This is a genomic window from Enterobacter sp. MGH 4 (assembly GCF_000534735.1).
Classification (GTDB): domain Bacteria; phylum Pseudomonadota; class Gammaproteobacteria; order Enterobacterales; family Enterobacteriaceae; genus Enterobacter; species Enterobacter intestinihominis.
In genome coordinates this window covers 115344-228378 of sequence record NZ_KI973295.1, presented here as the reverse complement: position 1 = coordinate 228378, position 113035 = coordinate 115344, and the positions used below count along the sequence as shown (strand labels likewise).

The window sequence follows — 113035 nt, the reverse complement described above, 5'->3', positions numbered from 1 at the left end:
GTATGTCCAACCTGGTGACCAGCGTGGTGAAACATGACGATGAGCGTCGTGTTAACCCGGCGGACGACAGCAAGGAGGACTGATGAGTCGTCCTCGTCGTCGCGGTCGTGACGTGCATGGCGTGCTGTTGCTGGATAAACCACAGGGCGCATCCAGCAACGACGTGCTGCAAAAAGTAAAGCGTATTTTTAACGCCAATCGCGCGGGGCACACCGGCGCGCTGGATCCGCTGGCAACCGGGATGCTCCCGATCTGCCTGGGTGAAGCGACAAAGTTTTCCCAGTATCTGCTGGATTCCGATAAGCGCTACCGCGTGATTGCCAAACTGGGCCAGCGCACGGACACTTCCGATGCGGATGGTCAGGTCGTTGAAGAGCGTCCGGTAACCTTCAGCGCAGAGCAACTTGATGCGGCGCTGGAGAGCTTCCGGGGCGACACAATGCAGGTGCCGTCGATGTATTCGGCGTTGAAATATCAGGGCAAGAAGCTTTACGAATATGCGCGTCAGGGCATTGACGTTCCGCGTGAAGCCCGTCCGATTACCGTGTATGAGCTGTTGTTCATTCGCCACGAAGGTGATGAGCTGGAGCTGGAAGTGCACTGCTCGAAAGGGACCTACATCCGCACCATCATTGACGACCTCGGTGAAAAGCTGGGCTGCGGCGCGCATGTGATTTATCTGCGTCGTCTGGCGGTCAGCAAGTATCCGGTCGAACGTATGGTAACGCTTGAGCATCTGCACGCCCTGGCTGAACAGGCGCAAGCGCAGGGAATTGCGCCGGCAGATCTGCTGGATCCGCTGCTGATGCCAATGGACAGTCCGGCAGCAGATTTCCCGGTTGTTAATCTTCCTTTAACATCGTCCGTTTATTTTAAGAACGGAAACCCGGTCCGCACAACGGGGGCGCCGCTTGAGGGCCTGGTCCGTGTGACGGAAGGGGAGGAAGGCAAGTTTATCGGGATGGGCGAAATGGACGGTGAAGGGCGCGTTGCCCCGCGTCGTCTGGTCGTCGAATACCCGGTCGAAGCGTGACGGTGATAACGCCTCACCTTGCGATAAGCAGGGGAGACGAGTAGAATATCGCCGCTTAACGCCTGGTAAATTGTTTAACAATCTGCGGGGCGTACATGGGATAGCTGAATTAGAGATCGGCATCCTTACATTCTTTATACTTTGGAGTTTGAAAATGTCTCTAAGCGTTGAAGCTAAAGCTAAAATCGTTTCTGAGTTTGGTCGTGGTACTAACGACAGCGGTTCTACCGAAGTTCAGGTTGCACTGCTGACTGCACAGATTAACCACCTGCAGGGTCACTTTGCAGAGCACAAAAAAGATCACCACAGCCGTCGTGGTCTGCTGCGTATGGTTTCTCAGCGTCGTAAACTGCTCGACTACCTGAAGCGTAAAGATGTTGCACGCTACACCGCGCTGATCGAGCGTCTGGGTCTGCGTCGCTAATTCTTGCGAGTTTCAGAAAAGGGGGCCTGATGGCCCCTTTTTTCAACCAGACGGCAGCAATTCAGGGGAAACTATTGTATTGTTGCTATAAATGATCTTCATTGCAGAGGTTCGCGCGGCTAATGAGAGGCTTCACCCATGGGGGTGTCGGTTGTCATTAGTCGCGAGGATGCGAAGAAGGTCGGGTTAAATCGTCAGCACACCTGAGGTGTGCTTTCAAACATTTAAGAAAGGACAGAATTTTGCTGAATCCGATCGTTCGTAAATTCCAGTATGGTCAGCATACCGTCACGCTGGAAACCGGCATGATGGCTCGTCAGGCTACTGCTGCCGTAATGGTAAGCATGGATGACACTGCTGTATTCGTTACCGTAGTTGGCCAGAAAAAAGCTAAACCAGGTCAGGACTTCTTCCCACTGACCGTGAACTACCAGGAGCGTACCTACGCTGCCGGTAAAATCCCGGGTGGCTTCTTCCGTCGTGAAGGCCGTCCAAGCGAAGGCGAAACCCTGATCGCGCGTCTGATTGACCGCCCGGTTCGTCCGCTGTTCCCGGAAGGTTTCGTCAATGAAGTGCAGGTTATCGCAACCGTTGTTTCCGTTAACCCACAGGTTAACCCGGACATCGTAGCGATGATCGGTGCGTCTGCTGCCCTGTCACTGTCTGGTATCCCATTCAATGGCCCAATCGGTGCCGCGCGCGTCGGTTACATCAACGACCAGTACGTGCTGAACCCAACTCAGGAAGAGCTGAAAGAGAGTAAGCTGGACCTGGTTGTTGCCGGTACTGAAGCAGCGGTTCTGATGGTTGAATCTGAAGCAGAACTGCTGAGTGAAGACCAGATGCTGGGCGCAGTGGTCTTCGGCCACGACCAGCAGCAGATTGTTATCCAGAACATCAACGACCTGGTTAAAGAAGCCGGTAAACCACGTTGGGACTGGCAGCCAGAAGCGGTAAACGACGCGCTGAACGCACGCGTAGCTGCACTGGCAGAATCTCGTCTGAGCGATGCATATCGCATTACAGACAAACAGGAGCGTTATGCTCAGGTTGACGTGATCAAAGATGAAACCATCGCAACCCTGATCGCGGAAGACGAAACGCTGGACGCTAACGAGCTGAGCGAAATCCTGCACGCTATCGAGAAAAACGTTGTTCGTAGTCGCGTACTGGCAGGCGAGCCGCGTATTGATGGCCGTGAAAAGGACATGATCCGTGGTCTGGATGTGCGTACTGGCGTGCTGCCACGTACTCACGGTTCCGCGCTGTTCACCCGTGGTGAAACCCAGGCGCTGGTTACCGCTACCCTGGGTACTGCACGTGACGCACAGAACATCGATGAACTGATGGGCGAGCGCACTGACAGCTTCCTGTTCCACTACAACTTCCCTCCGTACTCTGTGGGCGAGACCGGTATGGTTGGCTCACCGAAGCGTCGTGAAATTGGTCACGGTCGTCTGGCGAAGCGCGGCGTGCTGGCAGTAATGCCAGAAGCAGACAAATTCCCGTACACCGTACGTGTCGTGTCTGAAATCACTGAATCCAACGGTTCTTCTTCCATGGCTTCCGTGTGTGGTGCCTCTCTGGCGCTGATGGATGCAGGCGTGCCGATCAAAGCCGCCGTTGCGGGTATCGCAATGGGTCTGGTGAAAGAAGGCGACAACTTCGTTGTTCTGTCTGACATTCTGGGTGACGAAGATCACCTGGGTGATATGGACTTCAAAGTGGCGGGTTCCCGCGACGGTATCTCTGCCCTGCAGATGGATATCAAAATTGAAGGTATCACCAAAGAGATCATGCAGGTTGCTCTGAACCAGGCTAAAGGTGCGCGTCTGCACATTCTGGGCGTGATGGAACAGGCTATCAACGCACCACGCGGTGATATCTCTGAATTCGCTCCGCGTATTCACACCATCAAGATCAATCCAGACAAGATCAAAGATGTTATCGGTAAGGGCGGTTCTGTTATCCGTGCACTGACCGAAGAAACGGGCACCACCATCGAAATCGAAGATGACGGTACTGTGAAAATCGCAGCAACCGACGGTGAGAAAGCGAAATATGCTATCCGCCGTATCGAAGAGATTACAGCAGAAATCGAAGTGGGCCGTATCTACAATGGTAAAGTGACCCGTATCGTTGACTTTGGTGCATTCGTTGCCATCGGTGGCGGTAAAGAAGGTCTGGTACATATCTCTCAGATCGCTGACAAGCGCGTTGAGAAAGTGACCGATTACCTGCAAATGGGTCAGGAAGTACCGGTGAAAGTTCTGGAAGTTGACCGCCAGGGCCGTATCCGTCTGAGCATTAAAGAAGCAACCGAGCAGTCTCAGCCTGCTGCGGCGCCGGAAGCTCCGGCTGCCGAACAGCAAGGCGAGTAAGGTTGCCATTTGCCCTCCGCGCAGGCGGAGGGCTTATTATCAGGCAGGACGCCTTGTTAAGCCGCCGGGGGACAGGACGTTCATCCAATAGTTGTCTTCGGGAGTGGGAAATGAAGCCTTTTTTGCGCTGGTGTTTCGTTGCGACAGCTTTAACGCTGGCAGGATGCAGCAACTCTGCCTGGCGTAAGAGCGAAGTCCTCGCAGTGCCATTGCAACCGACTTTGCAGCAGGAAGTGATTCTGGCACGCATGGAACAAATACTTGCCAGTCGGGCTTTAACCGATGACGAACGCGCACAGCTTTTATATGAGCGCGGAGTGTTGTATGATAGTCTCGGTCTGAGGGCATTAGCGCGAAATGATTTTTCACAAGCGCTGGCAATTCGACCTGATATGCCTGAAGTATTCAATTACTTAGGCATTTATTTAACGCAGGCAGGCAATTTTGATGCTGCCTATGAAGCGTTTGATTCTGTACTTGAGCTTGATCCAACTTACAACTACGCGCACTTGAATCGCGGTATCGCATTGTATTACGGCGGTCGTGATAAGTTAGCGCAAGATGATCTGCTGGCGTTTTATCAAGACGATCCTAATGATCCTTTCCGCAGCCTGTGGCTTTACATCGTTGAGCAGAAGCTCGATGAGAAGCAGGCCAAAGAAGCACTGAAACAGCGCTTCGAGAAATCGGACAAGGAACAGTGGGGATGGAACATTGTCGAGTTCTACCTGGGCAACATTAGCGAAGCAACGCTGATGGAACGCCTCAAGGCGGACGCAACGGATAACACCTCGCTCGCTGAGCATCTCAGTGAAACCAACTTCTATTTAGGTAAGTACTACCTAAGTCTGGGGGATATGGACAGCGCTACGGCACTGTTCAAATTAGCGGTTGCTAACAACGTACATAACTTCGTTGAGCACCGTTATGCATTGTTGGAATTATCGCTCTTGGGCCAGGAGCAAGACGACCTGGCAGAATCGGACCAGCAATAGCTGACGACATAAACATCAGCCCGTAATCTTTTGATTGCCATCACCTTCACTGGTGAGGGCGTTGTTGTTCGTCAATACACCTAATTTGAGCCGGTTCACACTTTTCAATGAAAATTGCTAATCATTTTCACGATGAGCTAAGTAGACTGGCCGCCATTAATATCGAGGCACTTGTACTACATGGCTGAATTCGAAACCACTTTTGCAGATCTGGGCCTGAAGGCTCCTATCCTTGAAGCCCTTAACGATCTGGGTTACGAAAAACCATCTCCGATCCAGGCTGAGTGTATCCCACACCTGCTTTCTGGTCGTGACGTGCTGGGCATGGCCCAGACCGGTAGCGGTAAAACCGCAGCATTCTCGCTGCCGCTACTGAACAACATTGATCCGGACCTGCGTGCACCGCAGATCCTCGTCCTGGCTCCAACCCGTGAACTGGCTGTTCAGGTTGCTGAAGCAATGACGGAATTCTCTAAACATATGCGCGGCGTAAACGTGGTAGCCTTGTACGGCGGCCAGCGTTATGACGTGCAGTTACGCGCCCTGCGCCAGGGCCCACAGATTGTTGTCGGTACGCCGGGCCGTCTGCTGGATCACCTGAAGCGCGGTACCCTGGACCTCTCTAAGCTGAGCGGCCTGGTACTGGATGAAGCAGATGAAATGCTGCGTATGGGCTTCATCGAAGACGTTGAAACCATCATGGCGCAGATCCCGGAAGGTCATCAGACCGCTCTGTTCTCTGCAACCATGCCAGAAGCGATCCGTCGCATTACCCGCCGCTTCATGAAAGAGCCGCAGGAAGTGCGTATTCAGTCTAGCGTGACCACTCGCCCGGACATCAGCCAGAGCTACTGGTCTGTATACGGCATGCGCAAAAACGAAGCGCTGGTCCGTTTCCTGGAAGCGGAAGATTTTGATGCGGCGATTATCTTCGTACGTACCAAAAACGCGACCCTGGAAGTGGCTGAAGCGCTGGAGCGTAGCGGCTATAACAGCGCAGCGCTGAACGGCGACATGAACCAGGCGCTGCGTGAGCAGACTCTGGAGCGTCTGAAAGACGGTCGTCTGGATATCCTGATTGCAACCGACGTGGCAGCACGTGGTCTGGACGTTGAGCGTATCAGCCTGGTTGTAAACTACGATATCCCAATGGACTCCGAGTCTTACGTTCACCGTATCGGCCGTACCGGTCGTGCGGGTCGTGCGGGCCGTGCGCTGCTGTTCGTTGAGAACCGCGAGCGTCGTCTGCTGCGTAACATTGAACGCACCATGAAGCTGACCATTCCAGAAGCTGAGCTGCCAAACGCAGAACTGCTGGGCAAACGCCGTCTGGAAAAATTCGCCGCGAAAGTACAGCAGCAGCTGGAAAGCAGCGATCTGGATCAGTACCGTGCGCTGCTGTCCCAGATCCAGCCTGTCGCTGAAGGCGAAGAGCTGGATATGGAAACTCTGGCCGCAGCACTGCTGAAAATGGCGCAGGGCGAACGTAGCCTGATCGTGCCACCTGATGCACCGATGCGTCCTAAGCGTGAGTTCCGTGACCGTGACGATCGTTTCGAACGTCGTGGCGACCGTAACGACCGTGGTCCACGCGGTGACCGTCCAGAGCGTGGTGGTGAAGACCGTCCACGTCGCGAGCGTCGTGACGCTGGCGAAATGGAACTGTATCGCATTGAAGTGGGCCGTGATGATGGTGTTGAAGTTCGTCACATCGTTGGCGCGATCGCTAATGAAGGCGACATCAGCAGCCGTTACATCGGTAACATCAAGCTGTTCGGTTCACACTCAACGATCGAGCTGCCAAAAGGCATGCCGGGCGAAGTACTGCAGCACTTTACTCGCACCCGCATTCTGAACAAGCCAATGAACATGCAACTGATGGGTGATGCACAGCCTCGCTCTGACCGCGGTGGCGAACGCCGTGGCGGTGGTCGCAGCTTCGGTGGCGAGCGTCGTGAAGGCGGTCGTAGCGAAGGTCGCACTGGCGAACCTCGTCGTTTCTCCGGCGAGCGCCGTGAAAATCGTGGCCCACGCCGCGAAGAAGGCACCAGCCGTCGTCGTTTCGGTGACGCGTAAGCCTTTTCGCTTTTGACGTAAAGTAAAATATACAGCCCCGATAGTTGTTATCGGGGCTTTTTTTATTCCTTTTGTACTCTTGTACTGGTACAGTGCATCACATTAAAATGCACACCACATTTTTGACTGGAGATAAGGCCGCATGGCAACACTAACCACCACCCAAACGTCACCTTCGCTGCTTGGCGGCGTGGTGATCATCGGCGGAACCATTATTGGTGCCGGGATGTTCTCCCTGCCAGTGGTTATGTCCGGTGCGTGGTTCTTCTGGTCGCTGGCGGCGCTGGTTTTCACCTGGTTCTGCATGCTCCATTCCGGGCTGATGATCCTTGAAGCAAACCTGAACTACCGCATTGGCTCCAGCTTCGACACCATCACCCGAGATCTGCTGGGCAAAGGCTGGAACATGGTGAACGGGTTGTCCATCGCGTTTGTACTCTATATCCTGACCTACGCGTACATTTCAGCGAGCGGATCGATTCTGCATCACACCTTCTCCGAGATGTCGCTGAACGTTCCGGCGCGTCTGGCGGGTCTCTGCTTCGCGCTGGGCGTGGCGTTTATCGTCTGGATGAGTACCAAAGCGGTCAGCCGCATGACGGCGATCGTGTTGGGCGCCAAGGTCATCACCTTCTTCCTGACCTTCGGCAGCCTGCTGGGGCACGTCACGCCGGCCACGCTGTTTAACGTTGCGGAAGTGAACACCTCCTACACGCCATACCTGCTTATGACGTTGCCATTCTGTCTGGCGTCGTTCGGCTACCACGGCAACGTACCGAGCCTGATGAAGTACTACGGCAAGGATCCGCGCACCATCGTGAAATGCCTGATTTACGGCACGCTGCTGGCGCTGGGGCTGTATGTGATCTGGCTGCTGGGGACGATGGGTAACATCCCGCGTCCGGAATTTATCGGCATTGCGCAGAAGGGCGGTAACATTGATGTGCTGGTACAGGCGCTGAGTGGCGTGCTGAACAGCCGCAGTCTGGATCTGCTTCTGGTGGTCTTCTCTAACTTTGCGGTGGCGAGCTCATTTCTCGGCGTGACGCTGGGCCTGTTTGACTACCTGGCAGATCTGTTTGGTTTTGATGACTCTGCGATGGGGCGCTTCAAAACGGCGCTGTTAACCTTCCTGCCGCCGATTGTGGGCGGCCTGCTGTGGCCGAACGGTTTCCTGTACGCCATCGGCTATGCAGGACTGGCGGCTACCATCTGGGCGGCGATTGTACCGGCGCTGCTGGCGCGTAAATCACGTAAGCGCTTCGGCAGCCCGAAATTCCGCGTCTGGGGCGGAAAACCGATGATTGCGCTGATCCTGGTATTTGGTCTCGGCAATGCGGTGGTGCACATGCTGTCGAGTTTTAATCTGTTGCCTGTGTATCAGTAAACAGAAAGCCCGGTGGTGCTACGCTTACCGGGCCTACAGGGATCGCGTAGGCCGGATAAGGCGAAGCCGCCATCCGGCAAAAAACTACCCCACCAACTCCTCTTTCACCTGCATCGCCAGATCAAATGAATGCAAACGCGCCTGATGATCGAAAATCTGGCCGTTGACCATAATTTCATCCGCCTGCGTTTCTCGTAGCACTGCCTCCAGACCGTGACGCACCTTCGCCTTATCACCCACCAGCGACATGCTCAGGGCCTGCTGCACGCCATACTGCTCGGAGGCCGACCACAGCTGATGCATATTTTCTACCGGTGGTGGCAACTGGCCCGTCTCGCCGCGACGCAGCTTCACAAACGCCTGCTGCATGGAGGTAAACAGGAATTCCGCGTCGCGGTTGCTGTCGGCGGCAATGATATTGATGCACACCATCGCATACGGCTTCTCAAGACGCTCGGAAGGCTTGAAGTTTGTGCGGTAGAGATGCAGAGCCTGATGCAGCATATCCGGTGCGAAGTGGGAAGCGAACGCGAACGGCAGCCCCAGCTGTGCGGCAAGCTGTGCGCTGTACAGACTTGAGCCTAACAGCCACACCGGGATTTTCTCGCCGTAGCCCGGCACCGGGCGCACGTGCGGGTTAGGATCGCTCGCATCGAACCAGTCTACCAGCTCCGCTACATCACGCGGGAAGTTGTCGATATCGCCGCTCATATGGCGACGCAGGGCGCGCATGGTCGGCTGGTCGCTGCCCGGCGCGCGGCCAAGACCCAAATCAATGCGACCGGGGTAGAGTGTATTCAGGGTGCCAAACTGCTCGGCAATCACCAGCGGGGCATGGTTCGGCAGCATCACGCCACCGGAGCCAAGGTGCAAAGTAGTGGTATTCGCCGCCAGATAGCCAATCAGTACTGAGGTGGCGGCGCTGGCGATGCCCACCATGTTATGGTGCTCCGCCAGCCAGTAGCGGTGATAGCCACGTTTTTCGGCAAGCTGAGCCAGATCCAGAGAGTGCGAAAAGGCTTCTCTTGCCGAGGAGCCTTGTGGAATCGGTGCCAGATCCAGCACCGAAAACGGAATGGTTTTGTCAGTCATAACAGCTCACTTTGTCGACGGTCAATCTTTAATACTGCATTAAAAAATGATAACCGTTGTTAACAAAGTGAGCTTTTTTACCCCTGCAATTCCAGCCCGGCGAGACGTTTCCAGTAACCGTTGCAGTCGCTGTTTGCCGTCAGCGGCAGCGGCGAGGCGCCGTTTTCGTTGGCACGGAAGGCGTCCAGCATGGTGAACACGCCGGTATCGAGCGGCGAAAGACGCACCATATCCACCAGCCCATGCATTGACGCCAGCTCGTTGCCGAGGTTATAGACGTAACCGCTCATAGTCTGAATGCCGTTGAGGACAAACACCTGCTGATTCTCCTGTGACAGCATGCTGCGTCCGTTCGGGTACTTAATGCAGCAGGTTTCACACTCGTCTTTCGGGCGATCTTCGGAACGCGCGGTGAAGCAGCGGGCAGAGTAGGCCAGCGGCAGATGGCCGTAGCTCAGCACTTCGACTTCAAACTGATTGCGAATGCCCAGCTCGTCACACTGATTTAGCAGGTTGACCAGCCAGTCGCGGGAGAGCTCAACCGGCATGCACCAGCGTGTCATCCCCTGTTTGAGCAGCAGGCGCAAGGTCACCGCGTTATAGCAGTTCAGCGCATGTCCGGCGACAAACGGCAGCTTACGCTCGGCGCACATGTTCACCACGCCCAGGTCGCTCGCCTCCAGCAGGAACTCACCGTTTTCGACGTAGCGCTTCAGCTCGCCCAGTTCAGAGGACGCCTGCACCAGCGCCAGCGTCGAGAGCACCACCTGCTTGCCGCTGCCGGCCAGGCTTTTCGCCATATCCAGCCAGTCGCCCACTTTGGTGGCGCGGCGCTTGCTGCACACCGCTTCGCCGAGGTAAATCACATCGGCGCTGCTGTTAGCCGCCTGCTGGTAAAAAACTTCCAGCGTCTCTTTTGGCCAGTAGTAAAGCACCGGCCCTAATGAATATTTCATGATTATCTCACTGCCATTTACGGTGATACGCGCCGAGCGTGGTTTGCGTGCCTTCGGACATCGCGCCGAGCGTCTCCATCCAGGCCGCCTGCGGGGCGTAGTTTTGCGGGTCGGCCATGCAGCGGTCGATGGCCTGACGCCACACCTTCGCCACCTGGCTCACGTAGGCCGGGCTACGCTGGCGGCCTTCGATTTTCACCGAGGCAATGTTGGCGGCCAGCAGTTCCGGCAGCAGCTCCAGCGTGTTGAGGCTGGTGGGCTCCTCCAGCGCGTGGTAGCGCTCGCCGTCCACCAGATAGCGGCCTTTGCACAGTGTCGGGTAGCCCGCGTTTTCACCGTCCTGATAGCGGTCGATTAACACGTTATTCAGGCGCGACTCCAGTCCCTGCGGCGTTTGCTGCCAGCGAACGAAGCGGGCAGGCGAGCAGGCACCGACGGTGTTTGGCGATTCCCCGGTAAGATAGGAAGAAAGATAGCAGCGGCCTTCGGCCATGATGCACAGGCTGCCGAAGGCAAAAACCTCCAGCGGCACTGGCGTGACGCGCGCCAGTTGCTTAACCTGATGAATAGAGAGCACGCGCGGCAGCACCACGCGAGCCACGTCAAAGTGTCGATGATAAAAACGCACGGCCTCTTCATTGGTGGCCGATGCCTGAACAGAGACGTGGCGCTCAATATGCGGATAACGTTCTGCCGCATACTCAAGCATAGCGAGGTCGGCCAGGATCAACGCATCGGCGCCCAGCTGGGCCGCCATATCCACGGCGCGCTGCCAGCGGGCGTAGCCATCAGGATGGGCAAAGGTATTGATGGCGATGTGCAGTTTGCGCCGGTGCTGGTGAACGAAGTTAACGGCTTCCTGAAGCTTTTTCTCCGTAAAGTTAAGACCCGCAAAATGGCGGGCATTGGTATCATCTTTCAGCCCGATATAGACCGCATCGGCCCCATTTTCGATGGCCGCCTTAAGCGCCGGAAGGTTTCCGGCAGGGCAGAGCAGCTCCATAATTTATCCCGATGTTGTCGATCGCAGGGATCGTAAAAAATGTTAACGAGCTGGGATTTTAATTAACCCATACGCGACAATTTTTGATTTAAGGCAGCTAATGGCGTATTGATGGCACCAATAATGAGGTATACCGGACAACGGTTTGTTGATTTACGCCGCTATCTTCTTGTCGGGATATGGCAAAATAGCAGGACTATAGCTATCAGGGAGTAAAGCTCGTGCTGGATAAACTGCGTTCACGTCTCGTACAATTTGGCCCATCAATGCTGAGCGTGCCGGTAAAACTGGCGCCGTTCGCGCTTAAACGCCAGGTGCTGGAACAGGTACTGAGCTGGCAGTTCCGCCAGGCGCTACAGGACGGTGAGCTTGAGTTTCTGGAAGGCCGCTGGTTAAAGATTGAAGTACGCGATATCGGGTTGCGCTGGTTTACTTCCGTAGAGAACGATCGGCTTATCGTTCGTGAAACCGCCGAGGCGGATGTCAGCTTTAGCGCGGATGCCAGCGATCTGCTGATGATCGCCGCGCGCAAACAGGATCCGGACACCCTCTTCTTCCAGCGTCGTCTGGTGATTGAAGGCGACACGGAGCTCGGTCTGTACGTCAAAAATTTAATGGATGCCATTGAGCTGGAGCAGATGCCGAAAGCGCTGCGTATGATGTTGATGCAAATGGCAGATTTCGTTGAGGCCGGGCTAAAAACCCCGCCGGACAGTAAACACACTTCAGTAGGTGAACCATGCTGATTCGAGTCGAAATTGGGATTGATGCGCCGGGTATCGATGCGTTGTTACGCCGCTCTTTTGCAGGCGACGCCGAAGCTCAACTGGTTCACGATCTTCGCGAAGATGGCCTGATTACGCTGGGCCTGGTTGCCACCGACGATGAGGGGCAGGTGGTCGGCTACGTGGCGTTCAGTCCGGTGATTGTGCAGGGCGAAGAGTTACAGTGGGTCGGCATGGCGCCGCTGGCGGTGGATGAAAACTACCGTGGACAGGGCCTGGCACGCCAGCTGGTCTATGAAGGGCTGGATTCCCTGAATGAATTTGGCTATGCCGCTGTCGTCGTTCTGGGCGATCCGGCGTTCTACGAGCGTTTAGGCTTTGAGCCAGCGTCCAGATACGATCTGCGCTGCCACTGGCCAGGCACGGAAACATCTTTCCTGGTACATCCTCTGGCGGACGATTCGCTCGACGGCGTTACCGGTCTGGTGGAGTACCACGATCATTTCAATCGTTTTTAAGCAGGCTTTCGCGTAGCGCCTCGAAAGAGCCGTCCCCGTTGACGAGACGCTCTTTCTGGCGCTTCGTCAGCTGCTTGATGCGGTATTCCAGCCTGAGCGCCAGGGATCTGTCGCCCACGGCGGCTGAAAACGCCAGCTGAAGTTCACCTTTCCCCCGCAGTGCTTTCGCCCCTTTTCCCGTTTGATGTTGTAAAAAACGCCGTGCCACATCGGTAGTGATCCCGGTGTAGAGTGCGTTATCAGCGGTTCGGACAAGATAGAGAAACCAGCACACGGTAAACAGATTCAGTATGTTAAGGTGAACGCACCATAGCATGAGAGAGAGCGAAAATGGAAACACTGGCCGCCATTAACCGCTGGCTGGCAAAGCAGCATGTTGTGACCTGGTGCGTCTGTAAAGACGAGGAGATGTGGTGCGCAAATGCCTTTTATTACTACGATCCCGAGCGCGTGGCCTTTTACGTGATGAGCGAAGACAAAACGCGGCATGCGCAGATGACGGGCCAACAGGCAAAAGTGGCGGGCACGGTAAATGGTCAGCCTAAAACCGTTGCGCTGATCCGCGGGGTCCAGTTCAAAGGCGAAATTCGTCGCCTGGAAGGTGAGGAAAGCGACGCCCAGCGTAAACGCTATACGCGCCGCTTCCCGGTGGCCGCAGCGCTAAAAGCCCCGGTGTGGGAAATCCGCCTCGATGAGCTGAAATTTACCGACAACACCCTGGGCTTTGGCAAGAAGCTGCACTGGTTACGCACCGAGCAGGCGTAGCGCTTCGCGGTTAAACGCTGGAAGATCGTCCGGCGTACGGCTGGTGATCAGCTGATCGTTATCGTTCACCACTTCCTGATCGTAGAACTCGGCACCGGCGTTTTTCAGATCAATAACGATCGGTTTCACCGCGGTGAGCTTACGCCCGCGTACCACCTCGGCGCTGATCAGCAGCTGCGGGCCGTGGCAAATGGCAAACACCGGTTTACCGGTGCCGACGAAGTCACGGGTAAAGGTGACGAAACGCTCGTCCCCGCGCAGGGAATCCGGTGAATGGCCGCCCGGTAACAGCAGGGCGTCGAAATCCGACGGGCTGACGTTATCAATGGATTCGTCAATGGTCACGCTGGCTTCACCCTTGTGGCCCTTCACGGTTTTACCCGCTTCTTTTTCGATGGTGACCACCTCGTGGCCCGCCTTGCGGAATGCCTCTGCTGGCGACGTAAATTCTGAATCTTCAAACTCGTCGGTAATCAAGACTGCGATTTTTTTACCCATGCTTCCTCCGTTGTTTTCGCTTCAGACTGTTTTTTTCCCGTTTGTGGTAAATACTTACCGGTAACAGACTTTTAAGTGTGGTAGAGCAGGCCCAGATCGCAAACGGACAATTCTGTAAAGGGGACAAGATGAGTCAGGTACTGATTACCGGCGCAACCGGGCTGGTGGGTGGACATCTGCTGCGGCTGCTGATCCAGGATCGGCATATCAACTATATCGCCGCCCCGACGCGTCGCCCGCTGTTGGATATCACCGGCGTCTATAACCCGCACGATCCCCAGCTTACCGACGCGCTGGCGCAGGTGCAGGATCCCATTGATATCGCCTTTTGCTGCCTTGGCACCACCCGACGGGAAGCGGGCAGTAAGGAAGCCTTTGTCCATGCAGATTACACGCTGGTGGTAGATACCGCCCTGACGGCCAAAAAGCTGGGTGCAAAGCATTTCCTGGTGGTCAGCGCGCACGGCGCGAACGCAGGCTCGCCGTTTTTTTACAACCAGGTGAAGGGCAAAATGGAAGAGGCGTTAATCGCGCAGCAATGGGAGCGCCTGACCATCGTGCGGCCTTCCATGCTGATGGGCCACCGCGACGAACGGCGTTTTAACGAGTCTTTTTTCGCTCCGCTGTTTCGCATCCTGCCAGGTAACTGGAAGTCCATCGAGGCGCGGGATGTCGCGCAGGCGATGCTGAAAGAGGCACTGGCTCCGTCGCAAGAGGGGGTTAATATTATCCCTTCGGCAAAACTGCGTGAAATCGCGCAGGGCGAGGCGTAAACTTCCCCGGCTTATTAAATAACACCTTCCGGGGAATGGTATGACTGGTCAGTCTTCATCTCAGGCGGCAACACCTGTTCAGTGGTGGAAGCCCGCACTCTTCTTTCTCGTGGTCATCATTGGCCTCTGGTATGTGAAATGGCAGCCGTACTACGGTAAAGCCTTCACCGCCGCCGACACCCACAGCATCGGTAAATCGATTCTCGCGCAGGCCGATTCCAGCCCGCTTCGCGCGGCGTGGGATTACGCAATGGTCTATTTTCTTGCCGTCTGGAAAGCGGCGGTATTGGGCGTATTGCTGGGCTCGCTGATTCAGGTACTTATCCCGCGTAACTGGCTGATAAAAACCCTGGGACAACCGCGCTTGCAGGGCACGCTGCTGGGAACGATTTTCTCCCTGCCGGGCATGATGTGCTCCTGCTGCGCTGCACCGGTGGCGGCGGGTATGCGCCGACAGCGCGTGTCGATGGGCGGTGCGCTTGCCTTCTGGATGGGTAACCCCCTGCTGAACCCGGCAACGCTGGTGTTTATGGGCTTCGTTCTCGGCTGGCATTTCGCGTTTATCCGTCTGGCGGCTGGCCTGCTGACGGTGGTGCTTGTCGCTACGCTAGTGCAGCACCTGGTGAAAGACAACGAGGCCGGGCCTGCCTCCGTTGAGCTGGACCTCAGCGATCCGCAGGGCAGTTTCTTAGCTCGCTGGGGCAAAGCGCTGTGGCAGCTTTTCTGGAGCACAATCCCGGTCTATATCCTGGCCGTACTGGTGCTCGGGGCGGCGCGCGTCTGGCTGTTCCCGCATGCGGATGGCGCTATCGACAACACGCTGATGTGGGTGATTGCGATGGCGGTGGCCGGTTGCCTGTTTGTGATCCCAACCGCGGCGGAGATCCCGATTATTCAGACCATGATGATGGCTGGCATGGGTACCGCACCGGCGCTGGCGCTGCTCATCACGCTGCCGGCGGTGAGCCTGCCGTCGCTGATCATGCTGCGTAAGTCATTCCCGGCGAAAGCGCTGTGGCTGACGGCGGGGCTGGTGGCGTTGAGCGGAGTGATTGTGGGGAGTATGGCGCTGGTGTGAAAGAAAGCCCGGTGGCGCTGGCGCTTACCGGGCTTACAGTCAGGTGTGAATTACTTGATATAAGTAAAGGCGGTGGTGACGTGCTTCACGCCGCTCACCCGGCTGGCGATATCCGCCGCCGCTTTCCCTTCACGTTCTGTCACCAGGCCCAGCAGGAACACTTCGCCGTTCTCAGTGGTTACTTTCACGTTTGAGGATTTCACCTGGTCGGTACCCAGCAGCTGGGAACGCACTTTGGTGGTGATCCAGGTATCAGATGACGCGGTGCCGAGACCAATTGGCTGGCCCTGGCGGATCTCGTTAAACACTTCCGCCGTACCTTCTACGCCCATCGCGATCTGTTTGGCGCGCGAGGCGAGTTCAGGGGTTGGCGCCTGGCCTGCCAGCAGAACTTTGCCCTGATAAGCCGTCACGTTAATGCGTGCTTCCTTCTTGATCTGTTCGTCTTTCGACAGCGCACTGTTTACGCGCAGCTCAAGCGTACCGTCATCCACCTGCGTCCCAACGGTACGCGGATCGGTCGCTGCTTTGGTGCCGACCGCTGCGGTACCGACTACAGCGGCAGCGATGCATCCCTGAAGCAGTAATGCAGACATCACGACTGCAAGGGCCGATAAAACCTTCATGAGAACTCCTTAATCATCCTGGTGAGGGAAAAGCGTGTTATCGATCAGATCGCATAAGCAGTTCACCGTGAGCATATGCATCTCCTGGATGCGGGCGCTACGGTGCGAAGGAATGCGGATCTCCACATCCTGCGGCCCCAGCAGGCCAGCCAGCTCACCGCCGTCGTAACCGGTCAGGGCGACAATCGTCATGTCTCGGGTTACTGCCGCTTCAACCGCCTTAACGATATCCCGGCTGTTACCGCGCGTGGAGATCGCCAGCAACACGTCTCCGGCATGGCCTAAGGCGCGCACCTGCTTGGCGTAAATTTCGTCATGCAGACGATCGTTGGCAATCGCAGTTAAGACCACGTTATCGGTGTTTAGTGCAATGGCAGGTAAACTCGGTCGCTCGGTTTCGAAGCGATTGATCATGCTGGCAGCAAAATGCTGTGCGTTGGCGGCGGACGTGCCATTGCCACAACAGAGGATTTTGTTGCCGTTGAGCAGCGACTGAACCAGCGTCATCGCTGCACGCGAGATCGCGTCCGGAAGGGCTTCCGCCGCGGCAATCTGCGTTTGAATGCTTTCTGTGAAGCACACTTTAATTCGTTCGAGCACGGTATCCCTTTAAAATCTTATTTATGCGTCTTCGCCAAACGCGTTTTTAAGCCAGTCGATCGCATTTCCGGTGAAGGCTACCACATCGAAACGGCAATCCACAGTATCAAAACTCCCATTATGGCGGGCAAGCCACAAGTGGGCAGTCTGTAATAATTTTTGTTGTTTGGCGAGCGTCACGCTGGCGGCAGCACCGCCAAAACGGGACGACTGTCGGTAGCGTACTTCAACAAACACGATGGTTTGACCGTCTTTCATAATCAGGTCAATCTCGCCGCCGCGCCCGCGAACGTTGGCGGCGACAAAGCGCAGTCCTTTGCCTTCAAGCCAGCGGCGCGCTTTTAGCTCCCACGCGTCGCCGGTCTCTTTGCGGCTTAACTGGCCGGGATGATCTGCCCCTGCTGGTATTTGAGCCATGATAACTTCCTGTTAATCACACAATCCTGATCGGCGGTCAGATCGCCGGTATTCCCGTTAAGCTCAAAGCCCGGTACCTGGCGCATCTGGGTAAAGTGGTTTGCCAGCGCCCAGGCATCGACGCCCATCGCGTACAGACGCGCCAGGGAATAATCATTGCGCACCGCGCCCAGCGCCTGCTGCATCAACTGCGGGTTGCTGCCTGCCAGCATAGGGATCTCGCTGTATTGCAGTCCTTCCATTTCCAGACGGAAATCCGGGCCTGCGGTACCCTGTGCGCTGCGTGAGCTGGCGTAGAGCGTTGCGCCGCTCTGGCTGCCGTTACGCATGGCGATCATTGGTTTGATAAAGGCGATCTCTTCCGGCGTAGCGACGATGTACGCCGAATCCACTTTACCGCCGCCGCTGATTTGCGCGTCGGTAGGGGGGGCCGGGATCGTCAGACCGCCGATGGTGACGCTCTGCTGCTGCGGCAGACTGGCGGATACCGGGCTACCGTTGAGGGCAATACCTGCCCCGCCGTTCACGCCCGCTCTCAGTTCGGAAGCTGAGCCAAATTTCTGCTGCAACACCACGCCACCGCCAAGGGTCTGCCACTCTTGCGCAAAGGCGTTGGCAACGCGGTCGCCCAGCGTGCTGCGTGGGATCAGCAGCAGCGGCGCCTGCTTGCCCTGCTCGTGAATATGACGGGCCGCATCGCGGGCTTCATCCTCCGGAGAGAGGGCGAAGTAACAGATATTGGCGCGGTTCTGAACCTGCTCTGGCTGGTTCAGCGCAAGCACGTTCAGCGTGGTGTTGCTCTTCATCAGCGCTTCCACGTTGTTTTTCAACAGCGGGCCGACAACGATGCTGGCCCCGTCCTGCTGAACCTGCGCCAGCACCTGGTCAAGCGGCTGGGCGCTGGTGTCGTAGATTTTCAACTCTGCACCAGGGTTAGCGCTGGTGGTGGCCACAGCCTGCGGCTGGGCTGCTGGCTGCTGTTCCGGCTGCGCGGTTTGCGGCTGAGGTTGTTCTGCCGTCGCGGGCGCCGGGGTTTCAGCCGGGGCCTGTGTTGCCGCAGGCGCTGAGGTAGCGGGTTGCGTCGTTGGGGCGGTAACCGGATTCTGCATGGTGCCCTGTGCAGGGGTTTGCGCGGTGGTCAGGTCGCTGGTTTCGGCGGCTGACGGACTGACGACGTCATTCACATTCGCCGCCTGTGCTGCCTGCGCCGGAACGGCGCTGCCGGTGACGGCGGTAGTGCCGTTTTTCGCGGCTTCAAAACCTTGCTGAATGGCGCGGCCAAACACCGCTGCCTGGCCGTTTAACGGCAGCAGCAGGGCGATTTTGCTGGTGGAGGCGGGCTTAAAGTTTTGCACGTTCACCAGCTGCGTTGGCAGCATTTTTGCTCCCGGGTTTTGCGGGTAGCGCTTTTGCCAGTCGGTAATGCCGGCTTTCAGCATGTTCGGATCGCTGCGGTTGTTGAACCACATCTGTTGCAGATCCAGCCAGCCTTGCAGGACATTTTCATCGGCGTTGATCACCAGCGCTCTGGCCTGATCCTGGGTCATGGAGGCGAGTGCCTGCCAGGTTGCGTCAATATTTTTCTGCTTGTCCGCACCCGCGAGCAGAGGCTCCTGGGCAATCAGCGCGCGGAGAAGCGTCAGGGAGGGGCGACCCTGCTCAGCGGTGATACCGGCCTGCCAGAAACGGGCCTGCTGATTCTTATCCAGCGCGCTCAGTTCGATAGTGCCGAGGATCTTCTTCGCGCCGTCGAAATCTTTCTGCGCGACCTTCAGTTCTGCCGACAGCAGCGTCTGCTCATGGCGCTGATCGTCGTTAAGATCCTGCGGCAGCTGGCTGAACAGCTCGGCAGCCTGCTGGGTTTTTCCTTCCTTCAGCAGTGCACGAATGGCGAGTAATTGCCAGTTGATCCTGGTATCATTTGAACTCTGCGACATTTGTTGCAGATAAAAGCCAGAATCAGCCTGAGCGGATCCCTGCATATGAGCAGTGCTCTGGTCGGGTGCCTGGGTGCCGCAGCCGGTAAAGATCAGGGCTGCCAGCAGGAGGGGCACGCTGTGCGCGGCTTTTTTTCGAAGAAACGTTAACGGTACCATACTGTATCCAGTGATTTTTTTACGCAATGCTCAATATTAAATCGGCAATACGGACGAAACAATGAAACAACACGAAACGGCAGATAATTCTCAAGGCCAGCTTTATATTGTACCTACTCCTATCGGGAATTTGTCTGATATTACCCAACGTGCACTCACTGTATTGCAAGCTGTTGATTTAATTGCTGCTGAAGACACCCGTCATACCGGTTTACTGCTGCAGCACTTTGCCATTAACGCCCGTTTGTTTGCCCTGCACGATCACAATGAGCAACAAAAAGCCGAAACGCTGGTGGCGAAGCTGAAAGAAGGGCAGAACATCGCGCTGGTCTCCGATGCGGGTACGCCGCTTATCAACGATCCGGGTTACCATCTGGTGCGCACCTGCCGTGAAGCAGGGATCCGCGTTGTGCCGCTGCCGGGGCCGTGTGCTGCTATTGCCGCATTAAGTGCGGCGGGCCTGCCGTCCGATCGTTTCTGCTACGAAGGTTTCCTGCCTGCTAAATCCAAAGGCCGTCGCGACGTGTTAAAGGATCTGGAAGCAGAGCCGCGTACCCTGATTTTTTACGAATCAACCCACCGCCTGCTGGAAAGCCTGGACGATATGGTTACCGTCTGGGGCGAATCCCGCTACGTGGTGCTGGCGCGCGAGCTGACCAAAACCTGGGAAACCATTCACGGCGCGCCGGTTGGCGAACTGCTGGCGTGGGTGAAAGAGGATGAGAACCGCCGCAAGGGCGAAATGGTGCTGATTGTCGAAGGGCATAAAGCGCAGGAAGACGCCCTGCCTGCCGATGCGCTGCGTACGCTGACCCTGCTACAGGCTGAACTGCCCCTGAAAAAAGCGGCGGCGCTGGCGGCGGAGATCCACGGCGTGAAGAAAAATGCGCTGTATAAATATGCGCTGGAGCAGCAGGGGGAGTAAGCCCCTGCCGCCTGTTTTGCCGGGAGGCGGCTTCGCCTTACCCGGCCTACACCGTGTCAAAGCCTCACTATTTTCCCGGCATCGCCTCAAACACCAGCGTTTCCAGCGGTTGCAGCGTAATCACCACAGCGTTTTTATACTCCTCTGGTACGGTTGAATTACTGCCGTACACGGCTTTCAGGGTAAACTGCGAGCGCTCTCCTGCCGGGATCTCAAAATCTTTGGTTAAATCCAGGTAGTAACGTTGCGGCTTATCCGACGGGTTGCGTAAACCAAAAATCGCTTTGTCTTTACTCCATGAGGCCCAGCCGTAAACCTCAAGCGAAGTTGGGTCACCGCCAATCCAGTGCGTATCCACCAGCACGCTGGCATTCTCACGCGACCATTTCGCCGCCTGTGCCAGGGTGTCCCACTTCGCCTTGTTAAGCATGGACGGCGTGATGTACAGCTCCTGAAGTTGAGTTCCGGTCGCGAAGTAGCTCCAGACCTGATCGGCAAAATCACCGTCCGTTTGTACTTTCTCCAGTCCATAGTAAGCGTTCTCTGCACTGACGATCCCGTGGTACATCAGGGAGTTCAGCGGGAACAGCGGGCCTTTGCGTACGATGGAGCGATAAGTTTCGGCATCCCGGTAGGTCATCCACTGCTGCACTGGCGTGCCGGGACCGTACAGGTTGATATCATCGCCCTGACGCCAGATTGAATCAGCATAGAACAGCCAGGACGGGCTCGCGTCGGTCCCGGTGGTCAGGTTGATAAACAGGTTCGGGTTTGCGCTGCGCATGTTGTGCAGCAGGGCAATGGACGCGTCAAAATCCGATGCAAATGGGCTGCCCTTGATATGCGAATTGGCGTTACCCATTCCGTCGAGCTTGAACGAGGTAATGTGCTCGTTTTTGATCAGCTTAATGATCTGATCGTTAAAGTTTTTAAAGTAGTTCGGCCCCGACAGCGCCAGCTTGCCGTCTACGGTTTCGAAACCATACTCTTTTGCATGCGAGACGCGAATATCGCGCGGCTTGTTGTAACCGCCCCACGGTGAAAGCCACAGCCCAACCGAGCTATGCAGGCTATCGGCTTTTTCCCTGACTTTGCCAAAACCGTTGCTGAATGCCGGGCCAAACAGCCAGCGTCCGGTGCGATCGTCCCAGCCATCGTCCAGCAGGAACGCGTCCAGCGCCACCCCGCGTCCGGCAATAAATTCTTTATTCCATTCGTCCATCCGCCCAATGACATCCTGCTCGGAGTAAGGAGTAAAGAAGCCAATGTCCATCCAGCTGTTGTAGTGCAGATAAGGCTTATAAGGCCGCGGGCGCACGGCATCGATAAACTGGTTTACGCTGCGCCGCAGCTGATTAGTTTCCGGGAAAGTGCCGAACCAGGTGGTAAAACTGACCGGTGTCTCAGGCAGAATTGGCGTTTTCAGCTCCACGTTGAGGTTCGTGGTGGCTTCATAAGCGTAAGTATTCACAATCGGTTTGTCTGGCAGGATGAAGAACGAGTCGGCCACGATTGGCGAGCTGTTAATCGCCCCGTCAACGTAAGGTGCCTGAGACTGCTTCTTCGTCGGGAAGAAGGTCATTTTCGCTACGTCCCGCGGCTGCCCGACGGCGGCGATGGTGTAGCCGATGCTGGCGTATTTTCCCTTCACCAGGTTCAGTTTCACCGTTACGTTAAAATCCGGATGCGTAAAGTCGATGACTATCGCGTTGTCCTGCTTTTCGACGTGCTTGATTTTGAAATCAGCGGTGTGGATTTTTGTTTCATCCGGCAGTGTCAGAAAGAACAACTCCTGTGGCGTGAGCGGATGGTTAGCCTTGCTGTCCGTTACTACTACCGTTGCATTTGCATCATCAAACGAAAGGGCAATATTGTTGTTACTGAGCGCGTAGTTTGCTGCCGCCGCGCCATGAGAAACACAGAGAGCCAGCAGCGAGAGAGTGAGCCTTGTTTTCATCGGGGTAAGATCCTTATCAGTAATGCTTCAGCATTCGGTTGATGGACTGTTCCAGCCAGTAGCGCTGGGTGCCGAAGTTAATACGCAGGTAGTTTTCGCCGTTTTGTACGTAGTGGCTGCCATCTTCGATGACCACGCCAGCCTGTTTGGCGAAATGTTGGGTTAGCGCCGTCGCACTGCGATCGTCCGCACTGACGTCTATCCAGGCGAGATACGACGACTCCGGGTTCATCATCTTCCATGCAGGGAAGTAGGTCTGGATGGCATCCGCAAGGTAGCGGGCATTGCCGCGCAGATAACCATTCAGCGCGTCGAGCCATGGCAGACCTTGCTGATAGGCCAGAATAATCCCCCACACGCCGAAGATATTCGGCGAGGTAATGGAGTTCTTCTCCAACTGCTGGCGGAAACGCTGGCGCAGCGAATCGTCTGGAATCATTGAGTAGGATGTTTTTAGCCCGCCAAGGTTGAAGGCTTTATTGGGGGAGGTCAGCACAATCAGGTTGTCCTGGGCGGCACAGCCCGAAGTCAGACAGCTGACGAATGTACCGTCCAGAATGTGCTCGGCGTGAACCTCATCAACCACCAGAATCGTGCCGTAGCGCTTACAGAGATCGGACACCTGGCGTATCTCATCCGCGTGCCAGATTCGGCCCGAAGGGTTATGCGGCGAGCAGAAGAACCACAGTTTTGGACGGTGAGTTTTGAGCTGAACTTCAATCAAATTAAAATCCAGCTGATAGCGGTTTTCCTTCACGCTCAGCGGATTTGCAAGCACCTGCACGCCCTGTCGCTGTGTCGCCATCGCAAACGGGTCATACACCGGGGTGTTCATCATCACGCAGTCGCCGGGATTGCAGAACGCCTGAACCGTATAGTGCAGCGTAGAAACGGTGCCGTAGGTCAGGGTGATCCATGACTTATGCACCTCAACCTGATGACGGGTGCGCTGGAAGGCGATGACCGCATCGTAGAATTCGTCGAAGCACCAGGTGTAACCGAAGGTGCCATGCTCCACGATGCGCTGAAAGCCTTCAATCACGGCGGGTGGCGAGGTGAAATCCATGTCTGCTATCCACAGCGGGATAAATCCCTCCGGGACATCACCGAAACGCGAACACACAAACGCATGATCCCATTTACGGCATTTATCGCTTTTACGCTCAATGATTCTGTCGAAATTAAACACAACGACCCCCTGTTAAATTAAGGCTTCAATGCCGGATTTGACGCTCTGCACCTGCGGGCCGATGATCACCTGAACGCTGTGGGCATCAAGCACCACGACTGACAAGGCGCCAGCGGCCTTCAGCGCCTGCTGGTCGATAAGCCCCATATCTTTCACCACCAGACGTAAGCGGGTAATGCAGTTGTCGAGCGACTCAATATTCTCTTTACCGCCAAGCGCGCGAAGAATAAGCCCATGATCGTATTTTGATTTTCCACGTGCCCGGGTATTGGCTTCCACCGCCTGGAGCGCACCCTGCGCGTCAACCTCACGGCCTGGCGTTTTTATATCGTGCTTGAGGATGTACCAGCGGAAGACGAAGAAGTAGATAGCAAACCAGGCAATACCCACCGGGAACAGCAGATACCATTTGGTCGACATCCCCTGCATGACGCCGAAGATCAGCAGATCCAGAATACCGCCGTCAGTGTTGCCGATGGTGACGCCGAGCAGCGCCATCACCATCAGCGCCAGGCCAGACATAACGATATGAAACGCGTAAAGCACAGGGGCAATAAACAGGAACAGGAACTCAATCGGCTCTGAAATACCCGTGACAACTGAAACCAGCACGCCTGAAAGCAGCAGCCCTTTAATCACCGGACGGTTTTCCGGGCGCGCGGTGCGGTAGATAGCGTAAGCCACGGCAGGCAGGCCGAAGATAAAGGTCGGCATAAACCCTTGCGATAAAAATGCCGTAACGTGCGGGCTAAACGGCAGACCCGCTTTCAGCTCGGCGTAGAAAATGTTCAGCGCACCGGCCACTTCCTGGCCGTTAACCATCTCAATGCCGCCCGCCGGGGTGAAGCGCACCATCGCCAGCAGAATGTGATGCAGGCCAAAAGGTTTGAGTAGCAGCACGCCCACGCCATACAGGAACGGCCCAAAGACGCTGGTGCTCTGGATGATATGACCAATCCCGGCAATGCCCATTGCCACATATTCCCACAGCAGGGGGATGACCAGGCCGACCAGCGACAGGGTGAGGGCGGTAACAATCGGTACAAAACGAATGCCGCTAAAGAAGGCAAATGCGTCGTGCAGCACCGTGTCCTGGAAGCGTTCGTGCAGGAAGTAGGTGATCACCCCTACCACAATGCCGCCGAGCACGCCCATCTCCAGCGTTTGAATGCCAAGCACGATGGATTGTCCCACCTGTCTCATGGTGGCGGCATCCGCAAGCTGGTGGGTGGCGGTCAGGTAGTAGTTGATGCTCATGTTCATCAGCATGTAGCCAACGAATCCGGCAAAAGCGCCCACCGCTTTATTACGTCTGGCAAGGCCCATTGGGATCGCCATAGCAAACATCAGCGGCAGATAGGTAAAAGCAAAGCTGCCGACCATGGCGATAAAACCAAAGGTGAGCTGCGTTAACTCACCGCCCAGAAAGGGAAAACTTTTGATGGTGGAAGGGCTGGTGACAGAACTACCGATACCTAACAACAACCCCATAAAGGCCAATAGCGAAACCGGGAACATAAACGTCTTTCCCAGGCTCTGGAAAAACTCCCACGCTTTCGATTTAAACGACTTTTCCTGTGTCATGTAGGGACTCCTCGGATTTTTAGGATAATGGAAGGCGCTGTCCGGCTTAAGGACGCGCCTTCATATTTGCGAGGCTTATAGTTATTTTTTAGGTACTAACGTTATGCGCGATGGGTTCAGGCTTCAGCCGGAAGCAGCAGCCGGTTCGCCGAGCCGCAAACGGTGATTTTGCTTCTGACCACCTCTTTCATGGCATCCATGCCGACGCGCATGTAGAAGCGCGGATCGTTGCCCTGTGGGTTCTCGGCAAACCAGGCTTTGACTGCGTCAGAGAAGGCGATTTTCAGCTCTGTTGCGACGTTAACTTTGCAGACGCCCAGCTCAATGGTGCGGCGCACATCCTCATCCGGAACATCGCTCGCACCGTGCAGTACCAGCGGCACTGTCACTACCTCGCGGATCTCGGCCAGCCGCTGGAAGTCGATTTTTGGGCGTTTGGTATAGAGGCCGTGCGCGGTTCCGATGGCAACGGCGAGGCTGTCCACGCCTGTCAGTTCGACAAAGCGTTTTGCTTCCTGCGGGTCTGTCAGGAACGCGCTTTCGGCGTCGACGCTCATGTCATCTTCCACTCCACCCAGTCGGCCCAGTTCGGCCTCGACGCTACAGTCGTTGAGGTGACAGAAATCGACGACCGATTTCACCAGCTTGACGTTTTGTTCGAAGGGGTAATGGCTACCGTCGATCATTGCGCTACGTACGCCGGCATGGACTTTGCGGCGAATGTCATCCAGCGATTCGTGGTGATCGAGGTGTAGCGCCAGCGGCATGTCATAAGTAAGGGAATATGCGCTGCACAAGGCGTAGATCTCTTCCAGCGCAATATGTTTAAACGTCCCCGGCGTACCCGCGAGGATCACCGGGGATCGCATTTCGCTACAGACTTCGAGGATCGCCTGGATCGTCTCGGCGTTATGAATGTTAAAGGCCGGAACGGCATAGCCCTTTGCCTGTGCGTCCTGCAAAAGATATTTGGTGGAAATAATACTCATGAGCCTGTCCTCTTAAGCCTGCCACGGATGAATAACGACGCCCTGGACCACACGGTTAACCGTACCGCTGGCGGATGGCGTATCTGGCGTATTGCCAACGTGCAGAGACTGGGTCAGTGCGAAGACCTGGGCGTACATCAGGAAGCAGAACGCCTGCTCCATATCGTTAAATGAACGAGAAGGCGGCAGCAGGATATGCGGGCCAGCTTCAATGACCGGATCCGTTTCGGCTGCAATGGCTACTACCCGCATAGCCTGACGATCGCGACGTAGCTCGGCGAGCAGATCCAGATCGTACTGACGCGTGTACGGATGGCTGGAGACAAACACGACGACCAGCGTTTCGTTGTCCACCAGTGACTTAGGCCCGTGACGGAAACCCGTTGGCGAATCGTAGAATGCCGCCAGTTTGCCGGCGGTCAGCTCCAGCACTTTCAGCGCAGACTCCCGTGCGGCGCCCTGTAATCCACCGCTGCCCAGATAAACAATGCGTTTCCACGGTTCGTTACCAAAGACGCCGGGGCTGAAATCGCCAAGAGAAGTGAGGATCGCCTGACAGCGATCGGACACGTTCCGGAACGTTTTGCTGTTGATCGTTTCCGGTGCGAATACCGCCAGGCAGCTCGCCATCATGGTGGTGATGCTGCTTGTCATCGCGAACCCGCGATCGTGCGTTTCGGCTGGCATGAGCAGAGCGCAGGCGTTATCGCTGTCGACGGCATTCTGGTACAGGCTGCCCGCTTCATTACAGGTGATCGACAGGTGGTAGCACTCCGGTACGAACTGATTCGCTAGCTCAACGGCGGCGACGCTCTCCGGGCTATTGCCAGAACGGGCGAAAGAGACCAGAAGCAGCGGGTGCGCAGGGCTGAAATAATCCATCGGGTTGGTGACCAGATCGGTCGTAGGTATCGCGGTGATGTTTTTCCCCGTGTGGCTGGCAAGCCATGGCGCAATGATGTCGCCGATAAAAGCGGACGTACCCGCGCCGGTCAGAACGATCCGCAGATCGGGCTTGCGCAACAGTGGTGTCAGAAAACTGTCGATCGACGCGCGCAGGTTATCAATATTGTTGAGCGAGCGAAGCCAGCTGGCTGGCTGCTGGCGGATCTCTTTTTCGGTCCAGGTGCCGGTGGTGGCGGTAGTGGTTTGTGGCATAACTCAGTCCTTAGTCGTGTGAATTCCACATCAGACGCTGGCAAACGTGTCGCTATCTTTCGTTTCGTTTCACTTGTTCACTTTAGCAGTTAAATAAAATCTATAGAAAAGAAATCGAAAGTTCAATGGCGTAAAAGAAATAAAACGAAAAGTGTGATCGCGAAAGGAAAGGAGAAAATCAAGGAAAGGAAAAGAAAGGCCTTACGATCGTCTTCCGTAAGGCCAACAGGGCACACTGTGAAAGGGCTACAGGGAAAGAGCCTGACCCTGGATCCAAATCTGCCGGAGGTGTAAACCCGCATCCAGCGCAATAATATTGGCGCGTTTGCCAGGCGCTAACGATCCCAGCAAGTGATCCATACCGAGCAGACGGGCGGGATGCAGTGAAGCCATATGGATAGCTTGCTCTGGGGCGACCCCCGTATGCTCCACCATATTTCGCACGGCGGCATCCAGCGCGAGCGTGCTGCCCGCCAGCCCGCCTGAGGCCGTGCGGACAACGCCGCCCTGCATCTCGACACTTTCACCACACAACGTATAGCCCCCATCAGGCATACCCGCCGCCTGCATGGCATCGGTAATCAGCACCGTACGATCCTTCGCGCAGCAACAACACAGCCGCATGGCTCCAGGATGAACGTGATGCCCGTCGGCAATAAGCTCCAGCCACGCACGTGGGTCCGTAAGGCCAGCGCCAACCATGCCGGGCTCCCGGTGGTGTAACCCCGTCATGCCGTTGTAGCAGTGCACCAGCCCGGCTGCGCCTGCATCAAATGCGGCCAGGGTTTGCGCGTATGTAGCGGCGCTGTGGCCCAGCATGACGCGTATCCCTTTTTGCTTGAGGTCATGGATCGCCTTCAGGGCTTCCGCTTTTTCCGGCGCAAGCGCCACTACCCGCAGCGTGTTCTGCGAAACCGCAATCAGATCATCAAGTTCCGCGAGATCCAGTTCGCGAAACAGTTCTTGCGGATGTGCCCCTTTGTTCTGCGGCGTAAAGTAGGGGCCTTCCAGATAGCTGCCCAGGACCTGCGCACCGGGGCCACCGACATGACAGCGTCGGGCAATGCGCCGTAACGCGCCATGGATCGCCTCCAGCGGAGCGGTGACGGTGGTAGGCAGAAACGCCCCCACGCCTTCACGCGCTTTATGCATGGCTAACCGGTCCAGTACGTCGGGGGCATCATCCATCACATCCACACCCGCGCCGCCGTGGACGTGGATATCAATGTATGCCGGGCAAAGCAGGTCTGCCTCGCGGGTGTTAACCCCTGCCGGAATCGGCTCGATGGCGGTGATGACGCCTCTATCCATGCGCAGCTGATAGTCATCCAGCCAGCCCTGCCCGGTAAGCAGACGACGCGCGCGCAGCAGCTGGCTCATATCCCTTCCTCGGCGGGCGCTTCCTCGCGACAGCGTGCAAGCTCATCCACCAGGCTGGTCAGGCCGCGATGGCCGCACTCCAGCGCCTGCAAACGAAATGCTTCACTGCTTAACCCGTCGCGCTCCAGAACCATCTCCAGCAAAAGCTGGAGATTGGTGCCGGTGATCACTTCGCTGCCGGGGTGTTGCATCGCGAGGGTAGAGGCCACACGAAACGGCGTACCGCCGAGAAGATCGGTGAGAAACACGATATCGTGCTCTGCATCCAAATCATTCACTGCCTGCTCAAGCTGCGCGGTCAGCCGCGCAGTGGTGGAGCTTTCCGGAAAATCGATGGCGATAAACTGCGGCTGTTCGCCGAGGATTTGCTTCATCGCCTGTTCCAGCCCGCTGGCAAAACCGCCATGACCCGTCAAAATAATGCCTAACATCGCAACCTCTTTGCTTTTACAGGAAGTGACAGAATTTACCGACAACGCCCAGCACCACGGTGATGCCAATCAGGCGCAGCGGGCTCCAGCCACGGCGTACCAGCCAGAACATGGTCAGGGTGTAGACCAGCGGCAGAAAGGCGGGCATCAGTTTGTCGATCACGTCGGTTTGCAGTTTGACGACCGCATCCCCGGCTTTAATCTCGAGTGTGGTATTCAGGCGCACATAGGTTGCCACCAGTGCACCAATCACCGTCATCCCGACAATGGACGCAGCATGACCAACCTTTTTGGTGTTGGCCTTGATCAGCGGGATCGCGGCGACACCCATCCGGTAGGCATAGTGCGCCAGACCAAAACGCAGGCCGAGATGCACCACGTTAAACAGCACGATAAAGACCACGGCGCCAAGAATGGATCCCTGTAGCGCCAGGCTGGCGCCAATCCCCCCGCAAATAGGCAGCAGGGTTAGCCAGAACATGGCGTCACCAATGCCACCGGGCGGTGCACCGACGGCAATTTTAGTGCTCTGGATGCTGTTCACATCCTGCTTGGAACGCTCCATTGCCAGAATAATGCCGATGACGAAGGTCACCAGGAACGGGTGGGTGTTAAAGAAGCCCATATGGCCTTTCATGGCGCGCGCCAGGTCCCGCTTATTGGTGTGGATCTTTTTCAGCGCGGGCAGTAGCCCATACAGCCAGCCGGAGGCCTGCATTCGCTCGTAGTTGAACGAGGCCTGTAGCAGCATGGAACGCCAGGCGACACGGTTAATATCCTTTTTCGTTAGCTCAGCGCCAATACTCTGGTCTTCGTAGACGTTTTCATTCACGCCGGTCAGCAGCGTCTTTTCACTTTCAGACACGCCCGGCAGGGTGGTTGGATTAGATGCCATCTTCAAATTCCTCTTTCTGGGCCGCAGGCGCCGTCGGTTCAGGCGATTTGCGCAGCAGGTCGATCAGCGCCATCGCCAGCGCAGCCGCGGCAATCGCCAGCACCGGCAGTTTCAGCCAGGCCGCGGCGACAAAGCCGATAATGAAGTAAGGGATGTAGACGTTTTTCATCATGATCTTCAGCAGCACGGCGAAGCCGATCGCTGGCATGATGCCGCCCGCGACGCCCAGACCGTCGATCAGACGTTCCGGCAGGACATCAATGGCGGTTTTCGCGTGTTCAGCCCCGAAGTAGATGGGCAGAAACGCACACAGGAAGTAGAAGACGCCGAGCGCCAGCAGTGCCAGATAGTTGACCCGTTCAATACCACGGGTGTCTGCGTTAGCCGCCATGCGATCGCAGCGGGACATCACGCCGGACATCACCGAGAAGAGGAAAGTGATCCCCATCTGAACCGCCACGGCAAACGGCACGGCGACCCCAACGGCGACATCCGGCTTCACGCCTGTGGTAATGGCAAATGTGGTGCCAACGATGGTGCCGATAATCACGTTTGGCGGCTGCGCGCCCGCCAGCGGCGCGAGACCCATCCAGACCAGTTCTAACGTACCGCCGGTCAGAATTCCGGTGTGCAGATCGCCCAGAATCAGGCCAACCAGTGGCCCGAGCACCACCGGACGGTGCATGTGTGTTAAGCCGTTAAACATATCCAGGCCCGCGATAAAGGCGAGAAGCCCCAGCGCGAAAGCCTGCAACAGACTGATTTCCATTGTGAATCCCTCAGAGCAGTTTAAAGAGATCCAAAGCAGTCTCTGTTGGAACGCCCTGAACGAAGCATTCCACTCCGGCCGCCTTCAGGCCGTTAAACGCGGCGATATCGTTCGCGTCTACAGATACCGTTTTGGCAATTTGCTGTTTGCCACTGGCGTAATGCATATTTCCGACGTTGATACGGGTGATGGGCACGCCGCCCTCGACCAGCGTTAAAAAATCAGCCGGTGTTTTACAGACCAGCAGAATTTTCTGCCGATCGGCGGCGCGATGAATGTTGTCGATCACTTTTTGCAGGGACCAGAAACGCACGGCGATGCCTTCCGCAAGCACCATCTCCATCAGGTTTTGCTGAACCGGATCGTCTGCAACCTCGTCATTTGCCACCAGCACCAGGTTCGCCCCCGCAAACCCCACCCACTGTACACCCACCTGACCGTGGATAAGGCGTTCATCAATGCGGCATAAGACAATGTTTGGCATAGCGTTTTCCTCTTTTTAATTATGCGTGTTGAGTCGTTACGCCTTCGCAGGCGGCATGGTACTGCTGGAGTATGTCCTGAATGTGGTCGAGAATGAGCTCCCGTGGTATGGACCTGAGAGCACCCTCGCGAACTTTGCTGTACTGCAACGGCAGATACTGGCTGATCAGCGGCAGCGGGATCGGTTCATCCGCCAGGTTGCGTACCAGTCGCTCAAAAGCCTCGTCAATCTGGCTGTCTGGCCAGTAATAGCGCACGCGGTCGGAATAGCTGTAACCGCGGGCCAGGCGACGGGCATTGCCGTCGCCGTGATAGTGGCTTTGCCAGTATTCCGGGCGATCGAGCATCACGTTTTCCAGGACGTGACGCAGTCCTGAGCAGGCTTTTGCCGGCAAAAGCTCTTCTTCAATTGCAGCCAGGGAGAACAGCGCTTCGCGCAGCGCGAAGGTTAGCGCAGGGCCGACTTTCAGAATGGCGAAGTGATCTTTCACCAACTGGCGCAGCGCCTGCGGCGTCTGGTAATCGGTAGAGTGTGCTTCAAATACGAGCGTGTCGTAGGCTTCAACCATCTTGCTCAGTGCGACGGCTTTATGCGGTTGATAGTCACAAACATGCGCATGGTCGAACTCAACGCCAGGCTGAACCACCAGGCCAATTATGCGCGGCCAGATGTCGCTTAACCCTTCCTTCTCGAATGCGTGGCGGTGTGCCTCAAGCGTGGCACGTGCCGCCTCTGGTGTGGTGACCTCAAGCTCGGTCAGCGTTTCGTGTGCCCCACCGGGAACCGGAACTTCCGTGCCGATAACGTAGACCAGATCCGCTACGCCAAATTGCTCGATACAGGTGGTTTCGGCAATTTTAGCCAGCCGAGCGGCACGCCCGGCAACGATTGCATCGGTTAAAGGAACCGGATCGTCTTCGCAGGACATGCTGCAATCGAGGTGAATTTTTTTAAATCCGGCCGCCACGTAGCTTCTGATCAGATCGTCGGCGTTCGCCATCGCCTGCAAAGCTGGCAGGTTTTGCCAGCGGTTTGGACCTAAATGATCGCCGCCAAGGATCAGCTGTGAGGTGGGGAAACCAAGAGATCCCGCCAGATTGCAGACAAACCCATAAAAATCGGCGGGCGTCATACCGGTATAGCCGCCAAACTGATCCACCTGGTTTGAGGTGGCTTCAATCAGCAGAGGCGTCTGTTGTGAATGGGCGTAACGAATTGCAGCTTCAAGTACCAATGGATGTGCGGAACAGACGGCGTAAATCCCGTTTGTATTCCCCCGTTTATGTTGTTCCACCATTTCTGTCAGATGTTTCACTTTCCTCTCCATTTCGGATGGTGTTGGTATTCATCTTTCGTTTTGTTTCATTTGATACTGCATTATGGTGGGGTAAAAATAAAACGAAAGATAATAGTTTTCCGATCTGTTTCACAAAAGAAACATAATGAAAGGTTTCAGCGGCGGTTAAGCTTGCGTCTGCTCACCATACAGGGCTTGCATTCCCTCAAAAGAAAGGCGTTAATAAGCAAAAAGAAATGAAACGAAAGTTAATTTACTAAGGAGCTCGTATGAGCAGCACCGATTCATCCGCAGAGAAGCGCATCACCGGCACCAGTGAAAGGCGAGAGCAGATCATTCAGCGGTTGCGGGCGCAGGGAAGCGTGCAGGTTAACGATCTTTCTCTTTTATACGGCGTGTCGACGGTGACGATCCGTAACGATCTGGCCTTTCTGGAAAAGCAGGGGATTGCCGTTCGCGCTTACGGCGGCGCGCTGATTTGCGAAGGCAATGCCCCCGGCGTGGAGCCGTCCGTTGAGGACAAAAGTTCCCTTAATACGGCTGTGAAGCGCAGCATCGCGCAGGCGGCGGCTGAACTGGTGAAGCCGGGTCATCGCATTATTCTGGACTCCGGCACCACAACCTTTGAAATTGCCCGCATGCTGCGCCAGCATACCGATGTCATTGCCATGACCAACGGGATGAACGTGGCAAACGCGCTGCTGGAAGCGGAGGGAGTGGAGCTGCTGATGACCGGCGGGCACTTGCGCCGTCAGTCGCAGTCCTTCTATGGTGACCAGGCGGAGCAGTCCTTACAGAATTACCATTTTGACCTGCTGTTCCTGGGCGTCGATGCCATCGATCTCGATCGGGGGGTGAGTACGCACAACGAGGATGAAGCCCGTCTGAACCGGAAAATGTGCGAGGTGGCGGAGCGTATTATCGTTGTCACTGATTCCAGCAAGTTTAACCGTTCAAGCCTGCATAAAATCATTGATACTCAGCGGATCGACATGATTATCGTTGATGAAGGTATTCCGGCGGAAAGCCTGGAAGGGTTACGCAAAAGCGGGATCGATGTGGTGCTGGTCTAAAGAGGCTTTTCCCCTCACCCTAACCCTCTCCCCATAGGGGAGAGGGGACTGCTCGTTGCGGTTTTTTTACCCTCTCCCCGGTGGGGAGAGGACAGGGTGAGGGGCCATCACGTCACCGGTGCCGGGTTAAACACCGCCAGCGAGTTATGCAATCCCCATTGATCGGAGAAGGTTTTCTTCCGCCCGCTTGCCACATCCAGAATGAAGTGGAACAGCTTCCAGCCCACCTCTTCAATACTCTCTTCCCCGGTGGCGATGGTGCCCGCGTTGATATCCATTAAGTCATACCAGCGGTTTGCCAGCTCGGTGCGGGTCGCCATTTTGATCACCGGTACCGCCATCAGGCCGTACGGCGTGCCGCGTCCGGTGGTAAAGACCTGTACCGTAATGCCGGATGCTACCTGCTGGGTGCCGCACACGAAATCACTGGCAGGCGTTGCCGCGTAGATCAGACCGCGTTTGGTTGGTCGCTGGCCAGGTGAGAGCACTTCCACAATCGCGCTCTGGCCGGATTTGGCAATCGACCCGAGGGCCTTTTCCACCACGTTCGCCAGGCCGCCTTTCTTGTTACCCGGAGACGGGTTGGCGCTGCGGTCGGTTTTGCCCATGTCGAGATAGTTATCGTACCAGGCCATCTCCTCCAGCAGGCGTTTGCCCACCTCTTCGTTGACGGCGCGCGGCGTGAGCAGGTGGATAGCATCACGCACTTCGGTGACTTCGGAGAACATCACCGTGGCGCCGCAGCGCACGAACAGATCGGAGGCATAACCTACCGCCGGGTTAGCGGTGACGCCGGAAAACGCATCGCTGCCGCCACACTGTGTCCCAACCACCAGTTCAGAGGCCGGGCAGGTTTCACGCTGGCGTTTGTTCAGCTTCTCCAGATGGCGCTCTGCCACCTGTAAAATGTCGTCGACCATCGATCTGAAGCCGACATGGTGTTCATCCTGAAGACGCACAATACTGGCCTCGTCAACCGGAATGGCTTTCACATCCTCAGTACCCTGCAACAGGCGTTCTGGCTGCAATTTTTCACAGCCGAGGCCAATCACCATCACCTCGCCGCCAAAGTTCGGGTTAAGGGCGATATTGTGGATCGTGCGGATCGGCACGACCGCTGCGGGCGCGTTGATCGCCACGCCGCAGCCGTACAGGTGGTTAAGACCCACCACGCCGTCAACGTTGGGGTATTTCGGCAGCAGATCGCGCTCAATAATTTTCACCACGTAATCCACGACACCCGCCACGCAATGCACGCTGGTGGTGATGCCAAGCAGGTTTTTGGTTCCCACGCTGCCATCCGCGTTGCGGTAACCTTCGAAGGTATAACCCTCCAGCGGAGGTAACGGCTCAGGGACGCGGGTAGCCAGCGGCAACGTCTCCAGCGGCGGGGCGGTGGGCAGCTCAACCAGCGACTCCTCAATCCAGCTACCCTGCGGGATAGCGCGCACCGCATAGCCGATGACTTCGCCGTAGCGCACGATTTCGCCCTGCGCCGGGATATCGACCAGTGCGACTTTATGCCCCTGCGGAATGTGCTCAATCAGCTCCAGCCCGTCCGGGAACCGGGTACCCGCTTTTAAGCCATTGTCGTTGACAATAATCGCCACGTTATCGGTATCGTGCACTTTTATATAGAACGCCGTCGGCGACGCCTGTCGAATTTCAATATCGGCCATTGTTCACTCATCTCCAGCAAAATATCTGATACTAAATATAGCCAGATGGTTAATCGTTTCTTATTGAGGAAATAAAGAATGTCAGGAGAGGAAAAGTGAGAATGTGATCGCGATCGCTCCCGACACACTAATCGTTGATTCTGTGCATCAGCGCCCACTGCATTGGGCAAATGCTCAAAATAGCGTGCTAACCCCGTTGGATAATTGAGCATTGAGACAATGTGCTGCAGGGTGGTGACGATTATACTGAATGACGATTTTATAACGCCAAAATTCAGTCAGTAAATAAATATAACGCTGACGCTGAGTCGGAATAAATAAGAAAAGCTACTGGCTAAAACTGCGGAATTAAAAAAGGTATACGTAATGAGTAACGACATCTTCCCGAATAAATTTAAAGCGGCCCTTGCGGCGCATCAGATTCAGATTGGCTGCTGGTCTGCGCTGGCCAACCCCATCAGCACCGAAGTGCTGGGCCTGGCCGGATTCGACTGGCTGGTGCTGGACGGCGAACATGCGCCAAACGATATCAACACGTTTATTCCGCAGCTGATGGCGCTGAAAGGCAGCCACAGCGCGCCGGTGGTGCGTGTACCTACCAACGAGCCGGTGATCATCAAGCGTCTGCTGGATATCGGCTTCTACAACTTCCTGATCCCGTTTGTTGAAACGGAAGAAGAAGCGGTGCTGGCCGTAGCTGCCACCCGCTATCCGCCGGAAGGGATCCGCGGCGTGTCTGTCTCGCACCGCGCCAACATGTTTGGCACCGTGCCGGACTATTTCGCCCAGTCCAACAAGAACATCACCATTCTGGTTCAGATCGAGAGCCAGCAGGGGGTCGATAACGTCGACGCCATTGCCGCGACCGAAGGTGTCGACGGTATTTTCGTCGGCCCGAGCGATCTTGCGGCCGCCTTTGGTCATCTGGGCAACGCCAGCCACCCGGACGTGCAGCGGGCAATCCAGCACATTTTTGCCCGTGCCAAAGCGCACGGTAAACCGTGCGGCATTCTGGCGCCGGTGGAAGCTGATGCCCGCCGCTACCTGGAGTGGGGCGCAACGTTTGTCGCCGTCGGCAGCGACCTCGGCGTATTCCGCGCCGCCACGCAGAAATTAGCAGACGCTTTTCAAAAATAACCATCATTGAGGAAACAGATTATGACGCTGAAAGTGGGTTTTATTGGCCTGGGTATCATGGGCAAACCAATGAGCAAAAACCTCATCAAAGCAGGTTACTCACTGGTGGTTTTAGATCGTAATTCAGACGCGGTGGCAGAAGTGATTGCGGCTGGCGCAGAAACGGCGACAACTGCAAAAGCGATCGCCGAGCAGTGCGATGTCATTATCACCATGCTGCCAAACTCCCCGCACGTGAAAGAGGTGGCGCTGGGTGAGAACGGCATTATCGACGGCGCGAAGCCGGGTCTGGTGGTGATCGACATGAGTTCTATCGCACCGCTGGCGAGCCGCGAAATCAGCGAGGCGCTGAAAGCGAAAGGCGTGGAGATGCTGGATGCGCCGGTCAGCGGCGGCGAACCGAAAGCCATCGACGGTACTCTGTCGGTAATGGTGGGGGGCGATAAAGCCGTGTTCGACAAATACTACGACCTGATGAAAGCCATGGCTGGCTCCGTGGTGCATACCGGTGAAATAGGCGCAGGCAACGTCACCAAGCTGGCAAACCAGGTGATTGTGGCGTTGAACATCGCGGCCATGTCCGAAGCACTGACGCTGGCCACCAAAGCGGGCGTTAATCCGGATCTGGTCTATCAGGCCATTCGCGGTGGTCTTGCGGGCAGCACCGTGCTGGATGCCAAGGCACCGATGGTGATGGATCGTAACTTCAAGCCGGGCTTCCGCATCGATCTGCACATTAAAGATCTGGCGAATGCGCTGGATACCTCCCACGGCGTGGGCGCGCAGTTGCCGCTGACTGCCGCCGTCATGGAGATGATGCAGGCGCTGCGTGCGGACGGTCTGGGCACCGCCGATCACAGCGCGTTAGCGTGCTATTACGAAAAGCTGGCGAAGGTTGAAATTGCTCGCTAATGACGTCCCGCCCGGTGGCGTTACGCTTACCGGGCCTACGGCTCAGGCATACAACTATGAAAATCGTAATCGCGCCAGACTCTTATAAAGAAAGCCTGTCTGCCACTGAGGTGGCGCAGGCGATAGAAAAAGGATTTCGGGAAATTTTCCCCGACGCTCATTACGTGTCTGTTCCCGTTGCTGACGGCGGAGAAGGTACGGTTGAAGCGATGATCGCCGCGACGCAGGGCACCTGGCAGCAGGCTGTCGTCACCGGCCCGTTAGGGGAAAAGGTGAAGGCCAGCTGGGGGATCTCGGGCGACGGTACCACCGCGTTTATCGAGATGGCCGCCGCCAGCGGCCTGGTACTTGTTCCTCCCGCGCAGCGTAACCCGCTGGTCACGACGTCGCGCGGGACGGGGGAGCTGATCCTCCGCGCGCTGGATAAAGGCGCGCGCAACATCATTATCGGTATCGGCGGGAGCGCAACCAACGATGGGGGCGCGGGTATGATGCAGGCGCTGGGCGCGAGGTTTACGGATGCGAACGGGACGGAGATCGGCTACGGCGGCGGCAGCCTGATGGCGCTGAACCGTATTGATATTTCGGATCTTGACCCGCGTCTTCAGGGGTGCGCAATCCGCGTCGCCTGTGACGTGACGAATCCGCTGGTCGGTGAAAGCGGCGCGTCGCGTATCTTTGGCCCGCAAAAAGGCGCCACGGAGGAGATGATCCTCGAACTCGACGCCAGTCTTAGCCACTACGCCGAGGTGATCAAAGAATCCCTGCGCATTGACGTCAACCCGGTTCCGGGGGCAGGAGCGGCGGGCGGCATGGGCGCGGCGCTGATGGCCTTCCTGGGCGCTGAGCTGAAAAGCGGCATTGAGATTGTCACTCAGGCGCTCAATCTTGAAGAACATATTCACGACTGCACGTGGGTGCTGACGGGAGAAGGACGCATCGACAGCCAGAGCATTAATGGCAAAGTGCCCGTCGGCGTGGCGAGCGTCGCCAAAAAATACCATAAGCCGGTGATAGGGATTGCCGGAAGTCTGACGCAGGATGTGGGTGTGGTGCATCAGTACGGCATCGACGCGGTGTTCAGCGTATTGACCCGCATCGGTTCACTGGAAGAGGCGTTCCAGGGAGCGTACGACAACATTTACCGCGCCTCGCGCAATATCGCGGCCACATTGCAGGTAGGCATGCGTAGCCAGGGGTGACAGCGGCGCGCAAACCCTCTATACTGCGCGCCGAAGCTGACCAGACAGTCGCCGCTTCGTCGTCGTCCCTTTCGGGGGAGACGGGCGGAGGGGAGGAAAGTCCGGGCTCCACAGGGCAGGGTGCCAGGTAACGCCTGGGGGGGAAACCCACGACCAGTGCAACAGAGAGCAAACCGCCGATGGCCCGCGTAAGCGGGATCAGGTAAGGGTGAAAGGGTGCGGTAAGAGCGCACCGCGCGGCTGGTAACAGTCCGTGGCACGGTAAACTCCACCCGGAGCAAGGCCAAATAGGGGTTCACATGGTACGGCCCGTACTGAACCCGGGTAGGCTGCTTGAGCCAGTGAGCGATTGCTGGCCTAGATGAATGACTGTCCACGACAGAACCCGGCTTATCGGTCAGCTTCAACTTCTTACCAAACCCCGCTTCGGCGGGGTTTTTGTTTTCTGAAGGTTGCAGGCCGGGTAAGCGAAGCGCCAAACGACATCAATTCTCAATTTTGCGACGCTAAGCACATTTCACTGTTTTACCGACTATGCGTTCCTTTCATCTGCTGCGCATGATCGTAATCACAAAATTTAACGCTATAAAATTAGAAAATTTTAGTGTTGAACAGATGTTGTGAATGTTGAATCAGTGATGCTGAATGTTATTCATTTGATAATTTAATATTGAATCTAAAAACATTCTTCTGGTGAATGTGTGATATATCCCACTCTTTAACCGGAAGCTGAGAAAATATTCCTGGTAAAGTTGATAAACCACAAAAATGTTTTAAAAGAATAATGATGGTTTATTAACCTTTAATTGCCTGAAAGATAGTCTTTATTAATATTGTTAAGGCAAAAAAATTCATGCTGGTTATTGCCATAAAATAAATTTATTACCGCGGATTTTGTTGATCAATATCAGCGTAATTGCGTATTTTTAGCTATCTAACTGTTTGAATAATAAGATTATAAATCGATTTTAAATGTGGTTGTAAAAAGGGCATCCTGGCAAATTGTGAGTAACAGCACATACCCCCTGAAACAATATTGGGTAGAATCCGCTGCGTCATAGGGAAATAAGCGCAGAATATTATGAATACTATTATTCTACCGAAAACACAGCACCTCGTGGTATTTCAGGAAGTCATCAAAAGTGGCTCTATAGGTTCTGCTGCAAGACAACTGGGGCTGACGCAACCTGCCGTCAGCAAAATCATCAGCGACATCGAATCTTACTTTGGGGTGGAAGTGATGGTGCGTAAAAACACCGGCGTAAAACTCACTGCCGCCGGTCAGGTGCTGCTGTCCTACGCTGAGTCGATCACCCGCGAAATGAAAAACATGGTGAGCGAGATCAATAGCCTCAGTTTCAGTACCGTCATGGACGTCTCCTTCGGCTATCCGTCGCTGATTGGCTTCACCTTCCTGTCCGGGATGATCAAAAAATTCAAGGAAGTGTTCCCGAAGGCGCGCGTCTCAATGTATGAAGCGCAGCTCTCTTCATTCCTGCCCGCCATTCGCGATGGCCGGCTGGATTTCGCCATCGGCACGCTGAGCGACGGGATGTTGCTCCAGGATCTTCACGTTGAGCCACTCTTTGAATCTGAGTTTGTGCTGGTGGCGAGTAAATCACGAACGTGCACCGGCCCGACCAGACTGGCATCGCTCACGCACGAGCAGTGGGTGATGCCGCAAACCGATATGGGCTACTACAACGAACTCCTGACCACCCTGCAAGATAACCACATCAGCATTGAAAACATCGTCCAGACCGATTCTGTCGTCACCATCTATAACCTTGTCCTCAATGCCGATTACCTGACGGTGATCCCCCGTGACATGATTGCGCCATTCGGCTCGGACCAGTTTATTGTCCTGCCGGTGGAAGATGCATTACCTGTGGCGCGTTATGCTGCCGTGTGGTCAAAAAATTACAGTATTAAAAAATCGGCGTCAGTATTAGTTGAACTGGCAAAACAATATTCGTCGATGAATATCGAAAAACGACGATAGAAATAATGATGATTTAAAACACCCGGAGCGACGCTTTTTAACGCTCTGATACCCTGACTTTGCCTGAAAATAATGAATTATTATAACGAGGATATTATGCACATTACTTACGATCTCCCGGTGACCATTGAAGATATTCAGGACGCCAGAAAAAGACTGGCGGGAAAGATCTATAAAACCGGTATGCCGCGTTCAAATTATCTGAGCGAACGGTGTAAGGGTGAGATATTCCTGAAATTTGAAAATATGCAGCGTACCGGTTCGTTTAAAATACGTGGGGCGTTTAATAAATTAAGCTCGCTGACCGATGCGGAAAAACGCAAGGGCGTGGTTGCCTGTTCCGCAGGGAACCACGCGCAGGGGGTGTCGCTCTCCTGCGCCATGCTTGGCATCGACGGCAAAGTAGTAATGCCTATGGGCGCGCCGAAATCCAAGGTGGCCGCCACGCGCGACTACTCCGCCGAAGTGGTGCTGCACGGCGAGAACTTTAACGACACTATCGCCAAAGTGAGCGAAATCGTCGAGATGGAAGGGCGCATATTTATCCCGCCTTACGACGATCCGAAAGTGATCGCCGGTCAGGGCACCATCGGCCTGGAAATCCTCGAAGATTTATACGACGTGGATAACGTGATTGTTCCCATCGGCGGTGGTGGTTTAATTGCCGGTATTGCGACAGCAATTAAATCCATCAACCCAACTATCAATATTATCGGCGTGCAGTCTGAAAACGTGCACGGAATGGCGGCGTCGTATCAGACCGGTGAAATAACGAACCACCGCATTACCGGCACATTAGCGGACGGCTGCGACGTGTCTCGCCCGGGTAATTTAACCTTCGAAATCGTTCGTGAACTGGTTGACGACATTGTGCTGGTCAGCGAAGACGAGATTCGCAACAGCATGATCGCGCTTATTCAGCGAAATAAAGTGGTTACGGAAGGTGCTGGCGCGCTGGCGTGCGCGGCGTTATTAAGCGGCAAGCTGGACCACTATATTCAGGGCCGAAAAACCGTCTGCATTATTTCCGGCGGCAATATTGATCTCTCCCGTGTTTCCCAAATTACCGGCTTCGTTGACGCATAAAGGTGACCTATGAGCAACACAGAAAGCATTATCGTTGGCCAGACAAAAACGTCCTCCTGGCGTAAATCGGATACCACCTGGACGCTCGGCCTGTTTGGTACCGCCATTGGCGCTGGCGTGCTGTTCTTCCCCATCCGCGCAGGCTTTGGTGGCCTGATCCCTATTCTGCTGATGCTGGTTCTGGCGTTCCCCATTGCCTTTTACTGCCACCGCGCGCTGGCGCGTCTGTGTTTGTCCGGCAGTAACGTCTCCGGCAACATCACCGAAACGGTGGAGGAGCATTTTGGTAAGACCGGCGGGGTGGTGATCACCTTCCTCTACTTCTTTGCTATTTGCCCGCTGCTGTGGATTTACGGCGTCACCATTACCAACACCTTTATGACCTTCTGGGAAAACCAGCTCCAGATGCCTGCCCTGAACCGCGGCGTGGTAGCGCTGTTCCTGCTGCTGCTGATGGCCTTTGTGATCTGGTTCGGTAAAGACCTGATGGTGAAGGTGATGAGCTACCTGGTGTTCCCGTTCATCGCCAGCCTGGTGCTGATTTCTCTCTCGCTGATCCCGTACTGGAACTCAGCGGTGATCGACCAGGTTAACCTGAGCGATATCGCCTTCACCGGTCATGACGGCATTCTTGTCACGGTGTGGCTGGGGATTTCCATTATGGTCTTCTCCTTCAACTTCTCGCCTATCGTCTCCTCGTTTGTGGTCTCCAAGCGCGAAGAGTACGAGCCGGAGTTTGGTAAAGAATTCACCGAGCAGAAATGTTCCAAAATCATCGGTCGCGCCAGCCTGCTGATGGTGGCGGTGGTGATGTTCTTCGCCTTTAGCTGCCTGTTTACGCTCTCTCCGCAGAACATGGCGGACGCCAAAGCGCAGAACATTCCGGTGCTCTCTTACCTGGCGAACCACTTTGCGTCGATGTCAGGCAGTAAATCCACGTTCGCCACGGTGCTGGAGTACGGCGCGTCCATCATCGCGCTGGTCGCTATCTTTAAATCCTTCTTCGGTCACTACCTGGGCACGCTGGAGGGGCTGAACGGCCTGATCGTTAAGTTCGGCTACAAGGGCGACAAGAAGAACGTCTCCGTGGGCAAGCTGAACACCATCAGCATGGTCTTCATCATGGGCTCCACCTGGATTGTGGCCTATGCCAACCCGAACATTCTCGACCTTATTGAAGCCATGGGCGCGCCAATTATCGCCTCTCTGCTGTGCCTGCTGCCGATGTACGCCATCCGCAAAGCACCGGCGCTGGCGAAATACAAAGGCCGGACCGAGAACATCTTCGTAACCGTGGTCGGCCTGCTGACCATTCTGAACATCGTGTACAAACTGTTTTAAACCAAAGCTCAGGAAGAGCGGAGCCATACCATGATTGAGTTTCCGGTAGTACTGGTCATTAACTGCGGATCGTCCTCTGTTAAGTTTTCGGTGCTGGACGCCGCAGGCTGCGATGCCCTGCTGACGGGCATTGCGGACGGCATCAACACAGAAAAAGCCTTTATTTCCGTGAATGGGGGTGAGCCAGTCAGACTGGCTCATCAGGACTACGAAGGGGCGCTGGCCGCCATCGCCCTGGAGCTGGAGAAGCGCGACCTGATGGGCAGCGTGGCTTTGATTGGCCATCGCATTGCCCACGGCGGCGATCTCTTCAGCGAGTCGACCCTGATCACGGAAGAGGTGATGGAGCAGATCCGCCAGGTCTCCCCGCTGGCGCCGCTGCATAACTACGCTAACCTGAGCGGCGTGGAAGCCGCAGAGCGACTCTTCCCCGGGGTGCAGCAGGTGGCGGTATTTGATACCAGCTTCCACCAGACCATGGCGCCGCAGGCGTATCTGTACGGCTTGCCGTACCGCTATTTTGAAGAGCTGGGCGTGCGCCGCTACGGCTTCCACGGTACCTCTCACCGCTACGTGGCGGCGCAGGCGCACGCGCTTCTCGGGCTCTCCGCCGAAGACAGCGGCCTGGTGATTGCCCATCTCGGCAACGGGGCGTCCATTTGCGCGGTGCGTAACGGCAGAAGCGTGGACACGTCCATGGGGATGACGCCGCTTGAAGGACTGGTGATGGGCACGCGCTGTGGCGACGTAGATTTTGGCGCGATGGCGTGGATTGCCCGGCAGACCGGCCAGACGTTCGAGGATCTGGAGCGCGTGGTCAACAAAGAGTCCGGGCTGCTGGGGATCTCCGGCATCTCCTCCGATTTGCGCGTGCTGGAGAAAGCCTGGCATGACGGCAACGAGCGGGCGCGGCTGGCGATAAAGACCTTTGTCCACCGCATAGCGCGGCATATCGCCGGTCATGCCGCATCCCTGCACCGTCTGGATGGCGTGGTGTTTACCGGCGGGATCGGTGAGAACTCCGTGCTTATCCGCGCGCTGGTGGTGGAGCACCTGAAGGTGTTTGGCATCATCCTCGACGAGTCCAAAAATGCCCTGCCGGGCAGCGCGGGTGAGGGCGTGATCTCCACCGAGTCGTCCCGCGCGGCCTGCGCGGTGATCCCTACCAATGAAGAAAAAATGATCGCGCTGGACGCCCTCCGTCTTGGGAAGGTCACCCCGGCTGCGGCTTACGCCTGATAAAGCGAGAATCTGATGAAAGTAACAATCGATACGGGCGTCGCGCCTTACAGCGACGCATGGGCCGGGTTTCGCGGTGAAGAATGGAAAAACGCCGTTAACGTGCGCGATTTTATTCAGCATAACTACACCCCTTATGAAGGCGATGAAGCTTTCCTCGCGCAGGCGACGCCAGCAACGACGGCGCTGTGGCAGAAGGTGATGGTCGGCATTCGCCAGGAGAATGCTACTCACGCTCCGGTGGATTTTGACACCAACATCGCCACCACCATTACCGCGCACGGGCCGGGCTATATTGACCAGGAGCTGGAGACGATCGTCGGCCTGCAAACCGACAAGCCGCTCAAGCGGGCCCTGCATCCGTACGGCGGAATCAATATGATCCGCAGCTCATTCGAAGCCTACGGTCGCGAGATGGATCCGCAGTTTGAATATCTCTTCACCGACCTGCGCAAAACCCACAACCAGGGCGTATTTGACGTTTATTCCCCGGAGATGATGCGCTGCCGAAAATCCGGCGTGCTCACCGGTCTGCCGGACGGCTACGGGCGTGGACGCATCATCGGCGACTACCGCCGCGTGGCGCTGTACGGCATCAGCTATCTGGTGCGCGAGCGGGAACTTCAGTTCGCCGATCTCCAGGGGAAACTGGAGCGCGGAGACGATCTGGAGGCCACGATCCGCCTGCGCGAGGAGCTGGCGGAGCATAAACGTGCGTTGCTCCAGATCCAGCAGATGGCGGCGAACTATGGCTTTGATATTTCACGTCCGGCGATGAATGCGCAGGAAGCGGTGCAGTGGGTCTACTTTGCCTACCTTGCCGCAGTGAAATCCCAGAACGGCGGGGCGATGTCGCTGGGGCGCACGGCCTCGTTCCTCGATATCTACATTGAACGCGACATGCAGGCAGGAAGGCTGAACGAGGTGCAGGCCCAGGAGCTGATCGACCACTTCATCATGAAGATCCGCATGGTGCGCTTCCTGCGCACGCCGGAGTTCGACACGCTCTTCTCCGGCGATCCGATCTGGGCCACGGAAGTGATTGGCGGCATGGGGCTGGATGGCCGTACGCTGGTGACCAAAAACAGCTTCCGCTATCTGCATACCCTGCACACCATGGGGCCTGCGCCGGAGCCAAACCTGACGATCCTCTGGTCCGAACAGCTGCCGATCGCGTTCAAGAAATACGCCGCGCAGGTCTCGATCGTCACCTCCTCGCTGCAATACGAGAACGACGATCTGATGCGTGCCGACTTCAACAGCGACGACTACGCCATTGCCTGCTGCGTCAGTCCGATGGTGATCGGCAAGCAGATGCAGTTCTTCGGCGCACGCGCCAACCTGGCGAAAACGCTGCTGTACGCGATTAACGGCGGGGTGGATGAGAAGCTGAAGATCCAGGTGGGGCCGAAAACCGAGCCGCTGCTGGATGAGGTACTGGATTACGACACCGTAATGGCGAGCCTCGATCACTTCATGGACTGGCTGGCAGTGCAGTACATCAGTGCGCTGAATCTCATTCACTACATGCATGATAAATACAGCTACGAAGCCTCGCTGATGGCGTTGCACGACCGGGACGTTTACCGCACCATGGCCTGTGGCATTGCCGGGCTGTCGGTGGCGGCGGATTCCCTGTCGGCCATCAAGTACGCCACGGTAAAACCGGTGCGCGACCACACCGGTCTGGCGGTCGATTTCGTCATCGAAGGCGACTATCCGCAATACGGCAACAACGACGATCGCGTGGACAGTATCGCCTGCGATCTGGTTGAGCGCTTTATGAAGAAAATCCAGGCGCTGCCGACGTACCGCAACGCCGTGCCGACACAGTCGATCCTGACCATCACCTCCAATGTGGTTTACGGGCAGAAGACCGGCAACACGCCGGACGGACGTCGCGGCGGTACACCGTTTGCGCCTGGCGCCAACCCGATGCACGGGCGCGACAGAAAAGGAGCGGTGGCGTCGTTGACCTCGGTCGCCAAGCTGCCGTTCACCTATGCCAAAGACGGGATCTCCTACACCTTCTCCATCGTGCCGCAGGCACTGGGCAAGGACGAGCTGGTGCGCAAAACCAACCTTGTCGGGCTGCTGGACGGGTACTTCCACCACGAAGCGACCATTGAGGGCGGGCAGCACCTGAACGTCAACGTGATGAACCGGGAGATGCTGCTGGATGCCATCGCCCATCCGGAGAACTATCCGAACCTGACGATCCGCGTTTCAGGCTATGCGGTGCGGTTTAACGCTCTGACGCGCGAGCAGCAGCAGGACGTGATTTCGAGGACGTTTACGCAGGCGATCTAACACAGGCTCCATCTTCAGCCTCCTCAGATGAGGAGGCTTTTAATTTTGTGAACACCGTCAATTTTAGAAAACTCGCTCTCTTTTCTGCTATCCCGAAGTAATATTTTCCTCTCGCCTAAGGAAATCCCTATAAAAGTTGTGACTTTTTTCTCCCGCGCTCCGGATATGATCTCCCCATACCAATAACTCACACCTGCACCCTCTGACTCGCAATCGCTGGCGATCGGAACCTTATAAAAACAAATCGTTACCCTACAAAATAAGCGAGTGCCCAATGAATATGGCAACAAACAGCAGTGTGATTGTGAGTGATTCCCCTGCGGCAAGGCGGGCGGGAATGAGCGAAAGCGAATGGCGAGAGGCGATTAAATTCGACAGCACCGATACGGGCTGGGTCATCATGAGTATTGGGATGGCTATCGGCGCGGGCATTGTTTTTCTTCCGGTGCAGGTTGGATTAATGGGGCTATGGGTATTTTTACTCTCGTCGATAATTGGTTATCCGGCCATGTACCTGTTCCAGCGCCTGTTTATTAATACGCTGGCGGAATCACCGGAATGTAAAGACTATCCGAGCGTTATTAGCGGATATTTAGGCAAAAACTGGGGCATCTTATTGGGTGCACTTTATTTCGTGATGCTGGTGATCTGGATGTTTGTCTATTCGACGGCCATTACCAACGACAGCGCATCCTATTTACACACCTTCGGCGTAACCGACGGTTTGCTCTCGGAAAATCCGTTCTACGGCTTATTCCTGATCTGCATTCTGGTCGCCATTTCGTCGCGCGGTGAAAAGCTGCTGTTTAAAGTCTCGAGCCTGATGGTGCTGACCAAATTATTTGTGGTGGCGGCGCTGGGGCTTTCGATGATTGGCCTCTGGCATTTAGCCAACGTCGGCATGCTGCCGCCAATGGGGCTGCTGATTAAAAACGCCATTATTACGCTGCCTTTCACCTTAACCTCCATTCTGTTTATTCAGACATTAAGCCCGATGGTGATTTCCTATCGTTCAAGGGAAAAATCCGTTGAGGTGGCGCGTCATAAAGCGCTGCGGGCAATGAATATCGCCTTTGGCGTGCTGTTTGTGACGGTCTTTTTCTACGCTGTCTCCTTCACCCTGGCGATGGGGCACGACGAGGCGGTAAAAGCCTACGAGCAGAATATTTCCGCCCTGGCAATCGCAGCACAGTTTATCAGCGGTGACGGCGCGGGCTGGGTCAAAATCGTCAGCGTAATCCTCAATATTTTCGCTGTGATGACCGCGTTCTTTGGCGTCTATCTCGGCTTTCGTGAGGCGACGCAGGGCATTGTGATGAACATCCTGCGCCGCAAAATGCCGGCGGAGAAAATCAATGAAAATGCCGTCCAGCGCGGGATTATGCTGTTCGCCATCCTGCTGGCCTGGAGCGCGATTGTGTTAAACGCGCCGGTGCTGAGCTTCACTTCCATCTGTAGCCCTATTTTCGGGATGGTGGGCTGCTTAATTCCGGCGTGGCTGGTCTACAAAGTGCCCGCACTTCATAAATATAAAGGCGTATCGCTGGTGATTATTGTGATTACCGGGCTGCTGCTTTGTGTTTCTCCTTTCCTCGCCTTCTCATGAGGTTAAATAAGGTCGTAACGATGTCTGAGCAAATTAATCCTTTATGGAACCATTTTATTCGCGCGGTGCAGGAAGAGGTAAAGCCTGCGCTGGGCTGTACCGAACCCGTCTCGCTGGCGCTGGCGTGCGCGATGGCTGCCGGACAGCTTGACGGTGAGGTGACGCGTATCGAGGCGTGGGTATCGCCGAACCTGATGAAAAACGGGCTTGGCGTAACGGTGCCCGGTACCGGTATGGTCGGTTTACCCATCGCGGCCGCGCTGGGCGCGACAGGCGGTAACGCGCATGCCGGACTGGAGGTGTTGAAAGACGCGTCGTCCGAGGCGCTAACGCGCGCCAAAGCACTGCTGAACGCGGGTCTGGTGCAGGTAAAATTGCAGGAGCCGTGCGATGAGATCCTCTATTCACGTGCCTGCGTTTACGTCGGTGAATCCTCGGCGATGGTGACCATCGCTGGCGGGCACACTCGCGTGGTGGAGGTTGTTTGTCAGGGCGAAACGCGCTTCAGGCTTGACGATAATCAGAGCCAGAACAGCGACGATCCGCTGGAGGTGCTCTCGACCACCACGCTGTCGCAGATCCTTGAGTTTGTAGAGCTGGTGCCGTTCGACGCGATCCGCTTTATCCTCGATGCGGGACGGCTGAACGATGCGCTCTCCCGGGAAGGTTTACGTGGCAACTGGGGGTTGCATATTGGTGCGACGCTCAATAAACAGCGCGCACGCGGCTGGATGGCGCAGGATCTGGGTTCAGACATTATTATCCGCACCAGCGCAGCCTCGGATGCCCGCATGGGAGGCGCGACGCTGCCGGCGATGAGCAACTCGGGTTCCGGGAATCAGGGCATCACCGCCACCATGCCGGTAGTGGTGGTGGCTGAGCACGTTCAGGCCGATGACGAACGGCTGGCGCGGGCGCTGATGCTCTCGCATCTGTCGGCGATCTATATCCATTACCAGCTTCCGCGCTTGTCCGCGTTGTGCGCGGCGACAACGGCCGGAATGGGGGCCGCCGCAGGGATGGCGTGGCTGATGGGCGGATCTTACCAGACTATTGCCATGGCGATCGGCAGTATGATCGGCGACGTCAGCGGGATGATCTGTGACGGGGCGTCTAACAGTTGCGCAATGAAGGTCTCGACCAGCGTCACCAGCGCCTGGAAAGCCGTGATGATGGCGTTGGATGATACTGCCGTGACGGGTAATGAGGGGATTGTGGCGCACGACGTGGAGCAGTCGATCGCGAACCTGTGCGCGCTGGCGTGCCGCTCGATGCAGGCAACGGACCGGCAGATTATTGAGATTATGGCGAGTAAGGTGTAAAAATTTCCCCTCACCCCAACCCCTCTCCCCATAGGGGCGAGGGGCTAGATCGTTCCCTCTCCCCTTTGGGGAGAGGGCTAGGGTGAGGGGGGGGTTAAACCGGCAAATCAATCAGCAGCGCGCGCAGCGGCGTATCCGCCACCAGGGTGATATTCGCTTCATCACGAATAAACGCGCCGTCGCCGCAGGTGAGCGCCTCTTTCTCTTCCGCGTGCGTCACCGCATGCACCGTTCCGTGAATGGACTGCAGATAGGCGCGCGGGCCATGAAGCTGGAAGCTTGCCTGTTCACCTTTTTTCAGTTCGATATGGTGCAGCCACACCTGCTGGCGTAACTGCAGGCTGCCTTTGCTGCCGTCTGGCGAGGCAATCAGCTGCTGTTTATCGCCCTTCAGATCGATTTTTTGCACCAGCGGATTTTCCCGCTCCGGACAGGCATCCAGCCACAGCTGCATGCGGGTCAGCGTTTTGTCTTTGCTGAGGTTATGCTCGCTATAGCTAATACCCGGCTGCGTGGAAATTAACAGCGCCTCGCCAGCCTTCGCCTGGACATGATTGCCCTCGCTATCGCGGTATTCTGCCTCGCCTTCCAGGATCAGGTTCAGGATATCGACTTTCGGGTATGTGCGCGGCTGGAAGGACGCGCCCGGGGCGAGCACTTCCTGGTTCAATACGCGCAGTGAAGCGTAACCGAGAAGTTTAGGGTCAAAGTAGTGTCCAAAGGAAAAGGTGTAGCGGGCCTGCAACCAACCGAAATCGGCTTGTCCGCACTGTTTCGCTGTTCTTGTCGTAATCATAAACTTGACCTCTCTTTACACTAAATCAATGGTAAAGGTATGGACGCTGCATTGTTAGCCAGATATTCTGCCCGGTATGTTCAAATTTCCTGAATGAGAACGAGATGGCTAAAGAGAGAGCATTGACGCTTGAGGCGCTTCGCGTCATGGACGCGATTGACAGGCGCGGCAGTTTTGCCGCGGCGGCAGATGAACTGGGGCGCGTTCCGTCTGCGCTGAGCTATACCATGCAAAAGCTGGAGGAGGAGCTGGATGTTGTGCTCTTCGATCGCTCTGGTCATCGAACAAAATTCACCAACGTTGGGCGGATGCTGCTGGAGCGCGGCCGCGTATTGCTGGAAGCGGCGGATAAACTGACGACCGATGCCGAAGCGCTGGCCCGCGGCTGGGAAACCCATCTGACGTTAGTGACCGAAGCGCTGGTGCCCACCGAGGCGCTGTTCCCGCTGGTGGACAGACTGGCCGCGAAAGCCAATACCCAGCTGTCGATCATCACCGAGGTACTGGCCGGGGCGTGGGAGCGTCTTGAGACGGGCAGGGCGGATATCGTCATTGCGCCGGATATGCATTTCCGCTCATCGTCAGAAATTAACTCGCGCAAACTGTACAGCGTGATGAACGTCTACGTCGCTGCGCCGGGTCACCCGATCCATCAGGAGCCGGAACCGCTCTCTGAGGTCACGCGCGTGAAATACCGCGGCGTGGCGGTGGCGGATACCGCGCGCGAGCGCCCGGTGTTAACGGTGCAGTTGCTGGATAAACAGCCGCGTCTGACGGTGACGTCGCTGGAAGATAAGCGTCAGGCGCTGCTGGCGGGGCTGGGCGTGGCGACCATGCCGTATCCGTTCGTCGAAAAGGACATTGCAGAGGGACGGCTGCGCGTTGTCAGCCCGGAATACACCAGCGAAGTGGATATTATTATGGCGTGGCGTCGTGACAGCATGGGCGAAGCCAAATCATGGTGTTTACGCGAAATTCCGAAGCTTTTCACGCAATATAATAAATAAAATCGTAATTTGTAGGCCCGGTAAGCGAAGCGCCACCGGGCTTTTTTTTATGCGCAGATCTTCGGATCCGGACCAAAGCGGTTTTCTCCCGGCGTTCCGCTCTGACAGTTGAAAATCAAAATGACGATCCAGCCGATAAGCGGGATCAACAGCAACAGCAGCCACCACGCCGAACGATCGGTGTCGTGGAGACGACGAAACAGTACGGCCCATGAAGGCAGCAGAACCAACACACCATAAATGGTGGTGAGAATGCCTTCGCCCCCCTCGCGTTCCCAGCCGAGGATTTTGTCCACAATACCCAGCACCATAATCAGGACGAAGTTCACCAGAACGAACATCCAGTACTCTTTACGGCGGGCACGGCCACCAAATCCAACGTAGTTGCGCAGTACTTTTAAATACCAGTCCATTTTTCCTTGCCTCTTAGTCAGTCAATCACTTGTTTTCTAAGCGATCGAGGTAAGGATAGATGTATGCCGTGAATTAAAAAAGAGAATCAATTGATTCCCTAAATAATTATCCGAAACGCACGTCGCGCCCGTGTGGTTCATCCAGATCCTGCCACGGACCAATGGAGATAATGCCCGTTGGGTTGATGGTCTTATGACTGCGGAAATAGTGGGTGCGAATATGGTCAAAATTGACCGTCTCCGCAATACCCGGCATCTGATAGATGTCGCGCAGAAAACCGTGCAGGTTCAGATAATCGCTGATGCGATGCTTGTCGCACTTGAAGTGGGTGACATACACCGGATCGAAGCGGATCAGCGTCGTCCACAGGCGGATGTCTGCTTCGGTGAGGCGATCGCCCGTTAAATAACGATGCTGGCCGAGGATCTGCTCCAGACGTTCCAGGGATCCAAACACGTTGCCGACCGCTTCGTCGTACGCTTCCTGACTGGTGGCAAAACCGGCTTTATAGACGCCGTTGTTGACGTTGTCGTAGATCCAGCCGTTCAGCTCGTCAATTTTCTCGCGCAGCTCAACCGGATAGTAATCCCCGGCGCGGGCGCCGTGCGCGTCAAACGCGGTATTGAACATGCGAATGATTTCAGCGGATTCATTGCTGACGATCGTCTGGTTTTTCTTGTCCCACAGCACAGGCACCGTTACGCGTCCGGTGTAGTGCGGATCGGCGCGCAGATAAAGCTGATACAGGAAATCGTGATGATAAAGCTCATCACCCGTCGCGGCCGGGAAGTCACTGTCGAACGTCCAGCCGTTTTCCAGCATCAGCGGGTTGACCACCGAAACCGGAATTAGCGATTCGAGACCTTTAAGTTTGCGCACAATCAGCGTGCGGTGCGCCCACGGACAGGCGAGAGAAACATACAGATGATAACGATCTTTCTCCGCCGCAAAGCCCCCTTCGCCACTCGGGCCGGGTGCGCCGTCGGCGGTCAGCCAGTTACGGAAGGCCGAAACAGAGCGCTTAAAGCGTCCACCGGTGGATTTGGTGTCATACCAGACATCCTGCCAGACGCCGTCTACGAGTTGTCCCATTTTTTACTCCTCCGTCAGATAGCAAAAGCGAGGAGATGTCTCCTCGCTTTGAATTTAATCAGTATAGCGTGCTTACCACTTCTTATTCAGAAGACGGTCGATGCTGTAGGCGCCCGGACCCGTGATAGCCAGCAGCAGGAAGCCACCCGCGATGGTCAGGTTTTTCATGAACATCAGAGAGTTCACGCCTTCCGCAAAGTTGCTGTGGAAGATGAACGCGGTCAGCAGGGTAAAGCCTGCGGTGAACAGCGCCGTGGTGCGGGTCAGGAAACCGAACAGCACTGCCAGGCCGCCGCCGAACTCAAGCAGGATGGTCAGTGGCAGCAGGAAACCCGGTACGCCCATCGCTTCCATATACTGCTGAGTGCCCGCATAGCCGGTAATTTTGCCCCAGCCTGCGGTGATGAACAGCACAGGCATCAGAATACGCGCTACCAATACACCAACATCATCTAATTTTTTCATTTTACTCTCCAGGAAACCACATCAGCGGCTAAACGTTATTTGCGTGCAAATTCGGGTAGATACCGCGTCTTTGCTGTCGATGGAGAGGAGTGTAAACGGGGCGGATGGCAATTGTTAGCAAGGAAAACTGTCAATCTTTTTCAAAGATATTGAGTAAGGGAGCATAGAGAGATTTTGCCGGGTGACGGCTACGCCTTACCCGGCCTACTTTTTTACCGTAGGCCGGGTAAGCGCAGCGCCACCCGGCGAGAAGGCTAGCGCAGCTGCTGCTGACGAATCGTTGCTTTCACCAGACGCCATGCGCTCCAGACACCAAAGCCACGGCGTGCCCAGCGAATCAGCATGTTTGGATGACGAATCGTCCAGATCGCCATCACGCTGCTACCCACCAGCGCCCACGAACGCAGGCTCAGAAGAGTATTCCAGCCGCGATCGTAACGCTGGGTCAGCTCCAGCCAGTCGCGACGGCTGGCGGACAGGTCCAGCCGCTGCTGCTGGATCTGGCTCAGCAGATACGCTTTCCGCTTTTGACGTTCGGCTTTGTCGCTCACGACTTATCATCCTCCAGCAGGGCGCGGTCGTTGGCCAGCTCCTGGCGCGTATGGCGCAGGAAGGTCGACGTGCGCGCTTTATGCAGGGTCCAGATACCGCCTATCAGCGCCGCCACCAGCAGAACCACGGTAGTCGCAATCATCGCGTTCAGTCGATACTGTGGATCGATAGCCCAGATGATTAACACCATCAGGCTCATCAGACCAAACGCGGCAAAGAGCATCGTAAGCCCAAGCATGAGCAGCATCTGGAAGAGATTGGCTTTCTCCTCTTCCAGTTCCACTACCGCAAGCCGGACGCGCGTTTCGGCAAGCCCGACCAGCGTCGTAAGAATACGCTGGCCGATGCCGAGGACGTTTTTAGCAGGCCCTTGTGCGTGACGTGGATCTTCCATAATCAACGACGCGTCAGCAGGACACCCAGCACCACACCCACTGCGGCACCAATACCAACGCCTGTCCATGGATTGTCACGTACATATTCGTCTGCGCGCGCAGCCGCTTCGCGGGTCTGTTTCGCCAGTGCATCACCGGTTTCACCCAGACGGTAACGGCTCTCTTTCAGTGCCTGCTCCGCTTTGCTGCGCAGTTTGCTGACTTCTTCTTTCGATTTATCGGCAGAAGAGTTCAGCACCTCTTCCAGGGTGTCCGCCAGGGATTTCAGCTCAGCGCGCAGATGTTCTGAAGTTGTATCTTTTGACATGATTCTCTCCTGTTGAGATTTCCGTTAACTCAATAATCGCGAGCTTCCAGCGCTTTCAGTTCGTCCTGCGCCTCTTGCAACTTCCTCTCGCGCTTGGCAATTTTTTCCGCATCACCTTTCTCTTTCGCTTCTTGCAGGTCTTGACGGCGCTCGGCTATCTCGTCCTTCTGTTCAGCGATTTTTTCCTGATGATCGGCACGCAGCTTGCTGTCCGTACAATTGTCTTTCACTTCGCTCAGCGCTTTTTTCAGTCCGTCGATCCGGTGCTGATTGTTATGCTTTTCGGCATAACTGATTTCGCGTTGAATATCCTGTTCTTTCTCCTGACAAAGAGACATAGCGAAGGAAGCTGTGCTTAAAGAAAAAAGGGCCAGAGCCAGGGTGATGCGGTATTTCATTATAGAAACCTTCCATTGTGTTACGGCGTAAGCCGTGTTCCAGAACTATGCGGAGAACATCAGAGGGGTGCTCCGCGTACTTAAGCATAGTAAGTAAACGGGAGTTTCACCAAAGTGGGTGAAAATATTCGGAATATTAGTCGTTAGCCAAATCGATGCGACGTGTCGCGTAACCGTGACATCCAGGAGGCTACGTGGCTGTCATCATCCTGTTGCGCGATGATGTAACCCTGCGGCAACGTGCGGTCCAGCACCGCTTTCGCCGCGGCGCTTTGCGCACTGGAGTCAAATTTTATCAGCAGCACATCGTCTTGCGGCGTGATGCTCTTAAAGCGGATCCCGTTAGCGTCCAGATGATGCCAGATGGAAAAACCATCCGGCACGCTGGTTCCTTGACTCACAGGACGGATAGTCAGCGTCGACTCCTGGTGCTGTAGGGCAGACCATAGCAGGATGAGAGCGCTGAACATCATTAGCGCGACGATGGCGTAAGAGAAGCGGCGCAGCGCGAGCGGGGAGATAACCATCGTTAACCCCTGGCTCCGTATTTCTTTTTCCACAGTACGACCAGTGAACCGACCAGGCCAAACACCAGCAGGACGACGGGCAGCAGCATCAGGCAAGACATCAGCTGGTCTTCATATTTCATAAAGACCGGCGTTTTACCGAGCGCGTAGCCGAGCGTGGTCAGGATCAGAACCCACAGCAGGCCGCTCATCCAGTTAAAGAACTGGAAGCGCGCGCTGCTCAGGCCGGACAAGCCCGCAATGGTCGGCAGCAGGGTGCGTACGAATGCGATAAAGCGGCCAATCAGCAAGGCGGAGAGCCCATGCTTATGGAAAAGGTGGTGCGCTCGCTGGTGATAATGTGCCGGAAGATGCGAAAGCCAGTTCTGAACGATTCGCGTGTTGCCCAGCCATCGCCCCTGAATATAACTCACCCAGCAACCCAGGCTGGCGGCAATGGTCAACAGCAGAACCGTTTGTGGGAAAGCCATCGCCCCTTTTGCACAGAGCACCCCAACCAGCACCAGCAGGCTGTCGCCCGGTAAAAAGGCAGCAGGCAGCAAACCGTTCTCAAGGAACAGGATCATAAATAACACAAAGTAGAGCATGCCAATCATGGACGGGTTGGCCAGCGTTTCGAAATCCTGAGCCCAGAGGGCGTTCAGTAGTTGGGTCAAAAGTTCCATTCAGTGTTCCTGGAAATCGGTTAACGTCACGCCTGTCATTCGGGAAAACAGCACGGCGACATTGTTATGATTTCATTATGGTCGCTCGCGGACACAATGATGTGTGGCCAACACTGTTCCCTGTTAATTGGCTGGTTAGCAAGCACTAACTTACAAAATAACGAAGTGAATCCAATTGTAACAAAGCCCGACGTTCTGCGTCACAGAATTTGAGGGGAAACACGATTTTGGCGTAAGCCACGGAGGGGAGCGAGAGATTTTACAAAGGCTGACACTATAGAGGTTTTCTTACCCTGTCTGGCCGGAAGGCGCGGCGGTGCGCCTGCCAGCAGTTCAGGAGGTTATTTTGCGACATTGGTCGCGGTATCGAGGTGAACCACCGGATTATCAGCAAAAAGATAGCGGTCAGCGTTAAATTCAAAGTCATCACTCGTTTCATTAAAAAGCATCTGTTTAGTGTTCTCCAGATGCTGCCACATTGCCAGTTTCGCCGCATGCGGATCTTTACGAATCAGGGCCTTAAGAATCTGGTCGTGGTCGTCACACCAGTTGTCTACCGTGCGGGAATCAATGTGATCGTGCAGTTTCTTCCAGTACGGGTTGTGAACGCGCTGAGTCCACATTTTTTCAACGATTGCCGCCAGCGCTGTGTTTTGAGTCGCAAGGGCGACCTGGACGTGGAATTGCAGGTCCCATTCGGAATCGCGGAAACATTTTTCTTTACGCGCATGATCCTGGATTTCCATCAGCTTCATGATGTCCTGCTTGGTGACCTGCGTCGCTGCGAATTCTGCGATATTGCTTTCAATCAGCTGGCGAGCCTGGAGAAGCTCAAACGGACCGTAGCTGGCAAATTCCAGACTTTCGTCCGGCGTGGGGGAGTGTTTCGCCTGGCTGGAAATCACGTGAATACCGGAACCTTTGCGTACCTCAACATACCCTTCAACTTCCAGCATGATGATGGCTTCGCGGACCACCGTACGGCTGACGCTTTTTTCATCCGCAATAAAACGCTCAGCGGGAAGTTTATCACCGACAAGATAGACCCCTTGCTCGATGCGATCTTTCAGCTCGGCGGCAAGTTGTTGATATAAACGACGTGATTCGGTGATTTCCATATGCGCTCCAGGCAGGGTACGGCGAATGATTTGTTATACCACTTTTGCTTGCCACTCTCCAGATTTCGCCATTAAAAAAGCCGCCCGGAGGCGGCTTTTGCGACGTTTTTGCCGGGTGGCGCTACGCTTACCCGGCCTACGGTTTTATCGGGTGTTGTAGGCCGGGTAAGGCGAAGCCGCCACCCGGCACAACAAGCTAACTCTGCGTCGCCGGTCCCCCAAGGGACTCTTTCGCCAGTTCCTCGGCGGATTTACTCTTCAGCACCGTCCAGATAACCACTGCACCCAGCAGGTCGAAGATGGCCAGTACCGCGAACAGCGGGCTGAAACCGATGGTGTCTGCCAGCGCGCCGACCACCAGCGCAAACAGGGTACTTGCGGTCCAGGCGGCCATCCCGGTCAGACCGTTGGCGGTGGCAACTTCGTTACGACCAAACACGTCGGACGAGAGCGTAATCAGCGCGCCAGACAGAGACTGGTGAGCAAAGCCCCCGATACACAGCAGGGCGATAGCCACGTAAGGACTGGTGAACAGGCCAATCATGCCAGGGCCAATCATCAGCAGGGCGCCCATGGTGACCACCATCTTACGGGACACAATCAGGTTCACGCCAAACCAGCGCTGGAACAGCGGTGGCAGGTAGCCGCCGACGATACAGCCCAGGTCTGCAAACAGCATTGGCATCCAGGCGAACATCGCGATCTCTTTCAGGTTAAAGCCGTAGACTTTGAACATGAACAGCGGGATCCAGGCGTTGAACGTACCCCAGGCCGGTTCCGCCAGGAAGCGTGGCAGGGCGATACCCCAGAACTGACGGGTACCCAGGATCTGCCAGACGGACATTTTCTTGCCGTTGTCGGTCTGATGATGAGATTCCTGACCATTGATAATGTAGTCACGTTCTTCGGTAGACAGCTTTTTCTGGTCGCGCGGGTGTTTATAGAAGATCAGCCACGCCATGGCCCAGGCAAAACTCAGCACACCGGAGATGATGAACGCCATTTGCCAGCTGTGCATCACAATCGCCCACACCACCAGTGGCGGAGCAATCATCGCCCCGATGGAGGAACCCACGTTGAAGTAACCGACAGCGATTGAACGTTCTTTTGCCGGGAACCATTCAGAGCTGGCTTTCAGACCCGCAGGGATCATCGCCGCTTCGGCAGCACCTACCGCACCACGCGCCAGCGCCAGCCCGCCCCAGCTGCCAGCCAGCGCCGTCGCCCCGCAGAAGACGGCCCATGCTACAGCGAAGAAGGCATAACCAATTTTTGTACCCAGAATATCAAGAACATAACCTGCAACAGGCTGCATTACGGTGTAAGCGGCAGAATACGCCGCAATGATGTAAGAGTATTGTTGTGTGGAGATATGTAACTCTTCCATCAACGTTGGCGCCGCTGCTGCCACGGTGTTACGTGTCAGGTAGCCCAGCACGGTGCCGAGCGTCACCAGTGCGATCATGTACCAACGTAACCCTTTAATTTTACGCATGTAAAACCTCATCGTTATGTTATTTCCGTGTCGGGACACGGCAACAACTCAACCGTTGCCGGGAGCTGTTCTGTAACGGGAGGGGCGTAACCGGGAACCTGTCCCGGAACGGCCCGAACCTTGCCATAAGTCATCGTGCTAAGTCGGCTTCCGTACCGTTAAATCCGATGTAATAAACACCGGTAATGCATTCCGTCGGCTTATAGTTTGCGACGGCGAAAAGATAACTTGTCATACAACTTTAAAAGGTGAGTGACATCACAAAAGAGTGAATCTTTGTAGGGATATTATGAGGCGTGCGCAAAGCCAGAACTGGCGCGGCCTGCAAGAAGGTTTACCCCTTTGAGGGTAATTTATTTGTCGACGTTTATTGATCTAACTCACGAAAAAAACGTCGGACTCTGGAAATTGGTGTGATAACTTTGCAGCATCTGAACATAAGCTTTCTGACGCTCCCGTAATGAGGAAGACGATAATGACACCGTTTATGACCGAAGATTTCCTGTTAGATACCGAATTTGCTCGCCGCCTGTACCACGACTACGCAAAAGATCAGCCGATTTTCGACTACCACTGCCATTTACCGCCGCAACAGGTTGCCGAAAATTACCGTTTCAAAAACCTGTATGATATCTGGCTGAAGGGTGACCATTATAAATGGCGCGCGATGCGCACCAACGGCGTGGCCGAGCGCCTGTGTACCGGCGACGCGACCGATCGCGAGAAGTTTGACGCCTGGGCCGCTACCGTTCCCCACACCATCGGTAACCCGTTATACCACTGGACGCACCTCGAACTGCGTCGTCCTTTTGGTATCACCGGCAAGCTGCTCTCTCCCGCCACGGCGGATGAAATCTGGGATCAGTGCAACGAATTGCTGGGGCAGGATAGCTTCTCGGCGCGCGGCATCATGCAGCAGATGAACGTGAAGATGGTGGGCACAACCGACGATCCGATCGACTCCCTGGAGCACCACGCGGTTGTCGCGAAGGACAGCACCTTTGACATCAAAGTGCTGCCAAGCTGGCGTCCGGATAAAGCCTTCAACATTGAGCTGCCGACCTTTAATGACTACATGACGAAGCTGGCGGAAGTATCGGATACCGATATCCGTCGTTTCGCCGATCTGCAATCCGCGCTGACCAAACGTCTGGATCACTTTGCCGCACACGGCTGTAAAGTGTCTGACCACGCGCTGGACGTGGTGCTGTTCGCGGATTCCAGCGAAGCCGAGCTGGACAGCATCCTGGCGCGTCGTCTCTCCGGCGAAGCCCTGAGCGAGCATGAAGTCGCCCAGTTTAAAACCGCGGTGCTGGTGTTCCTAGGTGCGGAATATGCCCGTCGCGGCTGGGTTCAGCAGTACCATATCGGCGCGCTGCGTAATAACAACCAGCGTCAGTTTAAACTGCTGGGCGCGGACGTGGGCTTCGACTCCATCAACGACCGCCCTCTGGCAGAAGAGCTGTCAAAACTGCTGAGCAAACAGAACGAGCAAAACCTGCTGCCAAAAACCATTCTCTACTGCCTGAACCCGCGTGATAACGAAGTGCTGGGCACCATGATCGGCAACTTCCAGGGCGAAGGGATGCCGGGCAAGATGCAGTTCGGTTCCGGCTGGTGGTTTAACGATCAAAAAGACGGCATGGAGCGTCAGATGACACAGCTGGCGCAGCTCGGCCTGTTGAGCCGCTTCGTTGGCATGCTGACCGACAGCCGCAGTTTCCTCTCCTATACCCGCCATGAATATTTCCGCCGCATTCTGTGCCAGATGATTGGCCGCTGGGTGCACGCGGGCGAAGCGCCAGCGGATATCCAGCTGCTGGGCGAAATGGTGAGAAACATCTGCTTTAACAATGCGCGTGACTACTTCGCCATTGAACTGAACTAAGGCCGTTTGAGGTTGATATGCAATACATCAAAATCCATTCGCTGGATAACGTTGCCGTCGCGCTGGCCGATTTAGCCGAAGGGACGGAAGTGACCTTCGACAACCAGTCGGTGACGTTACGCCAGGCCATTGGACGTGGACATAAGTTTGCCCTGTTCCCCATTGCGAAAGGGGAGAACGTGGTGAAGTACGGTTTGCCCATCGGTCATGCGCTGGCGGATATTGCGCCGGGTGAATACATTCATTCCCACAATACCCGCACCAATCTCAGCGATCTGGACGAGTACAGCTATCAACCTGACTTCCAGCCAGAAGAAGGACAGGCGGCCGATCGTGAGGTACAGATCTACCGCCGCGCCAGCGGCGAGGTGGGGATCCGCAATGAGCTGTGGATCCTCCCGACTGTCGGCTGCGTGAACGGGATCGCGCGTCAAATTCAGACGCGTTTCCTGAAAGAGACTAATGATGCTGAAGGCACCGACGGTGTGCATCTGTTCAGTCACACCTATGGATGCTCCCAGCTGGGTGACGACCACATCAATACCCGTACCATGCTGCAAAACATGGTGCGCCACCCGAACGCGGGCGCGGTGCTGGTGATCGGCCTCGGCTGCGAGAACAATCAGGTCGACGCCTTCCGCGACACGCTGGGCGAATTTGACCCTGAGCGCGTGCACTTTATGGTGTGTCAGCACCAGGACGACGAAGTGGAAGCGGGCGTTGAACAGCTGCACCAGCTGTACGAGGTGATGCGTCACGACAAGCGCGAGCCGGGCAAGCTGAGCGAACTGAAGTTTGGCCTGGAGTGCGGCGGATCTGATGGCCTTTCCGGCATTACCGCTAACCCAATGCTGGGTCGCTTCTCGGATTACGTGATTGCCAACGGCGGCACTACGGTGCTGACCGAAGTGCCGGAGATGTTCGGCGCAGAGCGCATTCTGATGAGCCACTGCCGCGACGAAGAGACCTTTGAGAAGACCGTCACCATGGTCAACGACTTCAAACAGTACTTCATCGCCCATAACCAGCCGATATACGAGAACCCGTCGCCGGGGAACAAGGCGGGCGGGATCACCACGCTTGAAGAGAAATCCCTGGGCTGCACCCAAAAAGCGGGCGCCAGCCAGGTGGTGGACGTGCTGCGCTATGGTGAGCGTCTGAAAACGCACGGCCTGAACCTGCTCAGCGCACCGGGCAACGATGCGGTCGCCACCAGCGCGCTGGCGGGAGCGGGCTGTCATATGGTGCTGTTCAGTACCGGTCGCGGTACGCCGTACGGCGGGTTTGTGCCGACGGTGAAAATCGCCACTAACAGCGAACTGGCGGCGAAGAAAAAGCACTGGATCGACTTTGACGCGGGCCAGCTGATCCACGGCAAAGCGATGCCGCAGCTGCTGAGCGAATTCGTGGACACGATTGTGGAATTTGCCAGCGGCAGGCAGACCTGCAACGAGAAGAACGACTTCCGCGAGCTGGCGATCTTTAAGAGTGGTGTGACGCTATAAGTCGGGTGCGGGCTGGTGCCCTCACCCCGGCCCTCTCCCACAGGGAGAGGGTGCAAACACTAAAAACGGCAACACATGTTGCCGTTTTGCATTTACCTTGTAGGCCCGGTAAGGCGTAGCCGCCACCGGGCTTTTCTTTTTAACTGCGCAGGGCGTTCTTCGCTAAACGCGCATCTTCCGCCTGACAGGCTGCGGCGGTAAACAGCACGTCGGTAGAGGAGTTCAGCGCGGTTTCGCAGGAATCCTGCAATACGCCGATAATGAAACCGACCGCGACAACCTGCATGGCAATCTCGTTCGGAATACCGAACATGTTACAGGCCAGCGGGATCAGCAGCAGAGAGCCGCCCGCCACGCCGGATGCGCCACAGGCACACAGTGATGCAACGACGCTCAGCAGCAGCGCGGTTGGCAGATCTACCGGAATACCCAGCGTATGCACCGCCGCCAGCGTCAGCACGGTGATGGTAATCGCCGCACCGGCCATGTTCACGGTTGCACCCAGGGGAATCGACACCGAATAGGTATCGCGGTCCAGGTTCAGCTTCTCCGCCAGCGCCATGTTCACCGGTATGTTCGCCGCTGAGCTGCGGGTGAAGAAGGCATACACGCCGCTCTCGCGCAGGCAGGTCAGCACCAGCGGATACGGGTTGCGGCGGATCTGCCAGAACACCAGCAGCGGGTTGATCACCAGCGCCACCAGCAGCATACAGCCGACCAGGACGACCAGCAGCTGCGCGTAGCCCCACAGTGCGTCGAAACCGGTGGTGGCCAGCGTCGAAGAAACCAGACCAAAGATACCGACTGGTGCAAAGCGAATCACCAGCTTCACCATGAAGGTCACTGCATTGGACAAATCGTTAACCAGGTTTTTCGTGGTCTCGTTGCCATGACGCAGCGCGAAGCCCAGACCAATCGCCCAGACCAGGATGCCAATGTAGTTTCCGTTCATCAGTGCGGTGATGGGGTTAGAGACCATGCTCATCAGCAGGCCGCGAAGGACTTCCACAATCCCGGACGGCGGGGTGATATCACCGGCCGCGCTGGTCAGGTGCAGCGTGGACGGGAACAGGAAGCTAAACACAACGGCCGTTAAGGCAGCAGAGAAGGTTCCCAGCAGATACAGGAACAGAATAGGGCGAATGTTGGTTTTTTGTCCGTGCTGGTGGTTGGCAATCGACGCCATCACCAGCATTAGCACCAGTACCGGGGCGACGGCCTTCAGTGCGCCAACGAAAAGGGTGCCGAGCAGTCCCGTCGCTTCCGCCGCAGGTTTTGACACCATCGCCAGCAGAATACCCAGTACCAACCCGACCAGAATTTGTTTTACAAGACTGCCCTGCGCCAGGCGCGCAAGCAGGCCCTTAGATTGTGTGCTCATACGTTATTCCTGAGTGAAATTGCGTTCCATCCTGGATGTGCTCTAAGTCACATTTGTATCCGGATGTAAGTATTTGTTTGCCTGGTTGAGTATCAGGGAAAGCAGCGAAAGGCGGAAGCGTAAAATGCTGGATTTTACGTGTTGCGTCATGTTTTTTAACTATTGGTTAACGAAAGTGCCGGGTGGCGCTGCGCTTACCCGGCCTGCATTGCATTTCCCCCTCTCCCTGTGGGAGAGGGGTGGGGTGAGGGCATCAGCCCGCACCGAACGTTGCACTAAGCCTGCTGCTTCTTATCGTGCTGGCGGTTAACCCAGGTATTGATAATCAGCGTTACCAGCAGAATGCCAAACACCACGCCGAGCGAAATGGCGATCGGGATATGGTAGAAATCAACAATCAGCATCTTGATACCGATAAAGACCAGAATTACCGACAGACCGTACTTCAGCATTGAGAAGCGCTCTGCCGCGCCCGCCAGCAGGAAGTACATCGCACGCAGGCCGAGGATGGCGAACAGGTTCGAGGTCAGGACGATGAACGGGTCGGTAGTGACCGCGAAGATAGCCGGGATACTGTCCACCGCGAAAATCACGTCGCTCAGCTCGACCAGAATCAGCACCAGCAGCAGCGGGGTGGCGAACAGCAGGCCGTTCTTACGCACGAAGAAATGCTCGCTCTCGATCTTGTCCGTCATGCGCAGATGACCCCGGATCCACTTCACCAGCGGCTTATCACCGATACCGGTATCGTCTTCTTTCGCCAGCGCCATTTTGACCCCGGTGAACAGCAGGAACGCACCAAACACGTACAGCAGCCATTCGAACTGGGTAATCAGCCAGCTACCGGCGAAGATCATGATGGTACGCAGGATGATGGCGCCTAGCACGCCGTATACCAGCACGCGGCGTTGCAGGGCCGCAGGCACGGCGAAGTAACTGAACAGCATCAGCCAGACGAAGACGTTATCAACCGCCAGCGCTTTTTCAATCAGATAGCCGGTGAGGAAGGCGAGTGCCTGAGGATCGGCCACCGCGCGACCTTCGGTTGAGGCCAGATACCACCAGAAGGCGGCGCAGAAAAGAAGTGAGAGGGTAACCCATACCAGCGACCAGACGGCGGCTTGCTTAACGCTCATGCCGTGTTCGCCGCGACGACCCTGCAAAAAGAGGTCGATCGCCAGCATGATGAGCACGACAACCGCGAATCCGCCCCACAGCATTGGAGTGCCGACAGAATGCATACTATTTTCCTTACACATAAAAAAACAAAAACGGCTATGGTCAGAAGACGATAGCCGTTAGCTTTTTATGCATAGACCTCGCCTTCCGGCAAGGTCTCACTTACAACCACGAAGGTTGCCCGGCGACCGGATGCGGTTTTGCACGCATCGTAATGACGATCCACCGGCGAAGAAGTTACTCCCCTTTGCAGGTAACAAATTATGTCAGACCATCGATTTCGTCAATGGTCTGCACGATTTCATTACACAGCTTTACGCGACGGCTTCCACATTCACGCCGTCTGCGGGGAAGATTACGCCGGTCTGTCGGCGGATCTCCGTTTGCAGCTTCGCCGTGGTGCGGCTGATCGCCAGTCCCGGGTGGTTCACTTCGTTGTCTTCTACCAGACGGGCGAAGACCTCTGCCTCATAAAGCATAGTGTTAATATGCTGAGGCTGCGTCAGCTCCTGCGCTTTTCCGCCGCGCGGAACGATGCTGAGCTTCTGGCATTCGGAGATTTTTTCGATCACCAGCGAGCCGTCTTCGCCCTGAATTTCGCTTGGCAGCACGGAGTCGCTGACCTTCGAGTGCTGCAACGTCACGCTGAAATCACCGTAGTCCAGCACCACAACGCCGTGTGCATCCACGCCGCTCTCCAGCAGGCTGGCGGTGGCCGTCACGCCGTGTGGTTCCCCCCACAGCGCAACCGCAGAGGCCAGGCAGTAAAAACCGATATCCATAATCGAGCCATTCGAGAAGGCCGGGTTAAAGGTGTTCGGGTTTTCGCCGTCCAGATAGCGCTGGTAGCGCGAGGAATACTGGCAGTAGTTGATAAAGGCTTTACGCACTTTGCCAATTTTCGGCAGGGACTGCTGCAACAGCAGGAAGTTGGGCAGGCTGGCGGTTTTGAACGCTTCAAACAGCACCACCTGGTTTTCGCGGGCAAGCGCAATGGCGGCTTCCACTTCGTGGATATTCGACGCCAGCGGCTTCTCGCAGATCACATGCTTTTTATGGCTGATGAACAGCTTCGTTTGCGGGAAGTGCAGAGCATTCGGGCTGGCGATATAGACCGCGTCAATGGCGTCGCTTTGCGCCATCTCATCGAGCGAGGTGAACAGATGTTCAACCAGGTAGTCATTCGCAAAACTTTGCGCCTGCTCAAGGCTGCGGGAATAGACTGCGGTGAGCTTATATTTGCCGGTTTCGTGGGCGGCGTCGACGAACTGGCGCGTGATCCAGTTCGTACCGATGACTGCGAAACGTATCATAAACGTTTACGTACTCCGTAGCAGGGAACCTAAAGCCACTGTAGCACGTCCTCATGACATTTCGCGTGCGCTACTGCGCATTACTCTTTAACGATAAATGCGTCAGCCACAAACGGGTATCAAACTCCAGCTGGTGGTACTGCGGCTCCATATGGCAGCACAGGGAATAGAACGCTTTGTCGTGATCTTTCTCTTTCAGGTGCGCCAGCTCGTGCACCACGATCATCCGCAGAAAGGCTTCCGGCGCATTGCGAAAGACGGTCGCGACGCGGATCTCCGCCTTAGCCTTCAGCTTGCCGCCCTGCACGCGGGAGATGGCGGTATGCAGGCCGAGCGCGTTTTTCAGCACGTGGATCTTGTTGTCGTACATCACCTTGTTGATCGGCGGGGCGCTCTTCAGATACTGGCTTTTCAGATCCTGCGTATACTGCCAGAGGGCTTTGTCAGTCGCGAAATCATGCGTACCCGGGTAACGTTTTTCCAGCACCGCGCCGAGCTTTCCCCCGGCAATCAGGTCACGAACCTGGGAAAGCAAATGTTCCGGGTAGCCCTGGAGATAAGTAAGTTGGTTCATCAACGCCCCAAATCGACAATAAAACGGGTATACTCACGCACCCTTTTCAGGGATACGCCAAATTTTACCATTCAGGAGGGCCGATGAGCCACTTAGACAACGGTTTCCGTTCACTCAACCTTAAACGTTTCCCGGAAACGGACGACGTGAACCCGCTTCAGGCGTGGGAAGCGGCGGATGAATATCTGCTGCAGCAGTTGGATGAGACTGAAATCCGCGGCCCGGTTCTGATCCTGAATGACGCGTTTGGCGCGCTGGGCTGTGCGCTGGCGGAACATGCGCCTTACAGTATCGGCGATTCTTACTTAAGCGAGCTGGCGACGCGTGAAAACCTGCGTCACAACGATATCGACGAATCCAGCGTGAAGTTCCTCGACAGCACCGCGGACTACCCGCAGGCGCCAGGGGTGGTGCTGATTAAAGTGCCCAAAACCATGGCGTTGCTGGAGCAGCAACTGCGCGCGCTGCGTAAAGTCGTGACGCCAGAAACGCGCATCATCGCGGGCGCCAAGGCGCGTGATATTCACACCTCGACGCTGGAACTGTTCGAGAAAGTGCTCGGCCCGACCACTACGACGCTGGCCTGGAAAAAAGCGCGCCTGATCAACTGTACCTTCAGCGCGCCGGAACTGGCCGACGCGCCAGAGACCCTGAGCTGGAAGCTGGAAGGGACCGACTGGACCATCCACAACCACGCGAACGTCTTCTCCCGTACCGGTCTGGATATCGGCGCACGCTTCTTTATGGAACATCTGCCGGAAAACCTGGAAGGGGAGATTGTCGATCTCGGCTGCGGTAACGGCGTGATTGGCCTGACGCTGCTGGCGAAGAACCCGGAGGCCAGCGTGGTGTTCAGCGACGAATCGCCAATGGCGGTGGCTTCAAGCCGTCTGAACGTGGAAACCAATCTGCCGGAGGCGCTGGATCGCTGCGAGTTTATGATCAATAACGCGCTGTCCGGCGTAGAGCCTTTCCACTTCAACGCGGTGTTTTGCAATCCTCCGTTCCACCAGAAGCACGCCCTGACGGATAACGTCGCGTGGGAGATGTTCCACCACGCGCGCCGCTGCCTGAAAATCAACGGCGAGCTGTACATCGTGGCGAACCGCCATCTGGACTACTTCCACAAGCTGAAGAAGATTTTCGGTAACTGCGTCACCATTGCGACAAACAACAAGTTTGTGGTGCTGAAGTCGGTGAAGCTGGGGCGTCGTCGATAAGATCGTTTTGCCTGGCGGCGTTTCGCTTGCACAGGCCTACGGTTTCAAATGCCCGGTGGCGCTTCGCTTACCGGGCCTACAATGGCCTCGGACCCGTAGGCCCGGTAAGCGAAGCGCCACCGGGCGATGCCGTTAAATACTCAGCGCCAGTTTTGTCCCCTGCGCAATCGCCCGCCGCGCATCCAGTTCCATCGCCACGTCGCACCCGCCGATCAAATGCACCGTTTTACCCGCTTCGCGCAGCGGATCGGCCAGATCGCGCTTTGGCTCCTGTCCGGCGCACAAAATCACATGATCCACGCGCAGCAGCTGCGGTTCACCACCGATCAGCACATGCAGCCCGTCGTCGTCGATCTTCTGGTAGCTCACCGCCGGGATCATCTTCACCCCGCGCGAGAGCAGGGTGGCGCGGTGGATCCAGCCTGTGGTTTTCCCCAGCCCTTCACCCGGCTTGCTGGCTTTACGCTGGAGCATCACGATCTGACGCGGGCTTTTCGGCAGCTGCGGACCTTCCGGGCGTAAACCGCCGGACTGACTGAGACTGGTATCAATGCCCCATTCCACGCAGAACTCAGCGATGTTCTGGCTGGTGGCTTCGCCCGGCTGGCTTAAATACATCGCGGTATCAAAACCGATCCCGCCGCAGCCGATGATCGCCACCTTCTCGCCAACCGGCGCTTTGTCGCGCAGCACGTCCAGATAGCTCAATACCTTCGGATGATCGATGCCTTCGATCGCAGGGGTGCGCGGGGCGATCCCACTCGCGAGGATCACCTCGTCGAAACCGATCAGATCCGCCGCGCTGACAACCTGATTGAGCCGCAGATCGACGCCCGTCACCTCGATCATCCGGCGGTAATAGCGCAGCGTTTCATAGAACTCCTCTTTGCCGGGGATCTGTCTGGCGATAGTAAACTGCCCGCCGATTTCCGCCAGCGCATCAAACAGCGTCACGCTGTGCCCACGCGAGGCGGCATTGACCGCAAACGCCAGGCCAGCGGGTCCTGCGCCCACCACGGCCAGACGCTTCTTGTTGGTCGCAGGAACGATCGGCATTTTGGTTTCATGGCAGGCGCGGGGATTCACCAGGCAGGAGGTGACCTTGCCGACGAAGATCTGATCCAGACACGCCTGGTTACAGCCGATACAGGTGTTGATCTCATCCGCACGGCCGCTTTGCGCTTTGGAGAGCAGTTCGGCATCCGCGAGGAACGGACGCGCCATCGACACCATATCGGCGTCGCCGCGGGAGATCACATCGTCCGCCACCTGCGGATCGTTAATGCGGTTAGTGGTCACCAGCGGAACGGAGACTTTGCCTTTCAGCTTGCGCGTTACCCAGCTGAACGCCGCACGCGGCACCGGCGTGGCGATGGTGGGGATGCGCGCTTCGTGCCAGCCAATCCCGGTGTTGATAATGGTGGCACCAGCGGCTTCAATCGCCTGCGCCAGCTGCACGGTTTCGTCGAAGGTGCCGCCGCCTTCCACCAGGTCGAGCATCGACAGGCGGAAGATGATAATAAAATCCGCACCCGCACGTTCACGCACCGCACGCACCACCTCCACGGCAAAACGCATGCGGCGGGCATAGTCACCACCCCATTCGTCGTCGCGCTGGTTGGTACGTGCGGCGAGGAATTCGTTGATCAGGTAGCCTTCTGAGCCCATCACCTCCACGCCGTCGTAGCCCGCTTCCCGCGCCAGCGCGGCGCAGCGAGCAAAGTCCTCAATCAGCGCCAGGATCTCGTCATGGCTGAGGGCATGGGGAGTAAAGCGGTTAATCGGTGCCTGAATAGCCGAGGGGGCAACCAGGTTCGGCTGATAGCTGTAGCGCCCGGTATGCAGAATTTGCAGGGCGATTTTGCCGCCCTCGATGTGAACCGCGTCGGTCACAATGCGGTGGTGCGGCAGCTGTGTCGCATCGTTCAACACCGCGCCGCCCTCCATCGTCACCCCGGAAGGGGCAGGGGCTACGCCGCCAGTGACAATCAGCGCCACCCCGTGGCGCGCGCGCTCGGCATAGAAGGCTGCCAGACGTTCAGCCCCGTCCGGACGCTCCTCCAGCCCGGTGTGCATTGAGCCCATTAACACGCGGTTTTTGAGGGTAGTGAACCCCAGATCGAGAGGGGCGAATAACGACGGGTAGCGGCTCATAGTCTCTTCCAGTGTAAAATTATTGTTATGTGGTCGGATGAGTTACTAATTTAGCCAGCGGCGGCAGAAAGGTAAAAGCGGGATCGAATGATTGTGATAGATCTCAAAGAACTTCACCCCTCACCCCGGCCCTCTCCCCAGAGGGGAGAGGGTGAAAGGCCGCACGGAGCAGTCCCCTCTCCCCTCTGGGGAGAGGGTTAGGGTGAGGGGCGTGTGTCGCGCATCAGGCCCGGCGCCTGCCACATCGACGTTGTCAGCCCGCTGTCCACCAGCCCGAGCTGGTCCGCGTACACCGCCTGCCATTTCTGCATCATGCCGTCGTACAGCTCGCGGTGCGCCGGGTTTGGCGTGAACTCGCGGCTCCACTTCACCAGCCGCTCGCCCGTCGAGGCCATATCCGCGAACAGCCCCGCGCCAGCTCCTGCGGCAATGGCGCAGCCGAGCGCCGTTGCCTCTTTGACTTCTGGCACGCGCACCGGCAGGCCGGTGACGTCGCTTAAAATCTGGCTCCACAGGGCGCCCTTTGCGCCGCCGCCGGCAAACACCAGGCTCTCAAACGTCACGCCGGAAAAGTGAGAAATCTGCGCCAGGTTGCAGGCCGAGACGATCGCCGCGTTCTCTTCCAGCGCGCGGAACAGCGTCGCTTTGTTGCACTTTTCCGGGTCAATGGAGAGGTTAATAAACGACGGCGCGGCGTGGTACCACTGTTTGAAATGCATCGCGTCGGAGAAGATCGGCATCACCCCGTGGGAGCCCGGCGGGACGCGGCTCGCCATCTCTTCGAGCAGGGAGTAGGGGTCCATTCCCATGCGTTCGGCAATCAGCTTCTCTTCGGCGCAGAAGGCGTCGCGGAACCAGCGCATGGTCAGCCCGGTAAAGAAGCTGATCGACTCTGCCTGCGCCATGCCGGGGATAACGTGCGGGTTTACGCGGATGTTCATCTCAGGGTCGGTGCGCACCTGCGGCAGGTTCACCACCTGTTGCCAGAAGGTGCCGCCCAGCACCGCCGTTTGTCCGGCGCGCACCACGCCCAGCCCCAGACAGCCCAGCTGCACGTCGCCGCCGCCCATCACCACCGGGGTGCCCTCGCGCAGACCGCTCTGTTGTGCGGCTGCTTTGGTGATGGCCCCCAGTACGGTGCCGGTCTCTTTTACCGGGGAGAGGATATCGGCGCGCAGCCCGGCCATGTCGAGCAGCGCCGGACGCCAGTCGCGGGAGAAGAGATCCAGCATGCCCGTCGTGCCCGCATTGGACGGGTCCACCGCCAGCTCGCCGGAGAGCTTCGCCGCCAGCCAGTCGCTGATCATGGTGATGGTGGCGGCTTTACGATAAATATCCGGACGATGGTGCGCCAGCCACAGCAGGCGCGGCATGGCGCTGAGGGCAAGCGTCTGGCCGGAAACGTCATACACTTCGGATTCAAACCGGTAGTCGTGGATCTCTTTGAGTTCAGCTACCTCTCGGCTGGCGCGGGCGTCGACGTTGGCGCAGGCCCAGATAGCCTCGCCGTTGCGGTCGTACAGCACAATCCCTTCGCGCATCGAACAGCAGGCGACGGACTGAATATCCGCCGCGCTCAGGCGCGCGCGCTCCAGCGCCTGATGAATACACCGGCAGGCCAGCTGCCAGTTGGTGTCGAGGTCGAACTCCATTGAGCCCGGCACGTTCTCGACGCTCAGGTGTTTCCACTCGGCCTGGCCAACGGCAATCTGGTTGCCCTGCAAATCGAAAATAACGGCGCGAACGCTGCCTGTCCCTGCATCTAACGCTAAAAGGTAACTCATGAGCATGCCTCATTGTTAGCGCAGGGAGGGCTCTTAAATGGCCAGAGCCAGCACCGCGCGGGCTGTCGTCTCTTCCGTCACCAGGCCATTAATACGGCGGCCCTTCAGTGCGGCATAAATCGCATCGGCTTTCTCTTCCCCCCCGGCCACGCCTACGATGGTGGGCAGCTGTGCCAGTTCATCGAGCGTGACGCCCAGTAGTTCTTTGTGGATCTCCAGCTCCTCGACGCATTCCCCTTCGGCATTGAGGAAATAGCCAAGGATATCGCCGACCGCGCCCTTGCGGGCGTACATCAACTGTTCACCTTCGCTGATATAGCCGGAGCGCAGTATCGTCGCGTCACGGCGCTGGTTCACCGAGCCAATGCCGACCACCGCCACGTCAGCGGCGGTGGCGGCGAGGATCACGTCCCGCACGCTGGTTTCGCGCTTTAAGATCCCGGCGACTTCAGCGGATGACACGCGAAGCGGGGCAGGGATCATGCTGACGCTACAGGCCGCATCCAGCTGGCCGATACCGGTCATATACGGCCCCACGCCGCCGGAGAGCGTCACCAGGCGGATCTGCTGTGAGCTAATAAAGCCGCTCAGGTGTTGCAGGCTGCTCATGGTGGTTTCACCGAAGCCCACCGCTAACAGCTGGCCGGGCTCCAGCACGCCCATCAGCGACTGGGCCGCGCCAATGCCTAACCGCACGTTCATCGGCGGCGTATTCAGGGCGGGCATCACGCGCACCAGCTTCAGGCCAAATCGTTGTTGCAACTCGGTTTCCAGCGCCAGGCAGCCCTCGTAGCGGGAGTTTATCTGCACGCGGATCACCCCGGACTGACGGCCTTTCTCCAGCAGGCGGGAGATCTTCAGGCGCGGCAGCCCGAGCCGCTCGCCGATGTCGTTCTGGGTCAGCCCGTCGTGGTAGTAGCACCAGGCCACGCGCGCCACCAGCTCCTCTTCCGCCAGTGCCAGCCCGGCAAACCGTCCTTCTTCCGCAGTGCGTTTATCGCTCATAGTTGAACTCTTATAAAAATTTAGATCATATGTTCGTGATGGTGCGGCGTGAAAATGTGAGCCACGCGACAAAACGGATCTTTTCGATCCTTCCCGGTTTATCTGAATCTCAATCGATAAAACTGTGATCCCTGCACGGTTGTAAATATAGTTCACCGTCTACGCTTTTGAACATTATTAAATCTAAAAATCATTTGTTCAATAGCGGAGCGATGATGACACCACTTCTCGAGGCACGTGACATCTGCAAACAGTTCTCTGGCGTGCCTGTGTTAAAAGGCATTGATTTCACGCTGCTTGCTGGGCAGGTGCATGCGCTGATGGGCGGTAACGGCGCGGGAAAATCGACGTTGATGAAAATCATCGCCGGGGTTGAAACGCCGGATCGCGGTGAGCTTTCGGTTGCGGGCGAGTCTTTTGCACGGCTTACCCCGTCGCAGGCGCACCGGTTAGGCATTTATCTGGTGCCACAGGAGCCGCTGCTTTTCCCCAACCTGACGGTGCGGGAAAACATCCTGTTTCGTCTGCCGCGCGAACGAGATCGGGAAAAGCGGCTGGCGGAGAAACTCCAGCAGCTGCAATGTCAGCTTAATCTCGATGCCGCTGCCAGCACTCTGGAAGTCGCGGATCAGCAGATGGTGGAGATCCTGCGCGGGCTGATGCGCAACGCCAGAATTCTGATCCTCGACGAACCCACGGCATCGCTCACGCCGGGCGAGACCGAACGCCTGTTTCGCCAGATCCGCGCGCTGCAGGATCTCGGCGTTGGCATTGTTTTTATCTCGCACAAGCTGCCGGAAATTCGCATGCTTTCGAGCCACGTCTCGGTGATGCGCGACGGCGCGGTGGTGCTGAGCGGCGAAACCGCGCACTTTGACGATAACGCCCTGATCGCCGCCATGACGCCGGTCAGCCGGGAAAAGTCGCTAAGCGATACGCAAAAGCTGTGGCTGGCGCTGCCGGGCAACCGCCGAACCCAGGCGCAGGATTTCCCGGTGCTGCGGGTGGAGGATCTCACCGGGGAAGGGTTTATCGATCTCAGCCTTGAGATTTACGCCGGGGAGATCGTCGGTCTGGCCGGGCTGGTGGGGTCCGGGCGTACCGAGTTTGCCGAAACGCTTTACGGTCTGCGTCCGGTACGCGGCGGGCGGGTGTGGCTGGAGAACCAGGAGATCACCGCCGATCCGGTCAGTTCACGTCTGGAAAAAGGGCTGGTCTATCTGCCGGAAGACAGGCAGGTGTCCGGCCTGTTTCTCGACGCGCCGATCCGCTGGAACACCGTGGCGCTGAACGAGCCGTCGCTCTGGCAGCAGCGAAAGCGGGAGTCTGCGGTAGTGGAACGCTATCACCGGGCGCTGGGGATCAAGCTCAACCATGCGGATCAAACCGTGCGCACGCTCTCCGGTGGTAATCAGCAGAAGGTGCTGCTGGCGCGCTGTCTGGAGGCCAACCCGCTGCTGCTGATCGTCGATGAACCGACGCGCGGCGTGGACGTCTCGGCGCGCGCCGATATTTATCAGCTGCTGAAAAGCGTGGCGGCGCAGAACGTGGCGGTGCTGATGATCTCAAGCGATCTCGATGAGTTTCCCGGCCTCGCGGATCGGGTGCTGGTAATGCATCAGGGCGTGCTCAGCGGCGAGCTGCCGCGCCACGCCGTCAGCCTCGACCGGATGATGGCGCTGGCGTTTGGAGGGCAACCATGAAGATCTTACTGAAAAACCGCGAGCTGAGCGCGTTTCTCGCCATTCTGGCGCTGTTCGCCGTGCTGGTGGCGCTGAACCCGTCGTACCTGAGCTTACAGACGCTGGGGATGATCTTCGCCAGCTCGCAGATCCTGATCCTGCTGGCTATCGGCGCGGCGCTGGTGATGCTGACCCGTAATATCGACGTCTCCGTCGGCTCCACCGTCGGGCTGTCCGCCATTGCCGTCGGCGTGGCTCTCAACAGCGGCTACAGTCTGCCCGTTTCCATTCTCTTCGCGCTGACGATTGGCGCGCTGGCGGGGGCGTTCAACGGTTTTCTGGTGGTGGGGCTGCGCATTCCAGCGATTGTCGCCACCCTCGGCACGCTGGGGCTGTACCGCGGGGCGATGCTGCTCTGGACCGGCGGGAAGTGGATTGAAGGGCTGCCGCCGGGGCTGAAATCCCTCTCTGAGCCTGCCGCCGTCGGCATTTCGCCGCTCGGCATTGTGGTGTTGATAATCGTGGTCACAGGCGCGTGGATACTGTCGCGCACCGCCTTTGGCCGTGATTTCTACGCCGTGGGGGATAACCTCGCCGCCGCGCGTCAGCTGGGCGTGGCGGTGAACCGCACCCGTATGATCGCCTTTACCCTCAACGGCATGCTGGCGGCCTGCGCCGGGATCGTCTTTGCCGCGCAGATTGGCTTTGTGCCCAACCAGACCGGCAGCGGGCTGGAGATGAAGGCCATTGCCGCCTGCGTGCTCGGCGGCATTTCGCTGCTGGGCGGTACCGGCACGCTGGTCGGTGCGTTCCTCGGCGCGTTCTTCCTCACCCAAATCGATACCGTGCTGGTGCTGTTCAGGCTCCCGGCGTGGTGGAACGACTTTATCGCCGGGCTGGTGCTGCTGGGCGTGCTGGTGCTCGACGGGCGGCTGCGTCAGGCGCTCTCACGGCATCAGCGGGCGCTGAAATACAGCCGTTTCCAGCCGGGTAACAGAGGGGGAAAGCACGTCACCCCGTTTCCCAAACGCAACAAAGAGGTGGCGTAAATGAGGCTTAACTGGGAAAGCGCGCTGCTGATTTTACTGGTGCTGGAGATCCTGCTCTTCGGCGCCATCAACCCGCGCATGCTCGACATCAATATGCTGCTGTTCAGCACCAGCGACTTTATCTGCATTGGTATCGTGGCGCTACCGCTCACGCTGGTGATTATCAGCGGCGGGATCGACATCTCCCTCGGCTCAACCATCGGCCTGTGCGCTATCGCGCTGGGGGTGATGATGCAGGCGGGGTGGCCGATGGCGGTCGCCATCCCGCTGACGCTGCTGCTCGGCCTGCTGTGCGGACTGGTGAATGCGGCGCTGATCCACTACACCGGCATCAGCCCTTTAGTGATCACCCTCGGCACGCTCTACCTCTACGGCGGCGGGGCGCTGCTGCTCTCCGGCATAGCGGGTGCGACGGGCTACGAGGGGATCGGCGGCTTCCCGGACAGCTTCACGGCGTTCGCTAACCTCACGGTGTTGGGCCTGCCGATCCCGCTGGTGCTGTTCGCGGTGATTACCGCTTTCTTCTGGCTGATTACCCATCGCGGGCGCTTTGGTCGGCATCTGTTTTTAATTGGCCAGAATCCGCGCGCGGCGCGCTATGCGGCGCTGTCGGTGAACGGTATGCCGTATGCGCTGTACGGCCTGGTGGGCGTGGCCTCGGCGATTGCCGCGCTGGTGATGGTCTCCTATTTCGGCTCCGCGCGTTCGGATCTGGGGCGCGATTTACTGATGCCTGCGCTCACCGCCGCCGTGCTCGGCGGAGCGAATATCTACGGCGGCTCAGGTTCGGTTGTCGGTACGGCGCTGGCTGCGCTGCTGGTGGGGTACCTGCAACAGGGTTTACAGATGGTTGGTATCCCCAACCAGGTGTCGAGCGCGCTGTCAGGGGCGCTGCTGGTTGTGGTGGTGATGGGGCGTTCGCTGAGTCTGCACCGTGAATGGGTGCGTTCTCTCTTCAGAAAACTATCCGGAGCGTAAGATGAAAACAAAACTGCTCGTCCTGGCAATGGCCCTCAGCTTCGCTTCGGCGCAGGCGGCGGACCGCATTGCCTTTATCCCAAAACTGGTGGGTGTGGGATTCTTCACCAGCGGCGGCAACGGCGCGAAAGAGGCGGGGAAAGAACTTGGCGTGGACGTGACTTACGACGGCCCGACCGAGCCGAGCGTCTCCGGCCAGGTGCAACTGATCAATAACTTCGTCAACCAGGGCTATAACGCCATCATCGTCTCTGCCGTGTCGCCGGACGGTCTCTGCCCGGCGCTGAAGCGCGCGATGCAGCGCGGCGTGAAGGTCCTGACCTGGGATTCCGACACCAAACCGGAGTGCCGCAGCATTTACATCAACCAGGGCACGCCGGAACAGCTGGGCGGCCTGCTGGTGGAGATGGCAGGCAAACAGGTCACCAAACCGAACGCTAAAGTGGCGTTCTTCTACTCCAGCCCCACCGTCACCGACCAGAACCAGTGGGTGAAAGAGGCGAAGGCCAAAATCGAGAAAGACCATCCCCAGTGGCAGGTCGTCACCACGCAGTTTGGCTATAACGACGCCACTAAATCCCTGCAAACCGCCGAGGGGATCTTAAAAGCCTATCCGGATCTGGATGCGATCATCGCCCCGGACGCCAACGCCCTGCCGGCGGCGGCACAGGCGGCGGAAAACCTGAAGCGGGAAGGGGTGGCGATTGTCGGCTTCAGCACGCCAAACGTGATGCGTCCGTACGTTGAGCGCGGCACGGTGAAAGCCTTCGGCCTGTGGGACGTGGTGCAGCAGGGCAAAATTGCAGTCAATGTCGCCGATCGTTTACTGAAAAAAGGCGATCTTAACCCTGGCGACAGCGTGGAGGTGAAAGATATCGGGACGCTGAAGGTCGAGCCGAACAGTGTGCAGGGCTACCAGTATGAGGCGAAGGGCAACGGCATCGTGCTGCTGCCGGAGCGGGTGGTGTTCACCAAAGAGAACATCAGCAAATACGATTTCTGACGGGGGAGCAAATGGCTGATTTAGACGACATCAAAGACGGCAAGGATTTTGGCATCGGTACGCCGCAGCAGAATGTGCCGTACACCCTGAAGGGCTGCGGTTCGCTCGACTGGGGCATGCAGTCCCGGCTTTCGCGCATTTTCAACCCGCAGAGCAACCGTACGGTGATGCTGGCCTTTGACCACGGCTACTTTCAGGGGCCGACTACCGGCCTTGAGCGTATCGATCTCTCCATCGCGCCGCTGTTTGGCGAAACCGACGTGCTGATGTGTACCCGCGGCATCCTCAGGAGCCAGGTACCTGCCGCGACGAACAAACCGGTGGTGCTGCGCGCCTCCGGCGGTAACTCGATTCTGGGCGAGCTGTCTAACGAGTGCGTGGCGGTGGCGATGGAAGACGCGCTGCGCCTGAACGTCTGCGCGGTGGCGGCGCAGGTCTATATCGGCAGCCCGTTTGAACATCAGTCAATCAACAACATCATCAAGCTGGTGGATGCGGGGGCGCGTTACGGCATGCCGACGCTGGCGGTGACGGGCGTGGGTAAAGAGATGGCGCGCGACGCGCGCTATTTCTCGCTCGCCAGCCGCATCGCAGCCGAAATGGGGGCCCAGTTCGTCAAAACCTACTACGTGGACGAGGGCTTTGAAAAAGTGACCGCCAGCTGCCCGGTGCCGATTGTTATCGCGGGCGGCAAAAAGCTGCCGGAGCATGAGGCGCTTGAGATGTGCTGGCGGGCGATTGACCAGGGCGCGTCCGGCGTGGATATGGGGCGCAACATCTTCCAGTCCAGCGCGCCGCTCGCCATGCTGAAGGCGGTGAAGAAAGTGGTTCACGAGAACATGAGCGCCCGTGAGGCGTTCCAGTTCTGGCAGGAAGAGAAACAGGGAGAAGCAAAATGAACGTGACGCTGGTGGAAATCAACATCAAACCCGAGCGAGTGGATGAGTTTCTGGAGGTGTTTCGCGCCAACCACGAGGGGGCGATCCAGGAGCCGGGAAACCTGCGCTTTGACGTCTTGCAGGACCCGAGGGTGAAAACCCGGTTCTTTATCTATGAGGCCTATAAAGACGAAGAGGCGGTGTTGGCGCATAAGCAAACGCCACACTATCTGGCGTGCGTGGACAAGCTCGAAGAGTTGATGTCAGAGCCGCGCAAAAAACGCTGCTTTGTGGGGTTGTTGCCGGAGTAGCGTTTTGCCCGGTGGCGCTGCGCTTACCGGGCCTACGGGGGCGAGAGGGGGCGGTGTTTGCCCGGTGGCGCTGCGCTTACCGGGCCGACATCTGCAGTATGTTGTAGGCCGGGTAAGCGTAGCGCCACCCGGCGTTTTTTACGCCTCTTCCACGCTCACCCGCAGCGCCGCCAGCGCTTTGCGCGCCGCCTTCAGCACCTGCTCACACTGCTCAATGGTGAGCGTCAACGGTGGCTCAATGCGGATGGTTTTCGAGTTGTTGAGCGTTCCCGCCACCAGTACCCGCTGGCGGAACATCTCGCTTGCGAAGCTATAACCGGTTTCGTTATCAACGAACTCAATCGCCATCAGCATCCCTTTCCCGCGTGCATCCTGTACCAAATCCGGGTATTCCCGGCCCAGCTGACGGAAGCCGTCCAGCAGCATGTCGCCTTTTTGCTCCGCCTGCGCAGGCAGGTTTTGCTCCAGCAGCACGTTGATGGTGGCCAGCGCTGCCGCACAGGCCAGCGGGTTACCGCCAAAGGTGGTGGTATGTAAGAACGGGTTGTCGAATAGCACCGAGAAGACCTCCTCAGTGGCGACCGTTGCGCCAATCGGCATCACGCCGCCGCCGAGCGCTTTCGCCAGGCATAAAATGTCTGGCTGAACGTTCTCATGCTCGCAGGCGAACATCCTGCCGGTACGTCCCATCCCGGTCTGCACTTCGTCGAAGATCAGCAGCGCGCCAAACTCATCGCACAGCTGACGCACGGCGGGCAGATAGCCCTGCAGCGGGAGGATCACGCCTCCTTCGCCCTGAATCGGCTCCAGGATCACCGCCGCCACGTCGTCGCCGGTTTTACGGCATTCACTCAGCATGGTGCGCATGGCGTTGATGTCGCCGAACGGTACGTGGCGGAAGCCCGGCAGCAGCGGCATAAACGGTTTGCGGAAGGTGGATTTGGCGGTAGCCGACAGTGCGCCCAGGGATTTCCCGTGGAACGCGCCGCTGGTGGCGATAAAGGTGAATTTCCCGCGCGGCGACTGGTACGCTTTGGCGAGTTTAATCGCCGCTTCGACCGATTCGGTGCCGCTGTTGCTGAAGAAGCTGTATTTCAGCTTACCGGGCGTTAAGGCTGCCAGCGTTTTCGCGAGCATGGCGCGAAGCGGATCGAGCAGTTCCTGGCTATGGAGAGGTTGTTTCGCAAGTTGATTCTGTACGGCGGAAACCACAACTGGATTACGGTGCCCCACGTTGAAAATACCAAAACCACCCAGGCAATCGATAAACTCCTGTCCCTGGGTGTCGACAAGCGTATTCAGACTCCCCGCTTGCCACTCTACGGCTCCGTAATCCCCGCCGGCGGTAACAGATTTGCGATACTCCAGAAAACCAGGATTCACATGCTCTTTAAAGTAATCAATGACCTCACGGTTAAGTTGTTTCATCTCCTCATGATCAAGCGTTCGCTTTTCAATGAGATTCAGTGCGTGCGCGGTACAGGCAAGAGCCGAGGCGCTGGAAGGTAACCTGTTCAAAATATGCTCCCGGGGATCGCGTATCACATGATACTGAGTTAAGTATTGCAGGGATTACGCCACCTCAGATGCCTTAACAAAAATCGGGATAAACGCCAGGTGAAATCAAAGTTGCACAATATTTAATCATGCCATCGCGCGCCGCACGGGATAAGGGATAACGAGCCGGGGATGGGGTTTCGTCAATTGCACTGCTCCAGGGCAGGAAATGCGCCTTAAGTGTGCGCCGGGGGATAATGCTTTGTAGGTAGTTTCGTGTTGAAAGTATTTTAAATCAATTAATTAGAAAAGCGTACGAAAAGTGCGGTTTAACAGAGATTTGCGATCTCAATCATATTTAACAACTAAAGATAAATTTTTTATCGCCGAAAAAACATAAGCCACAAAATTAACATTCAAATAACCTGCAAGGGATGCTCACTATGTCCTCTCCTGACTATGTCACCCAGAATGAATATCCGCTGGACGATGACACCACGCTTATGTCGACTACCGACCTCCACAGCTACATGACCCACACTAACGACACCTTTGTGCAAGTGAGTGGCTTTACGCTTCAGGAGTTGCTCGGGCAGCCGCACAACATTGTGCGCCACCCGGATATGCCGAAAGCGGCTTTTGCCGACATGTGGTACACGCTGCAAAAGGGCGAGCCCTGGAGCGGGATTGTCAAAAACCGACGTAAAAATGGCGATCACTATTGGGTACGCGCCAATGCGGTACCAATGGTGCGTAACGGCCAGATGACGGGCTATATGTCCATTCGTACCCGCGCCACCGAGGACGAGGTCGCCGCGGTGGAGCCGCTTTATAAGGCGCTCAATGAAGGACGTAGCAAAAAACGCATTCATAAAGGGCTGGTGGTACGCAAAGGCTGGCTCGGCAAATTACCGGCGATGCCGCTGCGCTGGCGCGTGCGTAGCGTAATGGCGGTACTTTTTGCGGTGATGACTGCAACGCTGGTTGCCAGTGCCGCAGGCTGGGCTTCGCTGGTGGCGGCAGCCGTGGTGATGCTGCTTGGCACCCTGGTGTTTGAGCAACAGATTGTCCGCCCGGTGGAAAACGTCGCAAGGCAGGCGCTCAGGGTCGCTACCGGCGAGCGTAACAGCGTGCAGCATCTTAACCGCAGCGATGAACTGGGGCTGACGCTGCGGGCCGTCGGACAACTGGGGCTGATGTGCCGCTGGCTGATCAACGACGTCTCCAGCCAGGTGGTGAGCGTGCGCGACGGCAGCGACAGGCTGGCGCAGGGTAATGAAGATCTCAACGACCGCACGCGCCAGACCGTGGCTAACGTGCAGCAGACCGTGGCAACAATGAACCAGATGGCGGCGTCGGTGCAGAGTAACTCTGAGACCGCAGCCGAAGTCGACAAGCTGTCGATGGCTGCCAGCAGCGCGGCCACGCAGGGCGGCACCGTGATGCAGACCGTGGTGAAAACCATGGATGACATTGCCGACAGTACCCAGCGCATTGGCTCTATTACCTCGCTTATCAATGACATCGCCTTCCAGACCAATATTCTGGCGCTGAACGCCGCGGTTGAGGCGGCACGCGCGGGCGAACAGGGGAAAGGCTTTGCGGTGGTGGCGGGCGAAGTGCGTCATCTTGCCAGCCGCAGCGCGAACGCGGCTAACGATATTCGCAAGCTGATCGACGCCAGCGCCAGCAAAGTGCAGTCGGGCGCCGATCAGGTCCACGCCGCGGGACGTACCATGGATGATATTGTCGAGCAGGTGAAAAACGTCACGCAGCTTATCGCGCAGATCAGCCACTCCACCTCCGAGCAGGCGACAGGCCTGACAGAGCTGACCCGTGCCGTGGCAGAACTGGACAGCATTACGCAGAAAAATGCTGACCTGGTCGAAGAGAGCGCGCAGATTTCCGCGATGGTTAAGCACCGGGCCGGACGTCTTGAAGATGCGGTTACCGTGCTGCATTAAGAAATGCATGCTTCGATAAAGCCGTTTATTCCTCCGGGGTAAACGGCTTTTTTGTTTTTCAGAATAAGTTATGTTGTTAATGAAATATTAAGTAACTAAAAAAATCACCCGATTTTTAATTGTTACGCCCCGGATTTATTGAAAGTGAGAAATAAAAAAACGATCAAAGTCATAAAGTTAGCTCTTTTCCTACCGATAACAGCGATCGTCTGAGAAATAATCACATCGATGGGGTAAATATGTTCATACATGACGTAAAGATCGGCACGAAATTATTTCTGGCGTTTGGATTATTTATTGTCCTGATGGTCGTCAGCGCAAGCTTGTCTCTGATGAGCCTGAATCGGGCAAACAATGGAATGCAAACCATTCTTACCAGCGACTATCCAACTACGGTAAAAGCGAACCAGTTAATCGACAACTTCCAGGAATTTATCAGCACGCAGCAGCTCATGCTGCTGGACGAACAAGGAACGTACACGACGCAATCAGAACAGCGTCTGAAGGCGATAAGCGAGCGCATCACCGCAATCCTGAGCGAGCTGGACAACGCTCTCAAGGATAAAAAATCCCAACAGGTGCTGGCGGACATCCACGGCGTACGCCAGCAATATCTTGACTCGCGCTACCGCATTTTGCAGGCCGTGCAGAATAACGACCGTGCGGGCGCGATAAACGAGATGATGACCAACACCCTGGACCTGCAACAGTCTTATAAAGCGAAAGTGCAGGCGCTGATTGCGATCCAGGATCATGAAATGCAGAGTGCGGGCGAGCAGGTGGAAGGCGATTTCCGCACTAATCGTCTGCTGCTGATCCTGATTACGCTTTTCAGCGTCGCGGCAGCCAGCCTGACTGGCTGGTTCATTGTGCGATCCATTACCCGCCCGCTGAACGACGCGGTGAATTTTGCGGAGGCCATCGCCGATGGCGATCTCACCGGCAGCATTACCTCGCACGGTAAAGATGAAACCGGACTGCTCCTCACCGCATTGATGGAGATGAAAACGCGCCTGCTGGAGATTGTGCAGCAGGTGCAAACCGGATCGGAAAACATCTCCAGCGCCGCCGCGCAGATTGTCGCAGGCAACCAGGATCTGGCTGCCCGCACGGAGGAGCAGGCCAGTTCCGTTGAGCAGACGGCCGCGTCGATGGAGCAGATTACCGCCACGGTAAAGAACACCGCGTCCCACACCGGAGAAGCGACGAACCTGTCTGCCGATGCGGCTGCCGTGGTCAAAAACAACGGCGAGATGATGAAGCAGGTCACCAGCAAAATGCGCCTGATTAACGAAACATCGAACAGGATGTCCGACATTATCGACCTGATCGACGCCATTGCCTTCCAGACCAACATTCTGGCGCTGAACGCGGCGGTCGAAGCGGCGCGCGCAGGTGAGCATGGTCGCGGCTTTGCGGTGGTGGCGGGCGAGGTACGCCAGCTCGCGCAGAAAAGTGCAACATCTGCGAGTGAGATCCGCCAGCTGATTGAAAGCTCCACAAGCCAGACGCAGGACGGCATGAACCTTGTGGAGAAAGCCAGCGGGCTTATCAACGGCATGGTCGGCAACGTGGAAGAGATGGACGTCATCCTGCGTGAAATTCGCCAGGCCAGCCATGAACAGACGGAAGGTATCTCGCAGATCAACAGCGCGATTGGCCTGATAGACGCCACCACCCAGCAGAACTCCGCGCTGGTGGAGGAGTCCGTTGCGGCGGCGGCATCCCTTAACGAACAGGCGATGCACCTGAAAGAGCTGGTCCGCGTGTTCCGCGTGAGCGACGGCGTGCTGGCTTAATCCAGCTGGGAGATCTCCAGTGCCGCGCGGTCAATCACGCCGATAATCTGTTTTAACTGCGCGTCGCTGAGTTCTCCCTGATTAACCTTCAGATCCAGAACCGCTTTGAAGTTATCCAGCGCCCGCTTCATCTGTGGGTTTTTGCGCAGCTGGAACCCGACGGAGCGCGCCTTGATACGCGTCTGGATCTGCTCCAGCTGTTCCCGATTGTCATCCAGCCATTGCTGCCCGGCGGCGTTAATCGCAATCCGCTTACGGCCGTTCTCTTCTTCGGTAATGGTGATCAGCGCCTGATCCTGCAAGTAATCCAGCGTCGGGTAGATCACGCCAGGGCTTGGCGTGTAATGTCCCTGCGTCAGGTTCTCGATCTCTTTAATCAGCTCATAACCATGGCTCGCGTTGCGGGTCAGGATATCCAGGATCACCAGCCGCAAATCACCATGGCCAAAAAATCGTGGCCGGCGTCCGCCGCCGTCGTGTTCGTGTCGCATGTTTCTTCCTCAATTTGATATATCTAAACTATATCTAAGATATATTCAGATGCAATCTAAAAGATCTTGATTTCTGAGTTAATAGCAATCATTATCATTAAAAATTCATTCCGATATATCGTATTCACCTGAGAAGGGCATCAACATGGCATCTACCCGTTACCCTCAACGTGTCCGCAATGACCTGCGTTTTCGTGAGCTGAACGTGATGCGCACTGAGCGAGTCAGCGCAGGATTTCAGCGCATTGTACTAGGCGGCGAGGCGCTGGAGGGCTTTAGCTCTCGCGGCTTTGACGACCATACCAAAGTCTTTTTCCCGGCACCGGGCACCCCTTTCGTGCCGCCTGTGGTGACCGATGAAGGCATCGACTGGGGCGACGGGGTGCGTCCGCAGGCGCGTGACTACACCCCGCTGTACGATGACGAAAAACACGAGCTGGCGCTCGATTTTTTCGTGCATGATGGCGGCATTGCCAGCAACTGGGCGGTAGAGGCGAAGGTGGGCGACAAGCTGACCATCGGCGGTCCGCGTGGTTCGCTGGTGGTGCCGGAAGATTACGCCTGGCAGTTGTACGTGTGCGACGAGTCGGGTATGCCCGCGCTGCGTCGCCGTTTAGAAAGCATCGCAAAACTGCCTGTTCCCCCGGCGATCCACGCCATCGTCACCGTGGGCGATGCGGCGTACCAGGACTATCTGGCGCACCTGAGCGGGTTCAACATCACTTGGGTTATCGGCCACAACGAGCAGGCGGTAGCCGACCATCTTGCAGCGCTGGCCGTGCCGGAAGAGGATTACTTTATCTGGCTGACCGGAGAGGGGAAGGTGGTGAAACGCCTGAGCCGTCAGTTTGAAACCGACGCAATTGACCCACAGCTGGTACGTGCCAGTGCGTACTGGCACGCCAAATAATCAGGCTGCGGGATCCAGCTGCGCTTCGCTCACCTGATGTTCGAGCGAGGCGCATACCTCTCTCAGCGCTTTCTCCTGCTGGGCAAAGTAGGCTTCCATATTGCTGAGCGACGAGACGAGCAGCCAGGACTCTTCCTTCTCCAGCTCTGCCAGCTCGTTCACCAGGGTGTCGATTTGCTCACGCACCTGCGCCATTTTTTTGCGAATACGTTCCAGGTCGTTCAGCCTGTCGCTCGCCATCATCGGTTCAAACCCTTGTTGCAGACGGGCGACCAGCGAGCGAATGGCCTTCACGTCGCCGCGCTGTTTGGCCTGGTTGAGTTGCACCATCATCCTGTTGGCTTCCTCTTTTAAATCATCGGCAACCAGATCCGGGTGGCATAGCTTGCTCGCCTGACGCCAGAGCCGCTTCAGCTCGTTCCGATCCTCTTCAGAGAGATCCTTGCCTTTACGCAGGCGCACCTCGGCATCATGATGCTGTTCTCGATACTTTTTATACTCTTCGTTGGCCTCATCGCGCGCCTGACGTGCTGGCTCTTCTTCACGCGTTAAACCGGTCTCCAGCTCCATCGCTTCGGCCAGTAGGTTGGCAATCAGATTACTTTGCTGCTGAAGATGCTTGCGCGCCTCTGCCGCCTGAACGGAATCCGCAGGCAGATCTCGCCAGCGCCGGGTGAGCGTTGTCAGAACCTCTACGGCCTGCGCCATATAGCCCTGGCAGCGGCGGTAATCCTCTTCCCGACGACGCGTCTCCGCCTGCTGACGACGCAGGTTAAGCTCCGCCAGCGTTTTACGCAGGGCGAGGATCTGCTGCATCAACGGCCCGAGGCGGGAGAAATAGAGATCGTTGAATTCATCAAGCTGCTGTACCCGGGCGTTACGGCGATCAATCAGATCGCGCAAGCGCTCTTCCAGAGCTTTCAGCTCCAGCTTGCTGGCCGCCAGTTGCGGGTCACGCCACGGGGTAACGGCGCGCTGGCTTTGCAGCCAGGCGGTGATAGCGCGAAGGGCTGCGGTGTAATTTTTCTGCTCAAGCGCCGCGACGATGGACAGGAGATTATCGTCAAAGGCTTCCTCTTTGAGACGTTTCAACTGGCTCCGGATGATGTCGTCATCTTCCAGCTCAATGGCATTTTTAATGATTTCTAGCCGTTTGATCGGTGTGCTCATGATGCCTTTCGCTCTGGCGCTTAAGTATTTGAGTTAAGGTTAGTTGTTGTAAAAGCTAAAGGAAATAATACACACGGATGATGATCGGCGCGATGGGGGATTTCTTTAGTTTTTAGGGTTTGTGAAAGAGTGAGAGTTGTTGAATCTTCCTTCTGGAACGGGGAGCACGGGGTTAAATGTGACCTTAGAGTTCACTTTTGAATGCGTGAGCCGAGAAACTCGAAAATTTGGGGTTCTGGAGGCTGCAGCGGCAGCGGTACGCCGCAATAACTGCCAGAGAATGCTTAACAGCATTAAGCATGATTAAAATACCCCAAATGTATAAAAAGTGCGGAGAGCTGGCACCAGGTGATCGCGCGGGATGTTGCCATTGAGGGGAGGCTACGTGCTGGCAAACCGAGGGGGCGAAAGAATTGGCACTAAAAACAATACAGGGCGGATTAACCGCCCTTTTTTTACGCTGTAACCCGCTCGTTCCACGCGTCCGAGTATTGGATGTTCCCATCGCAATACTTCCAGGTGATCCGCTCATAGCGGAGCTGTATTCCCTCATTATGATTGTGTATCTGTAACGCTGGCTCTTTACAGTTATGCATGACGGGGTTAATGCTGACTACCCGGACGTTTTCAAGCAGCATATTGAAATATTCAACCTCCTGGCCCGCATCGTTGATTTTATACCACTTGATCTCTGCGCTTTTCAGCGTTTGGCCGGTGGCTACCGCTTTGTAGAGATACGGGCTGGAGCTATCAAACTCTTTTTCAATTACGAGCGGCGCATGTAAGCGCGTGCCGGTGATCTTGCCTGTGTTGTTATCGGTCGGAACTAACAAGCCGTGACTAAAAGAGAGGATCTCTATACTACCTTCTCTATTTTGAATATCCACAGATCCCTTAATCGGGTTGCCGCCATCATCCTTAAGCCATAGATAAGCAGGAATAGCCATTTTTAAAACTCCATTTCCATTAGGGTAAACCCTCATTAATGACTAAATACGGATCGCAGGTGATACAAATTGTGTTATAGGTTCGTGTTATTTAATTTCGTTACTTATTGATGTTGCAAATAAAATTAATAAATTGATCTTCAGCAATACGCGTTACCGTTATTGCTCTTATGTTGCCCTTTTTGCCTGGCAGAAAGGAAGAACGATGGCATGTATACCGATTTATCCACCCCGCGGGCTGGAGATATTGCGCGAACACATAAGGCTCGCGCGGGCGCGTCACGAAGTCCAGAATATGGCCGCCCCGCTTACGTATACGTGGTTTTATGAGCGAGTAAGAAACGGCGGGCCGTGGGATTACAAACAACATAAACGGGCTTATGCTGACTTCGGGAATTTCCATTACGGCGCTGTGGGTTATGCAGCGTGCATCCCTGCAAAGATTTTGCTTATTGCTGCCGGCGCGGCGCAGTGGAAAGCCGGCACATCAAGACCCGAATGGGGTAATTTTACGGGGACCCCGCCGTTTGGTGATGATCCGATTGACCAATTTTGGATAAAGCAAGGCATCGACTATGTTAAACAGCATCACTTTTAGGACGCTGCACTGGATCGCCACTATTCTTATGGCCCTGGCGGTCGCGGGGTACTGTTATTTCCAACATATACAGCGTTTAACTGTTAGTGATCGGCTATATCAAGTTCGCCAGCTCACGCCCCGGACCTGGTTATACATTACTGAGTATGACGGCTCGAACATGACCACCGGGGAAGTGTATCGTTATTTTTTAGCGAGTAAGATTGACGGTGATCCGCTGGTGGCTCTCGAAAAACAACATATCGCGCCCACGCTTACAGCGAATACCGCCCGCGCAAAAGTTGAAGGCATAGGCAACAATATCTCATTTACTGTTCACGGCACAGTGTACAGCTTTACAACGTCCGCATTTTTTTATGATGCTGAGGGAATAGCGGCCGTGCCGTCAATTGACTTAACGGCCCGCGGCGAGAGCTGGGACAAGGGGAAATTTAGTCGATAGATAAATATTTATTTAAAAATCCCTTGCGGTCGGGTCAATGACTCGATGAGCAGCGTGTAAGTTTTCACGGCGTACCCGTGCGATATTGGGAAACAGCAGCATCCACCGGGCAAAGGTCTGCCCCATATCAGCCAGGCGATTCAGCAGCGGATATCCAGCCAGACAGCGGCGGCGATACACCGATCTGGTGTTGCGCTGGTTTACCGGGTACGTGGAACGCTCGCAACCTGCTGAAAACGGCTTTCAGCGTCTGTTTGTTCCTAAACTGGTCGGCGTATTCGAACGCCTCTGGCCATGTTCCTTCCAGCCCCCCACGCTGCGCGAAGTGGCCAGCTGGCTGACAGAGCACAGCGGCCTGACCTTCAGCGTGCCGGATGCAGATTATTTAGACCGTCCGATCCCACATTTCACCCATAGCGGAACGGGGTATCAGCTACTGGATAATCTCGGAAAGACCTTCGGCATACAGCGCTGAGCTGCCTGATGTTGTGCGCAGGCTGCACACCCGCGCCGGTTGCGCCTCCGCCGGTCATTGTTTACAGCGCCTGCCCGAAAGTGAGCTATTGCCCGATGCCGGGAAGCGACCCGGCCACTAATGGCGACCTGAGTGCAGATATCCGCAGGCTTGAGCACGCGCTCGCCGCCTGTGCGTTACAGATTGAAACCGTCAAAGCCTGTCAGGATAATCTCGATGAAGAAAGCAATCAGCCTGCGAAAAGCGCTAACTGACGCCATCCCGCAGCTTAAAACCAACCCCGAGATGATGCGCATTTTTGCCGACGAGGGGAATATCGATGCACGGCTCGCGGCCTCCCTGTCCCACGAGAAAATTTACACCCTGAATGTGATCGTGTGCGATTTTGTAGGCGACCCTGATTTGATTTTCGTGCCGGTGGTCGCGTGGCTGAGGGAAAACCAGCCGGATATCTGCACGCTCGATGAGGGGCATAAAAAAGGTTACCGTTTCCAGATGGATTTAAACGACGAGGATACGGTTGATATCAGTATCAGCCTCCAGCTCACCGAGCGCACCATCATCAGGGAGGAAAACGGCGCGCTGCATGTGAGCTATGCCCCGGAGCCGCCACCGCCTGAACCCGTCACGCGTCCAAAAGAGCTCTATATCAACGGCGAACTGGTGAGCAAGTGGGATGAGTGAATTTAAACCCTTTGATAACCAGCTCGCGGGGCTGCTTGCTGCCCTGTCACCCGCAGGGCGTCGGAAGCTTGCCAGTGAGATTGCGAAGCAACTCAGAACGGCGCAACAGCAACGTATCAAACAGCAAAAAGCCCCGGATGGCTCACCGTATCAGGCGCGAAAGCGCCAGCCGCTGAGAGCCAAAAAAGGTCGTATTAAACGGGCGATGTTTCAAAAACTGCGCACTAACCGGTACATTAAAGCCAGTGGCCGTGAAAACGTTGCTGTGGTGGAATTTACCGGCAAAGTGCAGCGTATTGCGCGTGTCCATCAGTTCGGCCTCAAAGACCGGCCAAACGCACACGCTCAGGATGTGCAGTACGCAGAGCGCCAGCTACTCGGATTTAGCCAGGCGGATAAACAGTTAATTGAGATGCTGGTAATCAAACGTTTTTCATTATGACAAAGATAAAGGTGAGGATGGTTCTAAATCACCTCCCCATTCACAAGAAACCTTATCCCTGACTAACCAGTACGTTGGATTTTCAGATTTATGCTTTTTCAACGCTACATTTATAATCCAGCTTTGATAGCATGCAGTTGTATGATGATAATCATCAATAAGTGGTCGCAGGTATAAATTCCTATGATTTATTTTTGATAAGTGCTCTCTTGATTTTTCTGTAAGTCTTTTATTTTTAAGTAATTCCTTTATGTTGTATGAGTAGCCAGATTGAAATGTTCCTTTGTTAGCGACAAAAGATAATACTGGGATGATTAATGATTGGTGAGTTATGATATTTCTTATATCCTCTATAAGTTTGATGCTGGTGTTAGGGATGATTTCTTTTTTTAGTCTTTCTTCGGCTTCCATGTTGAGCTCATTAGGGAACAATCTTTTGTTTTTTTGCATATTGCGCGTGCTTTCGCGCAAAGATATGGCTGACGCAATGTAGTTAACGAAAAGGCCAGTAATTAATATAAACTGATCTTTATGAATCTTATCTCCCATCAAATGATTTTGAATGATATCAAAAGATTCAAATTGACTAAGTGTGTTTTTTAATTGCTGGTAATTTCTTTCATTAACATGGCTTAGAAAAATAGAAGGATAAATATCTTCATATGTAGAGGATGCTTCAGAACCACGTAACTCTGTCCACATTTCGTAAGCGTCTGTTGTTTCGGGTTTTTCTTCGCTAATGCCAATTTTCATAAATGCTCAGTTATATTTATTTGTGTAGTAATTGATACTACTTGAGTATATAGATATTTCAATGAGTCTATATGATTCTTGTCCCATGAAAACATTAAATTCTCTACAGGAAATCGCACGCGCGATCCGCAACCTCATCCGCACCGGCATCGTAACCGACGTCGACCACGACGAGGGGCTGTGTCGTGTCCAGACCGGCGGCATGCAAACCACCTGGCTTAACTGGCTCACCTGTCGCGCCGGTCGCTCTCGCGTGTGGTGGGCTCCGTCCGTTGGCGAGCAGGTGTTATTGCTGGCCATCGGCGGTGAGCTCGATACGGCCTTTGTGCTGCCGGGCATTTTCTCAGATGACAATCCCGCGCCGTCAGCCTCACCCGATGCGCTTCACGTTACCTTCCCTGATGGTGCGGTCATTGAGTACGAACCCGAAAACAGTGCGCTCACCGTGTCAGGTATCAAAACCGCAGACGTTACCGCGTCGGATTCCATTACAGCCACCGTGCCGGTGGTGCTGGTGAAAGCCTCGACCCGTATCACGCTCGATACACCCGAGGTGGTGTGTACCAACAAACTGACGACCGGCACGCTCGAAGTGCAGAAGGGCGGGAAGATGACCGGGAACATCGAGCACACCGGCGGGAAACTGACCTCAAACGGCGTGCAGGCGGATGACCATGACCACGGCGGCGTTGAACGGGGCGGAAGCTGGACGGAGGGTACTAAATGACGGTGCGTTATCTCGGTATGAACAGCCAGACCGTCCTCAGTATATCTGAGGTCGAGCATATCAGGCAAAGCGTGCGCGATATTCTCGTCACGCCGGTTGGCTCGCGCGTCATGCGCCGTGAATACGGCTCGCTTCTGTCGGCACTGATTGACCAGCCGCAGACACCGGCACTGCGATTGCAGATTATGGCCGCGTGCTATTCCGCGATCCAGAAGTGGGAGCCGCGCGTCAGGCTGACCACCATCACCTTTGAGCGGTCGGAGACCGACGGTGGGCTGTATGTCGATATCACCGGCACGCGCTCGGCTAACGGCCAGCCCTTTTCCCTCACCATTCCACTGAGTTAAACGCTATGGCAATTGTTGACCTTAACCAGCTCGCCGCGCCTGATGTCGTGGAAGTGCTGGACTATGAGACCATCCTCGCGGAGCGCAAGGCGACCCTCGTCTCGTTATACCCGGAGGAACAACAGGAGGCAGTGGCGCGCACGCTGACCCTTGAATCCGAGCCGATTGTTAAGCTGCTGGAAGAAAACGCCTATCGGGAGGTTATCTGGCGACAGCGCGTCAACGAGGCCGCGCGTGCGGTCATGCTGGCTTACGCTGCCGGAAGCGATCTCGACCAGATTGGGGCTAATTCCAGTATCCCGCGACTCGTCATCACCCCGCCAGACGACACGACATTTCCGCCCACGCCAGCGGTTATGGAGTCTGACAGTGACTAACTCCCGCTCCACCTCACCTGACTGTTGGTGGTCAGCGGCCATTATGGCTGTGATAAATTCCTGCTAAGTGCCCGCCCTGTGCGGGTTTTTTTATGCGCCGAGGAAAGTCGTGTTAAAAATTTACCGCCATTTCATCGCCACTTAAAATTCAGACAACAAAAAAGCCACTCAATTGAGTGGCTTAACGGGATGATTCTAAAGCTAAAATTTGGTGGCCCCTGCTGGACTTGAACCAGCGACCAAGCGATTATGAGTCGCCTGCTCTAACCACTGAGCTAAGGGGCCGTGGCGGTGAATTATAAAGTAACTCACCTCAGCAATCCAGCCATTCACACCTGCCTGCTGTTTTTATAAACAACGCATAATCAATCCTTTATACTTATCTTAAGATGCATAGACAGGAGTAGAGATGATCAACGATATTCTGGCCCCTGGCCTGCGGGTGGTGTTCTGCGGAATCAACCCAGGCAAGTCCTCGGCGCACACCGGTTTTCACTTTGCTCATCCGGGAAATCGCTTCTGGAAGGTGATCCACCAGGCCGGTTTTACCGACAAACAGCTTAAGCCGGAAGAAGAGCAGCAGCTGCTGGATACGCGCTGTGGCATCACCATGCTGGTCGAGCGTCCAACGGTGCAGGCGAGCGAAGTAAATCTGCATGAGCTGCGTACTGGCGGGCGGGAATTGGTGAAGAAGATTGAAGACTACCAGCCCGCGGCGCTGGCGATCCTCGGCAAGCAGGCCTACGAGCAGGCGTTCAGCCAGCGCGGTGCGAAGTGGGGTAAGCAGAACATTACCATTGGCGTAACGCAGGTGTGGGTGTTGCCGAATCCGAGCGGGCTGAACAGGGCGACGCTGGACAAGCTGGTGGAGGCGTATCGGGAACTTGATGAGGCGCTGGTGGTGAGGGGGCTTTAGCTCCTCTGCGGCCTGATGCCCTCACCCTCACCCTGACCCTCTCCCACAGGGAGAGGGAATAAACAAAAAAAGCTCCCGATTGGGAGCTTTTTGCTGTTTACATGGGTTAGTCGTCCAGGAAGCTACGCAGCACTTCAGAGCGGCTCGGATGGCGCAGCTTACGCAGCGCCTTCGCTTCGATCTGACGGATACGTTCGCGGGTCACGTCAAACTGTTTACCCACTTCTTCCAGCGTGTGGTCGGTGTTCATATCGATACCGAAACGCATACGCAGCACTTTCGCTTCACGGGCGGTCAGGCCAGCCAGCACGTCGTGCGTAGCGGCACGCAGGCTCTCGGTGGTGGCAGAGTCCAGCGGCAGCTCGAGGGTAGTATCCTCGATGAAATCACCCAGATGCGAATCTTCATCATCACCAATTGGTGTTTCCATGGAGATTGGCTCTTTAGCGATTTTCAGCACTTTACGGATCTTGTCTTCCGGCATCAGCATGCGTTCAGCCAGCTCTTCCGGCGTCGGCTCGCGACCCATCTCCTGCAACATCTGGCGAGAAATACGGTTGAGCTTGTTGATGGTCTCAATCATATGCACCGGAATACGGATGGTGCGCGCCTGGTCTGCGATAGAGCGGGTGATCGCCTGACGGATCCACCAGGTAGCATAGGTGGAGAACTTGTAACCACGACGGTATTCAAACTTATCTACCGCTTTCATCAGACCGATGTTGCCTTCCTGAATCAGATCCAGGAACTGCAGGCCACGGTTGGTGTATTTCTTGGCGATAGAGATAACCAGACGTAAGTTCGCTTCAACCATCTCTTTCTTCGCACGGCGAGCTTTTGCTTCACCGATGGACATACGACGGTTGATGTCTTTCACCTGCTCGATGGTCAGGCCGGTCTCTTCTTCAATCTGATGCAGCTTTTGCAGGCCGCGCTGTACGTCTTCTTTCACGTCGTGCAGCTTTTCAGACCACGGCTTGTTCATCGCGATAGCGGCGTTGAACCAGGTTTCGCTGGTTTCATTGCCGGTGAAGAGGGTGATGAAATTCTTCTTCGGCATTTTGCACTGTTCAACACACAGCTTCATGATGATACGTTCCTGGGTACGTACGCGATCCATCATCACGCGCATGCTGTTCACCAGGTAGTCGAACTGTTTTGGCACCAGGCGGAACTGTTTGAACACTTCCGACAGCTTCAGGATCTCTTCCTGAGCGGCAGCATGGCTGCGGCCTTTCGCTTTGATGGTGTCACGCGTCACTTCGTACTGAGTACGCAGCTCGGCAAACTTCTCGCGCGCCAGTTCAGGGTCGATGCTGTTGTCGTCGTCGCTGCTGTCGTCGTCTTCTTCTTCATCTTCGTCTTCGTCGTCATCCATCTCTTCCTGAGACAGCTCAGAACCGACGTGAGTGGCGGTTGGCGCCATATCTTCTTCAGCGTTCGGGTCGACAAAGCCAGTGATCAGATCGGACAGACGCGCTTCTTCCGCTTCAACGCGATCGTACTGCTCCAGCAGATAGGTAATCGCTTCCGGGTATTCGGCAACAGAGCACTGAACCTGGTTGATCCCGTCTTCGATGCGTTTTGCGATGTCAATTTCGCCTTCGCGGGTCAACAGTTCAACGGTACCCATTTCACGCATGTACATGCGGACCGGGTCAGTGGTACGCCCGATTTCAGATTCCACGCTGGACAGTACCTGTGCAGCAGCTTCTTCCGCATCTTCGTCAGTGTTGTTGGAGGTTTCAGCCAGCAACAGATCATCGGCATCCGGTGCTTCTTCCATCACCTGAATGCCCATGTCATTGATCATTTGGATGATATCTTCGATCTGATCTGAATCGACGATATCTTCCGGCAGATGGTCATTGACCTCGGCATAGGTCAGATAGCCTTGCTCCTTACCGCGTTGGACAAGAAGTTTCAGCTGTGACTGCGGGTTTTGCTCCATAAGACGGTATCCACACTTAATTCGTTTGATTGGTGTCGGCGATAGGGCTGCCAACCTTTAAAGCGAGGGCGTACTTATATTTTTGCCGCTGCCTCTCAGTGCGGCTGCCGGGGGCTTCCCGATCGATATTCGGCACTTAAGCCGTTAAATTTTTTATTTCTTCGCCAGTTCCTGGTTAATCATCCAGAGCTCCCGGCGTTCTTCGCTGCTTAAGCCATGGGTGCGCTCGCGAGCTATCAACTCTTCCTGGCGCAACTCAAGCATCGAATCAAACATATGGTTGAGTGAGTCGGTGAACGTTTTTTCTGCGATATCCTTATCTGCTATATCGTCCCACATCGACAGTTTTTCAAGGGTAGCGGCCTCTTTTGTGCCGCGATAATGCTCTAAAAGTTGTCCGGTGGTCAGACCTGGCTGCGACAAACAAGTGTTGACCAATTCTGAAAATAAGCCAAGTCCGGGCAATTTTTCGTGGTTCAAACCCGCCAGTGACGGCACTTGCGGAGCAAGTTCGGGGTTTTGCACCAGCAACCCTATCAGTATACGCATGGTTGTGCGTTTTAGCTGAGGCGCGGGGCGTACCGTGCCGTTTTCAGCCTGTTTAGGCATTAAACGTTCAAGCTGGCTGTCATCCAGAATGCCGAGCTTGTTGCCTAACTCCTGACGCAGATAGATGCGCAGCGTTTCGCCGGGCACCTGGCTGATTAACGGCAACGCCAACGTGCTGAGCTGCGCGCGCCCGTCAGGGGTACTCAAATCCACCTGCGGCATCAGGCTGTTAAACAGAAACGTGGAGAGCGGCTGTGCCTGCTCCATCCGCGCTTCAAATGCCGCTTTGCCCTCTTTACGCACCAGCGTATCCGGGTCTTCACCGTCGGGCAGGAACATAAAGCGTAGCTGACGCCCGTCGGTCATATACGGCAACGCGGTTTCCAGCGCTCGCCAGGCGGCGTCGCGTCCTGCGCGGTCACCGTCGTAACAGCAAATCACGTTGTTGGTGACGCGGAACAGCAACTGGATATGGTCCGCCGTGGTGGACGTTCCCAGCGACGCAACGGCATAGTTAATGTCGTACTGCGCCAGCGCAACAACATCCATATAGCCTTCGACGACCAGAAGACGCGGAGGTTCCGCATTATCCTGCTGTGCCTCATAAAGACCGTAAAGCTGGCGGCCCTTATGGAAAATATCGGTTTCCGGGGAGTTAAGGTATTTCGGCAGGGCATCACCCAGCACGCGACCACCAAAACCTATCACCCGGCCACGCTTGTCGCGGATCGGGAACATCACCCGTTCACGGAAGCGGTCGTAGCTTCGTCCCTGGTCGTTGGTGACCAGCATGCCTGCGTCGATGAGGGATTTACGATCTTCGCTATTGCCGCCAAAACGCTTTAACACGTTGTCCCAGCCGGGCGGGGCGTAACCAATAGCGAAACGCGCAATCACATCGTCGCTCAGTCCGCGCTTGTTCAGATACTGACGCGCAGGCTCAGCCGCAGAGTGCTTAAGAGACTGTTGGTAAAACGAATTCAGGCCATCCATCAACTGATATAGCGTTTGCCGCTGATGGCGCTCGATCTGACTTGGCCCACTGCCTGCTTCATACGGCACTTCAAGGTTATGCATCGCCGCCAGCTCTTCGACGGTTTCAACGAACTCGAGCTTATCGTAGTTCATCAAAAAATCGACGGCATTACCGTGTGCGCCACAGCCGAAGCAATGGTAGAACTGCTTTTCACCGTTTACGGTGAAAGAGGGGGTTTTTTCGTTATGGAACGGACAGCACGCATGGTAGTTCTTGCCCTGCTTTTTTAGCTTCACCCGCGCGTCGATGAGATCGACGATGTCGGTTCTGGCAAGCAGGTCATTGATGAAAACGCGTGGGATTCTTCCGGCCATATGCCCCAAAAATTTAAGCGACTTATAAACGAAAACAAGCCGCGCATTCCTTCCGGAAGCACGGCCTTACGACTACAACTCTGTCTGTCAATTGAGGGCTGTGGCCCTCAACAGATTAGTACAGACGAGTACGGCGTGCGTTTTCGCGAGCCAGTTTCTTCGCGTGACGTTTCACAGCGGAAGCTTTAGCGCGCTTACGTTCGGTCGTTGGTTTTTCATAAAACTCACGACGACGAACTTCAGCCAGAACACCTGCTTTCTCGCATGAACGTTTGAAGCGACGCAGTGCTACGTCGAACGGCTCGTTTTCACGTACTTTAATTACCGGCATGTAACTCTCACCTTTAATAAATTCGGTTTGCCGCTGGCATCAACGCCAGCTTATTTCAAAATGGTGCGGAATTTTACTGCAAATGCTGCTGCTTTGTAAAGCACCGATGCGATTTTGAAAGGGACTTTTATAAGGGGGAAGAGTATACACGAGGCTTCTTCCTGGGGCGAACAAAGTTTTACATCAACCCGCCCAGGCTCTACACTGCGCGGTACTGAAACGAGGTAAAACAAGTCATGCGTGTACTGGGTATTGAAACATCCTGCGATGAAACCGGCATCGCGATTTACGACGACGAAAAAGGGCTTCTGGCCAACCAACTGTATAGTCAGGTGAAATTGCACGCTGACTACGGCGGCGTCGTGCCTGAACTGGCCTCTCGTGACCACGTGCGTAAAACGGCTCCCCTGATTAAGGCGGCACTGAAAGAGGCCGGGTTAAGTGCAAAAGATATTGATGCCGTGGCCTATACTGCAGGACCGGGCCTGGTTGGCGCGCTGCTGGTCGGCGCAACGGTAGGGCGTTCGCTGGCCTTCGCGTGGGACGTTCCGGCCATTCCGGTTCACCATATGGAAGGACATCTTCTGGCTCCGATGCTGGAAGCCAATCCGCCAGCGTTCCCGTTTGTGGCGCTGCTGGTCTCCGGCGGTCATACGCAGCTGATTAGCGTAACGGGCATTGGCAAGTATGAGCTGCTGGGCGAATCAATCGACGACGCGGCCGGTGAAGCCTTCGACAAAACTGCCAAGCTGCTTGGCCTGGATTATCCTGGCGGCCCGATGCTGTCGAAAATGGCCGCGCAGGGAACGGAAGGGCGCTTTGTCTTCCCGCGTCCGATGACCGATCGTCCGGGGCTGGATTTTAGTTTCTCCGGTCTGAAAACCTTCGCGGCGAACACCATTCGCAATAACGACGACAGCGAGCAGACGCGTGCCGACATCGCCCGCGCGTTCGAAGATGCGGTGGTGGATACGCTGATGATCAAGTGCAAGCGTGCGCTGGATCAGACGGGCTTTAAGCGCCTGGTGATGGCCGGTGGCGTGAGCGCCAACCGTACGCTGCGCGCGAAGCTTGCCGAAATGATGCAAAAGCGTCGTGGGGAAGTGTTCTACGCGCGTCCGGAATTTTGTACCGATAACGGGGCGATGATCGCCTACGCCGGGATGGTGCGCCTGAACGCTGGCGCCACGGCTGACCTGAGCGTGTCCGTGCGTCCGCGCTGGCCGCTGGCGGAGCTGCCTGAGGCGTAAGTCTTTTGCCCGGTGGCGCTGCGCTTACCGGGTCTGCAAAAATCGTAGGCCGGGTCAGGCGAAGCCGCCACCCGGCAATAAACCGCACTACATCCGCAGCATCCCTTTCTCTTCCAGAAACGCAATAATCGTCGCCAGCCCGTCACCCGCCTTCAGGTTGGTAAAGGTCCACGGACGCTCGCCGCGCATGCGATTAGTGTCGCGCTCCATTACCTCCAGCGACGCCCCCACGTACGGCGCGAGGTCGGTTTTATTGATCACCAGAAAATCGGATTTGGTGATCCCCGGCCCGCCCTTGCGCGGGATTTTTTCCCCTTCGGCCACGTCGATCACGTAGATGGTGAGGTCCGCCAGCTCCGGGCTGAAGGTCGCGCTCAGGTTATCCCCGCCGCTTTCGACGAAGATCAGATCCAGATTGCCGAACTTCTCGCTCAAGGCTTCCACCGCTGCCAGGTTCATTGAGGCATCTTCGCGGATGGCGGTGTGCGGACAGCCGCCCGTTTCCACCCCTACGATGCGCTCTGGCTCAAGCGCACCCGCCTCGGTCAGGATGCGCTGATCCTCTTTGGTGTAGATATCGTTAGTCACCACCGCAAGATGATAGGTGTCGCGCATCGCCTTGCAGAGCGCTTCCAGCAGGGCGGTTTTGCCCGACCCTACCGGGCCGCCCACGCCAACGCGCAGGGGATGTTTGTAATCAGCCATATTGACTCCTCAGGAACGGAATAGTCGTGAATATTGGGTTTCGTGGCGTGCGGAGGCGATGGCGGACAGCGGTGTAGCTGCCCCCAGCGCGTCGTCGCCACGTAAAAATGCCTGTTCAAACCCGGCGGCAAAATGGTCGCTCAGGTCGATAATCAGCTGTTGTGCGGCCTGCTGCCCAAACGGCACCAGCTTGACGCCCGCCATCACCGCGCTCTCAATCCAGCTGTAGCCGAGGCTCAGCGCCAGCTCGCGCGCGCTAATGCCCCAGCGCACGCCGAGCCACGCCATACCGCCGAGCTGGCTCTGCATCAACAGCGGCAGCCATTCTGCCGGGCAGGCGGGTTCCCAGCTTTTAACCAGGCGCGTAAAGGCCGCGCCGCGGTTGCGTTCTTCCTCGCGCAGTTCGCGCGTTTCCCGACAGGCGAGGAGGTATGCCGTCCAGCGTTTTGCTGCCGCGACGTCCTGCTGCTCGCAGGCACAGTACAGGCGGATAAACAGCGGCAGGTCGACGCAGAAAAAGCTCTGCTCCATCTGCTGGATCTGCCAGCGCCTGAAGGCCTCAGCGTCCGTGATCCACCCGGCCTCGACAGCCCACTCCAGCCCCTGTGACCAGGTATACGATCCGACCGGCAGGCTACTGCTGGAGAGCTGCATCAGGCGCAGCCGCTGGCGGGCATGCTCCATCAGCTCATCAACGCCAGCAGGGCAGAGACGATCAGCCCGCCGCCGAAGGTTTTACGCAGGCCGTCGTGACGGCGCAGCAGCAGCCCTGCCGCGAAGCTGGCGCACAGCACCGTGGCACTGGCTAACATAAATCCGCTGGTAAAGAGCCAGAAGCTGTGGCCGGACATCTCCACGCCGTGCGCCCAGCCGTGGAACATCGCCAGGGCTGGCACTGCCAGCAGCAGGCGATTTTCAGTCTTAAACATCATCACGCCGCAGACCGCCAGCGAGGCGATAATCAGCATCTCCATGCCGCTAAAGCCGCCGAGCAGGCTGCCCGCAACGGCGCCAGCAAGCATCATGCCGAGCGTTGCTAACGGCAGCAGTAGCTTGCGGCCGCTCAGGGCGGACAGCACGCCAGCCCCCGTCAGCATCAGCAGGTGATCCAGCCCGGTCAGCGGATGGAGAAAACCTGCCTGAAAGCTGTCGGTCCCGTGACCGGGATGGGCAAGCGCCGGAACGGAAAAGGCCAGCAGAAACAACGGCAAATACTTACGCATGATGAGTCCTTAATGTGAATGAGCGTGGGAGTGGTCATGGCTGTGGGCATCGCTGGTGTAAGCGCCCGCTTCCGGTTCAAAGGGCAGGCTGGCGAAGGTCACCTCCAGCCCGAACTGACGTAGCATGTCGTCGAGAACGTGATCGTGGTGGTAGCGCAGTTCGCCGGGCATGATTTGCAGCGGCACGTGGCGGTTGCCCAGGTGATAACAGGCGCGGGCGAGCAGGAACGGGTCGGCGCAGCGCACCACGGAAACCGACTCCGGGGCGGCGATCACTTCGATCACTTCGCTGCCGTCGTCGGTAGTCAGCAGGTCGCCCCCGCGCAGCAGCAGGCCGCGCGGCAGCATTAGCCCGGCTTCGCGGCCGTCGTTCAGCGCCACGCGGGCGCGGCTTTTTACCCGCACGTCAATCGGCAGCGTGACGCTGGCGGTAATTGGGTGCGCGTGGTCCAGGCGTTGGGTTAAATAAATCATCATCACTCCTCAAAACAGAAAATAGCGTTGCGCCATCGGCAAAACTTCTGCCGGTTCGCTGGTGATCAATTCGCCGTCGACGCGAACCTCATAGGTTTGCGAGTCAACGGTGATATTCGGCTGTAAATCGTTGTGGATCATGTCGGCCTTTTTCACCGTCCGGCAGCCTTTCACCACCGCGGTGGCGCTTTGCAATCCGAGCCGCTGCGGAATGCCGCTGACATCAGCGGCCTGCGAGACAAACGTTAGCCGCGTGGCGTGGCGTGCGGCACCAAGTGCACCAAACATCGGGCGGTAATGCACCGGCTGCGGCGTGGGGATCGAGGCGTTGATGTCGCCCATCGGCGCGCAGGCGATCATCCCGCCTTTGACGATGGTGGCCGGTTTGACGCCAAAGAAAGCGGGGGACCAGACCACCAGATCCGCCAGCTTGCCCGCCTCAATAGAACCGACCTCATGGGCGATGCCGTGGGTAAGAGCCGGATTAATGGTGTATTTGGCGACATAGCGCTTCACGCGGAAGTTGTCGTTCTCGCCTGTCTCTTCCGGCAATGCGCCGCGCTGCACCTTCATGCGGTGCGCCACCTGCCAGGTGCGGATAATCACTTCCCCCACGCGGCCCATGGCCTGTGAATCTGACGAGGTGAGCGAGAACGCGCCGATATCGTGCAGCACGTCTTCGGCGGCGATGGTTTCCCGACGAATACGGGATTCCGCAAATGCCACGTCCTCGGCGATATCCGGGTCGAGATGGTGACAGACCATCAGCATGTCCAGATGCTCGTCGATGGTATTCACCGTGTAGGGCAGCGTCGGGTTGGTGGAGGAGGGCAAAATATTCGGGTGCGCGCAGGCGGTGATGATATCCGGCGCATGGCCGCCGCCCGCCCCTTCGGTGTGGAAGGTGTGGATGGTGCGCCCGGCGATGGCAGCCAGCGTGTCTTCGACAAAACCGGACTCGTTCAGCGTGTCGCTGTGTAGCGCCACCTGAATATCCATCTCTTCAGCGACCTCCAGCGAGCAGTTGATTGCCGCAGGCGTCGCGCCCCAGTCTTCGTGGATCTTAAGCCCGATGGCGCCAGCCGCGATCTGCTCGCGCAGCGCGTCCGGGTTTGAACCGTTCCCTTTGCCCAGCAGGCCAATATTCACCGGCAGCGTATCGGCGGCCTGCAACATGCGGGCGATATACCACGGCCCCGGCGTGCAGGTGGTGGCGTTTGTACCTGCCGCAGGGCCGGTGCCGCCGCCGATCATGGTGGTGACGCCGGAGACCAGCGCCTCTTCCGCCTGCTGCGGACAGATCCAGTGGATGTGGGTGTCGATCCCGCCAGCGGTGACGATCTTCCCTTCTGCGGCGATCACCTCCGTTGCCGCGCCAATCGGGATCGTCACGCCGGGCTGAATGTCCGGGTTTCCGGCTTTGCCGACGGCGAAGATCCGCCCATCTTTTACGCCGATATCCGCTTTCACGATCCCCCAGTGATCGACGATCAGCGCGTTGGTGAGCACCATATCCACGCAGTCGTCTGCGGTCATCTGCCCCTGTCCCATGCCGTCGCGGATCACTTTTCCGCCGCCGAATTTAACCTCTTCGCCGTAGATCGTGAGATCGTTTTCCACTTCGATCCACAGCTCGCTGTCGGCCAGCCGCACTTTATCCCCGGTAGTGGGGCCGAACATATCGGCATACGCCTGGCGTGAAATCTCAGCCATGTTTCACCTCGCCCATGACCTCGCCGCGAAAACCAAAAATGCGCTGCGCGCCCGTCACCTGCACCAGCGCCACTTCCCGCTTCTGGCCGGGCTCGAAGCGCACGGCAGTACCGGCCGGGATGTTGAGTCGGTAGCCTCGGGTGGCTTCGCGATCGAATTTCAACGCCGGGTTGACCTCGTAAAAGTGGTAATGCGAGCCGACCTGGATCGGCCTGTCGCCGTGGTTTTCCACGATCACACTTCGGGTTTCGCGCCCGACGTTGAGCGCAATGTTGCCGGACTGGATCCGGTATTCGCCTGGGATCATCACGCGCTCCTTACACGATCGGATTGTGGACGGTGACGAGCTTGGATCCATCCGGGAAGGTGGCTTCCACCTGGATATCCGGGATCATCTCCGGCACGCCCTCCATCACCTGATCGCGCGTCAGGACGTGGCGGCCGGCTTCCATCAGCGAGGCGACGGTTTCGCCATCGCGCGCGCCTTCCATAATAAAGGCGCTGATCAGCGCGACCGATTCCGGGTAGTTGAGCTTTACCCCGCGCGCGAGGCGGCGTTCGGCAACCAGCGCGGCGGTGAACAGCAACAGCTTGTCTTTTTCTCTGGGAGTCAGTTCCATAGTGTTTCTCTTATGTCTGCCAGATACGCGGCGAACAGGCGGTTTTGGGGGTTAAAAGCGGGCGAAGCGACTGCCAGATATCGCGCATCACCCGCTGGCAAATGAGGTTGTCGTGGGAGAGAAAACGCACCGACAGCAGGTCGTCGGTGAGCGTCGCCCCGCCAAAGTTTTCCAGTGGGGCGAGCCGCTCGCGCACTGTATCAAGATGAGCTTCCCGGGCCGGGTAGAACAGCAGCGTGCCGACCCACGGATGGCCTGCGACGGGCGACAGATCGCCATCGCTAAGATGCAGTCGCTCAATCAGACGCGGCTCGCCATCCACCCACACCTCAAGGCGGCTCTCCAGCGTGCCGTGGCTGAAGGATTCGTTTATCACCGGACGGCCCAGACAGTACAGCTCCCACGCCAGCAGCGTGCTGGTGGCCTTAAGGTGGAAGACGGAACGCAGCGCGGCGTTAGCGCCGGGGAAAATTATGGTGTCCTGCGGCAGCCACTCCAGCGTGGCCTCTTCGTCGAGGTAAAAATGCTGATTCAGACAGGCCTGCGGGCCGCTGCTGCGATAGAACTTGCTGGCGCCGGGCATGGTGATGAGGGCATGGCTTTTGGCGTCGAGCCGCACGGAAATATCCAGCGTATCCCCGCCCACAATCCCGCCTGGCGGATGCAGCAGGTAAAGATGGCAGGTCTCGCCTTCAGGGTAAAACGGGCGCTGAACGGTGAGCGGCCCGGTGTGACGCGCGGAATGGAGGAGGGTTTTCTCAGGGGTATGACAAAACTGGAGGGCAAGCGAGGCCTGCCAGCCTTTGTATGAATTATCAGTGACCTGAGTTGCTAACATGGTGCTTCCACTTCCGCACTATCGGGGTACGTTTCAGTATGCCCTGGCGGAAATGAAGGCTGTCATATGAGTCGCTTATGGATAAAAAAACCGGCTCATGTGAGCCGGTTTCAGTAATGTAGGCTGGGTAAGCGCAGCGCCACCCGGCAAGAAAGGCTAGCGATAATCCTCTGCATCCACATCATACCCCGAAGGCTCCCAGCGGATCGCCAGCAGCGACGCCAGACCGATAAACGGCGCCAGCGCAATCACCCAGAACACGGCGGTATCCAGCGAGGCGACCAGCAGCGGGAACAGAAACAGTGATAGCGTTGAACTGCTGCGCATCAGCGTCTGGTTAAGCCCCACGCCCACGCCGCGCAGCGAGGTCGGGTAGCTCAGAGAGGCAAACGTCATGGTGTGCGCACCCGGACCAAAACCTTGGCCAAACAGGAACAGCGCCAGCATCGCTACGGCGACCACGCCTTCCGTGGACCCGTCAGGGCGGCCAATCAGCGCCAGGCCGAGCAGCGCCGCCAGCTGGCACGCATAACCCGCCAGTGACATCCGCCATGCGCCGAAGCGCGGAACATAGCGCACCGCCAGCAGCCCGCCGACAAACGCGAACAGCAGATTAAGCGCCAGCGAGATCAGAATGGTGGTCAGCATCGACTGCACAAAGAAGCTGGAGATGATCACCGGCAGGCCAAAGGCTACGGCGTTATAGGCGAACGAGGAGACGACTGACAGCAGCGTGGCGAGCGTGGTACGCCGCAGATAGATACCGCGGAACAGGTTCAGGTAGTTCGACCATTTTGCCTTATTGACCACCGGCGCGGGCTGGTCAAGCGCATCCTGCGGCACGTGGGCATTAATGTTGTACGACTGCCGCAGGATGGACGCCGCCTCCTTCAGATTGCCCTGATTCGCCGCCCAGACCGGGGATTCGCTCATATAGCGGCTGCGGATGGCGATAATCACCAGCGCGGGCACCGCGCCGAAGCCAAGGATCAGACGCCAGAGCCAGTCGCTGTGGCCTTCCGGCAGCACGGCGTAGAAGAAGAGCACCAGAAGATAAGAGATGCTGATGGCCGCATACCAGGTGGGGCACCACATTGCCACGCTGGAGGCTTTATTCCCCGGGCCTTTCAGCCTGGCGAACTCGCTGAGAAACGCCATCGCCACGGGAAGGTCGATCCCGACGCCAAGACCCATCACAAAGCGTGCGCCCGCCAGCACATATTCGTTCGGAGCCAGCGCACAGGCGATAGCGGCGACGACAAAGAACACCATGTCGGCCATAAAGACGCGGTAGCGCCCGATTTTATCCGTAAGATAGCCGCCAAGCAGCGCCCCGACAATGGCACCAAAGGTAATGGCTGAAGCCACCATGCCGGTACCAGCGGGCGTCAGGTTAAATTCGCGGGTGATGTCTTTGATGCCGAATGCCAGCGCGCCGAGATCGTAGGCATCGAGAAAAATTCCCCCGAGCGCGATACCGACCACGATGCGGGCATTGGCCCGGCCCTGAGAGCCGTCATTAACGAGACGTGAAACGTCCGATGCGCTGCGTACCCACTTGATGTCGCCATCCGGGGTGTTTCCTGCCGTTGGGAGGGGAGTTGTGTCTGTGATTTCTGCCATTTTCTTTTATGTGGTTGTGTTGTGTACCTAACAGTTACCACAGGCAGAAGGGGACAAAAATCACATTTGGTTATAAGGCATAACGAACGGTTTACTGAGCGTCTTTCTTTTTACGCTTGAGCTTCGTCCAGATTTTGGTTTCCTGGCGACGCCACAGGCGCTGAATGTTGTCATGATGACGCAGCAGGATCAGGCACGAGAGCATCGATACCGGGAAGGTAAACTGCGGTTTGAACCACCAGACATAAAACGGAGCGATCAGCGCGCTGACGATGGCACCCAGCGATGAATAGCCGCTCAGCAGGATGGTCAGCAGCCAGGTGCCCGCCATCACGCCAGTGAGATCCCAGCCGATCGGCGCAATCGCGCCAAACGCGGTTGCAACGCCTTTACCGCCTTTAAAACCAAAGAAAACGGGCCAGATATGGCCGACGCAGGCGGCGATAGCAATCAGCCCCAGCCAGAAGGGTGTGACGCCCAGCGCATACGCACCCCAGACGGGGAGCATTCCTTTCAGAACATCAAAAATCAAAACCGCTACGGCTGCTCCCTTGCCGCCAATTCGTAGTACATTGGTCGCCCCCGGATTCCCGGAACCACTTTCACGCGGGTCAGGCAACCCGGCGATGCGGCAGACCAGAATGGCGCTGGAGATTGAGCCGCAAAGGTAGGCGAGGATAATCATTCCAGGCGCGATTGCACTCATAACGCTGTTCCGTTTTGAAAATGTATCTGTATTCTCAGCATCTGTGGATAATACGCATAATTCGCCGGAAGTGGTATCCGGTTTAGCCAAAAAGCAGGCAGGTCGTGATGGATATTGTATTTATAGAGCAACTTTCGGTAATCACCACAATTGGTGTTTACGACTGGGAACAGACCATCGAGCAGAAACTGGTGTTCGATATCGAAATGGGCTGGGATAACCGCAAGTCAGCAAAAAGCGATGATGTGAATGACTGTCTGAGCTACGCCGACATCAGTGAAGCGGTCATCGGCCACGTGGAAGGACAACGTTTTGCGCTGGTGGAACGCGTGGCGGAAGAGGTAGCGGACCTGCTACTGAGCAAATTTAACTCCCCGTGGGTGCGCATCAAACTAAGCAAGCCGGGCGCGGTGGCGCGCGCCGCCAACGTGGGCGTCATCATTGAGCGTGGCACAAATCTGAAAGAAAAAGATTTAACGTCATAATAGCTAAACCATTTTAGGTTATATCGGTCTTAAAGCTGTATCTTTCACGGTTGTCCGCGTGGGACACCGTTTTTTTATATCTTTTTAGGGGTTTATAGATGAGCGATATGCACTCGCTGCTGGTGGCGGCAATTCTGGGTGTGGTCGAAGGATTGACGGAGTTTTTGCCGGTGTCCAGTACGGGCCATATGATTATCGTTGGCCATCTCCTGGGCTTTGAAGGCGATACCGCAAAGACGTTTGAGGTGGTGATTCAGCTGGGCTCTATTCTGGCGGTGGTCGTCATGTTCTGGCGTCGTCTGTTTGGTCTGATCGGCATCCACTTCGGGCGTTTACCGCAGCGTGAAGGAGAGGGCAAGGGGCGCCTGACGCTGATTCATATTCTGCTGGGGATGATCCCGGCGGTGGTGCTGGGGCTGGTGTTCCACGACACCATAAAATCGCTTTTCAACCCGATTAACGTGATGTACGCGCTGGTTGTCGGCGGCTTCCTGCTGATTGCCGCCGAAGTGCTGAAGCCAAAAACCCCGCGTGCAGAAGGTCTGGACGATATGACGTATCGCCAGGCGTTTATGATTGGCTGCTTCCAGTGTCTGGCGCTGTGGCCGGGCTTCTCCCGTTCAGGGGCAACCATTTCCGGCGGGATGCTGATGGGCGTGAGCCGTTACGCGGCGTCTGAGTTCTCGTTCCTGCTGGCGGTACCGATGATGATGGGCGCCACCGCACTGGATCTCTACAAAAGCATCGGCTTCCTGACCGTAGGCGACATTCCGATGTTCGCCGTGGGCTTTATCACCGCCTTTATCGTGGCGCTGATTGCCATCAAAACCTTCCTGCAACTGATTAAGCGTATCTCGTTTATTCCGTTCGCGATCTACCGCTTTATCGTCGCGGCTGCCGTGTACGTGGTCTTCTTCTGATGACCGACCGCCCTCAGTCTTTCGGCTGAGGGCAACGTTTTTCCTTCCACGCCGCAACCGCATCAATCCGCCGTTTCGTCAGCTCTTCGCGGATCTCCGGGCCTTTAAACCCTGCCTCCACCACCTCTTTCGTTGGCACCGCTTTTGCGATTTCCCACGCCTCGCGCAGCAAACGACCCTGCGGATAATCGGACGCTTCAAACCCGGTACGGCCGCGCACGTCCGCTTCGCTGGTCAGCGCAATTTGCTCCACGCGCTGCGGCTTGCGCCAGGCGTCGATGTTATCGAACAGCCTGACGATGGTGGCGGGTTTCAGGATCGGGAAGGTGTGGATCAGGTCGTGGAACTCGGCGACCAGTTTTGCCAGATCGCGAATGTCATTCGGCACGCGCAGGCGCTGGCAAAGCCCTTCAACCAGCTTTACGCCAGCCGGACCGTGCCCGTGGTGGCGTGGCCACAACTCCTTTGGCGTTAACCCCTTGCCGAGGTCATGGCAGAGGGTGGAAAAGCGCACGTCCACTTCAGGGCTGAGCATGGCGGCCATGCTCAGGGTCATCAGAGTGTGAATGCCGGTATCAATTTCCGGGTGCCATTTCGCCGGGGCGGGCACGCCAAACAGCGCGTCTATTTCCGGGAACAGCACTTTCAGCGCCCCGCAGTCGCGCAGAACCTGGAAAAAGACCTGTGGATTACGGGTAGTCAGGGCGTTTTCGGTCTCTTTCCAGACGCGTTCTGGCGTCAGGTGTTCCAGCTCGCCCGCGTCGGTCATGGCCGTCATCAGCGCCATCGTCTCGTCGGCGATACGGAAGCTCAGATGGGCATAACGGGCGGCAAAACGCGCCACGCGCAGTACGCGAAGCGGATCTTCAGAAAAGGCGGGGGAAATATGGCGTAAAAGACGATCGCGCAGATCGTTCTGGCCGCCGTAGGCGTCGATGATATGTCCGTTTTCGTCCTGCGCCAGGGCGTTAATGGTGAGATCGCGGCGCAGTAAGTCCTGCTCCAGCGTGACATCCGGCGCGGCATAGCAGGTGAAGCCGGTATAACCAGAACCCGATTTCCGTTCGGTACGCGCCAGGGCGTACTCTTCCCGGCTTTTCGGATGGAGGAACACAGGAAAATCGCGGCCTACCTGCTGGTAGCCCGCGTCAATCATCGCTTCGGGCGTGGCACCGACCACGACCCAATCTTTATCTTTGACCGGCAGACCTAATAACGCATCACGTACCGCACCACCGACCAGATAACTCTTCACGCCAACACTCCCGTTTTCTCTTTTCGCAAGATGATACGTAAGTGTGGCAGAGAAGACGAGTTAGTTCATCCAGCGGTCTTTACGTTTACGGCTTGGGATAAGGTGAGGAAGCACCAGACCCAGTACCAGACCGACGCCCAGTACGCCGCCGCCATACATAAACCACTGCATGATGATGGTGCGTTGTTTGTCATCCAGCTGTAGATTAGCGGCGTTTACTTTCTTCTGTGCGACGATCAGCTCGTTTTTCAGCTTCTGATTTTCGTCTTTCAGACCGGCGATCACGCTGTCGCTTTGCGCCACTTTCTGCTGCATCTCTGCGGTGCGCTGGTTCCAGGTACCGTCAATGTTGTTCAGCTTATCGGTCAGGGTTTTCACCTGATTTTCCAGATCCGGCACGCGGGTGCGCAGGCTTGGCACTGTGCTTAGCTCTTTCAGCGGGATCCATGAGGTGCGGCCAGAGCTGTCACGAACCTGACCGTAATTGGTGTCTGCGTTAGTTTGCAGCAGAGTCACTTCCTCGCCGGCATTTACCGTACCCACGAGGCGATAATTGTCTCCAGGGCCGCTGCGTACCCAGGTATTCAGTTCATCAGAAACGTAACGTTTCTCTTCAGCGTGGACCGCGGTTGCGGCGCTAAAAGCGAGTAAAGTAAGTCCAATCAGGCGTAATTTAAGCATATCAGTCGTTATTTTCATAAAAAGTGGAACGATAGTAGTGGTATCAGTGTCGCTACGCAAAGGATTCATCATCAATCGGAATCATCTGTGTCATGATTTCCACCGCTTTAAACTTTTACGCCCGTCAAATTGCTCATTGCGTGGCAATTTGGCGCAAAATACTATGTACTGACAAACAAATGGCGAGGAAGTTCGCCTTCATCGACGCGTCTGTGACGCACGCAAAAGTACAAGGCTATGGCACAAGAGATCGAATTAAAGTTTATCGTCGAAAAAGACAGCGCTGACGCGCTCCGCCAGCATCTGAACACGCTGTCCGGCGAGCACCATGAACCCGTACAGCTGCTCAACATCTATTACGAAACGCCGGACAACTGGCTGCGCAACCACGATATGGGCCTGCGCATCCGTGGTGCGAACGGGCGCTACGAGATGACGATGAAAATCGCCGGTCGCGTGGTGGGCGGTTTGCACCAGCGTCCGGAATACAATATCGACATCAGTAAGCCAGAACTTGAGCTGGATCGTTTTCCGGCGGAAGTGTGGCCGGAAGGGACGCTGCCCGCAACGCTGTCGGCGGAGGCGCAACCGCTGTTCAGCACCGATTTCTGGCGCGAGAAATGGCTGGTGACGGAAGGCAAGAGCCGCATTGAGATCGCGTTTGATCGGGGTGAAATTAAGGCGGGTGAAGAGCAGGAGCCGATCTGCGAATTGGAACTCGAACTGCTGGAAGGCGAGGCGAGCGACGTGCTGAAGCTGGCGCACAAGCTGGTGAACCAGCCTGGCCTGCGTCAGGGCAGCCTGAGTAAAGCGGCGCGCGGCTATCACCTGGCCGCCGGGAATGCGCCGCGCGTGCTGCGAGAAACCCCGATTCTGCGCGTTGTGCCGAAAGCCTCCGTTGAGCAGGGCATGGAAGCGGCGCTGGAGCTGGCGCTCTCTCAGTGGCAGTACCACGAGGAGCTGTGGGCGCGTAACGTGAAAAATGCCAAAAAACAGGTGCTCGCTGCTATGGGGCTGGTGCGTCATACCCTGGCGCTGTTCGGCGGTATTGTACCGCGTAAAGCCAGCGCTCACTTACGTGATCTGCTCACTCAAACCGAAACGCTGATGCTTTCTGACGTGTCGGCACAAACGGCGATCTACAGCTCGCAAAACGCCAGCGCGAAACTGGCGTTGACCGAATTTCTGGTGACGCGCGGCTGGCGCATTTTCCTCGATGCGAAAGGGCAGACTAAAATCGCGGAAAACTTCAAACGTTTTGCGGATATCCACCTCTCCCGTCACGCGGCCGAGCTGCGAACCACCTTCGCGCATCCGCTGGGCGACCAGTATGGCGATCAACTTCCCCGCCTGGCGCGTAACATCGACAGCATGTTGCTGCTGTCAGGTGCGTATGAGGGCGTGAAGGCGCAGGCCTGGCTGGAGAACTGGCAGGGGCTTAAGCATGCCATCGAGACCCGTCAGCAGATTGAGATCGAGCATTTCCGCAACGAGGCCATTTCGCAGGATCCGTACTGGCTGCACAGCGGAAAACGTTAATTCTGGCAAGGAACCCCTGATATGCCGCTTTCTTCGCAGTTACAGCAGCACTGGCAGACCGTTTGTGAACGCCTGCCTGAGTCGTTACCCGCGTCATCGTTAAGCGAGCAGGCGAAAAGCGTGCTCACGTTCAGTGATTTTGTGCAGGAGAGCGTCAGCGCTAACCCGGACTGGCTGGCAGCGCTGGAAAGCGCGCCGCCGCAGGCTGACGAGTGGCGGCATTATGCTGGCTGGCTGCAAACCGCGCTGGCAGAGGTGGCAGATGAACCCACGCTGATGCGCGTTCTGCGTCAGTTCCGCCGCCGGGTGATGGTACGCATTGCCTGGGCGCAGGCGCTGGAGCTGGTGAGTGAAGAGAGCACCTTGCATCAGTTGAGCGAGCTGGCGCAGACGCTGATCGTCGCCGCGCGGGATTGGCTCTACGCCGCCTGCTGTAAAGAGTGGGGCACGCCGTGCAGCGAAGACGGGGTTCCGCAACCGCTGTTGATTCTGGGGATGGGCAAGCTGGGCGGCTGCGAGCTCAATTTTTCCTCAGACATCGATCTGATTTTTGCCTGGCCGGAAAACGGCTCCACGCGCGGCGGTCGTCGCGAGCTGGACAACGCCCAGTTCTTTACCCGCCTGGGGCAACGGCTGATTAAGGCGCTGGATCAGCCCACCCAGGATGGTTTTGTCTACCGCGTGGATATGCGTCTGCGTCCGTTTGGCGACAGCGGGCCACTGGTGCTGAGCTTTGCCGCGCTGGAAGATTATTACCAGGAGCAGGGGCGCGACTGGGAGCGTTACGCGATGGTCAAAGCGCGGATCATGGGCGACAGCGACGATGCCTACGCCAACGAGCTGCGCGCCATGCTGCGCCCGTTCGTGTTCCGCCGCTACATTGACTTCAGCGTGATCCAGTCCCTGCGAAATATGAAAGGGATGATTGCCCGCGAGGTGCGTCGCCGTGGCCTGAAGGACAACATCAAGCTCGGCGCGGGCGGTATTCGTGAGATCGAATTTATCGTTCAGGTCTTCCAGCTGATACGCGGCGGGCGCGAACCTTCTCTGCAATCCCGCTCGCTGCTGCCAACGCTAAGCGCTATCGATCAGCTGCATCTGCTGCCGGAAGGCGATGCGCAAACGCTGCGTGACGCTTATCTCTTCCTGCGTCGTCTGGAAAATCTGCTGCAAAGTATCAACGACGAACAGACCCAGACGTTACCGGGCGATGAGCTGAACCGGGCGCGACTGGCCTGGGGGATGCGGGTGGATGACTGGGCGGCGCTGACGGAACGGCTGGAAGCGCATATGGCGGGCGTGCGCCGCATCTTTAACGATCTGATCGGCGACGACGAAAGTGAATCGCAGGACGATGCGCTCTCCGAGCACTGGCGCGAACTGTGGCAGGACGCGCTTCAGGAAGATGACACCACGCCGGTGCTGGCGCACTTAAGCGACGATGCCCGCCATCGCGTGGTGGCGTTAATCGCCGACTTCCGCCTCGAACTGAACAAACGCGCCATTGGCCCGCGCGGTCGTCAGGTGCTGGATCATCTGATGCCGCATCTGCTGAGCGATGTCTGCTCCCGCGAGGATGCGCCGGTGCCGCTGTCGCGCATGATGCCGCTCCTGAGCGGGATCGTCACGCGTACCACCTACCTTGAACTGTTAAGTGAGTTTCCCGGCGCGCTGAAGCATCTGATTTCCCTTTGCGCCGCCTCCCCGATGGTGGCGAACAAGCTGGCGCGTTATCCGC

111 protein-coding genes, 1 tRNA gene, 1 other RNA gene and 2 pseudogenes (2 of these 115 only partly in view) are annotated in these 113035 nt (G+C 56.6%); 54 read left to right on the top strand and 61 right to left on the bottom strand.

From position 1 onward, the window contains the following. The 8 genes from rbfA to mtr form a co-directional block, all read left to right on the top strand. Positions 1–83 carry the 3' portion of a 30S ribosome-binding factor RbfA gene (gene rbfA, locus L350_RS05015; protein WP_003861793.1) on the top strand. Its footprint begins 322 nt before the window's first position, so the window shows 83 of its 405 coding nt (coding positions 323–405); the start codon falls outside the window, past its left edge; it ends in the stop codon at positions 81–83. Then, positions 83–1033 carry a tRNA pseudouridine(55) synthase TruB gene (truB, locus tag L350_RS05020; RefSeq protein WP_032626412.1) on the top strand — a complete coding sequence of 317 codons (951 nt, stop codon included), beginning with the start codon at positions 83–85 and terminating at the stop codon, positions 1031–1033. Before rbfA ends, truB begins: the two co-directional genes overlap by 1 nt. 154 nt (positions 1034–1187) lie before the next feature. Then, complete coding sequence (rpsO, locus tag L350_RS05025) at positions 1188–1457, top strand: 30S ribosomal protein S15 (RefSeq protein WP_003861789.1); 270 nt, start codon at positions 1188–1190, stop codon at positions 1455–1457. A gap of 242 nt (positions 1458–1699) precedes the next feature. Continuing rightward, complete coding sequence (pnp, locus tag L350_RS05030; RefSeq protein ID WP_022649515.1) at positions 1700–3838, top strand: polyribonucleotide nucleotidyltransferase; 2139 nt, start codon at positions 1700–1702, stop codon at positions 3836–3838. Between the two features lie 110 nt (positions 3839–3948). Then, entirely contained in the window at positions 3949–4833 is an 885-nt protein-coding gene (gene nlpI, locus L350_RS05035; protein WP_003861782.1) for a lipoprotein NlpI, read from the top strand. A 107-nt stretch (positions 4834–4940) separates the two neighbouring features. Continuing rightward, positions 4941–5021: a protein YrbN gene (gene yrbN, locus L350_RS24355; protein WP_097397692.1), complete on the top strand. Its 81-nt coding sequence runs from the start codon at positions 4941–4943 to the stop codon at positions 5019–5021. Next, on the top strand, positions 5014–6909 hold the full coding sequence (locus L350_RS05040) for a DEAD/DEAH family ATP-dependent RNA helicase (RefSeq protein WP_022649514.1): 1896 nt from the start codon (positions 5014–5016) through the stop codon (positions 6907–6909). The genes yrbN and L350_RS05040 overlap by 8 nt, the downstream gene beginning before the upstream one ends. Positions 6910–7051: 142 nt before the next feature. Beyond that, positions 7052–8296 carry a tryptophan permease gene (gene mtr / locus L350_RS05045; RefSeq protein ID WP_022649513.1) on the top strand — a complete coding sequence of 415 codons (1245 nt, stop codon included), beginning with the start codon at positions 7052–7054 and terminating at the stop codon, positions 8294–8296. Between the two features lie 84 nt (positions 8297–8380). On the opposite strand, the gene L350_RS05050 is transcribed toward mtr, so the two are convergent. The 3 genes from L350_RS05050 to L350_RS05060 all read right to left on the bottom strand — a co-directional run bounded on the left by L350_RS05050 (position 8381) and on the right by L350_RS05060 (position 11347). Then, on the bottom strand, positions 8381–9388 hold the full coding sequence (locus tag L350_RS05050) for a luciferase-like monooxygenase (protein ID WP_022649512.1): 1008 nt from the start codon (positions 9386–9388) through the stop codon (positions 8381–8383). 77 nt (positions 9389–9465) lie between these two features. Beyond that, positions 9466–10344, bottom strand: a complete 879-nt coding sequence (locus tag L350_RS05055) for a U32 family peptidase (protein ID WP_023307058.1) — start codon at positions 10342–10344, stop codon at positions 9466–9468. A gap of 7 nt (positions 10345–10351) precedes the next feature. Then, the gene (locus L350_RS05060) at positions 10352–11347 is read right to left on the bottom strand and encodes a ubiquinone anaerobic biosynthesis protein UbiU (protein ID WP_022649510.1); all 996 of its coding nucleotides are present in this window, start codon (positions 11345–11347) and stop codon (positions 10352–10354) included. A gap of 221 nt (positions 11348–11568) precedes the next feature. Between L350_RS05060 and L350_RS05065 the strand changes: the two genes are divergently transcribed. Both L350_RS05065 and L350_RS05070 read left to right on the top strand, forming a co-directional pair. Then, positions 11569–12093, top strand: coding sequence for a ubiquinone anaerobic biosynthesis accessory factor UbiT (locus L350_RS05065; protein ID WP_003861771.1), 525 nt, complete (start codon positions 11569–11571; stop codon positions 12091–12093). Continuing rightward, positions 12087–12590 carry a GNAT family N-acetyltransferase gene (locus L350_RS05070; protein WP_022649509.1) on the top strand — a complete coding sequence of 168 codons (504 nt, stop codon included), beginning with the start codon at positions 12087–12089 and terminating at the stop codon, positions 12588–12590. The genes L350_RS05065 and L350_RS05070 overlap by 7 nt, the downstream gene beginning before the upstream one ends. Here L350_RS05070 and L350_RS05075 read toward each other — a convergent pair. Then, entirely contained in the window at positions 12577–12906 is a 330-nt protein-coding gene (locus L350_RS05075) for a GIY-YIG nuclease family protein (RefSeq protein ID WP_003861768.1), read from the bottom strand. The genes L350_RS05070 and L350_RS05075 overlap by 14 nt on opposite strands. 14 nt (positions 12907–12920) lie before the next feature. Between L350_RS05075 and L350_RS05080 the strand changes: the two genes are divergently transcribed. Next, positions 12921–13355: a YhbP family protein gene (locus L350_RS05080; RefSeq protein ID WP_022649508.1), complete on the top strand. Its 435-nt coding sequence runs from the start codon at positions 12921–12923 to the stop codon at positions 13353–13355. Here the strand turns inward: L350_RS05080 and L350_RS05085 are convergent. Further along, entirely contained in the window at positions 13335–13853 is a 519-nt protein-coding gene (locus tag L350_RS05085) for a type 1 glutamine amidotransferase domain-containing protein (protein WP_015571965.1), read from the bottom strand. The two genes, L350_RS05080 and L350_RS05085, sit on opposite strands and share 21 nt — an antisense overlap. 128 nt (positions 13854–13981) lie before the next feature. On the opposite strand from L350_RS05085, the gene L350_RS05090 reads away from it, so the two are divergent. Beyond that, positions 13982–14626: an NAD(P)H-binding protein gene (locus L350_RS05090; protein ID WP_022649507.1), complete on the top strand. Its 645-nt coding sequence runs from the start codon at positions 13982–13984 to the stop codon at positions 14624–14626. A gap of 40 nt (positions 14627–14666) precedes the next feature. Continuing rightward, on the top strand, positions 14667–15704 hold the full coding sequence (locus L350_RS05095; RefSeq protein ID WP_023307055.1) for a permease: 1038 nt from the start codon (positions 14667–14669) through the stop codon (positions 15702–15704). A 50-nt stretch (positions 15705–15754) separates the two neighbouring features. Here the strand turns inward: L350_RS05095 and dolP are convergent, their stop codons facing one another. The 4 genes from dolP to L350_RS05115 are packed head-to-tail and all read right to left on the bottom strand — an operon-like array spanning position 15755 to position 19443. Further along, positions 15755–16330, bottom strand: coding sequence for a division/outer membrane stress-associated lipid-binding lipoprotein (gene dolP / locus L350_RS05100; RefSeq protein ID WP_022649505.1), 576 nt, complete (start codon positions 16328–16330; stop codon positions 15755–15757). Between the two features lie 9 nt (positions 16331–16339). Further along, entirely contained in the window at positions 16340–16930 is a 591-nt protein-coding gene (gene diaA / locus L350_RS05105) for a DnaA initiator-associating protein DiaA (protein WP_003861754.1), read from the bottom strand. Between the two features lie 21 nt (positions 16931–16951). Then, entirely contained in the window at positions 16952–17347 is a 396-nt protein-coding gene (locus tag L350_RS05110; RefSeq protein WP_032626410.1) for a YraN family protein, read from the bottom strand. Beyond that, positions 17305–19443: a penicillin-binding protein activator gene (locus tag L350_RS05115; protein ID WP_032626408.1), complete on the bottom strand. Its 2139-nt coding sequence runs from the start codon at positions 19441–19443 to the stop codon at positions 17305–17307. Before L350_RS05115 ends, L350_RS05110 begins: the two co-directional genes overlap by 43 nt. Before the next feature lie 61 nt (positions 19444–19504). Here L350_RS05115 and rsmI point away from each other — a divergent pair, with 61 nt between their 5' ends. Continuing rightward, a complete protein-coding gene (rsmI, locus tag L350_RS05120; protein WP_032626405.1) occupies positions 19505–20368 on the top strand; it encodes a 16S rRNA (cytidine(1402)-2'-O)-methyltransferase in 864 nt (287 codons plus the stop codon). Between the two features lie 67 nt (positions 20369–20435). Here the strand turns inward: rsmI and L350_RS05125 are convergent, their stop codons facing one another. From L350_RS05125 to kbaZ, 11 genes are all read right to left on the bottom strand, one after another. After that, complete coding sequence (locus L350_RS05125) at positions 20436–22325, bottom strand: alpha-galactosidase (RefSeq protein ID WP_032626403.1); 1890 nt, start codon at positions 22323–22325, stop codon at positions 20436–20438. Positions 22326–22341: 16 nt separating this feature from the next. Beyond that, on the bottom strand, positions 22342–23514 hold the full coding sequence (locus L350_RS05130) for a MalY/PatB family protein (RefSeq protein WP_032626401.1): 1173 nt from the start codon (positions 23512–23514) through the stop codon (positions 22342–22344). Between the two features lie 12 nt (positions 23515–23526). After that, a complete protein-coding gene (gene malX / locus L350_RS05135; RefSeq protein WP_032626399.1) occupies positions 23527–25098 on the bottom strand; it encodes a maltose/glucose-specific PTS transporter subunit IIBC in 1572 nt (523 codons plus the stop codon). Between the two features lie 116 nt (positions 25099–25214). Beyond that, positions 25215–26087: a tagatose-bisphosphate aldolase subunit KbaY gene (kbaY, locus tag L350_RS05140; RefSeq protein ID WP_003861740.1), complete on the bottom strand. Its 873-nt coding sequence runs from the start codon at positions 26085–26087 to the stop codon at positions 25215–25217. 12 nt (positions 26088–26099) lie between these two features. Then, entirely contained in the window at positions 26100–27245 is a 1146-nt protein-coding gene (locus L350_RS05145) for an SIS domain-containing protein (RefSeq protein ID WP_032626396.1), read from the bottom strand. Between the two features lie 246 nt (positions 27246–27491). After that, entirely contained in the window at positions 27492–28625 is a 1134-nt protein-coding gene (nagA, locus tag L350_RS05150) for an N-acetylglucosamine-6-phosphate deacetylase (protein ID WP_032626394.1), read from the bottom strand. Next, entirely contained in the window at positions 28622–29056 is a 435-nt protein-coding gene (gene agaF / locus L350_RS05155; protein WP_032626392.1) for a PTS galactosamine/N-acetylgalactosamine transporter subunit IIA, read from the bottom strand. Before agaF ends, nagA begins: the two co-directional genes overlap by 4 nt. A 16-nt stretch (positions 29057–29072) precedes the next feature. After that, positions 29073–29951, bottom strand: coding sequence for a PTS N-acetylgalactosamine transporter subunit IID (gene agaE, locus L350_RS05160; protein WP_032626390.1), 879 nt, complete (start codon positions 29949–29951; stop codon positions 29073–29075). Further along, on the bottom strand, positions 29941–30720 hold the full coding sequence (gene agaW / locus L350_RS05165; RefSeq protein ID WP_003861730.1) for a PTS N-acetylgalactosamine transporter subunit IIC: 780 nt from the start codon (positions 30718–30720) through the stop codon (positions 29941–29943). Before agaW ends, agaE begins: the two co-directional genes overlap by 11 nt. A gap of 10 nt (positions 30721–30730) precedes the next feature. Then, positions 30731–31204 (bottom strand): PTS N-acetylgalactosamine transporter subunit IIB, encoded by a 474-nt coding sequence (agaV, locus tag L350_RS05170; protein ID WP_003861728.1) that lies wholly within the window; start codon positions 31202–31204, stop codon positions 30731–30733. Between the two features lie 19 nt (positions 31205–31223). Continuing rightward, positions 31224–32531, bottom strand: coding sequence for a tagatose-bisphosphate aldolase subunit KbaZ (gene kbaZ, locus L350_RS05175; protein ID WP_032626388.1), 1308 nt, complete (start codon positions 32529–32531; stop codon positions 31224–31226). Positions 32532–32770: 239 nt separating this feature from the next. On the opposite strand from kbaZ, the gene L350_RS05180 reads away from it, so the two are divergent. After that, positions 32771–33574: a DeoR family transcriptional regulator gene (locus L350_RS05180; RefSeq protein ID WP_015571958.1), complete on the top strand. Its 804-nt coding sequence runs from the start codon at positions 32771–32773 to the stop codon at positions 33572–33574. A 107-nt stretch (positions 33575–33681) separates the two neighbouring features. On the opposite strand, the gene garD is transcribed toward L350_RS05180, so the two are convergent. Then, entirely contained in the window at positions 33682–35253 is a 1572-nt protein-coding gene (gene garD, locus L350_RS05185) for a galactarate dehydratase (RefSeq protein ID WP_023307046.1), read from the bottom strand. A gap of 366 nt (positions 35254–35619) precedes the next feature. Here garD and garL point away from each other — a divergent pair, with 366 nt between their 5' ends. From garL to L350_RS05235, 11 genes are all read left to right on the top strand, one after another. Next, a complete protein-coding gene (gene garL / locus L350_RS05190; RefSeq protein ID WP_032626385.1) occupies positions 35620–36390 on the top strand; it encodes a 2-dehydro-3-deoxyglucarate aldolase in 771 nt (256 codons plus the stop codon). A 21-nt stretch (positions 36391–36411) separates the two neighbouring features. Further along, positions 36412–37302: a 2-hydroxy-3-oxopropionate reductase gene (gene garR / locus L350_RS05195; protein WP_022649490.1), complete on the top strand. Its 891-nt coding sequence runs from the start codon at positions 36412–36414 to the stop codon at positions 37300–37302. A gap of 56 nt (positions 37303–37358) precedes the next feature. Further along, on the top strand, positions 37359–38504 hold the full coding sequence (garK, locus tag L350_RS05200; protein WP_032626383.1) for a glycerate 2-kinase: 1146 nt from the start codon (positions 37359–37361) through the stop codon (positions 38502–38504). Between the two features lie 32 nt (positions 38505–38536). Beyond that, positions 38537–38913, top strand: an RNA gene (gene rnpB, locus L350_RS22880) — RNase P RNA component class A. 672 nt (positions 38914–39585) lie between these two features. After that, positions 39586–40506, top strand: coding sequence for a transcriptional regulator TdcA (gene tdcA / locus L350_RS05205; protein WP_023298702.1), 921 nt, complete (start codon positions 39586–39588; stop codon positions 40504–40506). A gap of 96 nt (positions 40507–40602) precedes the next feature. Further along, positions 40603–41592 carry a bifunctional threonine ammonia-lyase/L-serine ammonia-lyase TdcB gene (gene tdcB / locus L350_RS05210; protein ID WP_032626468.1) on the top strand — a complete coding sequence of 330 codons (990 nt, stop codon included), beginning with the start codon at positions 40603–40605 and terminating at the stop codon, positions 41590–41592. Between the two features lie 9 nt (positions 41593–41601). Further along, entirely contained in the window at positions 41602–42933 is a 1332-nt protein-coding gene (tdcC, locus tag L350_RS05215; RefSeq protein WP_022649486.1) for a threonine/serine transporter TdcC, read from the top strand. A gap of 30 nt (positions 42934–42963) precedes the next feature. Continuing rightward, positions 42964–44172, top strand: a complete 1209-nt coding sequence (tdcD, locus tag L350_RS05220) for a propionate kinase (protein WP_032626381.1) — start codon at positions 42964–42966, stop codon at positions 44170–44172. Positions 44173–44187: 15 nt separating this feature from the next. Then, a complete protein-coding gene (gene pflB, locus L350_RS05225) occupies positions 44188–46482 on the top strand; it encodes a formate C-acetyltransferase (protein WP_032626378.1) in 2295 nt (764 codons plus the stop codon). 274 nt (positions 46483–46756) lie between these two features. Then, complete coding sequence (locus L350_RS05230) at positions 46757–48088, top strand: SLC5/6 family protein (protein WP_022649483.1); 1332 nt, start codon at positions 46757–46759, stop codon at positions 48086–48088. A 20-nt stretch (positions 48089–48108) separates the two neighbouring features. Further along, positions 48109–49410 (top strand): L-cysteine desulfidase family protein, encoded by a 1302-nt coding sequence (locus L350_RS05235; protein ID WP_032626375.1) that lies wholly within the window; start codon positions 48109–48111, stop codon positions 49408–49410. 94 nt (positions 49411–49504) lie between these two features. Here the strand turns inward: L350_RS05235 and L350_RS05240 are convergent, their stop codons facing one another. Further along, positions 49505–50206: a pirin family protein gene (locus L350_RS05240; protein WP_022649481.1), complete on the bottom strand. Its 702-nt coding sequence runs from the start codon at positions 50204–50206 to the stop codon at positions 49505–49507. A 104-nt stretch (positions 50207–50310) separates the two neighbouring features. On the opposite strand from L350_RS05240, the gene yhaJ reads away from it, so the two are divergent. Continuing rightward, positions 50311–51213, top strand: coding sequence for a DNA-binding transcriptional regulator YhaJ (gene yhaJ / locus L350_RS05245; protein WP_022649480.1), 903 nt, complete (start codon positions 50311–50313; stop codon positions 51211–51213). 47 nt (positions 51214–51260) lie between these two features. On the opposite strand, the gene L350_RS05250 is transcribed toward yhaJ, so the two are convergent. From L350_RS05250 to L350_RS05300, 11 genes are all read right to left on the bottom strand, one after another. After that, a complete protein-coding gene (locus L350_RS05250) occupies positions 51261–51626 on the bottom strand; it encodes a DUF805 domain-containing protein (RefSeq protein ID WP_022649479.1) in 366 nt (121 codons plus the stop codon). Between the two features lie 106 nt (positions 51627–51732). Continuing rightward, positions 51733–52719: a glutathione S-transferase family protein gene (locus tag L350_RS05255; RefSeq protein WP_003862653.1), complete on the bottom strand. Its 987-nt coding sequence runs from the start codon at positions 52717–52719 to the stop codon at positions 51733–51735. Positions 52720–52791: 72 nt separating this feature from the next. Beyond that, positions 52792–53184: a DoxX family protein gene (locus L350_RS05260; protein ID WP_032626373.1), complete on the bottom strand. Its 393-nt coding sequence runs from the start codon at positions 53182–53184 to the stop codon at positions 52792–52794. Positions 53185–53438: 254 nt separating this feature from the next. Further along, the gene (locus L350_RS05265; protein WP_022649477.1) at positions 53439–53735 is read right to left on the bottom strand and encodes a YqjK-like family protein; all 297 of its coding nucleotides are present in this window, start codon (positions 53733–53735) and stop codon (positions 53439–53441) included. Then, a complete protein-coding gene (locus L350_RS05270) occupies positions 53732–54130 on the bottom strand; it encodes a phage holin family protein (RefSeq protein WP_032626371.1) in 399 nt (132 codons plus the stop codon). Before L350_RS05270 ends, L350_RS05265 begins: the two co-directional genes overlap by 4 nt. A gap of 2 nt (positions 54131–54132) precedes the next feature. Next, complete coding sequence (locus L350_RS05275) at positions 54133–54438, bottom strand: ElaB/YgaM/YqjD family protein (RefSeq protein WP_008503141.1); 306 nt, start codon at positions 54436–54438, stop codon at positions 54133–54135. Between the two features lie 29 nt (positions 54439–54467). Then, positions 54468–54836: a DUF1090 domain-containing protein gene (locus tag L350_RS05280; protein WP_017382428.1), complete on the bottom strand. Its 369-nt coding sequence runs from the start codon at positions 54834–54836 to the stop codon at positions 54468–54470. Between the two features lie 143 nt (positions 54837–54979). Then, the gene (gene mzrA, locus L350_RS05285; RefSeq protein WP_022649476.1) at positions 54980–55363 is read right to left on the bottom strand and encodes an EnvZ/OmpR regulon moderator MzrA; all 384 of its coding nucleotides are present in this window, start codon (positions 55361–55363) and stop codon (positions 54980–54982) included. A gap of 2 nt (positions 55364–55365) precedes the next feature. Next, positions 55366–56028, bottom strand: coding sequence for a DedA family general envelope maintenance protein YqjA (yqjA, locus tag L350_RS05290; protein ID WP_022649475.1), 663 nt, complete (start codon positions 56026–56028; stop codon positions 55366–55368). Between the two features lie 341 nt (positions 56029–56369). After that, on the bottom strand, positions 56370–57146 hold the full coding sequence (gene exuR, locus L350_RS05295; protein WP_023298695.1) for a transcriptional regulator ExuR: 777 nt from the start codon (positions 57144–57146) through the stop codon (positions 56370–56372). Between the two features lie 196 nt (positions 57147–57342). Further along, positions 57343–58641, bottom strand: coding sequence for an MFS transporter (locus L350_RS05300; RefSeq protein ID WP_022649474.1), 1299 nt, complete (start codon positions 58639–58641; stop codon positions 57343–57345). 475 nt (positions 58642–59116) lie between these two features. On the opposite strand from L350_RS05300, the gene uxaC reads away from it, so the two are divergent. Then, a complete protein-coding gene (gene uxaC, locus L350_RS05305) occupies positions 59117–60529 on the top strand; it encodes a glucuronate isomerase (RefSeq protein ID WP_023298694.1) in 1413 nt (470 codons plus the stop codon). A gap of 17 nt (positions 60530–60546) precedes the next feature. Further along, entirely contained in the window at positions 60547–62034 is a 1488-nt protein-coding gene (locus L350_RS05310) for a UxaA family hydrolase (protein WP_032626368.1), read from the top strand. Between the two features lie 139 nt (positions 62035–62173). On the opposite strand, the gene sstT is transcribed toward L350_RS05310, so the two are convergent. The 4 genes from sstT to L350_RS05330 all read right to left on the bottom strand — a co-directional run bounded on the left by sstT (position 62174) and on the right by L350_RS05330 (position 66481). Continuing rightward, positions 62174–63415: a serine/threonine transporter SstT gene (sstT, locus tag L350_RS05315; RefSeq protein ID WP_023298692.1), complete on the bottom strand. Its 1242-nt coding sequence runs from the start codon at positions 63413–63415 to the stop codon at positions 62174–62176. A 275-nt stretch (positions 63416–63690) separates the two neighbouring features. Further along, positions 63691–64656: a TerC family protein gene (locus tag L350_RS05320; protein WP_022649470.1), complete on the bottom strand. Its 966-nt coding sequence runs from the start codon at positions 64654–64656 to the stop codon at positions 63691–63693. 252 nt (positions 64657–64908) lie between these two features. Then, complete coding sequence (locus tag L350_RS05325) at positions 64909–65907, bottom strand: Gfo/Idh/MocA family protein (RefSeq protein WP_032626364.1); 999 nt, start codon at positions 65905–65907, stop codon at positions 64909–64911. A gap of 70 nt (positions 65908–65977) precedes the next feature. Continuing rightward, complete coding sequence (locus L350_RS05330; RefSeq protein ID WP_032626362.1) at positions 65978–66481, bottom strand: M48 metallopeptidase family protein; 504 nt, start codon at positions 66479–66481, stop codon at positions 65978–65980. An 83-nt stretch (positions 66482–66564) separates the two neighbouring features. On the opposite strand from L350_RS05330, the gene rlmG reads away from it, so the two are divergent. Further along, positions 66565–67701, top strand: a complete 1137-nt coding sequence (gene rlmG, locus L350_RS05335; RefSeq protein WP_032626360.1) for a 23S rRNA (guanine(1835)-N(2))-methyltransferase RlmG — start codon at positions 66565–66567, stop codon at positions 67699–67701. 132 nt (positions 67702–67833) lie between these two features. On the opposite strand, the gene L350_RS05340 is transcribed toward rlmG, so the two are convergent. The 3 genes from L350_RS05340 to lsrR all read right to left on the bottom strand — a co-directional run bounded on the left by L350_RS05340 (position 67834) and on the right by lsrR (position 72644). Continuing rightward, entirely contained in the window at positions 67834–69855 is a 2022-nt protein-coding gene (locus tag L350_RS05340) for an NADPH-dependent 2,4-dienoyl-CoA reductase (protein WP_032626358.1), read from the bottom strand. 197 nt (positions 69856–70052) lie between these two features. Then, positions 70053–71639: an autoinducer-2 kinase gene (lsrK, locus tag L350_RS05345; RefSeq protein ID WP_032626354.1), complete on the bottom strand. Its 1587-nt coding sequence runs from the start codon at positions 71637–71639 to the stop codon at positions 70053–70055. Between the two features lie 33 nt (positions 71640–71672). Beyond that, entirely contained in the window at positions 71673–72644 is a 972-nt protein-coding gene (lsrR, locus tag L350_RS05350; protein ID WP_022649464.1) for a transcriptional regulator LsrR, read from the bottom strand. Positions 72645–72859: 215 nt separating this feature from the next. Here lsrR and lsrA point away from each other — a divergent pair, with 215 nt between their 5' ends. From lsrA to lsrG, 6 genes are read left to right on the top strand one after another with little or no spacing between them, the layout of a single operon-like run. Further along, on the top strand, positions 72860–74347 hold the full coding sequence (lsrA, locus tag L350_RS05355) for an autoinducer 2 ABC transporter ATP-binding protein LsrA (RefSeq protein WP_032626352.1): 1488 nt from the start codon (positions 72860–72862) through the stop codon (positions 74345–74347). After that, positions 74344–75375 (top strand): autoinducer 2 ABC transporter permease LsrC, encoded by a 1032-nt coding sequence (gene lsrC / locus L350_RS05360; protein ID WP_022649462.1) that lies wholly within the window; start codon positions 74344–74346, stop codon positions 75373–75375. The genes lsrA and lsrC overlap by 4 nt, the downstream gene beginning before the upstream one ends. Beyond that, positions 75376–76353, top strand: coding sequence for an autoinducer 2 ABC transporter permease LsrD (lsrD, locus tag L350_RS05365; protein WP_032626350.1), 978 nt, complete (start codon positions 75376–75378; stop codon positions 76351–76353). Position 76354: 1 nt separating this feature from the next. After that, positions 76355–77356, top strand: a complete 1002-nt coding sequence (gene lsrB / locus L350_RS05370) for an autoinducer 2 ABC transporter substrate-binding protein LsrB (protein WP_032626349.1) — start codon at positions 76355–76357, stop codon at positions 77354–77356. Between the two features lie 11 nt (positions 77357–77367). Beyond that, on the top strand, positions 77368–78255 hold the full coding sequence (gene lsrF, locus L350_RS05375) for a 3-hydroxy-5-phosphonooxypentane-2,4-dione thiolase (RefSeq protein WP_022649459.1): 888 nt from the start codon (positions 77368–77370) through the stop codon (positions 78253–78255). After that, on the top strand, positions 78252–78545 hold the full coding sequence (gene lsrG, locus L350_RS05380; protein WP_022649458.1) for a (4S)-4-hydroxy-5-phosphonooxypentane-2,3-dione isomerase: 294 nt from the start codon (positions 78252–78254) through the stop codon (positions 78543–78545). The genes lsrF and lsrG overlap by 4 nt, the downstream gene beginning before the upstream one ends. A 138-nt stretch (positions 78546–78683) precedes the next feature. On the opposite strand, the gene ygjG is transcribed toward lsrG, so the two are convergent. Continuing rightward, the gene (ygjG, locus tag L350_RS05385) at positions 78684–80063 is read right to left on the bottom strand and encodes a putrescine aminotransferase (protein WP_032626348.1); all 1380 of its coding nucleotides are present in this window, start codon (positions 80061–80063) and stop codon (positions 78684–78686) included. A 422-nt stretch (positions 80064–80485) separates the two neighbouring features. Between ygjG and L350_RS05390 the strand changes: the two genes are divergently transcribed. Next, entirely contained in the window at positions 80486–82006 is a 1521-nt protein-coding gene (locus L350_RS05390; RefSeq protein ID WP_032626346.1) for a methyl-accepting chemotaxis protein, read from the top strand. Between the two features lie 239 nt (positions 82007–82245). Then, complete coding sequence (locus tag L350_RS05395; protein ID WP_032626345.1) at positions 82246–83805, top strand: methyl-accepting chemotaxis protein; 1560 nt, start codon at positions 82246–82248, stop codon at positions 83803–83805. Here the strand turns inward: L350_RS05395 and L350_RS05400 are convergent. After that, positions 83802–84296 carry a PadR family transcriptional regulator gene (locus L350_RS05400; RefSeq protein ID WP_017382401.1) on the bottom strand — a complete coding sequence of 165 codons (495 nt, stop codon included), beginning with the start codon at positions 84294–84296 and terminating at the stop codon, positions 83802–83804. The two genes, L350_RS05395 and L350_RS05400, sit on opposite strands and share 4 nt — an antisense overlap. Before the next feature lie 145 nt (positions 84297–84441). Here L350_RS05400 and L350_RS05405 point away from each other — a divergent pair, with 145 nt between their 5' ends. Further along, positions 84442–85206, top strand: coding sequence for a siderophore-interacting protein (locus tag L350_RS05405; protein WP_032626343.1), 765 nt, complete (start codon positions 84442–84444; stop codon positions 85204–85206). Here the strand turns inward: L350_RS05405 and L350_RS05410 are convergent, their stop codons facing one another. Together L350_RS05410 and L350_RS05415 are read right to left on the bottom strand one after the other, a co-directional pair. Further along, positions 85207–86376 carry a coiled-coil domain-containing protein gene (locus L350_RS05410; RefSeq protein WP_022649453.1) on the bottom strand — a complete coding sequence of 390 codons (1170 nt, stop codon included), beginning with the start codon at positions 86374–86376 and terminating at the stop codon, positions 85207–85209. It lies immediately after the preceding gene. A 455-nt stretch (positions 86377–86831) separates the two neighbouring features. Then, positions 86832–87323, bottom strand: coding sequence for an Hcp family type VI secretion system effector (locus L350_RS05415; protein WP_032626342.1), 492 nt, complete (start codon positions 87321–87323; stop codon positions 86832–86834). A 205-nt stretch (positions 87324–87528) separates the two neighbouring features. Between L350_RS05415 and L350_RS05420 the strand changes: the two genes are divergently transcribed. The 6 genes and pseudogenes from L350_RS05420 (at position 87529) to L350_RS05435 (ending at position 89964) form a co-directional block, all read left to right on the top strand. Next, positions 87529–87921 (top strand): polymorphic toxin type 44 domain-containing protein, encoded by a 393-nt coding sequence (locus tag L350_RS05420; protein WP_017692645.1) that lies wholly within the window; start codon positions 87529–87531, stop codon positions 87919–87921. After that, a complete protein-coding gene (locus tag L350_RS05425; protein WP_023307019.1) occupies positions 87899–88363 on the top strand; it encodes a hypothetical protein in 465 nt (154 codons plus the stop codon). Before L350_RS05420 ends, L350_RS05425 begins: the two co-directional genes overlap by 23 nt. Before the next feature lie 175 nt (positions 88364–88538). After that, positions 88539–88832: pseudogene (locus L350_RS0122605) on the top strand (hypothetical protein); the annotation flags it as partial. 14 nt (positions 88833–88846) lie between these two features. Further along, positions 88847–89092 (top strand): Rz1-like lysis system protein LysC, encoded by a 246-nt coding sequence (gene lysC / locus L350_RS24560; protein WP_074169625.1) that lies wholly within the window; start codon positions 88847–88849, stop codon positions 89090–89092. Further along, positions 89055–89522: a phage tail protein gene (locus L350_RS05430; RefSeq protein WP_032626339.1), complete on the top strand. Its 468-nt coding sequence runs from the start codon at positions 89055–89057 to the stop codon at positions 89520–89522. Before lysC ends, L350_RS05430 begins: the two co-directional genes overlap by 38 nt. Beyond that, the gene (locus tag L350_RS05435; RefSeq protein ID WP_032626336.1) at positions 89515–89964 is read left to right on the top strand and encodes a phage virion morphogenesis protein; all 450 of its coding nucleotides are present in this window, start codon (positions 89515–89517) and stop codon (positions 89962–89964) included. Before L350_RS05430 ends, L350_RS05435 begins: the two co-directional genes overlap by 8 nt. On the opposite strand, the gene L350_RS05440 is transcribed toward L350_RS05435, so the two are convergent. Next, positions 89959–90717 carry a hypothetical protein gene (locus tag L350_RS05440; RefSeq protein ID WP_032626334.1) on the bottom strand — a complete coding sequence of 253 codons (759 nt, stop codon included), beginning with the start codon at positions 90715–90717 and terminating at the stop codon, positions 89959–89961. The genes L350_RS05435 and L350_RS05440 overlap by 6 nt on opposite strands. Before the next feature lie 85 nt (positions 90718–90802). Here L350_RS05440 and L350_RS05445 point away from each other — a divergent pair, with 85 nt between their 5' ends. The 3 genes and pseudogenes from L350_RS05445 to L350_RS05455 all read left to right on the top strand — a co-directional run. Further along, positions 90803–91444 (top strand): phage baseplate assembly protein V, encoded by a 642-nt coding sequence (locus tag L350_RS05445; RefSeq protein ID WP_032626333.1) that lies wholly within the window; start codon positions 90803–90805, stop codon positions 91442–91444. Further along, positions 91441–91791 (top strand): GPW/gp25 family protein, encoded by a 351-nt coding sequence (locus L350_RS05450; protein ID WP_032626330.1) that lies wholly within the window; start codon positions 91441–91443, stop codon positions 91789–91791. The genes L350_RS05445 and L350_RS05450 overlap by 4 nt, the downstream gene beginning before the upstream one ends. A gap of 5 nt (positions 91792–91796) precedes the next feature. Next, positions 91797–92165, top strand: a pseudogene (locus L350_RS05455) (baseplate assembly protein); the annotation flags it as partial. A 212-nt stretch (positions 92166–92377) separates the two neighbouring features. Here L350_RS05455 and L350_RS05460 read toward each other — a convergent pair. Beyond that, positions 92378–92453, bottom strand: a tRNA-Ile gene (locus tag L350_RS05460). 124 nt (positions 92454–92577) lie between these two features. On the opposite strand from L350_RS05460, the gene mug reads away from it, so the two are divergent. Continuing rightward, complete coding sequence (gene mug / locus L350_RS05465; RefSeq protein ID WP_023298636.1) at positions 92578–93084, top strand: G/U mismatch-specific DNA glycosylase; 507 nt, start codon at positions 92578–92580, stop codon at positions 93082–93084. 106 nt (positions 93085–93190) lie between these two features. Here mug and rpoD read toward each other — a convergent pair whose 3' ends face one another. From rpoD to rpsU, 3 genes are all read right to left on the bottom strand, one after another. Beyond that, on the bottom strand, positions 93191–95035 hold the full coding sequence (gene rpoD / locus L350_RS05470) for an RNA polymerase sigma factor RpoD (RefSeq protein WP_006812010.1): 1845 nt from the start codon (positions 95033–95035) through the stop codon (positions 93191–93193). Between the two features lie 153 nt (positions 95036–95188). Further along, positions 95189–96934, bottom strand: coding sequence for a DNA primase (gene dnaG, locus L350_RS05475; RefSeq protein ID WP_003862574.1), 1746 nt, complete (start codon positions 96932–96934; stop codon positions 95189–95191). 115 nt (positions 96935–97049) lie between these two features. Next, on the bottom strand, positions 97050–97265 hold the full coding sequence (gene rpsU / locus L350_RS05480; protein ID WP_001144069.1) for a 30S ribosomal protein S21: 216 nt from the start codon (positions 97263–97265) through the stop codon (positions 97050–97052). Between the two features lie 236 nt (positions 97266–97501). On the opposite strand from rpsU, the gene tsaD reads away from it, so the two are divergent. After that, entirely contained in the window at positions 97502–98515 is a 1014-nt protein-coding gene (tsaD, locus tag L350_RS05485; RefSeq protein ID WP_032626328.1) for a tRNA (adenosine(37)-N6)-threonylcarbamoyltransferase complex transferase subunit TsaD, read from the top strand. Between the two features lie 87 nt (positions 98516–98602). Here tsaD and ureG read toward each other — a convergent pair whose 3' ends face one another. The 10 genes from ureG to plsY form a co-directional block, all read right to left on the bottom strand. Continuing rightward, complete coding sequence (gene ureG / locus L350_RS05490; RefSeq protein WP_023298635.1) at positions 98603–99220, bottom strand: urease accessory protein UreG; 618 nt, start codon at positions 99218–99220, stop codon at positions 98603–98605. 9 nt (positions 99221–99229) lie between these two features. Then, positions 99230–99904 (bottom strand): urease accessory protein UreF, encoded by a 675-nt coding sequence (locus tag L350_RS05495; RefSeq protein ID WP_032626324.1) that lies wholly within the window; start codon positions 99902–99904, stop codon positions 99230–99232. After that, positions 99904–100443, bottom strand: a complete 540-nt coding sequence (locus L350_RS05500; protein ID WP_003862561.1) for a HupE/UreJ family protein — start codon at positions 100441–100443, stop codon at positions 99904–99906. Before L350_RS05500 ends, L350_RS05495 begins: the two co-directional genes overlap by 1 nt. A 9-nt stretch (positions 100444–100452) precedes the next feature. Next, positions 100453–100917, bottom strand: coding sequence for an urease accessory protein UreE (gene ureE, locus L350_RS05505; protein ID WP_032626321.1), 465 nt, complete (start codon positions 100915–100917; stop codon positions 100453–100455). Positions 100918–100926: 9 nt separating this feature from the next. Continuing rightward, positions 100927–102630, bottom strand: a complete 1704-nt coding sequence (gene ureC / locus L350_RS05510) for an urease subunit alpha (RefSeq protein WP_032626318.1) — start codon at positions 102628–102630, stop codon at positions 100927–100929. Next, positions 102623–102937, bottom strand: coding sequence for an urease subunit beta (locus L350_RS05515; protein WP_022649443.1), 315 nt, complete (start codon positions 102935–102937; stop codon positions 102623–102625). Before L350_RS05515 ends, ureC begins: the two co-directional genes overlap by 8 nt. A 10-nt stretch (positions 102938–102947) precedes the next feature. After that, on the bottom strand, positions 102948–103250 hold the full coding sequence (locus tag L350_RS05520) for an urease subunit gamma (protein WP_003862556.1): 303 nt from the start codon (positions 103248–103250) through the stop codon (positions 102948–102950). Positions 103251–103260: 10 nt separating this feature from the next. Further along, positions 103261–104088, bottom strand: a complete 828-nt coding sequence (locus tag L350_RS05525) for an urease accessory protein UreD (RefSeq protein WP_032626316.1) — start codon at positions 104086–104088, stop codon at positions 103261–103263. A gap of 156 nt (positions 104089–104244) precedes the next feature. Beyond that, positions 104245–105711: an MFS transporter gene (locus L350_RS05530; RefSeq protein WP_032626313.1), complete on the bottom strand. Its 1467-nt coding sequence runs from the start codon at positions 105709–105711 to the stop codon at positions 104245–104247. A 91-nt stretch (positions 105712–105802) separates the two neighbouring features. Further along, positions 105803–106417 carry a glycerol-3-phosphate 1-O-acyltransferase PlsY gene (gene plsY / locus L350_RS05535; protein WP_022649440.1) on the bottom strand — a complete coding sequence of 205 codons (615 nt, stop codon included), beginning with the start codon at positions 106415–106417 and terminating at the stop codon, positions 105803–105805. A gap of 107 nt (positions 106418–106524) precedes the next feature. Here plsY and folB point away from each other — a divergent pair, with 107 nt between their 5' ends. Next, complete coding sequence (gene folB, locus L350_RS05540; RefSeq protein WP_032626311.1) at positions 106525–106902, top strand: bifunctional dihydroneopterin aldolase/7,8-dihydroneopterin epimerase; 378 nt, start codon at positions 106525–106527, stop codon at positions 106900–106902. 98 nt (positions 106903–107000) lie between these two features. Next, positions 107001–107822, top strand: a complete 822-nt coding sequence (gene bacA / locus L350_RS05545; protein ID WP_003862545.1) for an undecaprenyl-diphosphate phosphatase — start codon at positions 107001–107003, stop codon at positions 107820–107822. A gap of 13 nt (positions 107823–107835) precedes the next feature. Here the strand turns inward: bacA and L350_RS05550 are convergent, their stop codons facing one another. Both L350_RS05550 and L350_RS05555 read right to left on the bottom strand, forming a co-directional pair. Then, a complete protein-coding gene (locus L350_RS05550) occupies positions 107836–109077 on the bottom strand; it encodes a multifunctional CCA addition/repair protein (protein WP_023298627.1) in 1242 nt (413 codons plus the stop codon). Positions 109078–109137: 60 nt separating this feature from the next. Next, positions 109138–109758: a TIGR04211 family SH3 domain-containing protein gene (locus tag L350_RS05555; protein WP_001303390.1), complete on the bottom strand. Its 621-nt coding sequence runs from the start codon at positions 109756–109758 to the stop codon at positions 109138–109140. A gap of 237 nt (positions 109759–109995) precedes the next feature. On the opposite strand from L350_RS05555, the gene L350_RS05560 reads away from it, so the two are divergent. Further along, positions 109996–111297 carry a CYTH domain-containing protein gene (locus L350_RS05560; protein ID WP_032626309.1) on the top strand — a complete coding sequence of 434 codons (1302 nt, stop codon included), beginning with the start codon at positions 109996–109998 and terminating at the stop codon, positions 111295–111297. Between the two features lie 21 nt (positions 111298–111318). Continuing rightward, a protein-coding gene (gene glnE, locus L350_RS05565; RefSeq protein WP_032626305.1) for a bifunctional [glutamate--ammonia ligase]-adenylyl-L-tyrosine phosphorylase/[glutamate--ammonia-ligase] adenylyltransferase crosses the window boundary here: on the top strand, positions 111319–113035 show its 5' portion. 1139 nt of this gene lie beyond the right edge of the window; 1717 of the gene's 2856 nt are visible here — the first part of the coding sequence; it begins with the start codon at positions 111319–111321; its stop codon lies beyond the right edge, outside the window.

What these genes read in the sequence shown, in the direction of transcription:
- truB (WP_032626412.1), top strand. Translation starts at nt 83, where the DNA reads ATGAGTCGTCCTCGTCGTCGCGGTCGTGACGTGCATGGCGTGCTGTTG.
- rpsO (WP_003861789.1), top strand. Translation starts at nt 1,188, where the DNA reads ATGTCTCTAAGCGTTGAAGCTAAAGCTAAAATCGTTTCTGAGTTTGGT.
- nlpI (WP_003861782.1), top strand. Translation starts at nt 3,949, where the DNA reads ATGAAGCCTTTTTTGCGCTGGTGTTTCGTTGCGACAGCTTTAACGCTG.
- yrbN (WP_097397692.1), top strand. Translation starts at nt 4,941, where the DNA reads ATGAAAATTGCTAATCATTTTCACGATGAGCTAAGTAGACTGGCCGCC.
- L350_RS05040 (WP_022649514.1), top strand. Translation starts at nt 5,014, where the DNA reads ATGGCTGAATTCGAAACCACTTTTGCAGATCTGGGCCTGAAGGCTCCT.
- mtr (WP_022649513.1), top strand. Translation starts at nt 7,052, where the DNA reads ATGGCAACACTAACCACCACCCAAACGTCACCTTCGCTGCTTGGCGGC.
- L350_RS05050 (WP_022649512.1), bottom strand. Translation starts at nt 9,388, where the DNA reads ATGACTGACAAAACCATTCCGTTTTCGGTGCTGGATCTGGCACCGATT.
- L350_RS05055 (WP_023307058.1), bottom strand. Translation starts at nt 10,344, where the DNA reads ATGAAATATTCATTAGGGCCGGTGCTTTACTACTGGCCAAAAGAGACG.
- L350_RS05060 (WP_022649510.1), bottom strand. Translation starts at nt 11,347, where the DNA reads ATGGAGCTGCTCTGCCCTGCCGGAAACCTTCCGGCGCTTAAGGCGGCC.
- L350_RS05070 (WP_022649509.1), top strand. Translation starts at nt 12,087, where the DNA reads ATGCTGATTCGAGTCGAAATTGGGATTGATGCGCCGGGTATCGATGCG.
- L350_RS05075 (WP_003861768.1), bottom strand. Translation starts at nt 12,906, where the DNA reads ATGCTATGGTGCGTTCACCTTAACATACTGAATCTGTTTACCGTGTGC.
- L350_RS05080 (WP_022649508.1), top strand. Translation starts at nt 12,921, where the DNA reads ATGGAAACACTGGCCGCCATTAACCGCTGGCTGGCAAAGCAGCATGTT.
- L350_RS05085 (WP_015571965.1), bottom strand. Translation starts at nt 13,853, where the DNA reads ATGGGTAAAAAAATCGCAGTCTTGATTACCGACGAGTTTGAAGATTCA.
- L350_RS05090 (WP_022649507.1), top strand. Translation starts at nt 13,982, where the DNA reads ATGAGTCAGGTACTGATTACCGGCGCAACCGGGCTGGTGGGTGGACAT.
- L350_RS05095 (WP_023307055.1), top strand. Translation starts at nt 14,667, where the DNA reads ATGACTGGTCAGTCTTCATCTCAGGCGGCAACACCTGTTCAGTGGTGG.
- dolP (WP_022649505.1), bottom strand. Translation starts at nt 16,330, where the DNA reads ATGAAGGTTTTATCGGCCCTTGCAGTCGTGATGTCTGCATTACTGCTT.
- L350_RS05110 (WP_032626410.1), bottom strand. Translation starts at nt 17,347, where the DNA reads ATGGCTCAAATACCAGCAGGGGCAGATCATCCCGGCCAGTTAAGCCGC.
- L350_RS05115 (WP_032626408.1), bottom strand. Translation starts at nt 19,443, where the DNA reads ATGGTACCGTTAACGTTTCTTCGAAAAAAAGCCGCGCACAGCGTGCCC.
- rsmI (WP_032626405.1), top strand. Translation starts at nt 19,505, where the DNA reads ATGAAACAACACGAAACGGCAGATAATTCTCAAGGCCAGCTTTATATT.
- L350_RS05125 (WP_032626403.1), bottom strand. Translation starts at nt 22,325, where the DNA reads ATGAAAACAAGGCTCACTCTCTCGCTGCTGGCTCTCTGTGTTTCTCAT.
- malX (WP_032626399.1), bottom strand. Translation starts at nt 25,098, where the DNA reads ATGACACAGGAAAAGTCGTTTAAATCGAAAGCGTGGGAGTTTTTCCAG.
- kbaY (WP_003861740.1), bottom strand. Translation starts at nt 26,087, where the DNA reads ATGAGTATTATTTCCACCAAATATCTTTTGCAGGACGCACAGGCAAAG.
- L350_RS05145 (WP_032626396.1), bottom strand. Translation starts at nt 27,245, where the DNA reads ATGCCACAAACCACTACCGCCACCACCGGCACCTGGACCGAAAAAGAG.
- nagA (WP_032626394.1), bottom strand. Translation starts at nt 28,625, where the DNA reads ATGAGCCAGCTGCTGCGCGCGCGTCGTCTGCTTACCGGGCAGGGCTGG.
- agaF (WP_032626392.1), bottom strand. Translation starts at nt 29,056, where the DNA reads ATGTTAGGCATTATTTTGACGGGTCATGGCGGTTTTGCCAGCGGGCTG.
- agaE (WP_032626390.1), bottom strand. Translation starts at nt 29,951, where the DNA reads ATGGCATCTAATCCAACCACCCTGCCGGGCGTGTCTGAAAGTGAAAAG.
- agaW (WP_003861730.1), bottom strand. Translation starts at nt 30,720, where the DNA reads ATGGAAATCAGTCTGTTGCAGGCTTTCGCGCTGGGGCTTCTCGCCTTT.
- agaV (WP_003861728.1), bottom strand. Translation starts at nt 31,204, where the DNA reads ATGCCAAACATTGTCTTATGCCGCATTGATGAACGCCTTATCCACGGT.
- kbaZ (WP_032626388.1), bottom strand. Translation starts at nt 32,531, where the DNA reads ATGGAGAGGAAAGTGAAACATCTGACAGAAATGGTGGAACAACATAAA.
- L350_RS05180 (WP_015571958.1), top strand. Translation starts at nt 32,771, where the DNA reads ATGAGCAGCACCGATTCATCCGCAGAGAAGCGCATCACCGGCACCAGT.
- garD (WP_023307046.1), bottom strand. Translation starts at nt 35,253, where the DNA reads ATGGCCGATATTGAAATTCGACAGGCGTCGCCGACGGCGTTCTATATA.
- garL (WP_032626385.1), top strand. Translation starts at nt 35,620, where the DNA reads ATGAGTAACGACATCTTCCCGAATAAATTTAAAGCGGCCCTTGCGGCG.
- garR (WP_022649490.1), top strand. Translation starts at nt 36,412, where the DNA reads ATGACGCTGAAAGTGGGTTTTATTGGCCTGGGTATCATGGGCAAACCA.
- garK (WP_032626383.1), top strand. Translation starts at nt 37,359, where the DNA reads ATGAAAATCGTAATCGCGCCAGACTCTTATAAAGAAAGCCTGTCTGCC.
- tdcA (WP_023298702.1), top strand. Translation starts at nt 39,586, where the DNA reads ATGAATACTATTATTCTACCGAAAACACAGCACCTCGTGGTATTTCAG.
- tdcB (WP_032626468.1), top strand. Translation starts at nt 40,603, where the DNA reads ATGCACATTACTTACGATCTCCCGGTGACCATTGAAGATATTCAGGAC.
- tdcC (WP_022649486.1), top strand. Translation starts at nt 41,602, where the DNA reads ATGAGCAACACAGAAAGCATTATCGTTGGCCAGACAAAAACGTCCTCC.
- tdcD (WP_032626381.1), top strand. Translation starts at nt 42,964, where the DNA reads ATGATTGAGTTTCCGGTAGTACTGGTCATTAACTGCGGATCGTCCTCT.
- pflB (WP_032626378.1), top strand. Translation starts at nt 44,188, where the DNA reads ATGAAAGTAACAATCGATACGGGCGTCGCGCCTTACAGCGACGCATGG.
- L350_RS05230 (WP_022649483.1), top strand. Translation starts at nt 46,757, where the DNA reads ATGAATATGGCAACAAACAGCAGTGTGATTGTGAGTGATTCCCCTGCG.
- L350_RS05235 (WP_032626375.1), top strand. Translation starts at nt 48,109, where the DNA reads ATGTCTGAGCAAATTAATCCTTTATGGAACCATTTTATTCGCGCGGTG.
- L350_RS05240 (WP_022649481.1), bottom strand. Translation starts at nt 50,206, where the DNA reads ATGATTACGACAAGAACAGCGAAACAGTGCGGACAAGCCGATTTCGGT.
- yhaJ (WP_022649480.1), top strand. Translation starts at nt 50,311, where the DNA reads ATGGCTAAAGAGAGAGCATTGACGCTTGAGGCGCTTCGCGTCATGGAC.
- L350_RS05250 (WP_022649479.1), bottom strand. Translation starts at nt 51,626, where the DNA reads ATGGACTGGTATTTAAAAGTACTGCGCAACTACGTTGGATTTGGTGGC.
- L350_RS05255 (WP_003862653.1), bottom strand. Translation starts at nt 52,719, where the DNA reads ATGGGACAACTCGTAGACGGCGTCTGGCAGGATGTCTGGTATGACACC.
- L350_RS05260 (WP_032626373.1), bottom strand. Translation starts at nt 53,184, where the DNA reads ATGAAAAAATTAGATGATGTTGGTGTATTGGTAGCGCGTATTCTGATG.
- L350_RS05270 (WP_032626371.1), bottom strand. Translation starts at nt 54,130, where the DNA reads ATGGAAGATCCACGTCACGCACAAGGGCCTGCTAAAAACGTCCTCGGC.
- L350_RS05275 (WP_008503141.1), bottom strand. Translation starts at nt 54,438, where the DNA reads ATGTCAAAAGATACAACTTCAGAACATCTGCGCGCTGAGCTGAAATCC.
- L350_RS05280 (WP_017382428.1), bottom strand. Translation starts at nt 54,836, where the DNA reads ATGAAATACCGCATCACCCTGGCTCTGGCCCTTTTTTCTTTAAGCACA.
- mzrA (WP_022649476.1), bottom strand. Translation starts at nt 55,363, where the DNA reads ATGGTTATCTCCCCGCTCGCGCTGCGCCGCTTCTCTTACGCCATCGTC.
- yqjA (WP_022649475.1), bottom strand. Translation starts at nt 56,028, where the DNA reads ATGGAACTTTTGACCCAACTACTGAACGCCCTCTGGGCTCAGGATTTC.
- exuR (WP_023298695.1), bottom strand. Translation starts at nt 57,146, where the DNA reads ATGGAAATCACCGAATCACGTCGTTTATATCAACAACTTGCCGCCGAG.
- L350_RS05300 (WP_022649474.1), bottom strand. Translation starts at nt 58,641, where the DNA reads ATGCGTAAAATTAAAGGGTTACGTTGGTACATGATCGCACTGGTGACG.
- uxaC (WP_023298694.1), top strand. Translation starts at nt 59,117, where the DNA reads ATGACACCGTTTATGACCGAAGATTTCCTGTTAGATACCGAATTTGCT.
- L350_RS05310 (WP_032626368.1), top strand. Translation starts at nt 60,547, where the DNA reads ATGCAATACATCAAAATCCATTCGCTGGATAACGTTGCCGTCGCGCTG.
- sstT (WP_023298692.1), bottom strand. Translation starts at nt 63,415, where the DNA reads ATGAGCACACAATCTAAGGGCCTGCTTGCGCGCCTGGCGCAGGGCAGT.
- L350_RS05320 (WP_022649470.1), bottom strand. Translation starts at nt 64,656, where the DNA reads ATGCATTCTGTCGGCACTCCAATGCTGTGGGGCGGATTCGCGGTTGTC.
- L350_RS05325 (WP_032626364.1), bottom strand. Translation starts at nt 65,907, where the DNA reads ATGATACGTTTCGCAGTCATCGGTACGAACTGGATCACGCGCCAGTTC.
- L350_RS05330 (WP_032626362.1), bottom strand. Translation starts at nt 66,481, where the DNA reads ATGAACCAACTTACTTATCTCCAGGGCTACCCGGAACATTTGCTTTCC.
- rlmG (WP_032626360.1), top strand. Translation starts at nt 66,565, where the DNA reads ATGAGCCACTTAGACAACGGTTTCCGTTCACTCAACCTTAAACGTTTC.
- L350_RS05340 (WP_032626358.1), bottom strand. Translation starts at nt 69,855, where the DNA reads ATGAGCCGCTACCCGTCGTTATTCGCCCCTCTCGATCTGGGGTTCACT.
- lsrK (WP_032626354.1), bottom strand. Translation starts at nt 71,639, where the DNA reads ATGAGTTACCTTTTAGCGTTAGATGCAGGGACAGGCAGCGTTCGCGCC.
- lsrR (WP_022649464.1), bottom strand. Translation starts at nt 72,644, where the DNA reads ATGAGCGATAAACGCACTGCGGAAGAAGGACGGTTTGCCGGGCTGGCA.
- lsrA (WP_032626352.1), top strand. Translation starts at nt 72,860, where the DNA reads ATGACACCACTTCTCGAGGCACGTGACATCTGCAAACAGTTCTCTGGC.
- lsrC (WP_022649462.1), top strand. Translation starts at nt 74,344, where the DNA reads ATGAAGATCTTACTGAAAAACCGCGAGCTGAGCGCGTTTCTCGCCATT.
- lsrD (WP_032626350.1), top strand. Translation starts at nt 75,376, where the DNA reads ATGAGGCTTAACTGGGAAAGCGCGCTGCTGATTTTACTGGTGCTGGAG.
- lsrB (WP_032626349.1), top strand. Translation starts at nt 76,355, where the DNA reads ATGAAAACAAAACTGCTCGTCCTGGCAATGGCCCTCAGCTTCGCTTCG.
- lsrF (WP_022649459.1), top strand. Translation starts at nt 77,368, where the DNA reads ATGGCTGATTTAGACGACATCAAAGACGGCAAGGATTTTGGCATCGGT.
- lsrG (WP_022649458.1), top strand. Translation starts at nt 78,252, where the DNA reads ATGAACGTGACGCTGGTGGAAATCAACATCAAACCCGAGCGAGTGGAT.
- L350_RS05390 (WP_032626346.1), top strand. Translation starts at nt 80,486, where the DNA reads ATGTCCTCTCCTGACTATGTCACCCAGAATGAATATCCGCTGGACGAT.
- L350_RS05395 (WP_032626345.1), top strand. Translation starts at nt 82,246, where the DNA reads ATGTTCATACATGACGTAAAGATCGGCACGAAATTATTTCTGGCGTTT.
- L350_RS05400 (WP_017382401.1), bottom strand. Translation starts at nt 84,296, where the DNA reads ATGCGACACGAACACGACGGCGGCGGACGCCGGCCACGATTTTTTGGC.
- L350_RS05405 (WP_032626343.1), top strand. Translation starts at nt 84,442, where the DNA reads ATGGCATCTACCCGTTACCCTCAACGTGTCCGCAATGACCTGCGTTTT.
- L350_RS05410 (WP_022649453.1), bottom strand. Translation starts at nt 86,376, where the DNA reads ATGAGCACACCGATCAAACGGCTAGAAATCATTAAAAATGCCATTGAG.
- L350_RS05415 (WP_032626342.1), bottom strand. Translation starts at nt 87,323, where the DNA reads ATGGCTATTCCTGCTTATCTATGGCTTAAGGATGATGGCGGCAACCCG.
- L350_RS05420 (WP_017692645.1), top strand. Translation starts at nt 87,529, where the DNA reads ATGGCATGTATACCGATTTATCCACCCCGCGGGCTGGAGATATTGCGC.
- L350_RS05425 (WP_023307019.1), top strand. Translation starts at nt 87,899, where the DNA reads ATGTTAAACAGCATCACTTTTAGGACGCTGCACTGGATCGCCACTATT.
- lysC (WP_074169625.1), top strand. Translation starts at nt 88,847, where the DNA reads ATGTTGTGCGCAGGCTGCACACCCGCGCCGGTTGCGCCTCCGCCGGTC.
- L350_RS05430 (WP_032626339.1), top strand. Translation starts at nt 89,055, where the DNA reads ATGAAGAAAGCAATCAGCCTGCGAAAAGCGCTAACTGACGCCATCCCG.
- L350_RS05435 (WP_032626336.1), top strand. Translation starts at nt 89,515, where the DNA reads ATGAGTGAATTTAAACCCTTTGATAACCAGCTCGCGGGGCTGCTTGCT.
- L350_RS05440 (WP_032626334.1), bottom strand. Translation starts at nt 90,717, where the DNA reads ATGAAAATTGGCATTAGCGAAGAAAAACCCGAAACAACAGACGCTTAC.
- L350_RS05445 (WP_032626333.1), top strand. Translation starts at nt 90,803, where the DNA reads ATGAAAACATTAAATTCTCTACAGGAAATCGCACGCGCGATCCGCAAC.
- L350_RS05450 (WP_032626330.1), top strand. Translation starts at nt 91,441, where the DNA reads ATGACGGTGCGTTATCTCGGTATGAACAGCCAGACCGTCCTCAGTATA.
- mug (WP_023298636.1), top strand. Translation starts at nt 92,578, where the DNA reads ATGATCAACGATATTCTGGCCCCTGGCCTGCGGGTGGTGTTCTGCGGA.
- rpoD (WP_006812010.1), bottom strand. Translation starts at nt 95,035, where the DNA reads ATGGAGCAAAACCCGCAGTCACAGCTGAAACTTCTTGTCCAACGCGGT.
- dnaG (WP_003862574.1), bottom strand. Translation starts at nt 96,934, where the DNA reads ATGGCCGGAAGAATCCCACGCGTTTTCATCAATGACCTGCTTGCCAGA.
- rpsU (WP_001144069.1), bottom strand. Translation starts at nt 97,265, where the DNA reads ATGCCGGTAATTAAAGTACGTGAAAACGAGCCGTTCGACGTAGCACTG.
- tsaD (WP_032626328.1), top strand. Translation starts at nt 97,502, where the DNA reads ATGCGTGTACTGGGTATTGAAACATCCTGCGATGAAACCGGCATCGCG.
- ureG (WP_023298635.1), bottom strand. Translation starts at nt 99,220, where the DNA reads ATGGCTGATTACAAACATCCCCTGCGCGTTGGCGTGGGCGGCCCGGTA.
- L350_RS05495 (WP_032626324.1), bottom strand. Translation starts at nt 99,904, where the DNA reads ATGGAGCATGCCCGCCAGCGGCTGCGCCTGATGCAGCTCTCCAGCAGT.
- L350_RS05500 (WP_003862561.1), bottom strand. Translation starts at nt 100,443, where the DNA reads ATGCGTAAGTATTTGCCGTTGTTTCTGCTGGCCTTTTCCGTTCCGGCG.
- ureE (WP_032626321.1), bottom strand. Translation starts at nt 100,917, where the DNA reads ATGATTTATTTAACCCAACGCCTGGACCACGCGCACCCAATTACCGCC.
- ureC (WP_032626318.1), bottom strand. Translation starts at nt 102,630, where the DNA reads ATGGCTGAGATTTCACGCCAGGCGTATGCCGATATGTTCGGCCCCACT.
- L350_RS05515 (WP_022649443.1), bottom strand. Translation starts at nt 102,937, where the DNA reads ATGATCCCAGGCGAATACCGGATCCAGTCCGGCAACATTGCGCTCAAC.
- L350_RS05520 (WP_003862556.1), bottom strand. Translation starts at nt 103,250, where the DNA reads ATGGAACTGACTCCCAGAGAAAAAGACAAGCTGTTGCTGTTCACCGCC.
- L350_RS05525 (WP_032626316.1), bottom strand. Translation starts at nt 104,088, where the DNA reads ATGTTAGCAACTCAGGTCACTGATAATTCATACAAAGGCTGGCAGGCC.
- L350_RS05530 (WP_032626313.1), bottom strand. Translation starts at nt 105,711, where the DNA reads ATGGCAGAAATCACAGACACAACTCCCCTCCCAACGGCAGGAAACACC.
- plsY (WP_022649440.1), bottom strand. Translation starts at nt 106,417, where the DNA reads ATGAGTGCAATCGCGCCTGGAATGATTATCCTCGCCTACCTTTGCGGC.
- folB (WP_032626311.1), top strand. Translation starts at nt 106,525, where the DNA reads ATGGATATTGTATTTATAGAGCAACTTTCGGTAATCACCACAATTGGT.
- bacA (WP_003862545.1), top strand. Translation starts at nt 107,001, where the DNA reads ATGAGCGATATGCACTCGCTGCTGGTGGCGGCAATTCTGGGTGTGGTC.
- L350_RS05555 (WP_001303390.1), bottom strand. Translation starts at nt 109,758, where the DNA reads ATGCTTAAATTACGCCTGATTGGACTTACTTTACTCGCTTTTAGCGCC.
- L350_RS05560 (WP_032626309.1), top strand. Translation starts at nt 109,996, where the DNA reads ATGGCACAAGAGATCGAATTAAAGTTTATCGTCGAAAAAGACAGCGCT.